Source organism: Comamonas sp. B21-038 (genome assembly GCF_022387135.1).
Classification (GTDB): domain Bacteria; phylum Pseudomonadota; class Gammaproteobacteria; order Burkholderiales; family Burkholderiaceae_C; genus Comamonas; species Comamonas sediminis.
This window is the reverse complement of the sequence record NZ_CP092462.1, coordinates 3,536,861-3,651,410: the sequence shown is the minus strand read 5'-3', so window position 1 is coordinate 3,651,410 and position 114,550 is coordinate 3,536,861. Positions and strand designations below refer to the sequence as shown.

Here is a 114,550-nt window from a genome sequence, read left to right as displayed (position 1 = left end):
CCGCGCTGGACAGCTCCAGCTGCAGCAGCTGGCCGCCCAGCTCACCATGCAGCTGCACCAAGAGCGCCTGGGTTTCCAGGGTCACGGCATTCACCACCAGGCGGCAGCCTGTGGGCATGTGGGTCCGCAGCGCGGCAAACAGTGCGGTGTCAAAACCGCCGCCAACAAAGATGGCCTGGGGCGCGGGCAGGTCTTGCAAAGCCTCTGGCGCCAGGCCGTGCACCACCTGCATGCGGGCCTGCAGGCCAAAGCGCTCGGCATTGCGGCGGATGTTGTCCACGCGCGCGGCATGCTGCTCAATGCTGATGGCCAAGCCTCCGGCCAGGCACCATTCCACAGCCACCGAGCCCGAGCCGCCGCCAATGTCCCAGAGCCGCTCGCCCGGCCGGGGGGCCAAGGTGGCTAGGGTCAGCGCACGCGCCGGTGCCTTGGTGATCTGGCCATCGTGGGCATACCAGCCGTCCGGCCTGCCGGGCACGGCCGGCAAGGCAGGGCCGCCCTGGGCGATAAAGGCCACGGTCACCGGCGCCTGCGCCGGGTCGGCCTGCAACGCAGCGGCGGCCTCATCGGCGCGCAGCATGCGGCAGCGCTCGCGCGGGCCGCCCACGGCCTCCATCACCCACAAGGGGCTCTGGCCCCAGCCTTCGTCGCGCAGCCAATCGGCCAGCTGCCGCACGGCGTCGCCATCGCGTAGCAAGGTGATCAGCTGGCGGCCAGGCGCCAGGCGGGGCAGCAGCTGCGCAATGGGGCTGGCATGCAGGCCCAGGCAGTCGCAGGCTTCCAGCCGCCAACCCAGGCGGGCGGCAACCAGTGAAAAAGTCGAGGGCTGGGCATGGCAGCGCCACTCATCAGGCTGCAGGTGCGCGGCCAGGCTGCCGCCCACGCCATGCCAGAAGGGGTCGCCCGAGGCCAGCACCACCACCCGCCGGCCCCGCGCGGCCAGCACCGGGGCCACATCAAAAGGCTGGGGCCAGGGGCGGCCACGCGCATCGATGGCGGCCAGCTGCAGATGGCGGGGGCCGCCAAATACCAGTTCAGCCTGGTCCAATGCCAGCTGAGCCGCTGCGCTGAGGCCTGACAATCCATCCTCGTTCAAACCTATCAACGTCAACCAGGGATCAGTCATGACGCATGTTCTCCTGCTGGGCGGCACCAGCGGCGCCAGCGAGTTGACCCAGGCCCTGCACCAGGCGGGTGTGCGGGCCTGCTTCTCGTATGCCGGGGTTACCCAGCAACCGCTGGCCCAGCCGCTGCCCACGCGCAGCGGCGGCTTTGGCGGGGCCCAGGGGCTGGCGGACTTTATCCGCGCCCAGGGCATCAGCCATGTGGTGGATGCCACCCATCCCTTTGCTGCGCAGATGAGCCGCAACGCCTGCGCGGCCTGCGAAGCCACCGGCACGCCGTTGCTGGCGCTGGAGCGCGCGCCCTGGCAGACGCAGCCCGGCGACCGCTGGACCGATGTGGCCAGCATGGCCGATGCCGCCAGCGCGCTGCCTGAGGCGCCCAGCCGGGTATTTCTGGCAGTGGGGCGCAAACAGCTCGATGCCTTTGCCGCCTGCCCGCAGCACCATTACCTGTTGCGCCTGGTCGATGCACCCCAGGCCGGCAGCTTGCCGCTGCCCCGGCATACGGTGGTGCTGGGCCGGGGACCTTTCAGCATGGCAGACGACCTGGCCTTGCTGCAGCAGCACGGCATCGCCTGGCTGGTGGCCAAGAATGCCGGCGGCTCCGCCACGCAGGGCAAGATCGACGCTGCCCGTGCGCTGGGCCTGCCGGTCGTGATGGTGCAGCGCCCGGCACTGCCGCTGCGGCCGCGCACCGACAGCGTGGCGGCGGTCATGCATTGGCTCCGTCATGGCGCCTTGCCGTCCACATCACCGTAATAGCGCGGCGTGTAGGTGTAGCGCCCCACGCGGCGGGTGAGGCGGTTGCCCACCAGCACGACGGTGCGCATATCGGCCATCTCGGGCTGGGCCTCGGCCAGGCTGCAGACCTGCAGCGATTCCTCGGGCGTGGAGACGGCGCGGGCAAACACCAGCAGCCGCTCGGGCTCGCAATGCGCGCGCAGCAGGGCCAGCAGGCGGTTGAAGCCCTCGGGCCGGCTGTGCGAGCGCGGGTTGTAGAAGGCCATCGCAAAATCGGCCTCGGCTGCCAGTTCCACGCGGCGGGCAATCACCGGCCAGGGCTTGAGGTTGTCCGACAGATTGATGCAGCAAAAATCATGGCCCAGCGGCGCGCCTGCGCGGGCGGCGGCGGCCAGCATCGCGGTAACGCCGGGCAGTACCTGTACATCCAGCGCCAGCCAGCGTTCGGCCTGCGCACCTGGCGCGCGCTCCAAGGCTTCAAACACGGCCGATGCCATCGCGAACACGCCCGGATCACCGGAAGAGACCACGACGACCTGGCGGCCCTGGGCTGCCAGTTCCAGCGCCTGCTGGGCGCGCTCCAGCTCCACCCGGTTGTCCGACGCGAGCCATTGCGGCTGGCGGCTGCCCGCCGGCGCACTCTGCGCCACCAGGGCCTGCGCACGCGCCACATAGGGAAAGTAGCCCACGACCGCGTCGGCCGCCAGCAAGGCCTGCAGCACGGCGGGCGTGATCTGTTCCAGGCCGCCGGGGCCCAGGCCGGCAATGGTCAGCTGGCCGTTGCTCACCATGCGGCCTCCGGGCGGCGGCCCTGGCCATGCACCAGCACGATCGCAAAGTAGGGGCAGACCTCGTCGCCCACGTCTGAGAGGCGCGCCACCTGCTGCTGCTCGGTGGTGCCGTTTTGCACCAGCCAGGCGGCATCGGCCCGGCCTGCGCGGGCCAGTGCGCGGCGGATGCGGGGCAGGTTGCGGCCCACCTTCATCACCACCAGCGCATCGGCCGTGTCCATGCGGCGCACCAGCTCGTCTTCGGACAGGGTGCCCGTCATCACGCTCAGCACATCGTCACCCCAGGTGATGGGCTCACCGGTGGCATGCCAGCAGCCCACCATGCCGGGGATGCCGGGCACCACCTGCAGGTCCACATCGCCGCGCGCGCGCAGCCGGGTGTAGAGGTGCATGAAGGAGCCGTAGAGAAAGGGGTCACCTTCGCAGAGCACGACGACCTGCTCCTGCTTGGCCAGCGCGGCCAGGCGCAGGCACCAGTCGTCATAGAACTGGGCCAGCTGCTGCACATAGGCGGGGCTGTCCACCGGGATTTCGGTGGTCACCGGGTATTCCATCGGGTACTCGGCAGCCTCGCTGCTGAGCATGCCCTCGACCAGCTGGCGGGCCTTGCCGGGCCGGCCTTTTTTGCGGAAAAAGGCCACATGGCGGGCGCCACGCACCAGGCGGTCGGCCTTGATGCTCATCAGCTCGGGGTCGCCCGGGCCCAGGCCCACGCAGATGAGGCCCGGCGCGGCCAGGTGGGTCTTATTCAACATGGCTGGCCATGGCATTGACGGCGGCCACGGTCATCGCCGAGCCGCCCAGGCGGCCGCGCACGATCATCGCGGGCACGGGCAGGTCCTGCATCAGCGCCTGCTTGGATTCGGCCGCGCCGATAAAGCCCACCGGGCAGCCGATGATGGCCGCAGGGCGGGGGCAGCCCGGGTCCTGCAGCATGTTGAGCAGGTGAAAGAGGGCGGTCGGCGCATTGCCAATCGCCACGACGGCGCCGGCCAGGTGCGGGCGCCACAGCTCCAGCGCCGCCGCGCTGCGGGTGTTGTTCATCTTCTGCGCCAGCTCGGCCACACCGGGTTCATGCAGGGTGCAGATCACCGGATTGCCTGCGGGCAGGCGCGAGCGGGTAATGCCTTCGCTGACCATGCGCACATCGCATAGCACGGGAGCGCCCGCCTCCAGCGCGCGCTGGCCGGCGGCCACGACACCGGCGGAGAACTGCACATGCGCGGCCAGCTCGACCATGCCGGCGGCATGGATCATGCGTACCGTTACGCGCTCCTCACCGGGGGTGAAGCGCTGCAGGTCGGCCTCGCGGCGAATGGTGGCGAAAGACTGCCGATAGATCTCGGCGCCATTGGTTTCGTAGGTATGAACCATTAGATTTCTTCAAACATCAGCCCGGGATTGTCGCGCAGACTGCGCGCGCTCCAGCGGGAATCGGGGGCGGCCTGGGCCGTCGCATCGCGGGCGTAGCCAAACACGGGCCCATCCGGGCCCGCTTGCGCCACCAAGGTCACGGTCGACGGCAGCTGGCGTGCACAGCCCTTGGCGCAGCCCGAGACATGCAGGTGCGCGCCATCGGGCACATGGCGGGCCAGCGCCAGCGCCAGATCCTGCGTAGGCGCCAGCGCCTGGCGGCAGCCGGGCGCGCCACTGCAGGCCGACACGCGCAGGCGGGCATCTTGCGGATCGCGGATCCAGTGCGCGGGGTCGTCCAGGCCTGCCGCTGCCAGCACTGCGCTGCCGGAAGGCGCCAGGCCTTCGACCAGCAGCATGCGCCAGGGGGTCAGCCGCAGACTGCGGATGCCGCTGCGGGCCAGGCGCGCCAATGCGCCGGCAGTGACCCGGCCCAGCGGCGCGGCCACCAAGAGGCCCAGGCCGCATTGCCAGCCAGGTGCTGGGCTGCCATCGGCAGGCAGATAAGAGGGGACTTCGCGCAGGCCAGCGGGCAAGGCCAAGAGCGGCCATGCGCCTGGCTGGGCCTGCGCCTGGCGCAGCAGCTGGGGCAGGCGGCCCGGGTGTTCACCCGCTGCACGCCGTGCGCGGGCCTGGGCGGCGCACCAGCGGGCCAGTACCAGCGCGGCTTGCACGGTGAGGGTTGCGCTGTGAGCCTGCCAGGCGACGGGCTGGCCGGGCACCTGCAGCCGCCAGCCCTGGGTGCCATCGCGCACCAGCTGCACATCGGCGGCCACCTCGGCCATGCCACCATGGCGGCCACTGGCCAGCGAGAAGCCAAACTTGGCGGGCAGGCCATCCAGCGCTGTGTCGGCCACCAGCGCCTGCTGCAGTGCCTCGGCCAGTGCCAGCACGCCGTCATCGGGTGCGCACAGCGGATCGATGACCAGGTTGCGCAGCTGCTCCTGGCGCGCGTCAGGGTCCAGCAGGCCTTGGGCGGCCAGCGCATCGAGCAGGCTGCTGTGCTGATCGGGGGCCACGCCGCGCAGCTGGATATTGGCGCGGCTGGTGAGCTCCAGCAGGCCGGCGCCATGCGCCTCTGCCAGCTCGGCCAGACGCTGTGCCTGCGCGGCCGACAGCTGGCCCAACGGCGGCCGCACCCGCACCACCAGCCCATCGCCGGAGGCCATGGGCTGCCAGGCGCCAGGGCACCAGCCTTGGGTCTGTGGAGGGGAAGAAGGTGGGCTTGCAACCATGGGGCAGGCGGCAGTGCAGCAGCAGTGCCAGGGTGCTGAAGTGTAGCGAAGTGCCCGCTTCCTCTCGGTACACAGGCGCAAACCACCCCGGTTTTTTGTCACAATCGGGCGCATGACGCTTGCAGCCCCCCGCATCCTCCTGGTGGACGACGATCCCAATATCCGCCGCTTTGTGCGTCTGGCCATGGAGGACGAAGGCTGGCAGGTCTTTGAAGCCGACAGCGCCCGGCGCGGTCTGATCGAGGCGGCCAGCCGGCAGCCCGATGCGCTGGTGCTGGACCTGGGCCTGCCCGATGCCGATGGCAAGACCTTGATCACCGAGCTGCGCGGCTGGAGTGGGCTGCCGGTGCTGGTGCTCTCGGCCCGCGACCAAGAAGAGGAAAAGGTGGCCGCACTGGATGCCGGTGCCGATGACTACCTGAGCAAGCCCTTTGGCGTGCCCGAGTTGCTGGCGCGGCTGCGCGTGATGCTGCGCCGGGGCCAGCGCAGCGGCGGCGACAAGCCTGGCAGCACGGTGCGTTTTGGCGATGTGGAGGTGGACCTGGCCACGCATGAGGTGCGCCAGGCGGGCGTGGCCGTGCACCTGACCCCTATCGAGTTCCGGCTGCTGGCGGCCCTGATTGCCGGCCAGGGCCGGGTGCTGACGCACCGCCAGCTGCTGCTGCAGGTCTGGGGGCCGGAGTACCTGGACCGGCCGCATTACCTGCGCGTGCACATGGCCAACCTGCGCCAGAAGATCGAGGCCGAGCCGGCCCAGCCCCGGCATCTGCTCACCGAGTTGCAAGTGGGCTACCGCCTGGTGGGGTTACAGGGCTGATGCCCTTATAATCGCACTCCATCCGAGGAGCGTTGCAGCGTTTCCCAGTCTGGCAGGCGCCAGACCACAACGGGGCGTGAGGCTCGGATTTCATCTCGCAACGACGCTCACCCACGCTTTCTGTGCGGTGAGATGGTCTTTCCCCTTCTTCCGCGGAACGTGGTTTTTCATTCAATTTTTGGAGAAAACCATGAACGCTGCTGTTCGCTTCAATCCCGCTGACTCTGCGATTACCGATATTTCCCTGGCCGCTTGGGGCCGCAAGGAAATCAAGATCGCCGAAACCGAAATGCCTGGCCTGATGGCCGTGCGTGAAGAGTTCGCTGCTGCCCAGCCCTTGAAGGGCGCGCGCATCACCGGCTCGCTGCACATGACCATCCAGACCGCCGTGCTGATCGAGACGCTGACGGCCCTGGGCGCCCAAGTGCGCTGGGCCTCGTGCAATATCTTCTCGACCCAGGACCACGCCGCTGCCGCCATCGCCGAAACCGGCGTGCCCGTGTACGCGATCAAGGGCGAGTCGCTGAAGGACTACTGGGACTACACCCACGCGATCTTTGAATTCGGCGCCAAGGGCACCGAAGGCGAAGGCCCGAACATGATCCTGGACGACGGCGGCGATGCGACGATGCTGATGCACCTGGGCAAGAAGGCCGAGAAGGACATCTCCGTGCTGGCCAACCCCGGCAGCGAAGAAGAGAAGATCGTGTTTGCTGCGATCAAGGCCAAGCTGGCCGTCGATCCGACCTGGTACAGCCGCAAGTCGGCCCAGATTCTGGGCGTGACCGAAGAGACCACCACCGGCGTGCACCGCCTGAACGAAATGTCGGCCAACGGCTCGCTGCTGTTCCGCGCGATCAACGTCAACGACTCGGTGACCAAGTCCAAGTTCGACAACCTCTACGGCTGCCGCGAATCGCTGGTGGACGGCATCAAGCGCGCAACCGATGTGATGATCGCCGGCAAGGTGGCCGTGGTCGCTGGCTACGGTGACGTGGGCAAGGGCTGCGCCCAGGCGCTGACTGCGCTGCGCGCCCAGGTCTGGGTGACCGAGATCGACCCGATCAACGCCCTGCAGGCCGCGATGGAAGGCTACAAGGTCGTGACCATGGAGTACGCCGCTGACAAGTGCGACATCTTCGTGACCACCACCGGCAACAAGGACATCATCCGCCACGAGCACATGGTCGCGATGAAGGACGAGGCCATCGTCTGCAACATCGGTCACTTCGACAACGAAATCGATGTCGCATCGATCGAGAAGTACGAGTGGGAAGAGATCAAGCCGCAAGTCGACCACATCACCTTCCCCGATGGCAAGAAGATCATCCTGCTGGCCAAGGGCCGCCTGGTGAACCTGGGTTGCGCCACCGGCCACCCCAGCTTTGTGATGTCCAACTCCTTTGCCAACCAGACCCTGGCGCAGATCGAGCTGTTCACCCGCCCCGACGCCTACGAAGTGGGCAAGGTCTATGTGCTGCCCAAGGTGCTGGACGAGAAGGTCGCACGCCTGCACCTGAAGAAGGTCGGCGCCCAGCTGACCGAGCTGACCCAGGCGCAAGCGGACTACATCGGCGTGAAGAAGGAAGGCCCTTACAAGCCCGAAACCTACCGCTACTAAGCCAGGAGCCGCCAATACGGCCCCTGATACGTCGTTGCTTCGCCTTGTCGTACGCTTGTACTGCCTGCGGCTTTGCGCCTCGTCTCATGGGCCGTCTTGGCGCCTCTGGGGCAGCGCTAGGTGACACTCTTCGGTGCCGCCTGGCGCTGCAGCCCTCTAGGCATCCTCTGCAAAACCCTCGCCAAGCGGGATGGACGCGGATCGGGATGAGCCGCAAGGCGTCTTTTGCAGTCAATAGCCGTAGCTATTGACAAGGAAGACAACGAAGCGGATCGCCCGAGACCGCGTTCAGACCACGGCAGGGAGTTTTGCAGAGGGTCCCTAGGGCATTTGTTGTGAAGACTGGCTGCTCCGCCTGGCGGGCCGGCCGGTCGTTTTGATTGAAGGAACGCGCATGCGCGCAGATGTGTTTTTGGTGGAAACGGGCCTGGCGTCGACCCGCTCGCAGGCGCAGCGCCTGATTGCTGCGGGTGTGCAGTGGCGCACCACCTCGCTGGCCCCCTGGATCAAGGTCGCCAAGAACGGTGACGAGATTCCAGCAGGCGCCGATGTGGAGCTGCTCGATGACTCGGAAGCCAAGTACATCTCGCGCGGCGGCCTCAAGCTGGAAGGCGCCTTGGCGGCGACCGGCCTGGTGGTCAAGGACTTGCGCTGCCTGGACGCGGGCCAGAGCACCGGTGGCTTTACCGACTGCCTGCTGCAGGCCGGTGCCCGGCAGGTGATCGGTGTGGATGTGGGCACGGGCCAACTGCATGAGCGCCTGCGCGCTGATGAGCGCGTGGTCTGTGTCGAGGGCTTCAATGCCCGCGCGCTGACGCCTGAATCCCTGGAAGCGGCCTGCGATCTGGCCTTGACCGAGATCGTGCTGGAAGAAGAGGACAACGACACCCAGCCGGTGGCCCCTTATGCCTGGATGCGCAATGGCGGCCAGGTCGATGACGAATACGACGACAGCCAGGACGCCAAAGAGCAGGAGATCGAGGACTTCAAGGCTGAGCGCAGTGCCAAGCAGCGCGCCAAGGCGGAGGGCACGGCCCCCGTCGAGCGCCGCCGCCGACCCGGTACCGAGAACATCGATATCCGCCCCGAGTTTGACTTTGTCACCGGCGATCTGTCGTTCATCTCGCTGACCTTGGTGCTGCCAGCGGTGGTGAGCGTGCTCAAGCCCGGCGGCCAGCTGCTGATGCTGGTCAAGCCCCAGTTCGAGCTGCAGCCCGGCCAGATTGGCAAGGGCGGCATTGTGCGCGACAAGGCCTTGTATGCCGAGGTGGAACAGCGCATCCGCGCCTGCCTCGCCGAGCTGGGCCTGGAGGTCAAGCAATGGATGGATTCGGCCATTGATGGCGGCGACGGCAACCATGAGTTCTTTGTGCATGCCCAGCAAGGCGCGGTCGTCAAGGCGCCCGTGCCTGCAGCTGCCGATGCCAGTGCGGATGCCCCGGCCGCGCCTGCGAAAAAGGCCGCTGCCAAGCGCCCCTCGCGTGCCGATATGCGTGCCAAGCGTGATCTGCAGGAGCTGTACGTGGATCCGGAAGCGGCCAGTTTTGGCCAGCCGGGGCCCGCGCGCTCGAAGCAGAAAAAGCGCAACGAACGTTAAGTGTTGAGGACCTGGAGACGCTGATGTCTTTTCCGATCAGTTTTGAATTTTTCCCGCCCAAGACGCCCGAAGGCGCTGAGAAGCTGCGCGTGGTGCGCCAGGCGCTGTATGCGCGCAAGCCCCAGTTTTGCTCGGTCACTTATGGCGCGGGCGGCTCCACGCAAGAGGGCACCTTTGGCGTGGTCAAGGCCATCCTCGACGAAGGTGTGGATGCGGCATCGCACTTCTCGTGTGTGGGTGCCACTAAACAAACGGTGCGCGCGCAACTGCAGCAGCTCAAGGACATGGGCGTCAAGCGCCTGGTGGCCTTGCGCGGCGACCTGCCCAGCGGCTACGGCCTGGGCGGTGAGTTCCACTACGCCAGCGATTTGGTGACGTTTATCCGCGACGAATTCGGCCAGGATTTCCACATCGAAGTGGCCGCCTATCCGGAGATGCATCCGCAAGCGCGCAGCCCGGAAGCGGACCTGCAGGCCTTTCTGGCCAAGGTGAAAGCCGGGGCAGATTCGGCCATCACGCAGTACTTCTTCAACGCCGATGCCTTTTGCAGATTTCAAGAAGATTTACAAAAACGCGGTGTGGACCTGCCGGTCATCCCGGGTATTATGCCGATCACCGGATCGACGCAGCTGATGCGCTTTTCGGATGCCTGCGGTGCCGAGATCCCGCGCTGGATTCGTCTGCGACTGCAAGGCTATGGAGATGATGTTGCCAGCATCCGTGCCTTTGGCCTGGATGTAGTGACCCAGATGTGCGAGGACCTGCGCCGCCGTGGTGCCGTCGGTCTGCACTTCTACACCATGAACCAAAGCGCAGCCACACTGGCGATCTGCGACCGGCTGGGGCTGTAGCCAACAGCGCTGTGGTCTTGCAGCGTGGTGGCCCCGAATGTGCCCAAGCGCGGAAAGACCAGGAGTTGCTGTTGCCCTCATCCACACGATCGCGATGCCGAGGCTGGCTGGCCGCTGTCAGCCTGGCCGCGCTGGCGGGTGGCTGCGTGCATGTGCCCAGCGATGTCGATGGCACGCCGCCGGCGCAGGCGGACAGCACCGCGCCAGGCCCTGTGCATCCCGAAGCCGCATTTACCCCACCCGAGCGCTCCGCCGCAGAGGCGGCCATCACCTCGACCGCTCCAGAGGAACTGGCACTGGCCGGTGAGCGCCGGGGCCTGGGCCTGGTGCTGCCGCCGTCGGCACCACTCAGCAGCATCGATGGGCTGTCCCGCCCCTGGGATGTGCCCGACATTCCTCCCGCCCTCAAGCAAGACCCTTACCGATCAGCCGACCAGCAAGGCATGGCCTCCTGGTATGGCGGCCAGTTCCATGGCCGCAAGACGGCCAATGGCGAGCGCTTTGACAAAGAAGGCCTGACAGCAGCACACAAAACCCTGCCTTTTGGCACCCAGGTCTGTGTGCGCAGCATGGTCACCGGCAAGGCGGTGGTGGTGCGCATCAATGACCGGGGCCCTTATGCCGGCGACCGCATCATCGACCTGAGCCAGGGCGCTGCCCAGGAGCTGGGCATGCTGGGCCTGGGCATCAAGCCGGTGGAGCTGTGGACCCTCGATGACGATGACGACGACTGCCCATCGTTTGTGCTGGCCGGGCGGCGCGGCAGCGGTGCGTTGGCCGGTAATGGTGCGCGCGGCCAGCCGGCAGCGAAGGCGGCGGTGCAACACCGTGGCCGTGTGCGGGCCGTGGTGCCGGCCACCAAGGCACAGGCCAAGCCTGGCAAGGCAGCTGCTGCAGCACGGCGCAAAAGATAAAGCCTCAGCGCACAAAAGCAAAAAACGCAGGCCATCCGATGGATGGCCTGCGTTTTTCTATGGCGGCTGACTGGCTTGGAGGTGCTTACTTGCCGCCGCTCTCCAGCACATAGCCGGCATTGCTGTCCTGCTGCAGCAGCTCGGCCATTTGGGGCAGGGCGGTCTTGAGCTGGTCCTTCAGGGTGAAGGGCGGGTTGATCAGGAACATGCCGCTGGCAGGCAGGCCGGGGCGCTTTTCCTCACCCTGGCGCATGGCCGTGGTGATCTTGCTGTTCTTGACCGTCAGCTCGGCATTGAGCCAGCTCTTGCCAAACTTGTTGGCCAGGGTCTTGAGGCGGCGCGGCAGGTCATGGGCTTCCTGGCGCGGAATGATCGGGTACCAGACCGCATAGGTGCCGGTGGGGAAGCGCTGCATGCTGTCGGCCACCATGTCAAGCACGCGGCCATAGTCGGTCTTCATCTCGTAGCTCGGGTCGCACAGCAGGAACGCGCGGCGCGATGGCGGGGGCAGGAATTTCTTCACGCCTTCAAAACCGTCTTCCAGCAGCACCTGGACCTGGCGGCCGGCCTTCAACTGCGCGATGTTGCCCGTCAACGAACGGCAGTCGGTAGGGTGCAGCTCAAACAGCTTGAGCTTGTCGCGGTCGCCCAGCAGGCGCTGCGCGATGAAGGGCGAGCCCGGGTAGACCTTGTAGGTGCTGCTGGTGTTGAAGGCTTTGACCATGTCCACATAGTCTTGCAGCATGGGGCACAGGTCCTTGACGCCTTCGAGGCGGCGAATGCCTTCGTCGGCCTCGGCACTGGTCGTGGCGTAGTCGCCGTCCAGGCGGTACAGGCCCGCCCCGGCATGGGTGTCCAGTGCAACCAATGCCGCCTCTTTTTGCGTCATGTATTGCAGGGATGCAATCAGGATGGTGTGCTTGAGCACATCGGCATGATTGCCGGCATGGAAGGCGTGGCGGTAACTGAACATAGGGCGCCAATGGTAGCGATATGCGCCGTGCTACGGCGCCAAAGGGGCATGCGGCAGCGGTTATGGACGCCAAAAAACCCCGGAATACACTCGAACCCTGCCTTTTGGGGGATGTGAGGAGGCACTTTACGCTTTGCGCAAAAGCTTTTATAATGGAGAGCTTCGCAGCGATTTTTATGAATCCCGCGGCGAGGACTGGTTGCAGTGGGCCCGCAAGGTTACGCGGCAACCGGGTATCCCGCCTAAGAGGCTTCCTGCGCAAGTTCCTTGCGTCTAGAAGAAGCACCGACCGCGGAAAAGGATTCGCCAAACCCTCTATTGAAAGAGAAAACTCATGTCTACATTCAGCGCAAAACCCGCTGAGGTGCAACACGAGTGGTTTGTGATTGACGCCACCGATAAGGTGCTCGGACGTGTCGCCAGCGAAGTGGCACTCCGTCTGCGCGGCAAGCACAAGGCCATTTACACACCTCACGTTGACACCGGTGACTACATCGTCATCATCAACGCCTCCAAGCTCAAGGTCACTGGTACCAAGAACACGGACAAGGTGTACTACCGTCATTCGGGCTTCCCCGGCGGCATCACTGCCACCAACTTCCGCGACCTGCAAGCCAAGTTCCCTGGCCGTGCGCTCGAGAAGGCTGTCAAGGGCATGCTGCCCAAAGGTCCTCTGGGCTACGCCATGATCAAGAAGCTGAAGGTCTACGGTGGTGATGAGCATCCTCACACCGCCCAACAGCCTAAAGTGCTGGAAATCTAAGGAGTCCCGAGATGATTGGTGATTGGAACAATGGCACCGGCCGTCGCAAATCCAGCGTCGCCCGTGTGTTTCTGAAGAAGGGCTCCGGCAAGATTGTTGTGAATGGCAAGGACATTCAACAATATTTCGGCCGCGAAACCTCGATCATGATTGCAAAGCAGCCTCTGGTGCTGACCGGCAATGTCGAAACCTTCGACATCCAGGTCAACGTGCACGGCGGCGGTGAATCCGGCCAAGCCGGTGCCACCCGCCACGGCATCACCCGCGCTCTGATCGATTACGACGCAGCACTGAAGTCGCAACTGAGCCAAGCTGGCTTCGTGACCCGTGACGCACGTGAAGTCGAGCGTAAGAAGGTCGGTCTGCACTCTGCACGCCGCGCAAAGCAGTTCTCCAAGCGTTAATTGCTGGCTACTTGCCAAGAACCGCCCCTCGGGGCGGTTTTTTTATGGCTGTTGAGACCGTCAACACGTTCTCGGAACCGATCGGGGTATTCCCACACTGCAATTGGCGTCACCCGGCGGGCGGGCTGCGTGAAGGTGGCGATTGGAGTACCATTCTTTGCAGTACATCAAATAAGACAGGAGTCGTCTCCCATGAGCGAAGTTGCAGAAAACACCATGACGGAAATGCCCACCCCGATTGTCTTTACCGACAGCGCAGCGGCCAAGGTGGCCGATCTGATTGCCGAGGAAGGCAATCCGGACCTGAAGCTGCGCGTGTTCGTGCAAGGCGGCGGCTGCTCGGGCTTCCAGTACGGTTTCACCTTTGACGAGATCGCCAACGATGACGACACGACCATGACCAAGAACGGCGTGTCGCTGCTGATCGATGCGATGAGCTACCAGTACCTGCTGGGCGCCGAGATCGATTACAAGGAAGACCTGCAGGGCGCACAGTTCGTGATCAAGAACCCGAACGCCACGACCACCTGCGGTTGCGGATCGAGCTTCTCGGTATAAGCCGCGCAGCACGTGATGGAAGGCATGGCTCTGCTGCTTGCCTTCTGGTCCACCACCTTGCCTCAAGCCGCTGTTGACCAGCGGCTTTTGTTTTGCCCATGTCCGCTGAACTGACCCCACGCCCCGTCGCGCCCCACAAGGAGCGCCTGCTCTGGCTGGTGGCGATTGCCTTTTTTCTGCAGTCGCTCGATGCCACGATCCTGAACATTGCGCTGCCGGCGATGGCCCATTCGCTGGGCCAGAGCCCGCTGAAGATGCAGTCGGTCATCGTGGCCTACTCGCTCACCACGGCCATGCTGATTCCGGCATCGGGCTGGATTGCCGACCGCTTTGGCACGCGCCGCGTCTTCATGTGGGCGATTGCGCTGTTTGTGCTGGGCTCGGTGCTGTGCGCGCTCTCGCCCAGCCTGGGCTTCTTGATTGCGGCACGCGTGGTGCAGGGCGTGGGTGGGGCGATGATGCTGCCGGTGGGGCGCCTGGCGGTGTTGCGCAGCCACCCGAAAGGGGATTTCATCCGCGCGATGAGCTTCATCGCCATTCCCGGCCAGATCGGGCCCTTGCTGGGCCCGACCCTGGGCGGCTGGCTGGTGGAGGTCGCCACCTGGAACTGGATCTTCTGGATCAATGTGCCGGTCGGCCTGTTCGGCGTCTGGGCGGCGCGCCGCTGGATGCCCGAGACCACCTGGTCGGTGCCGCGCAAGTTCGACGGCCTGGGCTATGCGCTGCTGTCGTTCGGCATGGTGGCTATCTCGGTGGCGCTCGATGGCATGTCCGGCATGGGCCTGGGCATGGCCTTGGTGGTGGTGCTGATGGTGTTTGGCCTGGCCAGCCTGGCCAGCTACTGGATGCATGCGATGCGCGTGCCCGAACCCTTGTTTCCTCCGATGCTGTTTCGTGTGCGCTCGCTGCGCGTGGGCCTGCTGGGCAATCTGTTTGCCCGCTTCGGCACGGGGGCTGCGCCGTTTCTGATCCCGCTGCTGCTGCAGGTGGGCCTGGGCATGGCACCGATGAACGCCGGCATGATGATGCTGGCCACCGTGCTGGGCAGCATGCTGGTCAAGCGCTTTGCAGTGCAGACGGTGCAGCACTTCGGCTACCGCCGCGTGCTGCAGGTCAACTCGGTGATGGTCGCGCTCATGCTGGCCAGCTTTGCCTGGGCCAGCGCCAGCCAGCCGCCGTGGTTGCTGCTGCTGCAGCTGTTTGTGTTCGGCGGCTTCAACTCCATGCAGTTCTCGGCGATGAACTCGGTCACGCTGAAGGACCTGGATGGCGAGTTTGCCAGCAGTGGCAACAGCCTCTTGTCGATGGTGCAGATGCTGGCCATGGGCATTGGCGTGGCCCTGGCCGGCGCGCTGCTGTCGGGCTACGCCGACCGCTGGATCACTGACCCGGACAAGTCGCTGCGCGCCATCCACGCGACCTTTCTGACCGTGGCCTTGATGACCTTGGCTGCCACCTTGGTGTTCAGCCAGCTCGACAAGGATGAGCCGGTCAAGCCGGCGCCCGATGGCGGGGATGCCTGACCGCTAGCGCGGGTAGATCGCGCCCAGCACGCGGGGGCCGCGCGCCCCAGTGACCGCCGGCAGGTTGCCGGGCAGGCTCTGCCAGCACTGGCGGGCCAGCCAGGCAAAGGCGCTGGCCTCGACCTGCACCGGAGGCAGGCCATGCTCGGCCGAGCTGTCCACGGCGATGCCGGGCAGCAGATCGGCCAGGCGCTGCAACAGATGCTGGTTGAGCGCCCCGCCGCCGCAGACGATCAAGGTCTGGCCCTCGGCTGCGCCGTGGCGCTGCATGTCCTGCGCAATCGCCAGCGCGGTGAAGGCGGCCAGGCTGGCCTGCACATCGGCAGGTGCCGCGCCGGGCGCATGGCGCTCGAGCAACGGCGCCAGCCAGGCCGGGTTGAACAGGTCGCGCCCGGTGCTCTTGGGCGGCGGCAGCTGGAAAAAGGGCTCTTCCATGAAGGCCGCCAGCAGGGCCGGAATGACCTGGCCGCTGGCCGCCCAGCGGCCGCCGTCGTCATAAGGTTCGCCGGTGTTCAGCTGGCACCAGTGGTCCATCAGCGCATTGCCGGGGCCGCAGTCCCAACCCCGGATGTCGTCGCCTTCAAGGCGGCTGATATTGGAGATGCCCCCGATGTTGAGCACCCAGCGTGGGCTGCCCAGCGCGCCGGCACCGCCAAACACACTGTGGTGGAAGGCAGGCACCAGCGGCGCACCCTGGCCGCCTGCAGCCACATCGCGGCTGCGGAAATCGGCCACCACGGTGATGCCGCTCAGCTCCGCCAGCAGCGCGGGGCTGTTCAGCTGCAAGGTATAGCCGGTGCCATCCCACAAGCCTGGCTGGTGGCGCACGGTCTGGCCATGGGCACCGATGGCGGTGATATCACCGGGCTGCAGCTGGCTGCGCGCGAGCAGCCGATCGACCACCTGTGCATAGCTGCGTGCCAGTGCATTGCCGGCCAGCGCGGCGCGGTGCAGCTCATGCTCGCCAGCGCTGTTGAGCGCCAGCAGCTCGGCCCGCAGCTCGGGGGCAAAGCCGGTGCTGGCGTACTGCAGCACCTCCATGCGGCCATCCTGCCACTGGGCAATCACACCATCCACACCATCCAGCGAGGTGCCGGACATCAGGCCAATAAAGCGTTCAGTCATTGTTGTTAAGCCTGCAAAAGCAAAGGCCCCAACAATACCAAGATTGTGGGGGCCTGGGGGCGGGGGCGCCTTACCGGTTTACTGGTTGGCGTTGGTCTCGAGCATCAGCATCTGGTCGTTCAGGGCCAGGCGCATGCTGTTGGCGAGGTTGTCGAATTTGGCGCGGGCCTGGCGGCTAATGGGCTTGCTGGTTTCGCTCTCGGCCACCATCGCCAGCGGGTCACGCTGCTCGCCGGCGACGCGGAACTCAAAATGCAGATGGGGGCCCGTGGCCCAGCCGGTCTGGCCGACGGCGCCGATTTCATCACCCTTGCCCACGCGCGCGCCTTGCTTGACGGCGATGCGGCTCAGGTGGGCATAGACGGTTTCGTGCTTGTTGCCATGGTCGATGTAGATCACATTGCCGTAGCCGTTTTGCACGCCGGCAAAGGTCACCAGGCCATCGCCGACAGTGCGCACTGGCGTGCCTTGGGGGGCTGCCAGGTCGGTGCCTTTGTGGGCGGACCAGGTCTTGTGGATGGGGTGCACGCGCATCGCGAATGCGCTGGAGACGCGGGTGTACTTGACGGGCGAGCCGATGTAGCTGCGCTCGCCGCTTTCGCCGGCAAAGTTGTAGTACGCGCCCTTGTCCTTGGGGGAGTCCTGGAACCACAGCGCCTCATGGGTCTTGCCGTTGTTGCGGAACTCGGCGCTCAGCAGGCGGCCGGTGCCCAGCACTTCGCCATCGGCTTCGAGCGTTTCGTAGACCAGCGAGAAACGGTCACCGGCGCGCAGCGCACGGCGGAAATCGATCTTGTCGGCAAACACTTCGACCATCTGGTTCGAGACGTTGTCGGGCAGGCTGGCGGCATCGGTGGCTGCATACAGCGAGCTGCGGATGATGCCACCCGACAGGCGCGTGCCCCGGGTCAGCGGCAGGAATTCGGTCAAGGTGTCGAACTTGCCGTCGGCCTTGCGGATGCTGAAGCGCTGGAACACATCGCTGTTCTCGCCCGCCCAACGCACCGTGAGGGTCGTCAGTTCGTGGCTTGGCGTGGTCTCGGCAGTAATCTGGCGGCCAGCCTTGCCAATGATGGCGCTGCGGGCCTTGGCGTTGCTGCGGATGAAGGCCGCGGCAGCCGGATCAGCCACGCCCAGGCGGCGCAGCAGGGACTCTGGCGTGTCGTTGCTGCGCACCTCATCGGTGCGGTACAAAGAAAAACCCGGTCCGTCGACCAGGTCTGCAATCGAAATGTCCGAAGCCAGCGACTCGACGGGGTATTCCACGGTCTGCACAGGCATGTCGGACGGATTGGGGCCCAGCTCTGCCACAGCGAAAGCGGCGCCGCCACCGGTCATCAACATGACGGCCAGTGCTGCAGCGAGACGCTTGGGGTGTGCTTGGGCGGTATTGACCAACTGGCGAATGACGAGGCTGCCAGCGGTGATGAATCCGTTGTTCAATGTTCCATCCCGGTTATGGAAGGCCTCTTGCCGGCTGCGTTTACGGAGCCAAAACAAACCGCGTCTGCAGGCGCGGTGGGTGGTTTTTTAACAAGAAGGCACAAAAAAAACTTCATGTGCAGCGTTCGCGGGCCTGGATGAAGTCCCCTTGGGACATCGTCTGACAGACGCGGCTAGAATAAAACGCTGCAACGCAAGGGACGCAGTATAACGCCCTCGGCTTTGCTGGCAACCTGAGAAACCCCATATGAATCAATCGACTGTTACAACTTACCCTGTTACCGAACGTGTGCAAGAGGCTTTGCAGGTAAGTCTGCGTGGGGTGGATGAGCTGCTGCCACAGGAGGAATGGGTCAAAAAACTGGCCAAATCCGAGGCGACGGGCGTGCCGCTGCGCATCAAGCTGGGCCTGGACCCAACAGCCCCGGATATCCACATTGGCCACACCGTGGTGCTCAACAAGATGCGCCAGCTGCAGGACCTGGGCCATACCGTGATCTTCCTGATCGGCGATTTCACCACCTTGATTGGCGACCCCTCGGGCCGCAACAGCACCCGGCCGCCGCTGACCGCTGCGCAGATCCAGGTGAATGCCGAGACCTATAAGGAGCAGGCCTACAAGGTGCTCGACCCAAGCAAGACCGAACTGCGCTACAACAGCGAGTGGTGCGACAAGCTGGGCGCACGCGGCATGATCGAGCTGTCGGCCAAGTACACCGTGGCGCGCATGATGGAGCGCAACGACTTCCACACCCGTTTCCACGAAGGCAGCTCCATCAGCCTGCACGAGTTCCTGTACCCGCTGCTGCAGGGCTATGACTCGGTGGCGCTCAAGAGCGACCTGGAGCTGGGCGGTACCGACCAGAAGTTCAACCTGATGATGGGCCGCCATCTGCAGGCCGAGTACGGCCAGGAATCCCAGTGCGTGCTGACCATGCCGCTGCTGGTGGGCCTGGACGGCGTGCACAAGATGTCCAAGTCCAAGAACAACTACATCGGCATCACCGAAGACGCCAACACCATGTTTGCCAAGGTGCTGTCGATTTCGGACGATCTGATGTGGGACTGGTTCACCTTGCTGTCCTTCATGAGCCTGCCGGAGATCTCTGCGCTCAAGCTGGAGATCGAAGGCGGCCGCAACCCCAAGGACGCCAAGGTGCTGCTGGCCAAGGAAATCACCGCGCGTTTCCACAGCGCAGCAGCGGCCGATGCGGCCGAGCAGGATTTCATCAACCGCAGCAAGGGCGGCATTCCGGACGACATTCCCGACGTCGCGCTGAGCGGTGCGCCGCTGGGAATTGGCGCGCTGCTCAAGCAGGCCAACCTGGCCCCTTCCACCAGTGAAGCCAACCGCCTGATCGACGGCGGCGGTGTGCGGGTGGATGGCGTGGTGATCGAGGACAAGGGCCTGAAGCTGCCCGCCGGCACCTTTGTCGTGCAAGTGGGCAAGCGCAAGTTTGCCCGGGTCACCTTGGCATAACGCTGGGTTGCCAAGCCGGGCTTGCCGGGCTGGCTGTTCGATCAAAGACCCGCTCCCTTTTGTTGGGGAGCGGCTCTTTTTTCTGAATGGCTCTTTTTGACTGCGGCTGGCATGCGCCTGCCCGCAAGGATGGCCTCAGCCCTGTGAGCCTGACTTCCAGCCCCAGCCAATGAGCAGCCAGGTTCCCGGGCCGCGCCTCTAGGCCAGGCGGCCTGCAGTTTTACTGCAGCTCAATCTTGGCCTGCGTGGCAATGCGCTTCCACAGCGCAATCTCATCGGCCTGGAACTGGCGCATCTGCGCCGGGCCGCCGCTCATCGCGGTGGCGCCCAGGTTGGCATAGAACTGCTGGGTTTCGGGCTCGGCTGCAATCTGCATGAACCAACCCGCCAGCCTGGCGCTGATGTCCTCCGGTGTCTTGCTGCTGACCATCGCCCCCACCCAGGTGTAGGCCTCGATGCCAGGCAGCCCCGCTTCGCGGGCCGTGGGTACGTTGGGCAGCGCGGCCACGCGGCTGTCGGAAGCGACGGCCAGGCCCGTCAGGCGCCCGGCCTTGATCAGCTCCTGCACCGAGGTGGCCTCGGCAAAGGCGTAATCCACCGTATGGCCGGCCACGGCGGTGGCGACCTCGCCCGCGCCCTTGAAAGGCACATGCACGGTCTGCACCTTGGCCACGTCGTTGAACAGCTCACCCATCAGCTGGTAGCCGGCCGAGCCCGCACCAAAGTTGATCTTGCCGGGGTTGGCCTGGGCTTTGGCCACCAGATCCTTGAGCTGCTTGGTATCGGCATCGCCCGGCGCCACGACGATGGCCGGCGCGCGCATCATCATCGTCAGCGGCGCAAAGTCCTTTTGCGCGTCATAGGGCAGCGCTTTGAACAGCGCCGTGTTCACTGCCAGGGTGGAGTTGCTGCCAATAAAGACCGTGTAGCCATCCGCCGGGGCCGACAAGGCCTGCTTGACCGCTATGAAGCCATTGCCACCCGGCCTGTTCTCCACCACCACCGGCTGGCCGCTGAGCTGCTGCAGCTTTTTGGCGTAGTAGCGCGCCGAGGTATCGGTGCCGCTGCCCGGCCCGAAGGGCACGATGAATTTGATGGGCTTGCTGGGAAAGTCCTGGGCCTGCAGCGCCGGGCTGGCCGCGCCAGCGAGCAGCGCCGCACACAGCGCCAGCGCCCGCCGGCGGCCAAAGCGAGGGTGGAACATGGCAGTCTCCTTGTGTCGTTATAGGTGGCTGCCTGCGGGTGTGTAACACGCGGGCAGCCGCTTTGACTGTAGGGAGGGTGCTCTGCCTTGTCTAATAGTGAATTGGCCGGTGCTGAGAGGGTGGGCGTATCAGCGTTGGCTTTCCCCAGCCCCCATCAGTTGCCGGAGGTATCGCCAATGGCCGTGCGCGTGGCGGCGGCCTGCAACTGCAGCCAGGCGCAAAAGGCGGTCACTTCGGGGCGTTGCTGGCTGCGCGGGCCAATGATCAGCCAGTAGGCGAGGGGGGAATCCATGCGGAACTCGGGCAGCACCTCGACCAGGTCGCCATTGGCCAGCGCATCGGCGACCAGCGGCATGCGCGCCAGCGCCAGGCCCTGGCCGGTCAGGGCGGCCTGCGCAATCTGGTGGGCATAGTTGAGGAACAGCCAGCGTTTGGGCTGCAGATTGCCGCAGCCATGCAGCTCCAGCCAGCGCTCCCAGGTCAGCCAGTCCAGGTGCTGCAGCCGGTGGGCGTCGCCCGCTTCAATGAGGGTATGGCGGGCCACGTCGGCGGGCTGGCTGATGCGCGGGTGGCTTTGCAGCAGCCAGGGGCTGGCGACGACGGCCAACTGCTCGCCAAACAGGCGCTGCGCGTTGGCAGTGGCGTGCTGGGGCAGGCTGTAGCGCAGCGCCAGGTCCACATCCGAGGTTTCCAGGTCGAGCACGTTGTCGGTGGCATCGATGCGGATGTCGATTTCGGGGTTGTCGCGCTGGAAGGCCTCCATGCGCGGAATCAGCCACATCGACGCAAAGCTGGCCCAGGTGGTGATGGCCACGCTCTTGCGGCCGCTGGTCTGGCGGATCAGGCGCACGGCCGAGTCGATACGCTCGATGGCGGGGGATACCGCGCGTTGGAGCTGGGCGCCGGCGCTGGTCAGCTCCACCGCGCGGGTATGGCGCAGAAACAGCGCAATACCGACCTCATCCTCCAGCGCCTGGATCTGGCGGCTGACGGCCGACTGGGTCAGCGCCAGCTCCTCGGCGGCGGCGCGAAAGTTCAGGTAGCGGGCCACCGCCAGAAAAGCGCGCAGATGGCCCACGGCAATGGGCCGGGTGCGGAGCAGGGAAGGCGGCAGAGGCAGGTCTGGCATGGTGGAGGCACTGTAGCAAGAAGTACACACTGCGCCAGGGTGTATCCCCGGGGCAGGCGTCCATCATGCTCCTGCTTCGATAGCTGCCGCTGGCTTGGCGCGGCCCGGGGCCGCAGAAACTCCAAAACCTAGGGTAAACCATTAATGCCGTGGCTGCATTGATCGGCCCTCTTTTATTCATTGGACGCCGGCGTGGCCAAGGCGCAAGATACGCATATCGGGTAAACCCTAGGATCGCTTCGATACCAGGGCCCTGCAAAGGAAACCACCATGGCTATGTCTGCATCTCATGTTCTGTCCGCTGGCACCATCGCTGCGCGCCCCGCGCGTGCCAGCCGCGCTGCGTCGGCTGCCGCCGAGATGCGCATTCTGCCCACTGGCAAGGCCATCAGCTTTGTGCCCCAGCGTGACGTCTTGCTGCGCATCTCCGAAGGCACCGCCTGGATTACCCTGGGCCTGGGTCTGAGCAACGAAGCCAGCCTGCAGGCCGGTGATCTGGTGCTGCACGCCGGTCACACCGTGGTTCTCAAGGCGGGCCAATCGGTCGTCATCGAGAGCAAGCGCCAGGATCCGCTGGTCTACCACTTCCCCAAGAACCAGGGTGGACAGCCCAACCTGGATGAGCAGCCAGCCCGCTGGTTCACCCGCTTCCAATGGGGTAAGACCGACGGCAGCATGCTCTACAACCTCTAAGCTCTGCGCCATACCGATCAACAGCCTGCCCCGTGCAGGCTGTTTTTTTTGCCTGACAGCGCTTGCGCCGGTGCAGGCCCGCAGCCGTTGGAGCGCGCGATAATCGCAGGGTTTTGTCTTTTAAGAGGTGGCGCCCGGCGCCGCCTCGCTGATTCACCATGAACGCTCCACTCGACATCATCATCATGGCCGCTGGCAAGGGTACGCGCATGAAAAGCCGCCACCCCAAGGTTTTGCAGAAGCTGGCCGGGCGTGCGTTGCTGCAGCATGTGCTCGACACCGCTGCACAGCTGCAGGCCCGCTCAGCGGTGGTGATCACCGGCCACGGCGCCGAGCAGGTGGAGGCGGCGATCGGCCAGAGCAGTGCAGGCAGCACGCAGTTGGACTTTGCGCGCCAGGAGCCGCAACTGGGCACGGGCCACGCCGTGCAGCAGGCGGTGCCGCTGCTGGCCGACGATGGCATGGCGATTGTGCTGTCCGGCGATGTGCCGCTGACGCAGGCAGACACGTTGCAGGGCCTGCTTGATGCGGCGGGCAGCGACCGCATGGCCTTACTCACCGTCAACATGCCCGATCCCACCGGTTACGGCCGCATCGTGCGCAATGCCGAAGGCACGGTGCAGCGCATCGTCGAGCAAAAGGATGCGAATGCGCAGGAGCGCGCGATCACCGAGATCTACAGCGGCATCATGGCCGTGCCGGCACGCTGGCTCAAGCCCTGGCTGGCCCGGCTGAACAACCACAACGCCCAGGGTGAGTACTACCTGACCGACATCGTGGCGATGGCCGTTGCCGATGGCGTGGCCGTCGAAGGCCATTGCATCGCCGATGTGCTGCAGGTGGCCGGCATCAACAGCCCCCAGCAGCTGGCCGAGCTCGAGCGTGCCCACCAGATGCGCCAGGCCCAGGCGCTGATGGCCCAGGGTGTGCGCATGGCCGACCCGGCCCGTTTTGACCTGCGCGACGATGCGCGTGGTGGCAAGGCGCAGCTGCTCTGCGGCCAGGATGTGGAGATCGACGTGGGCTGCATCTTTGGCGGCCAGGTGCGCATTGGCGATGGCGCGCGCATTGGCGCCTACTGCCATATCAGCAATGCCGAGATTGCCGCCGATGCGGTGATCCACCCGTTTACCCATATCGATGGCGAGGCCGCAGGCGCCCAGGTGGGCGAGGGCGCGCTGGTGGGGCCGTTTGCCCGCCTGCGCCCCGGTGCCCAACTGGGCAAGCAGGTACACATCGGCAATTTTGTCGAGGTCAAGAACTCGCGGCTGGCCGATGGCGCCAAGGCCAACCACCTGGCCTACCTGGGCGATGCGGAGGTCGGCGAGCGGGTCAACTACGGCGCGGGCAGCATCACCGCCAACTACGACGGCGCGAACAAGCACCGCACCATCATCGAAGCCGATGTGCATGTGGGCAGCAACTGTGTGCTGGTGGCCCCGGTGACCATTGGTGCCGGCGGCACCGTGGGCGGCGGCTCCACCATCACCAAGAACACGCCGCCGGGCGCCTTGAGCGTGGCGCGCGGCAAGCAGGTCAGCATTGCGAACTGGCAACGGCCGCAGAAGAAGTCTTGAGCGACAGAGCGCCTGGGCATATCGGCACAGGCGCCTGGCGTCGGGAGAAGAGCCACCACCCCCGGCGCCTGAGGGGATGAAGGCTGTGGTCAGGCGCCTGCGGGGGCTCCGGGGCCTGGCATGCTGGCCAGCTCCGCCAGGTGGGCGGCCGAGATGGGTTCCAGCGTGGCATGGCTGCCGTAGCTGCGGGGCGCGCCCCGGGCCTGCTCCAGCGCGGCTTCCGCCTGGTGGATCCAGTCGTCCACCGACTGGTGGTATTTGGCCAGACTGGCGATGCCGATGCTGACGCTGATCTGCACATCGGGCCAATCGCGCAGGCGGCGGTTGAGCGCCTGGCTGTGGATGCGGTCGGCGATCTGGTTGGCGATGTCCAGGTTCACCCCGGACAGCAGCACCGCAAAGGAGTCGCCGCCAAAGCGGCAGGTGGCATCACCCGGCCGCACGCAGGTGCGCAAGGTGTTGGCCACCGCAATGATGACCTCGTCGCCGGCGGTATCACCATGGCGGCTGTTGAGCTCGCGGAAGTTATCCACATCTACAACGATGAGGAAGGCAGGGATGTCCTTTTGCTTGGCATAGGCGAACAGGCGCGTTGCAAGGTCCTGCCAGTACATGCGGCCAAAGAAGCCAGTCATCGCATCGACCCGGCGCATCACCATCAGCATCTGCTCCTTGTGGGCCAGGCTGCGCAGCAGGTGGCCAGTGGCAATGCCTTGCATCGCCAGGTAGAGGGCGACTGCCAGCAGGCTTCCGACGATGGTGAAGCTGCTCGTGCTGTGCTGGACGTCAAACGAGGTGAGCAGCCCGGCAACGGCGACGCCTGCGATGGCCCCCGCAATGGCCAGCACGGCATGGCGCACGCTTTGCATCGCGTAGGCGCAGTGAACCAGCACCATCAGCATGATCGCGCTGGTCAGCAGGTGGAAATGCACCAGCGCGACCCAGACGCCGATCACCAGACCGTCGACAAAGGACAGGATCACGTCGTTGATGTCGGAGCCGCCTGTGCGGCGCGTACGCCAGCGGGCCAGCAATGGCCAAGCCACCAGTGGCAGCACGATCGCCAGCCACACCGGCCAGGAGGCATTGCGCTGCCACAGGGCCCCCGCAGCGGCCAGCGCACAGGACGCCAGAAAAACAATGCGGCCCCAGTCGCTGCGTTGCTGGGTGCTGTCCATTTTGATATGCACCATGGTTAGCCTCTCTTGCCCGATGAGTCATTTCGCCCATGCATCGAAGGACCCGCCTCACGATGTTACTGTTTGATACTCATGGCGCCAGTATGAGGCCGGACTATCGCCGCGACAAGCTTGTAGGCTCCGCTGACATTTGTTGAAGATTTATGTCATTCACGCCTGCTGCAGAGTGGTTACGTACATCGCTGTGGCCGTTGTCGGGGCCGGTCTTCCTGGTGAAACCGCTGCAGCCAATGCCCGTTGTACCCCAGCGGGTAATCCCTGCCGCGACGGGAGTCCTGTCCTCAGCTGTGCAGCGACAGGTGCGGCCCTTTGGGCAGCGGAATGCGGGTGACGAATTTGCTGCGCTTGGTGGCAAAGTAGGTTTTCACATTGCGCACATTGCTCTGCGAAGTGAACAGCTTTTGGGTCAAGGCCAGATAACCGGGCATGTCATGGGCGTAGACCACCAGCACAAAATCCGGCCCGGGGCTGACCCGCCAGCACTGCTGCACCTGGTCGTTCTGCACGACGAAGGCCTCAAAGGCATCCAGCTCTTCAGCGCCCTGCCGGTCCAGGCTGACCTCCACCAGCGCAAACAGGCCAAAGCCCTGCACCTGGGCCAGCACATCGTGCGAGAGCAGGGCCACCTCGGCGGCGATCAGCCCCATCTCGCGCAGCCGCTTGGTGCGGCGCAGGCAGGTGGGGGGCGAGACATGCACCTTGTCGGCCAGCGCCTGGTTGCTGACGGAGGCATCCTTCTGCAACGCGTCCAGCAGTTGCAAATCGATGATGTCCAAGGTGAAATCATTCATTTCGCCGTTCATTTTGAAATTTTATTTCAATGAATATATTTGTTGAAATTTTATTTCATCTGTCATGAAAAATGGAAAGAAAATAATACGGCCACCTGTCTACACTGCTGCCATTGTTGATCAAGGAGTGAAAGCTATGTGCGGCATTGTTGGTGCAGTTTCTACGCGCAATATCGTCCCGGTGCTGGTGCAAGGCCTGCAGCGGCTGGAGTACCGTGGCTATGACTCCTGCGGCGTAGCCGTGCATGAGGCTAGCCTCGACGGCCGGCAGCCCGGCGGCCTGCGCCGCGCCCGCAGCACGGCCCGTGTGGCCGAGCTGATGGAGCAGGTGGCCAGCGAACAGGTGCAGGGCGCCACCGGCATCGCCCATACGCGCTGGGCCACGCATGGCGCACCCGCCGTGCACAATGCCCACCCGCATTTCAGCGCCGGCCCCGGCGTGGCCGATGTGCAGGCAGTGGGCCGTGTGGCCCTGGTGCACAACGGGATCATCGAGAACCATGAGGCGCTGCGCGCCGAGCTGCAAGCCAAGGGTTACCAGTTTTTGAGCCAGACCGATACCGAGGTGATTGCCCACCTGGTGGACAGCCATTACGACGGCGACCTGTTCAGCGCATTGCAGCAGGCCATCAAGGCGCTGCGTGGCGCCTATGCGATTGCCGTCATGCACAAGGACGAACCCCACCGCGTGGTCGGCGCGCGTGCCGGCTCGCCGCTGATCCTGGGCGTGGGCAACAACGAGAACTTCCTGGCCAGCGACGCGATGGCACTGGCCGGCGTGACCGACCAGATCGTCTACCTGGCCGAAGGCGATATGGTCGATCTGCAGATTGGCCGCTATTGGGTGGTGGACCACCACGGCAAAACTCTGGACCTGGCCGAGCGCCCGGTCAAGACCGTGCATGCCCACAGCGGTGCTGTGGAGCTGGGCCCCTACCGCCACTACATGCAAAAGGAGATCTTCGAGCAGCCGCGCGCGATTGCGGAAACCCTGGAGGGCGTGCAAAGCGTTGTGCCCGAACTGTTCGATGGCCCGGATGGCACCGCCGCCTGGCGTATCTTCAAAGAGATTGACGAGGTGTTGATCCTCGCCTGTGGCACCAGCTACTACAGCGGCTGCGCCGCCAAATACTGGATGGAGGGCCTGGCAGGCATCCGCTGCAATGTCGAAGTGGCCAGCGAGTACCGCTACCGCAAGAGCGTGCCCAACCCCCGGGCGCTGGTGGTCACGATCAGCCAATCGGGCGAGACGGCCGACACCCTGGCGGCGCTGCGCCATGCGCAGAGCCTGGGCATGACCAACACCCTGACCATCTGCAATGTGGCCACCAGCGCGATGGTGCGCGAGTGCAAGCTGAGCTACATCACCCGCGCCGGCATGGAAATCGGTGTGGCCTCCACCAAGGCCTTCACCACGCAGCTGGCAGGCCTGTTCCTGCTGACCCTGGCGCTGGGCCAGAGCAAGGGCCAGATCACCGAGGCGCAATCCGATACCTACCTGGAAAAAATGCGCCACCTGCCCCTCGCCTTGCAGGCCGTGCTGGCGCTGGAGCCCCAGGTGGTCAGCTGGGCCGAGGATTTTGCGCGCAAGCAAAACGCGCTCTTCCTGGGCCGGGGCATCCACTACCCGATTGCACTGGAAGGCGCGCTCAAGCTCAAGGAGATCAGCTACATCCACGCCGAAGCCTACCCAGCCGGTGAGCTGAAACACGGCCCGCTGGCGCTGGTGGACAGCGAGATGCCGGTCGTCACCGTGGCCCCCAATGACGAACTGCTGGAAAAGCTCAAGAGCAATATGCAGGAAGTGCGGGCGCGTGGCGGCGTGCTCTATGTGCTGGCCGATGCCAACACCAACATCGAGAACGCCGAAGGCATGCATGTGATCCGCATGCCCGAGCACTATGGCGTGCTCAGCCCCATCCTGCATGTGGTGCCGCTGCAGCTGTTGTCGTACCACACGGCCGTGGCGCGCGGCACCGATGTGGACAAGCCGCGCAACCTGGCCAAGTCGGTCACGGTGGAGTAAGCGCTGCCGGCCTCGTTGCCCCATGGTGCTGGGTCACTCAGGCCGCGAAGCCGCATCACGCGCGTATGCCGCTTCTCGTCCCAGCCATAGTGCGGCAAAGGCGAGGGGCGCGATGGGCGCTTGGGCTTCCTGAAGAAGCACGGGCGGACCTGGCGGGTTGGCGTCAGGGGCCCGTCCTCCGGTGCATTGCGCTCGATGCCGGTCCTCTACTGCAGAGGCGGATTAGGCCTTGTTCTGCAGTCCTGCTCGCGCATTCCGCAAGCGAAGAAAGCGCCGCTCGGTGGTCTCCACTCCCCACCGCGTCACGGACCGGGCAGACACCTGCGCAAAACCCTGAGAACCGTAGAGCGCGGCTGTGGCGCTGGACTCGCCCAGGTCCGCCAGATGGATTTCGTCGAAATGGAGATCCGCATGGGCCAGTGCTTTTAGCAAAAGGCGCTTGCCAATGCCCAGGCCACGCAGACTGCTGTCCACAATGAACCAGCGCAGCCGCCCCACGCGCGTGAGCGGATTGCCCTCGAGCACGATGCAGCCCAGCACGCGCGTGTCCTCACGGTACAGCCACATGCCTTTTCCCTCGTCCAGCGGCGACTGCAGAAAGGCCGAGAGCTCCATCGCGGTGTGGCATTCGCAGGCCTTCGCATCCATGCCTTGCACAGCAAAATGCCGCGCCAGCATGGCAGACACATCGCCCAGCATGCCGGGCGTATATCCGGACGACAGCTGGCGCTCGATCTGGGCCGGCCGGTCCACATGGGCGTTGTCGCGTGACAGCGCAGACGCGTACAGGGACAGCAGCCGGTTCAGCGCATCGTGTTCATGAGGCTCCAGTTGTTGCAGCACGCGCGTGACCTGTGCGGTGCCAAAGTGGTCGATGCGAACCTGCAAGTCCCGTCCCTCGTCCGTGAGAAACAAGCGGGAAGAACGGGCGTCGTCGGCGGCCGATTCTCTGCGGACCAAACCCATGGCCTCCAGCTTGGCCAGCTGCCGGCTGGTGTTGGATTTGTCCAGCCGCAGCAGCGCAGCCAGATCGCGGGCCTGGAGACCAGGCTGCGCGCCTATCTCGATGATGGCGTGGACAGCAGACGGAGCCAGCTCACTGCCGCCGAACGGTGACCGCAGATAGCCCAGCTCACGCACCAGCTGGCGAGAAAACCCCCGCAACTGATGGACGACGTCGAGGGGGATGGAAGGGGCAGGGCGGGGGCTTGTCATTGTTTTAGTTGCGTTTCGCAATTTGCGTATGGCCAATATGGAGATGGTCTCACTCAAACACAGACATTAAATTACAATAAAAGTTGCGCATCGCAACCAATGACGGAGCGATACACCATGAACGCCTGCTGCGGTGCGCCATCCAGACCGGAGCATGGGGCTCGGGTCTGGTGAACATATCTTCGGAGATCTTCTGTATGTCAGCCAGTCAGCCCGCATGGGCTCCGCGCGCCGCCCGGGTGTTCGCGGCCATCTTGGGCGTCATCGCTATCGCGTTGGGCGCCTATCTTGCCTATGGTGGCCTTCAACTCTTGCAGCTTGGGGGCTCTTTTTATTATCTGCCGGTTGGACTGCTGGTTCTGGTGGCCGGTGTCTTTCTGGTCAGAGCGGATGTACGTGGCGCCTGGCTCTATGCCGCCTGCTTTGCCATTACCGTCGTCTGGGCCTTGTGGGAGGTGGGATGGCATTTCTGGCCTCTTGCAGCACGCATCGGCCTGCCCGCCGTGCTCGGTATGTTGATTGCGCTGGTGGTGCCCTACCTGCGCGGTAGCGAGCGTTGTGCCCATATCAAAGGCGCGTCTCGCGGCACGGCTGCGTTGCTTGCGCTGGGGATTGTTGGGGCCTTCATCGCCGCCTTCCAGCCCATCTGGACGGTGAAGCCCGGGGCCGAGCCCGAAATCGCACAGGGCTACCAGCCCCGCGATGACCATGCCAACTGGACCAACTACGGCCGCACGCCGGATGGCACGCAGTTTGCCACCGCTGACCAAATCACGCCCGGCAACGTCAAGGGCTTGCAAGTCGCATGGACCTTCCGCACCGGGGACTTCGCCTTTGGCGGCAAAGAAAACCAGAATACCCCGCTGCAGATCGGCAATGTGCTGTATGCCTGCACGCCCTCCAACCAGGTCTTTGCGATCGAGGCGGACACCGGCAAGCAGCTGTGGACGTTCGACCCCAAGGTGAATTCGGGCTTCAGCCCCACCTGGCAGCGCTGCCGCTCACTGGCGTATTACGAATTGCCCCAGACTGCTGAATCGGCCCCAGTCCAAAAGACGCCGGCTGCGTCGGCCCCCGTTACCCCGCCCGGCGGCGCATGCGCGCGTCGCATCTACCTGACCACGGCTGACATGCGCCTGATCGCGCTGGATGCCGCCAGCGGCCAGTTCTGCAGCGACTTCGGCAAAAACGGCCAGGTGTCGTTGGCCACCGGCATGGGCGACATCGTGCCCGGCTTCTACAACCCCACGGCGGGCCCCGTGCTTGCCGGCGACCGCCTGCTGGTGGGCGGCTGGGTGATGGACAACCAATCGGTCGATGAGCCTTCTGGCGCGGTGCGCGCATTCGACGCCGTGACCGGTGAGCTGGCATGGGCATGGGATGTGGGCCGTCCCGGCGTGACCACGGCGCCGGGCCCCGGCGAGCACTACACCCGCGGCACACCCAATACCTGGGCCGCCCCTACGTACGACGCCGAGCTGGGCCTGGTCTACCTGCCCACGGGCAACGGCACGCCAGACATGTATGGCGGCCACCGCACCCCGGAAACCGACCGTGTCAGCTCCTCGGTCGTGGCATTGGATGCGCGGACTGGCGCCGAACGCTGGGTGTTCCAGACCACGCACCATGATGTGTGGGATTACGACCTGCCTTCCAAGCCCGTCCTCTACGACGTGCCTGGCGACAACGGCGAGCGGATTCCCGCGCTGATTCAGACGACCAAGCGTGGCGAGATCTTCGTGATCGACCGCCGCTCTGGCAAGCCGATCGCAGAAGTGCAGGAAAAGCCGGTGTCCACCGAGGGCTTGCCAGGCGAGAAGCTCGCTGCCACGCAACCCTACTCGGTAGGCATGCCGCAGATTCGCCAAGGGGTGCTGACCGAAGCGCAGATGTGGGGCATTACCCCCATCGACCAGTTGGCTTGCCGCATAGCGTTCAAGCAGTTGGAATACAAGGGCGACTTCACACCGCCAAGCACCAACTGGTACATCCCCCACCCATCGCCGTTCGGCACGATGAACTGGGGCGGTATCTCCATCGACAAGGTCCACGACTACCTCATCGTGAACGATATGCGGATCATGATGAAGGCCCGGCTTCTGCCACGCGCGGAAGCCGACAAGGCCCTCATCGCCTCCGGCAAGACCACGCCGAGCGTCGCTGGTGTGGTGCCGATGGAAGGTACCCCTTATGGTGTAAACCGTGTGATGGTCACCTCGCAGATTGGCGTGCCCTGTACCGATCCGCCTTTCGGCATGATGACCGCCATCGACCTGAAGACGCGCAAGATCGCCTGGCAGCGTTCATTGGGCACCGTAGAGCAGATGGGCCCCATGGGCATCAAGACCGGTTTGCCCATCCCCATCGGAATGCCCTCGCTGGGCGGCCCGGTGGCGACCGCATCCGGTCTGATCTTCTACACCGGCACGGCCGACTACTATCTGCGCGCCATGGATGTGAAGACCGGCGAAGAGATCTGGAAGTCGCCCCTGCCCGTGGGTGCGCAGTCCACACCGCTGGTGTTCAAGTCCCCCAGCTCCGGAAAGCAATATGTGGTGGTGACGGCAGGCGGTGGCCGCACAGCCCCCGATCGCGGTGACTACATCATTGCCTACGCCTTGCCGGACGCGAAGTGACCGGCCTGCGTACAGGCTGCAACTGAGAATGGCCCGTCGCCATGGAAGTCGCTAGTTGGGACGGATAAAAAATGCCGGAGCCATCCGGCCCATGACGCCCGGTGCACTGCATCGGGCGTTTGCATTTTTAGCCGCTATACGGTTGCGGTCGATCGGCGTTGACCGCCCCAGCTGCGCCTGTATGCGCATCAATGCTAGGCTTGTATCGATGACTCTGTTGAACCACAACGCCATCTCATCCAAGGAGCCAGAATTGACTGCACCGCTGAACCTGATCGTCACCTTGCAACCCCTGCCCGGCCATTTGCCGGACGTCGTCTCGACGCTTACCACCTTGGCGCGGGCCAGCCGGCAGGAGGCTGGCTGCCTGCGCTACGACCTTGCGGTGGGCCAAGAGCTGGTCTATCTCTTTGAGGCATGGACCGACCGCCAGGCGTTGGCGGCGCATGAGAAGGAGCCGCACTTTGTGCAGGGCGTGGCGGCGCTGAACCGCCTGTGCGCATCCCAGAGGATGGAATTTGTCGAATGGCAGGCGCAGGGCTAACTGGCCCTGATGCGCATCGCGCTCGCCACTTAGCCGGCTGCGTTGGACTGGGGTTGTGCAAGGCGAGGGTAGAGCGCAGTGGCAGCAGCAAGCGGTTGCATGCATTGCCGGTATTGTCCGGCCAGGCAGCTCGCAGTTACCGACCCATCAGCCCTGGTTGTCTGTACGGCCCGGCCGCTCATACAGCGTATGGCTGCGGTACGACTTGTGCGGTCCGCGCACCTGGTGCTCAATAACAAAACTGCCGTTGCTTAAAAACGCGTAGTGGCTGTCATAGCGGTCCGCGATGCACAGGTGCGAGCTGCTGGCGCTCAGCTGCCCCTGCGGGTCCAGCGCAGGGCGCAGTTGGTGAAAAAGGCGCTGCTGCTGCGCATCAAAGTAGATGCACAGGTCAGCCCCTTGCTGGCTGAAAAAATAGCGGCCGCTGGCGCGAAAGGATTGGCCGTTGTGCAGCACCATCTGGCCGTTCTCTGCATAGTGGGCCGTGCTGGCGCTCTCGGGTGTGAAGTGCGCGTGGCCTTGCACGGTGCCAATGGGGTGATGGCTGACGAGGTCCTGCAGGCTGCGGGTAAAGCGCCATTCGCCTTGCAGCGCAGCCAGCAGTTGTTCAGCCACCCAGGGTGGCTGGCGCTCGTGGGTCATGGCGGTGTGTTCCATAGGCGGTGGTTGTCTGGCGTGGGCCGCTCTGCGCGTGGCGCAAGGGCTGCAACATGCAGTGGGCGGCCCTGAATTTTGCCAGCGTTTGAGACACTGCCGAAGGGCGCTTTTCCGAGTCGTAACGGGGCGTTGCCCCGGTAGGTGAAATCTGACCATGGGTCCGTCCTGCCACCCACAGCATGCCTGCCAGTGGCTGCTGATAATTCATTCACGCCATTGAGGCCAGCAACGCAGCCATTGTGGCGGTATTGCATGAATGACATGCCAGGAGATTATTTTTTGCGCTTCATTGATGGGTGCAAAAAATAGTCAGATCTTTCACCATAACGATCCAAGGAAAAAAACCATGAAGCTCCAACCCACTATTGCCGCTCTGTGTGCCGCCGCTTTCTTCTCCGGTGGTGTCTTTGCCATGACCTCGGCCGAGCAAAAAACGGAAAAGGATCGCATCGAGGCCGAGTACAAGGCTGCCAGCGACCAGTGCAAGCCCATGAAGGGCAATGCCAAGGATGTCTGCAAGAAGCAGGCTGATGGCCAGAAGAAGATTGCGCTGGCCGATCTGAAGCACCGCGCCGAGCCTACCGAAGGCCACCGCCACGATCTGGCCAAGGCCAAGGCCGATGCGGAATACGATGTCGCGAAGGAAAAGTGCGATGACGCGACCGGCAACACCAAGGATGTTTGCCAGAAGGAAGCCAAGGCTGCCCATGTGAAGGCTCTGGAAGCGGCCAAGGTTGCCGAAGTCAGCGCCAAGCCATCGTCCAACCCGGCTGACGTGGCCGATGCCCGCAAGGACGCTGCCGAGAAGAGCCGTGAAGCCGACTACAAGGCCGCCAAGGAGCGTTGCGATGCGATGGCCGGTGATGCCAAGGACGCCTGCGTTGCCGATGCCAAGCGCAAGTTCGGCCAGTAATTGCCGCTGATTGAGCGCAAACTGTAGCGCTTGCCGCTTGCCCCTGGTCAGCCGTGTCTGCACGGCTGCCAGGGGCAAGCCGTATCTGGGCACGGGCCCGTTCACCCACCGCCCTGGCGACCTACAGAAACGCCCCTCCTTGGGTGCTGGTTGCGAAGGGTGCAAGTACATTGAATGTTCATTGACAGCGAAAGCGCATCCATGCCTACCAGCCTCCGGTCCCTTCTCTACATCAGCAGGCTGGCGGCCGGCTACAGCTCCACCGAGGTGGGGCGCATCGTCAAACAGGCCCGTGAAATGAATGCCATCCATGGCATCACGGGCGTGCTGGTGTTTGACGGCGACTGGTTTGCGCAGTATGTGGAAGGCGCTCCGGAAGCGATGGCTTTGCTGGAGGCCCATCTGCGCGCCGATCCCCGGCATTCGGATTTCACCGTGGTCGATGCAGGCCTGTCTGGCCCTGAGCGCCGCTTCCCCGGCTGGGTGATGGGGTATGCGGACAGCGATCTCGGCAGCAGCGGTCTGGATATCCCATCGCTGGCCCAGACCCAACCCTGCGGCGCGCTGGAGCGCTTTGCGGGCGCCATCAGGACACTCGATATTTTTTGAAGGGCTGAGTGAGGTGCGGCGCTGCCGGTCTGCAGCCCGAACGGCACAAGGTTCGTTTTCCAGCCCATTCGCCCCTTCAGTCTGGTCTTCAACGCGTTTGGGGGTCTGCGTGCGCGCCATCCGACCCTGGCGTGGGGGCCATCGGTGTCGGCAGGGGTGGCTGGTGCTGCAGATGGTCAGCAATGCGCTGGCACCATTCCTGGGCCTCTGCCTGCCACCCAAAACTGCCCAGATGCATCGCACGCTCGCCTCGAACGGCTAGACGCACAACATAGTGTGGCCCGTCCTCGGAGCTGCGCTCCAGCACGCTGGGCGGATCGATCTGCGCATAGGGTACGGCCTCGGGGTGCCGTGGCCAGGGAAAACGCCGGTGGCGAAGCATGCAGCGCTGGCGGTTGTCAAAATGCAGCCGCAGACAGCGCCCACCGGCCAGGCTCAGAAAAAACAGCCCCATCATTGCTGGCACGGCCACGCAGGCTGCCAGCAGCAGCCACTGCCACCAGCGCAGGCCCCCGTGGGCATGGTGCACAAAGGGGACCGGAATCAGGAACATCGCCAAGCCAATGGTCGCGGCAAACAGCCGCATCGGCCCGCTGATGGACTCCGCGTAGCGCAGGCCGTCCGGTGCATCGCGGAAGCCATGGGTCACGTCATGCCTTTTTGCGCGGTGTGCGGTGGTCGCGCAGAGGTGGGAACGCCCTGGGCATGTGGGCCAGGGAAGGGTGCAGGGTTCGCTCTGCATTCTACGGAGCAGCGGCGCACCCTGCCCACCGTGAAAACGCCGCGCCCTGCAAAAAGTCCCGGTCTTGCATGCTATCGCAGCGCCGGGACAGGTTCGCCACCGGCGGCGCGCAGCGTGGCTCAGGTCTGCGGCAGCTGGTACGCAAAGCGGTAGGAATGCTGGCCGTTGTCGATGGTGATCTGCATCGTACCGCGCAGGCCTTGCAGTGCATCGGTGGCCGAGTCGGGCACGACGGTGATGTGTTGGCTAGCCTCGCCCTGGGCCATGCTGGCGCTGTGCTGCAGCACAAAACTGCCATGGCGGCCATGCAGATGGCCTTGCACCCGCTCCATGGCCACATAGCCGGCTGAGCCGGCGGTGCTGCTGCGGAAAGACAGCATCTCGCCCTGGCTCGTTGCCTGCAGATCGCCGCTGAACTGCTTGTTCAGCGAGAGCCGGCCCAGGCCGGTGGCCTTGGCGACGGGGCTGAGGGCTTCTGGCTGCAGCGTGATGTCAAAGGATCCGGTGGCGATGTGGTCCATGGGCATGTCCAGGCAAAAATGGCATTCTGGCACGGGGCTGTATTTATGTACAGTATCTCACTGTTGCCTAGTTGTCGGAGGGCTCGGCAGGTGGGGTCTGCGGGGTCTGGAGATGGTCACCATAGCCCTTGAGCATGTCTTGCAGCGCCGCATCATTGCGGGTGAACGCGCGGCAGCGCCAGCAAATCATGCGATGCTGCCAGGCAGCGATCTGGGTGGCCGTGCCCGCGTCCTCCAGTTGACCGGAGGTCAGTTGAAAAATGTAGTCGCGGCACTTCATGGCGCCCTTTCTTGCTCAAACCAGTTGTGGTGCAGGCAGAGCTGCAGCTGCTTGCGCGCGCGGCTCATGCACTGCCAGTAATCGGCCTTGGTGATGCCCAAGGTGCTGCAGATCTCATCGGCTTCACAGTCGAGGAACTCCTTCATTGAAAACACCCGTGCCGGCTTGGCGGGCAGCTTGTGCACACATAGATCCACAACGAGGAAGAACTGGTCGTTCTGCAACTGCTGCTGGGGATTGACCCAGGTGGCCGGTGCCACGCCATCGACCCAGTGGCCGCGTTTGTCGAAGAGGACCTGGTCGAGGTCATCGTTGAAGGCCTCGGCGTAGTTCAGCGGTGCGCGGTATTTCTGGCGCAGCCGGTCATTGATCTTGTTGCGCAGGATGCCGAACAGGTAACTCTTGGCCTGGGTGGCGTCAAAGCTGGCGCGGTCCAGCAGCAGCAAGGCGGTCAAGGTGTCCTGAACGGCGTCCTCGGCCTCTTCACGCGAAGGCAGGTGCAGCATCGCAAAGCGCAGCATGGCTTGGCGCCATTGGACGGTGATATCTGCTGCGATAGTGTGCATTCCTGCCCTTGGTTATGGCCTGCGCCAGCTGTCGAACGACCAGCGGCCCGGTCCCTGGGTAACGATGGCCACCAGCATGAGGGCCAGCATCAGCGGCACCTTGAACCCCAGGCCATCATCGCTGTCGATCTGGTTCCACCCGGCCCAGCCGAGGTCGAAGTGAACACTGTACACAGCCACATAGGTGATGAACAACAGGCCCAGTGACGCGGTGCGCGACGCAATACCCAGCACCAGTGCAATGCCCAGTAGCAGTTCGGCAACACCGGCTATGCCCCAGTTGAGGCTCGCGGGCAGCCAGCCCACAAAAATGGGGAAGTCGAGGCCCGCAAACCAGCTGGGTGCCGTCCAGCCTGACGAGAGCTTGCGGAACCCTGCCAGCGCGAACTCCTGCCCCACCCACAGGCGCAGCAGCAGCAGGCCCAGGCCGTCAATCTTCTCGCGTGCTCTCGATGGCAATGAATTCGAGGAATGCATCTTTCATATCTCCATAGTAGGCCGAGCTCCAGCGCGAATCGCGTACAAAGGCTGCGATCAGTTCGCGCCATGTGTCCTCGCCCAGTTGCTCGCGCAGTTCGGGAAAATGGGCCTCCACCATCTGGCTGGCCCCGACATAGACCAGGTGCCGGTAGGCGCGCATGCCGTTGGGGCTGTAGCCCAGCGGAACCTGGTCCGAAATGCCTCTCACGTAGTCATAGAAGTTCGCAGACATGACAATTCCTCGTTGATCACATCGATGCCGGGAACATCGTTGTCCCACTCCAGCAGCACCGGCGTGCCGTGGCGCTCCGCCAGGCGGGTGGCCAGCTGTTGGGTGTGTGCTTCGACCGGCTGGCTGTGGGTGTCCATGAACAGGTCAAAGCGTGGATCGAACTCATGGCCCGCCACATGCATGTAGCTCACCCGCCCCATGCCCAGGCGCTGCACGAATTCGCTGGGGCTGAGCCCGCCATGGTTCTTGTGGTTGACCGACAGGTTGTTGAGATCCAGCAGCAGTTGGCAGTCGGCACGCTCGAGCACCATGCCCAGGAAATCGGCCTCCGGCATCGTGCCGATATTGGTGTACCAGGTGGTGTTCTCGATCGCGATGCGCATGCCCAGTGCATCCTGCACCGCGCAGATGCGATCGGCAACGCGGCGTGCCTGTGGCGCGGTAAAGGGCACGGCGAACAGGTCGTACAGCTGGTGGCTGTCCCCGCTGGCGGCCAGGTGGTCGGAGTACAGCGGGCGGCCCAGTGCATTGATCAGCTTGCGCAGATCGCGCAGGAACGACTGGTCCAGTGCGGCAGTGCCACCCAGGTTCAGTGCCACGCCATGCAGATGCACCGGGCGGCCTGACTCGATCAGCGCATGCAGCGGCGCCAGATCCCGGTATATCCAATTCTCGGGTGCGACTTCAAAGAAGTCGGCCTGGACGGCAGACATGTCCCAGTCCAGCATCTCACGTCGAAAACCAAGGCCAATCATCATGTCTCCCTCGGGTGGGTGCAGCAGCAGCCGTTGTTACTCGCCAAAACCATCGCCGTGCGGCAAGGTGCCATCCATGCGGGCCTGGGTGGCTGCACGGATCACCTCTGCACGGCTCAGCGGCATGCCTTGTGGCGTCATGGTGGTCTGGAACTCGTCGCCCTTGAGCAGCAGCATGCCGCTGTTGCGGGCCTCGGTGAACTCGGCCCGGACCTGGGCACGCGTCAGCTGGCTGGGCTCTTCCAGGTAGGGGGGGTAGTCCGAGCCATTGCCGACGGGGGCGGTGCTCATGGCATGGGCGCCACCGGCCAAGGCCAGGCTGGCTGCGACGATGGTGCGGGTGCGGATGAGATTGAACATGGTAGGGGTGCTTTCTTGTAGGGGAGGCGGGTGAGGGAGTGGAGCTCACCCGGTGCCTCGGTAGTGGATGTCGTGGGACGGGGTCAGTGGGCTTTTTCGCCATCCTTCTTGGAGCAGCCGCCATCCTTTTTGGAGCAACCTGCATCCTTCTTGGAGCAGCCGCCGTCTTTCTTGGAGCAGGCGGCGTCCTTGGTGCTGCTTTCCTTCTTGCCGCAGGTGCCGGCGCCGCATTTGCTGTCCTGGCTGCCAGCAGCCCAGGCGGAGGTGGCGAGTACAGCGGCGGCCAAAGTGGTGAGGGTCTTGAGCTTCATGGGTATTTCCTGTTGATGAAAGGTTGAACGTGCACAGCACAGCGCTGCCACGTGGAGGGAGTCGTTCGACCCCATCCCTTCCTGACATCTTTTTGAAAATATTTTTTGGAGCCCTGGAACAACTTGGGCGAGAGACGCGCTGCAAGCGCTGGAAGCGGTGTGCCCCTGGTGATGGGGCAGCCTGGCGCAGAGGGCTCAGCGCCGCTTCAGGCAACTTTTCCTGTCAGGGCTTCAGCGCAGGGTCCAGCTGCAGCTGGAGCAGCGCGCCGGCAATCAGCGCATGCATGCCCTGGGCCAGGTCACCTTCCATCTCGGCGGTCTCGGCCTCGTAGCTGGTCTGCACCACGGTCTCCTGGCGCGCGGCGGAGTAGACCGAATCGGCAGCGGCCAGGCCATGGAAGGCGATGGTGGCCAGCAGCTGGCGCGACTGGTCCTTGTCGATGCGGTAGGCCTGCGCGACCTCTTGCTGGTGCGCATCGATCTTCTCCAGCATGGCCGGGGTGGCGACCAGCCTGCGGATCACATAGGGCGTCACGCCCGGGTAGGTTTTGGCGAACTCGCGCACCGAGTCGCTGAAGCGGACCAAGTAGTCCTGCAGACCCTCCTGCACGCCCACCTTGGGCAGAGAAAACTCCCAGCGCCTGAAGATCTCCTCGGCCACCATGTGCTTGAGCTCGGCCAGGCTCGGCACATGCTTGTACAGCGCCATATGCGTAACGCCCAGCGCGCTGGCCACGCCCACAAAGGTGATGTGGGGCAAGCCGATCTCAATGCCTGCATCGGCAATGCGCTCCTGCGTAATCAGGCGCGGTCGCCCGCGCGGGGCTGCTTTTTTCTCGGGGTCCATGGTCTCTCCGGGTGCTCGCCAATTGTCAGTCAAACCGCATTGGCGATAGCTGTAAAAGATGTACGGTAATTTATTAGTTTAGTATGATGCAACTAATTATTATTCCTGTTGCGTTTCGCGTTGCTCTTGCCTGTCTTTTGGAGAACTGGCACATGAATCACGCAGTGCCCGCGCCTTGAAGGCAGCGGCGCATGCACGGGGCGTTGCTTTGTTTTTCTCCAGGTCTTGCTCCCATGCATGCTCATGACGCGGCAGCTGCCGCAGCCCCAGGGCCCGGCCCCATTCGCCGGGTGCTCCACCCGATTCGCGCGCGCTTGGCGCTGGCCGCACTGCTGTCAGGCTTGGGGGCCATGCTCAGCCTGGTGCCGCTGGCGGCGATGGTGCGTATCGCGCAGCTCGCGCTTGCTGAGCCCGCAGATACCGCCGGCATCTGGGCTTTGTTGTGGCCAGCGCTGGTCAGCTTGTTTACTGCCGCGTTGCTGATGCTGGCGGGCGAGGTGCTGGCCCATATGGCAGACAACCGGCTCACCCATGGCCTGCGCAAGGCCACAGTGCTGCGGCTGGGCCAGGTGCCGCTGGGCTGGTTCAGCAGCCGCTCGTCGGGCGAGGTCAAGCAGGTGCTGCAAGACGACATCGCCACCTTGCACAGCCTGAGCGCGCATTTCTACACCTCGGTGGCGCGCGCAGGCGGCGCGATTGTGGTCGCAGTGGCCTATCTGCTGGCGCAGGACTGGCGCATGGCCTTGATCGCGTTGCTGCCGTTCCCCGGCTATGTCTGGTTTCTGCGCCGCGCGCTGCAGTCCAGTGGCGCGCAGATGGGCGTGTTCGCCGGCCATATGGGCCGCATCCAATCTGCCGCCGTGGCCTTTGTCGCCGGCATGCCCGTCATCAAAGCCTTTGGCAACAGCGGACAGGGCCAGGCCAGCTACCAGGGCGCGGTCGATGCGTTTGCGCAAGCTTTCAGAGATTTTGTGCGCCCCCTCGTCGGCGCGATGGCCCATGCCCATGGCATGGCTGCCCCGGTCACCGTGCTGGGCTTTGTGCTGGCCGGTGGCTGCCTGCTGGGCAGCCTGGGTGCGCTGGCGCCGCTGGATCTGCTGCCCTTTGTGCTGGTCGCCCCCGGCATCTGCGCGCCGGTGCTGCTGCTGCACACCTTGCTGCATGACCTGCAGGGCGCCACCGCTGCAGCGGAGCGTGTATTGACATTGCTCGACATCCGTGTGTTGCCACAACCCGCACCCAACGAGCAGCAGCAACCGCTAAACAACGTCATTAATTTTGAGCAGGTGGGCTATGCCTATGCGCCGGGCCAGCAGGTGCTGGCGGGCATCAGCTTCGAGCTTGCGCCGGGCACGGTTACGGCCATTGTTGGCCCCTCGGGCGCCGGCAAAACCACTATCGCGCGTTTGCTGCTGCGCTTTTTTGATCCGACCGAAGGCCGCATCACGCTGGGCGGCGCCGATCTGCGCGCCATCGGCAGCGCCGAGCTCTACCAGCGCATCGGCTTTGTGCTGCAGGATGTGCGCCTGATCCATGCCAGCCTGCGCGACAACATCGCGCTGGGCCGGCCCGGCGCCAGCCAGGCCGAGGTGGAAGCCGCCGCACGCGCTGCCGATGTGCATGACTGCATAGCAGCGCTGCCACGCGGCTATGACGCGGTGCTGGGCGAGGACGCACAGCTCTCCGGTGGCGAGCGCCAACGCATCAGCATTGCCCGCGCCGTGCTGATGGATGTGCCCATCCTGGTGCTGGACGAGGCCACCGCCGCTGCGGATGCCGACAGCGAGGCAGCCATTCAGCAAGCGCTGTCGCGCTTCGCGCAAGGCCGCACGGTGCTGGTGATTGCCCACCGGCTGGACACCGTCATGCAGGCCGACCAGATCCTGGTGATCGACGAAGGGCGCCTGGTGGAGCAGGGGCGTCACGCCGATCTACTGGCCCAGGATGGGCGCTACGCCCGCCTGTGGCGAGAAGGTGGCTATGCCGCTGCGCAGGAGACCACTCGATGCTGAAAACCTTGAACCTGCTGCTGGGCGAGCAAGCCCCTTTGCTGCGCCGCTACGCCTGGATGGCGGCTTTGTATGGCATGCTCTGCGGTCTTTGCACGGCCTTGCTGCTGCCGCTGATGGCGCAACTGTTGCAAGCCCAGTGGCGCGGCGCTGGCGCCTGGCTGCTGGCCTTGTTGGCCGCCGTGGTGCTGGCCTGGTGGTGGCGCGGCCGGGTAGAGCAAGCCGGGGTAGGGGTGGGCGTAGCGGTATTGCAAACCGGCCGCCACCGGCTGGGCGCCCATGTAGCGCGCTTGCCGATGGGCTGGTTCAACGCGCAGAACACCGCCAAGGTCAGCCACCTGGTCACCCAGGGGATGATGGCCGTGGCCCAGCTGCCCGCCCATGTGTTCACCCCCGTCATCAGCGGTGTGGTGGCGCCCCTGGTGGTGCTGGCACTTCTGTTTGTGCAGGACTGGCGCCTGGGCCTGGTGGGACTTGTAGCCTTGCCCTTATTACTGGGCATGCTGCTGCTGACCGCCCGCATGGGCCGCTGGGCCGATGCCGCGTTTCAGCGCGACTTTGCCCAGGCCGGCCAGCGCATGGTGGAGTTTGCGCAGGCCCAGTCGGTCTTGCGCGCTTTCCAGGGCGGCGGCCAGAGCACCCGCTTTGTGGCGCAGGCGATCAATCAGCAGCGCCAGTCGGCCGGGCGTTTGATTGCGGTGTCGGCGCTGTCGTCGGTGCTCAATGTCTGGGCCGTGCAGGCGGTGTTTGCGGCCTTGCTGGTTGCGGTTGTCATCGGCATCGATCAGCACAGCGCCCAGGCCTTGGCACCCGGCCAGGTCATTGCCACCGTGCTGTCCATGCTGCTGATCAGCCGTTTTGTGGAGCCGCTGCTGGAGCTGGTGGGGTATGCCGAGGCACTGCGCACGGCGCGCGGCCAGCTTGATGCGATGGATGCGCTCTTTGCGCAGCAGCCCCTGCCGCAGCCGCAGCAGCCGCAGTGGCCACGCGATGCATCGATCAGCTTGCGCGATGTGCATTTCTCCTATGGCGCAGGCCAGCCCGCCGTGCTGCGCGGCATCAACCTGCATGTGCCGCCCGGCAGCATGACGGCCTTGGTGGGGGCATCGGGCTCCGGCAAAAGCACCCTGGTGCGGCTGATGGCGCGCTTTTGGGATGTGGACCAGGGCGGCGTGTTGATTGGCGGCACCGATGTGCGGCAAATGGACGAGGCACAGCTGGCTGCGCAGATCAGCCAGATCTTTCAGGACAGCTATTTGTTTGCCGGCAGCATTGCCGACAACATCCGCATCGGCCGGCCCGGTGCCAGGGATGCCGAGCTGTGGGAGGCCGCGCGCCAGGCAGGGGTGGACAGCATCGCCCAGCGCCTGCCCGGCGGCATGGACAGCCCCGTGGGCGAGGGCGGCGCCCAGCTCTCGGGCGGCGAACGCCAACGCATTGCGATTGCGCGCGCCCTTATCAAGGATGCACCCATCCTGCTGGTGGACGAAGCCACGGCCGCGCTCGATACCGAGAACCAGGCGCTGATTGCCCAGACCCTTGCTCGTTTGCGCGGCCAGCACACCGTGGTGGTGATTGCGCACCAGCTGCCGACCATTGCGATGGCCGACCAGGTGCTGGTGCTGGAGGACGGCCAGGTGGTGGAGCAGGGCACACCTGCGCAGCTGGCAGCACAGCATGGCCGCTATGCGCAGTGGCTGGCCCAGCGCGCGCAGGCCCAGGGCTGGCGCATGGCGGCAGGCGGGGAGCCGGTGTGATGCGGCTGCGCTGGTGCTTGGGGTTTGCGCTGCTGTGCCTGGCGTCCCTGCTGGTGGGGGCGCGCCAGATCGCCTGGCCGCAGCTCTGGGCCTTCTCGGGCGGTTCCGGTGATGCCTGGCTCACCTTGACAGCCAGCCGCCTGCCGCGCCTGGCCGCGCTGGTGCTGACCGGTGCAGGCCTGGCCGTCTGCGGCGTGATCCTGCAGCAGATAGTGCGCAACAAATTCGTGGAGCCTGGTACCTCGGGCGGGCTCGATGCCGCCAAGCTCGGCATCCTGATCGCGATGACCCTGGTGCCCTCTGCCGGCGCCCCGGGCCGTATGGCGCTGGCGCTGCTGTTCTGCTTTGCATCCAGCCTGCTCTATGTCGCCATCATCGCGCGCATCCGCTTCAAGAACACCGTCCTGGTGCCCGTGATCGGGCTGATGTACGGCAGCGTGCTCAGCGCCGTGGCCGAGTTCTATGCCTACCGCAACAACATCCTGCAAAGCATGCAGGGCTGGCTGCTGGGCGATTTTTCGCGCATCGTCCAAGGCCATTACGAGATGCTCTACATCATCCTGCCGGTGGTGGCGCTCGCCTATCTGTATGCGCAGCGCTTTACCGTGCTGGGCATGGGGGAGGAGATGGCGACCAGCCTGGGCATGGGCTATGCCGCTGCCGCCACCTTGGGCCTGGTGCTGGTGGCCGTCACCGTCTCGGCCACCGTCATTGCCGTGGGCGCCATTCCCTTTGTCGGCCTGGTCGTGCCGCAGCTGGTGGCCTTGTACAAGGGGGACCATCTGGCCCGCACCCTGCCCCTGGTAGCGCTGGGCGGTGCCAGCCTGCTGCTGGTTTGCGATATCACCGGCCGCTTGCTGATCTATCCGTTTGAGGTGCCCATTGGCCTGACGGCAGGGGCCTTGGGCGGCGTCGTGTTCCTGGTGCTGATTCTGCGGGGCCGGCGATGAAGCGGGTTATCACCCTGAAGGCATGCCGCAGCAGCCATGCGCTGTGGCTGGGCATCGCTGTGCTGGCCCTGGCCTTTGTGCTGCTGGGCTCGGGCATGGATCTGGGCTATGTCATCCCTCGGCGTTTGCTGCGCCTGGCCGCCATTGCGCTGGGCGGCATCTGCGTGGCGGTGTCGGCCATCGTGTTCCAAACCTTGATGGGCAACCGCATCCTGACCCCCGCCATCATGGGCTACGAGGCGGTGTTCTTGCTGTGGCAGGCATTGCTGCTGCTGGTGCTGGGCGCGCAAGGCATGGGCATGTTGGGCGAGCGCGGCAACTTCCTGGTGTCGGTGGCGCTGATGCTGGGCTACTCCTGGGCGCTGCAGCGCTGGCTGCTGCGCCGGGGGCAGGGCGATATCTATGTGCTGCTGCTCGTTGGTCTGGTGCTGACCATGGTGATCAGCACCTTCACCCAGTTTGTGCAGCTGCGCATCAGCCCGGGCGAGTTTGCGGTCTTTCAGGGCATGAGCTATGCATCGTTCAACCGCGCCCGGCCCGATACCCTGGCCTATGCGGCGCTGGCCGTGGGGGCGGTATGCCTGGTGCTGCACAAGACCCTGCCGGTGCTGGATGTGATGGCGCTGGGCCGCGAGCAAGCCATATCGCTGGGCGTGCCCCATGCCCGCTGCATGCGCCTCTACCTGGCCTTGGTGGCGGTGCTGGTGGCGGTGTCCACCAGCCTCATCGGGCCCACGGCCTTCATGGGCATCTTTGTGGCCAACATCGTTTACGCGCTGGCACCGCAATGGCGCCACCGCAGCACCTTGCCGATGGGCTGCGCAGTCGCCATCGCCATCTTCCTGGTAGCGCAGCTGCTGGTGGAGCATGTTTTCAACTACAAGACCACCGTCAGCATCCTGGTCAATTTGGTCTGTGGTGCTTACTTTCTGGCACTGACGGTGCGCGGCCGAGCTCTCTCATGATCATTGTCAGCAACCTCCATAAATCCTATGGCAGCCGCGCCGTGCTGTCGGGCGTCAGCACTGCCTTCCCGGCCGGGCGCATCACCTCGCTGATCGGCCCCAATGGCGCCGGCAAATCCACCTTGCTGATGATGATGGCCCGCCTGCTGGCGCCCAGCAGTGGCGAGATCCAGCTCGATGGCCGCAGCATTGCCACTATCTCGGTGGCGCACTATGCGCTGCGCATTGCCACCCTGCGCCAGTCTCCCGGTTTTCAGATGCGGCTGACGGTCGAAGAGCTGGTCGGCTTTGGCCGCTTTCCGCACCACCGGGGCACGTTGACGAGCCAAGACCAGCAAGCCGTTGACGAGGCCATCGCGTTCCTGTCGCTGGAGCCACTGCGCCATGCCTATATCGACGAGATCAGTGGCGGCCAGCGGCAGATGGCCTTTTTGGCGATGACCATTGCCCAGCAGACCGATGTGCTGCTGCTCGACGAGCCGCTGAACAACCTGGACATGAAGCATGCCGTGCAGATCATGCGCGCGCTGCGCAGGCTTTGCGACGAGGCCGGCCGCACGGTGATTCTGGTCATCCACGACATCAACTTTGCCGCCAATTACTCGGACCACATCGTCGCGCTCAAAGGCGGAATGCTGTGCTTCAGCGGGCCCAGCGACGACGTCATCTCCGAAGCCAATCTGTCGCAGCTGTTCGAGCTGCGGTTTGACATCAGCCGCACCGCGCAGGGATGCCTGTGCAACTACTTCAAGACCTAGGAAACCTTTGCCATGCAACGCACCCGCACCTGCGCCCGCACCTTTCTGCGGCCCCTGTCTACGGCCATCGCCGCAGCCGCCGCTGTCACTATCGCCCTGGCCCTGAGCGGCTGCGACCGCGCATCCACCTCGGCTGCCGATGCGCCATCGTCTAGCTCCGCCGCCAGCAGCCCGCCAGTCGCAGCGCCCATCACCGTGCAGCACCAACTGGGCAGCACCGTCATCCCCCGCACCCCGCAGAAAGTGGCGGCGTTGGAGATGAACGAGGCTGATTTCCTCGACCAGCTCGGCGTGCCAATCGCCGGCATGGTCAAGGACTATGTGCCGCACTTTCTGGCCAAGTACAAAGCCGATGAGGCCGTGCAAGACCTGGGCGCCATCGTGCAACCCAACCTGGAGCGGGTGCATGCGCTCAAGCCCGACCTGATCCTGATCACCCCCTTGCAGGCCAACCACTACCAGGCGCTGAGCGAGATCGCGCCCACCATCCATTTGGATGTGGATTTCAAGGACAGCCATGTCCGGCATATCGCGGTCGTCAAAGCGCATCTGCTGACCCTGGGCCGCATCTTTGACAAAGAGGCGCTGGCCGCAGAAAAGGTGGCCGCATTGGATGCCAAGCTGGCGCAGGCCCGCCAGCGCATCGAGGGCAGCAACGACAAGGCCTTGATCGTGCTGCACAACAACGGCGCCTTCAGCTCCTTTGGCCCGCAGTCGCGCTACGGCTTTGTGTTCAGCGATCTGGGCGTCAAGCCCGCCAGCACCGATGCCGAGGGCAGCCTGCATGGCCAGCCCATCTCCAGCGAGTTCATCCAGCAGGCCAACCCCGACATCCTCTATGTGGTAGACCGCACTGCCGTGATGGAGCGCCACGCGGTGATGACCGCCGACCAACTGGCCAACCCCTTGCTGCGCGAGACCAAGGCCTGGAAGAGCGGCCGCGTTGTCTTTGTCGATGCCGACGCCTGGTACACCACCGGCGCCAGTCCCACGTCGCTCAGTCTGCTGATTGACGACGTGCTGCGCGGCTACCCGGGCTGATCGCTAGCCAGCCGTCAGCCAGCCACCAGACCCAGCTTCGCTTTTCCCCTCCCGTTGTAGCCAGGTTCCGACCCAGCCAAAAAACCTCCAGGCGCATTGCGCTAGGCACCGCCGTGCGCCAAGCACCGGCGCCCGCCAGCGCGCCACCCTTGCTTTTTTGTAGTCATAACTTCTAAGGAACCAGGCATGCGAGAACGCCTTCACCCCCAGCACCGTGCTGCCAGCGCCCTGCGCGGCGCACGGCCCGCCGCCCAGCATGCGGCCCCGTTTGCACTGCGCCGCAGCGCGCTCAACCCCCTCAGCCCGCAAGTGCTGCTGGGCCTGACCATTGGCGCCATGCTGGTCGCAGCGCCGCTGGCCAACGCACAAACCAGCAGCGCGGCCGAGCCGGCAGCAGCGGCAGACAACGCCGTCACCCTGGCACCCATAACGGTGCAAGAAAAAGCCGCCCAGGTCGCAGCGCCCTACGCCGGCGGCCAGGTCACCACCGGCGGCCGCGTGGGCCTGCTGGGCGACAAGGACTTCATGGAGACGCCGTTCAGCACCATCGGCTACACCGAGAAGTACATCGAAGACCGCCAGGCGCAGAACATCACCGATGTGATTGCCGCGACCGACCCGACCGTGTTCAGCAACGGCGTATCGGGCGCCTGGGCCGAGAACTATTCGATCCGGGGCTTCTCGTCGAGCTCCACCGACATGACCTTTGGCGGCCTCTACGGCATGGCGCCGTACTACCGCACCTCGCCCGAGATGTTTGAGCGCATTGAAGTGCTCAAGGGCCCATCGGCGCTGCTCAACGGCATGCCGCCGGGCGGCTCGGTGGGCGGTGCCGTCAACCTGGTGCCCAAGCGCGCCGGCAACGATCCGCTGACCCGCTTTACCACCACCTACATGTCCGATTCGCAATTTGGCGGCCACCTGGACATGGGCCGCCGCTTTGGCGACCGCCAGCAACTGGGCGTGCGCTTCAACGGCGTCTACCGCGATGGCGATGGCTCCATCCAGGACCAGCAAAAGAAGGTGCAGCTTGCATCGCTGGCGCTGGATTGGCGTGGTGACCGCGCCCGCCTGTCGGCCGACTTCTATGCCAGCGACGACCGGGTCAACGGCGTCAACCGGGGCATCAGCCTGTCGCCCGGCTTGCCCATCCCCAAGGTGCCCAAGGGCGATACCTTGCTGAACCCCGATTGGTCCACCGTGCGCACCAAGGACAAGGCCGCCATTCTGCGCGGCGAGTACGACCTGAACGACCAGGTCATGGCCTATGCCGCCTTTGGCATGAGCAAGACCGACTACCAGTACAACGGCGCCATGTCGGCCCTGGTGCTGAACACCGCAGGCGACTTCCGCACCACGATGGGCCAGCTCGCCTTTGATGTCAAAAAGCAGTCGGGCGAGGTCGGCATCAAGGGCCGCACCCAGACCGGCGCCGTGGGCCACCAGTGGGCCATCAATGCCACGCACTACGCGCACAAGCAAAACGACTACGGCCGCCGCAGCGTGCCCGGCGCCGACTGGACTACCAACCTCTACAACCCGGTATGGGGCCCTGCGGCCGACTTTGTCGCCCCCCACATCTCACACACCGAGGTGCGCCTGGCCAGCTATGGCATCGCCGATACCTTGTTGATGGCACAAGACCGCGTGCAGCTGACCCTGGGCGTGCGCCGCCAGCAGGTGATCAGCGACACCTACAGCATCACCTCGGGCGCGCGCACCTCGCGCTATGACGAAAGCGCCACCTCGCCCGCCGCTGCGCTGCTGGTCAAGGCCACGGACAACCTCTCGCTCTACGCCAACTACATCGAAGGCCTGAGCCAGGGCGCCACCGCACCGATGACCGCCGCCAACGCCGGCGAAGTGTTTGCGCCGTACAAGAGCAAGCAAAAGGAGATGGGCCTCAAGCTCGACCTGGGCGACTTCGCCCATACCGTCAGCGTGTTTGAAATCACCCGGCCCAGCAGCTATACCGACCCAGTCACCAACGTCTACTCGTTCGGCGGCGAGCAGCGCAACCGTGGCATTGAGTGGAGCTTCTTCGGCAACGCCATGCACGGCCTGCGCCTGATGGGCGGCGTGGCCTACACCGCGCCCAAGCTGACGCAAACCGCTGGCGGCGTCAACCAAGGCAAGCTCGCCACCGGCACGCCCAAGTGGCAGGGCAAGCTGGGTGCGGAGTGGGATGTCCCCGGCGTGCAAGGCCTGTCCCTTAACGCCAATGCCACCGCCGTATCCCGCCAATACATCAGCGCCGACAACAGCCTCTGGGCCGCCGGCCGCACCACCTATGACCTGGGCGCCCGCTACAGCACCAAGGTGGCGGATAAGCCTGTCACCCTGCGCGCTTCGGTCCTGAATGCCACCAACAAGTCGTACTGGGGCATGCCCCAACTGTCCAGCCTGGCGCTGGGCGCGCCGCGCACCTTTGCGCTGTCGGCGTCGGTGGATTTTTAATTAAGTTAGTAGCTAGCCCGCTGCAGCGCTTGCCGCTGCGGTGGGTGTGCTGAGTAGGCCCAGGTCGCTGCTGCCGTTGGCAGGGGGATCTGGGCTTTTTTGTTGGGCAGGCTTGGTCTGAAGCGTGCAGATGCAGTCAAAGCGATGCAATGTGCAGACGCAAAAAAACATGCCCTGGGCATGTGTATGGATAGAGAGATCAGGGGAGGGTGGACAGAAGGCCTGGTGGTGCTTGCTTGCCAACCATTGGCAGGGCAGGGGGCAAAGGCGCTGTCAGAGACTGGATCGCTGCGCTGCAATGGCGCTATCGAAGCCGGTGTTCATCGCAAAAAAATGCGTGGCTAGTGTGAACCATTGGCTGGCAAAAACGACTTCCGGACAGTTCCGGTAAGTCGCCCCACGATGAACCTTGGAGTAGCCGCAATTGCTACGCCATGGGTGCAGTATACGCTCAATTGAGAATCATTCGCAAATAAGCTTTGGGGTTGTGGGGGGATTGGGGTGATGAGCGATGACGAATCGTAAGCCGCAAGCCTTGGATCAATGGAAGTGAGATAAAGAGAGAGTGGGGCGCGATAAATGGAAAGTTCCGGGAAGAAATGGTGCAAAGTGAGCTAGCGGCCTTGAAAATCATTTTTCTGACAGAAAAGACCGATATCGATGGCACAAGAGGTTGGTTTGCTCAGACGGCGTAATGGTGGCCCACTGTTCCATGAAGTTATACGGAAGTGTCATGCGAGTATCCAAGGTTAGGATGATCGCTCACGGCTGAAAATGCCCACAGCGCTCCGAATGCTCTACGGACCATGTGCGAGGCCAAACGTAGGTCTGTTAGAGGTCCGCCTTTGCACTGCTGGAGCGAGCTGCTTTTCGAATGACGACGCAAGTTGCTCGTGGATTGACGTGGGTAGGGAAGTCGACATCAGTGAGGCACACAGCCCCAGAGCAAATTTTAGAACGATGGAAGCAGCCACTTCGCGTTCATATAGGAGGGAGCATGTCTCTAGCAAAAACGAAGGAGCGGTTGAACTATTTGCTTAAGTGTGACGATAACAAGGTCATCGCGCTGTCGGGCAAATGGGGCACTGGCAAGACTTACCTTTGGAAAGAAATTCAGAGCGAATCAAGAAAAGACGAAGTCAAGAAGGCGTTATATGTGTCGCTGTTCGGCCTCTCCAGCGTAGACCAAATAAAGCGCAAGCTAATCGAATCCGCTATTCCCAACATCGAATCTCACGGCGGCGTACTCGACTTGCTCAAGAGTTTGTATAAAGCGGGCGTGAATGTAGCCTCAGAGCACTATAAGTCGATGGCTGCCCTCAAAGACCTCAATGTGGTTTTGATGGCACCGGTCGTGTGTCGAGACAAGTTCATTGTCATCGATGACATTGAGCGCAAGCACTCTAACCTAGGCATCGACGAGGTACTAGGCTTTATCGACGACTACTCGCAACAGTTTGGTGCGCGATTCATCTTGCTACTCAATGACGACCAGCTATCAACGGATGGCGACCAGACAGAGCTCTGGTCGACCTTCCGTGAAAAGGTCATAGATGAGGAAGTCAGGCTGTCGACTTCGCCTGCAGAGGCCTTCTCTATCGCTATCAAACTGACGCCGACAAAATATGCCGAAGCACTGAAGAGTGCGATCTCAATCTGCGAACTTACGAACATACGCATCGTAAGCAAGATCGTGAAGATCGCAAACCTCATCTTAAATAACCGAGACTTGACTTCAGCAGTCCAGGCTCGGGTGGTGCCATCGATTGTCCTTTTTCAGCTATTCATTACCGTGGAATTCATGACGGTCCAGACTTCCAGTTCGCGCTAAATGCGTCAAACCCTGACTGGAGACGTCACTTCCGGGATGAAAACACTGCGCCGTCCGAGCAAGAGAGGAAGGAGGACGGTTGGCGCTTGCTGATGGAGCAGCTTCGGATTTATGTATGTGGCGAATTTGAGAGTGTGCTTATTGACTTTCTAGAATCAGGGCTTTTCAGTGCTGAGCAAGTGCAGACCATCGTTGACCGATTCGTCGCCGAGAGGGAGGCGATGCATGCGAATTCTGCGGCAAATGCATTCATGGAGCGCGCGTTTTGGGAGCACCAATTGAGTGACGCGGAGCTTCTCGCTGAGGCTGAAAAACTTGTTGGCAGTTCGAACTTACTCGATCCATACCTAGTGACTCAACTCTCCGAAACCCTCTCCCAAATGCCAGGTGGTCGGCCTCTGGGTGACGCGATTATTGAGGCTTGGACATCTGCCTTCGAAGCTGCGGAGCACACTGATATAGGTGATGACAATCCATTTAGCAGGAGGGTTCATCCTGCAATCAAAGATGTAGTCGATAGAGTTAGTGTGAAGGTCCAAGAACGCGCCACTGTGGTTGATGCGTGCATGTTCATCAACAGCCATAAGACATGGGGCACACGACAACAGGTTGCAATGAAGAGAGCCACTTGCGCAGATTTCGACGTGTCTATTCGAACCATGGACTCTGGAACCCTGCGTGTATTCATGCCCCAAATGATAAAAATGTGTCTACAACGCGAAACATACGACAAGCACTTTGGATCTGCGACGCAGCATTTCATTGACGCTTGCTGTGCTATCTCAGAGGACACTAGCGTACCGAAGCTTGGAGCAATAATTAAGCATTTCTTTACGGGCAATTGGTTAGAAGGTGAGCTCACTCGAGCCTCCTCACCAAAAAAGACAGACTGATCACTCTGGATGACCCCTTTGCCCTGCAGAAAATGTGTTCAGCAGTTGAGCGTTGGGACGTCTGGATCTACGGCCTATCCAGCCACGAACCTACAAAATTGTTTGAATAGTAAGCAGGTTCAAGCAGGCAAAGACCAACAGGATGGCGATTCCAAAGCAGATTCCATAGCGTCCCAATTTGCGCCACTCGCCCCTGCGCCAAGCACCTCGTACGCGTTTACTGGCCTCGCCACAGCGCTTGAGAGCGCTCCTCGCCAAACCGGCATGCATCCTAGACAAACTGCTGACCGTGCTCCCCCTCACCCCAAACCCGTATCCAACACCATCATCAAAACAAACCCCACCATCAACCCCGTCGTCGCAAAAAACTCATGCCCCTTGCGGTGCGATTCCGGGATGATTTCGTGGCTGATGATGAAGAGCATGGCGCTGGCGGCGAAGCCCAGGCCTCAGGGGAGGAGCAGAGCGGAGCTGCCGATGATGGCGGCGCCGGCGACGGCGCCCAGGGGTTCGACCAGGCCGGAGGCGATGCTCAGCAGGACGGAGAAGCCTCGGCTGTAGCCGACGGCCAGCAGCGCGGCGGCGACGACAAAGCCTTCGGGGACATCCTGGATGGAGATGCCGATAGCGAGCGCATTGGCGCGCATGCCTTCATTGCCGGCGTAGCCCACGCCAATGGCCAGGCCTTCGGGCAGGTTGTGCAGGATGATTGCAAACACAAAGAGCCAAGTGCGGCGCAGCTGCCGGGCATGGGCGGTGTCAATCGTTTGAATGCCTTGCCCTTGTGGGCAGGCGATTGTTATTCCAGCCCGCCTCAATTCATGTTCTCACTTGCTGGCGCATTAGACCGCTTGGCCACCCATGCCATATACAAGGTTCCCAGAACGCAAAGAATCAGCGCCGGCCAGCCAACGACAAACAGTCCCAACATTCCTTCAACGAAGAACAGCAAACAGATCCATAGCTGTACTGGCCTGAACCGGCGCGGCGCCTGTTTGTGTATGCCTGCATCATCCTGCTCATCTACTTCACGACCAGAGGGTTCAAGCCCTTTGGCTTCGATACGACATTCAACCAACAGCGTTGAACTGACGGCTTCATCGGTCACGACAAGGCGCTTGTGCTCGTGCTCCATGGCAATGAATCCTTTCAGGTTGATGCATAAATGCGGACTCGCGGGTGGCGTGCTTGTAGGCATTCAGAGGGCGGTTTGGGTACAGAAATAGTCCATTTCAGACTATTCCAGAACGGACTTTAACTTGGGCGCAGATTTATGTCCATGCATCATGTACCGCTCTACCCACAATCCCAACTACCAGCTCTTACTGTCCGTTCTCACTTCCACGCGTAAGCGCATGGGCGTGTCGCAAGTGGAGCTGGCACAGCGGCTTGGCAACACGCAGACGTTTGTGTCCAAGTGCGAGCGAGGCGAGCGTCGCATTGATGCTGTGGAACTGGTGGAGTTCGCTGAGGCTCTCGGTGTGCCGCCGTTGGAGGTCCTTGCGGAATACCTCGAAAGACGGGATAGCAACCTATTCGCTGCTAGCAAGAAGACGAGAAGTCGAAGCTAAATGTGGCAGGCAGGTGCCAGCACGGATGTGTAAATCTCAGTTTGCCAACGACATGTGTGCGAAATGGATAGCCAACGCGGTGCGGTGTCGTTGCCCTGCTTCTGCTGCGAAGGACCGGCAAAGGCGACCCTGATCGATGAAATCGCTGAGGATTAACGCACAGTTCTGATATATCAGTGGCTATGAGATATTGGCCGGTCGGTAGCGGCTAGCAGTAGATCTAAGCTAAATTTCACAAAGATTCCTAGAGCAAATTCAGTTCATACTTGATCTGTATGAATATTTACTCTCCACAGACATTTGCTCAACCGGATTGGCTTGAACTTCGGATGGCACTTTGGCCCCATGCATCCATCGAATCGCATCAGAACGAAATGATGCAACTCGTGAGCGATCAGTGTCGATTTGGACAGTTCATTGCCCGAGACGAGCAACATGCTGCCATTGGACTTATTGAGGTATCGGTGCGGTCAGACTACGTGAACGGCACCATTTCTTCGCCTGTTGCCTTCTTGGAAGGCATTTATGTGAAGCCTAGTTCAAGAGGCAATGGCGTTGCGAGAGCGCTTGTGGACGTTGCCATGCGATGGGCAAGCGCAAAGGGCTGTTCTGAATTTGCATCTGATACATCGATTGAGAATCGCATCAGCCAAGAAATGCACATAAGACTCGGTTTTGTGGAAACTGAAAGAGTTGTCTACTTCAAGAGGAAAATTGAATAGCTTCAGAAAATGGTGACTGTGCCCGGACGTTCTATCAAGCTCGCAGAACGATCAAAAGGAGAAATTCAATGCCGCATTGGTGCTACAAGCTCTGTGTGTGCATTGCATAGAAAGTGAGGACGTAACGATGCTGACACCCGCAAAGTACTGGCGAGTTCCATGTGACCTAGATGTTGCAATTTCGGAGCCAAGCTCAGAGTTCACATTGCCTCCCGCGCTCGCCAACCAGGCATCTCCCCCCACTCCCGGCCATGGCATCGCTATCGCCGCTTACGATGAGGTGACGCAGATCGGGTTGTTGAGGTGGCTGGGGACTATTACCGGCGGTGTTGGGCAGATCCGAACCGTTAACTGGAAGCCAACGACGGCGCAGATCTGGGTCGATACAGGTAAAGGCCGGGGGTATTGGCAATCTGGCCCCTTTGGCTTTTCGCCCAAAAAAGTCGGGGACTACGGCTTGCATGAACTCTGGCTGCAGCATTTCGACTTCCTGGAGTTGAGGGATCGCGCAAAGATGGAGACGCGTCCCAAAGGAATGGCGAAGGTTAGAACAAGTCGAATAGCACCAGAGCGGCTGAACCCCTCAGAAGTCATAGGCCAGCCGACTTCCGGCGCGCTAGCAGGCGTGGTCTACGTATTGAAGTCAGCGTATGGGTACAAGATCGGCCGGACTCGAAATGTGCCCCACCGTATGCGGGCATTCGGTGTGCAGTTGCCATTCATATACACGATCCCGTTCTGCGTCTGGTTCGACGATTGCCATGCCGCGGAGCGCCGTTTTCATAACGCCTTTGCGAGCAAACGTATTAATGGAGAGTGGTTCGACCTTGAGGAATCCGACCTCGATTTAATCAGGAGGGCGGTATAAGACCTGGGCGCTAAGCCAACCTCAGAGCGTTGACGGCCAAGAGCGGGCATCATCGCTTGCCTTTCAAGTCATCCGTGAAGATGCAGCCGAGCCGCGTCCGACTGCGCAAGCGGCATTATTGGGGTAAGCAAATCAACTGGGAAACTGGGGGAGGTCTATCTTTTGATGCGACCAGGAACGGTAGCAATTGCTGCAAAAAGCAATCGACCCACAGAGCATCTTGTGCCGAGTTTATGCGCACACTTGGTATGCGGTTACTCGACACCCCCATCACCCCAAAGCCGTATCCAACACCATCATCAAAACAAACCCCACCATCAACCCCGTAGTCGCAAAAAACTCATGTCCCTTGCGGTGCGATTCAGGGATGATTTCGTGGCTGATGACGAAGAGCATGGCGCCGGCGGCGAAGCCCAGGCCCCAGGGGAGGAGCAGGGCGGAGCTGCCGATGATGGCGGCGCCGGCGACGGCGCCCAGGGGTTCGACCAGGCCGGAGGCGATGCCCAGCAGGACGGAGAAGCCTCGGCTGTAGCCGACGGCCAGCAGCGCGGCGGCGACGACAAAGCCTTCGGGGACATCCTGGATGGAGATGCCGATAGCGAGCGCATTAGCGCGCATGCCTTCATTGCCGGCGTAGCCCACGCCAATGGCCAGGCCTTCGGGGAGATTGTGCAGGATGATCGCGAATACAAATAGCCAGGTACGGCGCAGCTGCTGGGCGCTGGCGCCTTCGCGGCCTTTGATGAAATGTTCGTGGGGCAGCAGGCGGTCCATCACCAACAGGGCCATGCCGCCCAGCAGGATGGAGGTGCCGACGACGCCGCCAGCAGCCCATGCGCTGCCGCCAAAGATATTCGAGGCGCGTGCGGCATCCAGCGCGGGGATGACCAGCGAGAACGCGCAGGCGGCCAGCATCACGCCAGCGCCAAATCCAAAAAGGGTGTCCCGTGTGCGTTCAGACGGGCGCTGGGCCAGCAGCACGGGCAGGGTCCCCAGCGCAGTGGCCAGCGCGGCCATGCAGCCGCCCAGCAGTGCGTTGCGCACCGATGGCTCGTTTTTAAGGCCATCCCAGATGAGCGCGCCGAGTGCAAATACCCCCAAACCACAGATCAGCAGACCGATACGCGTTCGCAGCTTGAGCGCCGGTTTCGGCGCAGCGCTGGCGGTGCTGCGCGATGCGTCATCGCGCGGATCGGGCTGGTTGTCCATTTCCATCGGTTGGTGGCCTGGGGTCATGTGCGTGCTCGCGTGCTCAGTGGGGGAATGGCTTATTGGCCCAGCGCTGCGGCGTACTTGCGGGCAACGACGCCCCAGTCCACCACATTGTAGAAAGCGGCAATGTATTCAGGGCGGCGGTTTTGGTACTTCAGGTAGTAAGCGTGCTCCCACACATCCAGGCCCAGGATCGGGGTGTTGCCCGAGCCAATGCCCTTCATCTGTGGCGAGTCCTGGTTGGCGCTGCTTTCCACCGCCAGCTTGCCTTCAGGGGTCACGGTCAGCCAGGCCCAGCCGCTGCCAAAACGGCTCAGTGCGGCCTTGGTGAAGGCATCCTTGAACGCCTCAAAACCACCCAGGTCGGCATCGATGGCCTTGGCCACATCGCCTTGGGGCAGGCCGCCGCCGCTGGGCGACATCACTTCCCAGAACAGGCTGTGGTTGGCGTGGCCGCCGCCGTTGTTGCGCACGGGCAGGCGCAGCTTCTCGGGCAGCGATTCCACCTGGGCCACCAGCGCTTCGATGGGCAGGTTGGCGAACTCGGTGCCTTCAACCGCCGCATTGAGGTTGTTCACATAGGTCTGGTGGTGCTTGCTGTAGTGGATCTCCATCGTCTGGGCGTCAATGTTGGGCTCCAGGGCATCGTAGGCATAGGCCAGCTTGGGGAGGGTATAGGACATATCGTGTGTCAGTCGTTGGGTGGAGAGCAGTGGGTCAATGCCGGTGCGGCGGCTGTCAGTGCAGCAGCGTGCCCGGCGGCGGGTTGCCCGAAGGCATGGAAACGCTGTGGGCCTGCCGCTCCATCGCATCCTCGCGCTCGCGGGCGGCGCAGCGGTTGTGGTGCTCGTTCAAGGCGGCAAAGGTGTGGTGCAGGTGCTTGCAGGCGGCCGATCGCAGATCGGCGCTGGCATGGTCGTCGCGCGTCAATGCCAGCAGCTGGTGGTGCGCGCAGTGGATGCACTCGCCGGCCGATACCGGCTGGCTCAAGGTGTTGAAGCAGTCGGCCAGGTTCAGGTGCGCGACCACAAAGGCGGCGAGGCGGTCATCGGCGCAGACGCCGGCCGGTGCATCGTGGAACAGCTGGTGCGCCACGCGCAGCGCATGCTCATGCCAGGCCAAAGCTTGCTCGGGGCGGTTGTCGCGGCTGGCTTCCACGCCGGTCTGGGTCAGGCGTTCCCATTCGCGCAGCAGCAGCGGGCCCGATACGGAGGACGGAAAACGTGAACTCATCGCTGCTCCTTGGCGGGCCCGCTGGCTGCCGTCATCACCCAGGCGTGCGATGCCTTGGCGGTTTCTGTGGGGACAAAGGCCTGGGGGTCTTCCAGCAGGCAGGTGGTGCCCAGGCGCTTGCACTGGTCGTGGTCGCGCCAGTAGCCGCCGTGGCTGATGCAGCCGGTCTGGCAGATCACCAGGTTGGCGGCATGCTGGCCCAGCTCCTGCAGATAGGCATCGGGTGGCGGCTGGGGCACGGCGGCCACTTCCATCGTCGCGTCCGGGTCCACACAGCGGCGCACGGCCGTCACGGCCGCGCGGTTGGCGATGGCCGACAGGTGGCGCAGCCGGTCTTCGCGCTCCCAGATGAGGGCGCTGTCGCGCATGATGACCTGGGCCCGCAGCCGGGTCACCTGGGCGCGCAGCGCCTTCACTTCAGCACGCAGGGCTTCGACCTGGGCCGTGCAGCGCGCTTGCAGTGCAGCATAGTGGCGCAGCATCACACCGTGCTCCTGCACCAACGGATGGATGTCACTGTCTGGGTTTGGCACGGTGGGCTCGCCTCCACGGAATCAACGGAAAACACTTTGCTCGGCATCAAGGCAGCATCAAATGAAACCATAATAAATGAGAATCGTTTCTATTCGCAAACTCATTTGTGTATGGCCTGCCAGTTAGCAGTGGAATAGCGCTATCGGTTGAGCGAGCCATAGGGCCAGAAGGGGCGATGGGAGCTTAGATAGAATGACTGTATAAAAATACAGATAAGCTATCACTAACAATCGTCGTGTCCATCCCCATGCTGGCCCCCCATCGCTACTACTACCTGCACAACTTCGAGCGCGCGCTGCAGTGGTTGGGGCAGCGCTATGGCGATGTGCTGGATGCGCAGGAGCAGCAGTTTCTGGCGGACTTTGCCCAAGCCCCGATGCAGTCGCAGGCGCTGATGGTGCGCATGCTGATGCGGCGCGGGCCCTGGTTCCGCGCAGACAAGCTGGTCTACGAAGAGATCCCCGATGTGCATGCCGCCGCGCAGCCCCTGCTGGCGCTGGGCTGGATCGATGCCGATGCCGACATGGCCCTGGCCGAGCTGTTTGCGCTGCACACCAAGCCCGAGCTGCTGCAGATCTTTGCCAATGCCGGCTTGGCGCGCTCGCTGCGCAAGGCGGACATGCTGGCTCAGCTTGCGCAATGGGCGCAGCAGTCTGATCCAGGTGCCGAGCAAGCAGCCGAAGAGCTGCTGCAGCCTTACCACCGCTGGCACCCCCAGGCCGAGCATGCCGCCTGGCGCGTCACCATCGCTGAGCTGGCCGAAGGCCTGCGCCTGATGTTCTTTGGCAATCTGCACCAGGACTGGTCGGAGTTTGTGCTGGCCGACCTGGGCATCTTCAAGTACGAGACGGTGGCCTTTGATGCGCAGTCGCGCGCCTTCCAGACCCGAGCCGATGTGCAGGGCTACCGCCAGTTGCAGCAGTGGCGCCAGGCGGTGGATGAGGCCGAAGACCGCCAGGCCTTGATGGACGCGCTGGCCGCCTGGCGCAGCGCCAACCCCTGGCTGCAGCAGCGCCATGCCAAGGTGCTGCTGCGCCTGGGCCAGGCCTGCGAGCGCAGCCAAAGCTGGGCACTGGCCGAGCAGGCCTACGCCGCCAGCCCCTACCCGGGCGCACGCCACCGCCGCATGCGCGTGCTGGAACGCATGGAGCGCTTTGACGAGGCCCTGGCCCTGGCCAGCGCCGCCGCGCAGCAGCCCGAGAGCGATGAAGAAAGCCAGCGCCTGGCCCGCATGCTGCCGCGCCTGCGCCGCCACCTGGGACAGCGCAGCGCCAGCCGCCGCGCGCTCAAACCCGAGGTGGCGCAGCTGCGCGAGGATGTGGCGCTGGACCGGGTGCTGCGCATGCCACGCATGGCGCAGGGTGGGGCGGCGATGGATGCGCTGAGCGATGCGGCTGCTCTGGAGGCCGCCTTGCGCGCTGGCGAAGCGCTGGACGCCACCGAGGCCCCCGAAGGCCTGCGCCTGATGCCGGTGGAATACGCGTTGCGCGACCACTGGCACCGCGACGATGCGCCGGTGTTTTATGTTGAGAACGCGCTGGTCAATTCGCTGTTTGGCCTGCTGTGCTGGCCGGCGATTTTTGCGCCACTGCCGGGGGCATTTTTTCATCCGTTTCAGGCGGGGCCGGCCGATGTGTATGCGCCCGATTTTGTTGCGCGGCGTGCGGCGCTGTTTGGCGCTTGCCTGGCTATGCTCGATGACGGCAGCTATGCCGATGTGATCCGCCAGCGCTTTGCCGACAAGGCCGGCCTGCAGTCGCCGTTTGTGTTTTGGGGCACGTTGACTGAGGCACTGCTGGCGCATGCGCTGGCCTGCATACCGGCGGCGCACCTCAAGCTGCTGTTCCAGCGCCTGCTCGGCAATCTGCAGGCCAACCGCACGGGCTTTCCCGACCTGGTGCGGTTCTGGCCGGCGGAGCGGCGCTACCAGCTGGTGGAAGTCAAAGGCCCGGGCGACAAGCTGCAGGACAACCAGATCCGCTGGCTGGAGTACTGCGCCGCCCATGGCATACCCGTGGGCGTCTGCCATGTGCAGTGGCGCGAGGCGGGCGCATGAGCTACACCGTGGCGGTGCGCGCCTTGTGCGAGTTCACCGCCCGCGCGGGCGATCTGGATCTGCGCTTTACACCTGCACCATCGGCGCTGGAGGGCATCGAAGGCCATGGCCTGGTGCGTGCCCGCCGGGGCGCCGGCTATGAGGCGGAGCTGCGCCTGGCGGGCAGCTTTGAAGACCTGCAGGTGCGCGGCCGCGCCGATGGCTTTGACCCGGCCTTGGGTCAGCTCGAAGAAATCAAAACCTACCGGGGCCAGATCGACAGCGTGCGCGATAACCACCGCGCGTTGCACTGGGCGCAGGCCAAGGTCTACGGCCATCTGCTGTGCCTGGAGCGGGGCCTGCCCAGCTTGAAGGTAGCGCTGGTCTACTTCAACGTCGGCACGCAGCAGGAGACCGTGCTGGCCGAGCCGTACAGCGCTGCCGAGCTGCAGGCGTTTTTTGAGCAGCAGTGCCGCTTGTTTTTGGATTGGGCGCGCAGCGAGGCCGTGCACCGCAGCGCGCGCGATGCGGCGCTCACGGCGCTGCGCTTTCCGTTTGCGCAGTTCCGCACCGGGCAGCGGGCGCTGTCGGTAGCGGTGTACCGCACGGCGCAGGCAGGCTTGCAGGCGGGCGGCGGCAGTTGTTTGATGGCGCAGGCACCCACCGGCATTGGCAAGACCGTGGCCACGATTTTTCCGATGCTCAAGGCCAGTGCGGCGCAGGGGCTGGACAAGCTGTTTTTTCTGACTGCCAAGACCACCGGCCACCGGCTGGCCCTGCATGCGCTGGGCCTGTTGCAGACGGCACTGCATGGCCAGGCGGGCGCGGTGCCGCTGCGCGTGGTCGATCTGCAGGCGCGCGACAAAAGCTGCGAGCACCCGGACAAGGCCTGCCATGGCGAATCCTGCCCGCTGGCCCGGGGCTTTTACGACCGCCTGCCTGCCGCCCGCGCCCAGGCGCTGGCGCAGGAGCCGATGCTGACGCCCGACAAGGTGCGCAGCCTGGCGCTGCAGCACCAGGTCTGCCCCTATTACCTGACCCAGGAGCTGGCGCGCTGGAGCGATGTGGTCGTCGGCGACTACCACTACTTTTACGACAGCGCCGCCATGCTGTATGCGCTGACCCAGGCCCACCAGTGGAAGGTGGGCGTGCTGGTGGACGAGGCCCACAACCTGCTCGAACGCGCCCGCCGCATGTACACGGCCGAGCTGCCGCAGCACACCCTGGCTGCGGCGCGCAAGGCGGCGGCCGGCCCGGTCAAGAAATCGCTGGATGCCTTGAACCGGCAATGGAACGCGCTGAACAAGGCCCAGCAAGAAGGCGGCCAGGACTACCAGGTCTACCCCGAACTGCCGCCCGGCCTGCTGGGCGCCGTGCAGCGCGCCGTGGCCGCCATTGCCCAGGCCCAGGGCGACAGTCCCATGCTGCCCGGCGATGCGGTACTGGGCTTTTACCTGGAAGCGCTGTCCTGGCTGAACCTGGCCGAGCAGCTGGGGCCGCATGCGCTGTTTGATACCAGTTTGTGGCGCAGCGCGGCGTCCGGCCGCCGGGGGCCGATGTCCACGCTCTGCATCCGCAATGTCGTGCCCGCACCGCACCTGGCCGCGCGCCATACCGCCGCCTGCGCCACGGTGCTGTTCTCCGGCACCCTGGGGCCGCAGGCCTTCTACCAGGATCTGCTGGGCCTGCCGCCCGCCACGCAGTGGGTGGATGTGCCCTCGCCCTTCCAGGCCGCGCAGCTGCAGGTGCAGATTGCCGGGCATATCTCCACCCGCTACCAGGACCGGGCGCAGTCGCTGGCGCCAATTGCCGAGCTGGTCGCGGCGCAGTTTGCCCGCCAGCCAGGCAACTACCTGTGCTTTTTCAGCAGCTTTGATTACCTGCAGCGCGCCGCCGAATGCATGCAGCGCCTGCACCCGCAGCTGCCGCTGTTCTGCCAGACCTCGGCGATGGACGATGCCGGGCGCGCCGCCTTTTTGGCGCGCTTTGACGAGGCCGGGCAGGGCATTGGCCTGGCGGTGCTGGGCGGGGCGTTTTCAGAAGGGGTGGACTTGCCGGGCAACCGGCTGATTGGCGCCTTTATCGCCACGCTGGGCCTGCCCCAGGTCAACCCCATCAACACGCATATGCAGCAGGCGATGGCCCAGCGCTTTGGCGCTGCCAAGGCCTATGACTACACCTACCTCTACCCGGGCCTGCGTAAGGTGGTGCAAGCCGCCGGGCGGGTGATTCGCAGCGAGGACGACCGGGGCGTGGTGGTGCTGATCGACGACCGCTTTCACCGCGCCCAGGTGCGCGCATTGCTGCCGAGCTGGTGGGAGCCGCAAAAACTGTAGCGCAGGGTTTGTCTCAGAGGGTGTTAGGGGTTTCTGTACCAAATTTCCCATCCCTTGGGGCGCTGTAAGAAAATACGGGCCTCTATGCCGATCCACGCCTTTTCTTTCTCGCCCCTGCGCCCTGTGGCCGGGGCCGCTGCGCTGCTGTGCGCCTTGTCCGCCGCTGCACAAACGGCACCAGCAACACCTTCCACCCCTGAAACTCCCGCTGCCGAAGCCACGTTGCCGACCGTGTCGGTGCGCTCGGCTGTTGGCACCGCGGACCTGCTGCGCCTGCCCGCCTCGGCCAATGTGGTGGAAGGCCGCGAGCTGCAGGATCGGCAGATGCAGGTCAACCTGTCCGAAGCGCTGGGCAGCGTGCCCGGCCTGACCCTGAACAACCGCAACAACTACGCCCAGGATCTGCAGCTGAGCGTGCGCGGCTATGGCGCGCGCTCCACCTTTGGTGTGCGCGGCGTGCGCCTGTATGTCGATGGCATACCGGCGACGATGCCCGATGGCCAGGGCCAGACCTCGAATGTCGATATCTCCAGCCTGGAGCGGGTGGAGGTGCTGCGCGGCCCGTATTCGGCGCTGTACGGCAATGCCTCGGGCGGTGTGCTGAGCTTTTACACCGAAGACCCGCAAGGCCCCCTGAAGCTGGAAACTGGCGCGAGCGTAGGCAGCGATGGCCAGCAGCGCTACAGCCTGAAGGCCAGCGGCCAGACCGATGGCGGCATGGGCTATGTGCTGAGCACCAGCCGCTTCATGACCGATGGCTACCGCGAGCACAGCGCTGCCGACCGCAACCTGCTCAATGCCAAGCTGGTGATTCCGCTGGCGCATGACGACAAGCTGACCCTGGTGGCCAACCACACCCGGGGCGATGCGCAGGACCCGCAGGGCCTGACCATGGCGCAGTGGCAGGCCGATCCGCGCCAGGCCAGCAGCGTGGCCAACCAGTACAACACGCGCAAGTCGCTGGAGCAGCAGCAGCTGGGCGCCACCTATGACCTGCGCATCAATGCCCGGCAAAGCCTGAGCCTGTCTGCCTACTACGGCCACCGCAGCATGCTGCAGTACCAGTCCATCCCCAAGGCGCCACAGCTGGCGCCGGGCCACGCCGGCGGCGTGATCGACATGGCGCGTGACTATGCCGGTGCCCGCCTGGTCTGGGTGGGTGAGTTCGACACCATCGTGCCGCTGCAGCTGAGCGCGGGGCTCGACCTGCAGCAGATGACCGAAGACCGCCAGGGCTACGAGAACTTTGTCGGCAACACCTTGGGCGTGCGCGGCCAGCTGCGCCGCGATGAGAAAAACAAGGTCAGCAGCACCGACCCCTTTGTGCAGGCGCGCTGGCAACTGGCGCCCCGCTGGAGCCTGGACACCGGCCTGCGTTACAGCCGGGTGCGCTTCAGCTCGGACGACTACTACATCCGCCCCGGCAATGGCGACGACAGCGGCAGCAGCCGCCACAGCAAGCTGCTGCCGGTCGCTTCGCTGTCGTACCAGCTCAGCCCGCAACAGACGGTGTACGCCAGCGTAGGGCGCGGCTTTGAGACGCCCAGCATCACCGAGATGTCCTACCGCAACAGCGGCTCGGGCCTCAACACCGATCTGCGTCCCACCAGCAGCACGCAGTGGGAGCTGGGCTACCGCCAGCAGCTGCGCGGCGATGCGCTGCGCGGGCTCTGGAGCGCGGCGCTGTTCCAGTCGCACAGCAGTGATGAGATCGTGACCGACCAAAGCGCCGGCGGCCGCACCACCTACCGCAATGCCGGCAAGACCCGCCGCCAGGGCGTGGAGCTGTCGGCCCAGCTGGACCTTGTGCGCGACTGGCAATTGCGCGCCGCCTATACCTGGCTGGATGCGCGCTTCCGCGAGGATTCGGGCAGCGGCATCGCCGGCCAGCGCCTGCCGGGCCTGGCCCGCCACAACGCCTACCTGGGTGCCGACTGGCACTTTGCGCCGGCCTGGACGGTCGGCATGGGTGTGCAGGCCAGCTCCAATGTGCAGGCCAACGATGCCAATACCCAGGCCGCCCCCGGCTATGCCACCACCGCCCTCAGCCTCGGCTACCGCGCACAGATCGCCCCGCGCTGGACCCTGGCTGCGTTTGCACGGGTCAACAATGTGTTCGACAAGCACTACATCGGCTCGGTCATCGTCAACGATGGCAACCAGCGCTATTTTGAAAGCGCAATGGGACGCAACTGGGCCAGTGGCGTCAACGTGACCTACCAGTTTTAAGCCGTTCCCTTCGCTATCGCCCTCCGGGATGCTTATCCACCGCTTGCTGGTGCATGGCGCGGGGGCATAGGGCCAGCCGGTAAAATCCCCGGTTTTGCGGGCTGGCCGCCGGCTGTAGAGCCCAGGCCCTGCGCTTGCCGCAAACCCCGTTTTTAAAACCACCCGCCTGCGCTACGCAGCTGCCCCGGCCCTGACCGCGCAGCGCCACAGCGCCCTGGCGGGTGTCTGTTGGTGCCTCCATGAACAACACCCCCCCATCTTTTTTCAGCCGTATCGCCATTGCGATCGGCAGCTTCTTTGCCATTCTGGGCAATGGCCGCCTGGCGGCCGATGTGCAGCGTGTGCGTGGCGGTGAGCGCCTGGCAGCCGACGTGCCACCGCAGGAAGTGCGTGTCGAAGTCCCGGTCGAGAAGATCGTCGAAGTCCGCATTGAAGTGCCGGTCGAGAAAATCGTCGAGAAGACGGTAGAGAAGCGGGTCGAAGTGCCCGTGGAAAAGCTCGTCGAGAAGCTGGTTGAAAAAACCGTGCAGTTGCCCACCGAGACCGCTGCTTTGCAGCTGCTGGGCCTGCTCCAGCGCGAGGCCCGCTTTGTCGACTTTATCCAGGAAGACGTGGCGCCCTACACCGATGCCGAGATTGGCGCCGCCGCCCGCGTGGTGCACGAAGGCTGCCGCAAGGTGCTGCGCGAGCACTTCGCGCTGGCCCCTGTGCGTGCCGAGGCCGAAGGCAGCCGCATCACCTTGCAGGCCGGCTTTGATGCCGCAGCCGTGCGCCTGACCGGCAATGTCGTGGGCCAGGCCCCGTTCACCGGCACGCTGGGCCACCGGGGTTGGCAGGTGACCGAGGTCAAGCTGCCCCAACTGACCGACACCGCCGCCGCCAAGGTGCTGGCCCAGGCCGAAGTGGAGCTGTAAACCATGCAAGCACCAGCCCAATTCAGCATCGGTATCGACCTGGGGACCACGCACTGCGCGCTGTCCTATGTGGACAAGAGTGCCAGCGATGGCGACCACCTGGTCCAGCATGTGCTGGCCATCCCCCAACTTACGGCGCCCGCCAGCATCGAGGCGCGGCCGCTGCTGCCGTCTTTCCTGTACCTGCCCCATGAGAGCGAGCTGAACGCCGCCGACATGGCGCTGCCCTGGGGCGCGCAGCAGGATTTTGTCGTGGGCGAGTTTGCCCGCTCGCGCGGCGCGGCCACACCGATCCGCCTGGTCTCCAGCGCCAAGAGCTGGCTGTGCCACCCCGGTGTGGACCGCCGCAGCCCGCTGCTGCCGGCCGATGCCCCGGCCGAGGTGCACCGCGTCTCGCCGCTGACGGCCTCGATCCGCTACCTGTCGCACCTGCGCTGGGCCTGGGAGCAGGCCCACCCCGAGGCGCCGTTCGATGCGCAGGACATCACTGTCACCATTCCCGCATCCTTTGACCCGGCCGCGCGTGAGCTGACGGCCGAGGCCTGCAAGGCGGCCGGCTTTCAAAAGCTCAGCCTGCTCGAAGAGCCGCAAGCCGCGCTCTACAGCTGGATTCAGGCCAGCGGTGGCGGCTGGCGCAAGCAAGTGCAAAGCGGCGATGTGATTCTCGTCGTGGACGTGGGCGGTGGCACCACCGACCTGTCGCTGATCGCCGTGCTGGAGCGCGATGGCAACCTGGCCTTGCAGCGCGTGGCCGTGGGCGAGCACATCCTGCTGGGCGGCGACAACATGGATCTGGCGCTGGCCTATGCCGTGGCGCGCAAGCTGGCGCAAGAGGGCAAGCAGCTCGACGCCTGGCAAACCCGCGCACTGGCCCATGGCTGCCGCGCCGCCAAGGAGCAGCTGCTGTCCGATGAGGCGCTGCAATCCGTACCCGTGGTGGTGCCCAGCCGGGGCAGCAAGCTGATCGGCGGCAGCATCCGCACCGAGGTGACCCGCAGCGAAGTGCTGGCCACCCTGGTCGAAGGCTTCTTCCCCCAGGTCGCTGTCAGCGACAAGCCCATCAGCCGCGCGCGTGGCGCGCTGACCCAGCTGGGTCTGCCCTATGCGCAAGATGCTGCGGTGACCCGCCACCTGGCCGCTTTCCTGTCGCGCCAGGCCGGCGTGACCGAGCAGATCGACGGCCTGCAGGGCACCCAGCCCGAAGGCGCCAGCTTTCTGCACCCCACCGCGATCCTGTTCAACGGCGGCGTGCTCAAGGCCCCGCAGATCGAGCAGCGCATCACCGAAGTGCTGAACAGCTGGCTGGCCGCTGAAGGCGCTGCCCCCGCACGCCTGCTGGACGGCGCCAACCTGGACCTGGCTGTGGCCCGTGGCGCTGCCTACTACGGCCATGTGCGCGAAGGCCGGGGTGTGCGCATCCGTGGCGGCACCGCGCAGTCCTACTACGTCGGCGTCGAGTCCAACATGCCGGCGATCCCCGGCATGGAGCCCCCCATGTCTGCGCTGTGCCTGGCACCGTTTGGCATGGAAGAGGGCAGCGAGGCGGCGCTCGATACGCAGGAGTTTGGCCTGGTCGTGGGCGAGCCGGTGCGCATGCGCTTCTTCGGCTCCAGCGTGCGCCGCAGCGATACCGTTGGCACGATGCTCGATTTCTGGGGCCCCGAAGAGCTGCTGGAGCTGCAGGAGATCGAGCTGAACCTGCCCGCCGAAGGCCGCGCCAATGGCGAGGTCGTCCCCGTCATCCTGCATGCCCGCGTGACCGACATCGGCACCTTGGAGCTCAATGCCGTGCCCGTGGGCGGCAGCGAGCGCTGGAAGGTGGAGTTTGATGTGCGGGCGCAGACGGCGGCGGAGCAGTAAGCGGCAGGCCGTTGCAATGCAGCGGCCACTTTGCCTATAAAAAAAGGCCCGTCAGTCTCGCGCTGACGGGCCTTTTTTTGTTGTGGGTGGGATCAGCGCTGGCGCCTGCGGATTTGGACCATGCCGAACAGAGCAGCCATCGACGACAGCAGCATCAGCGCCCATCCGCCCAAGGTAGGCACCCTTGCCAGATTGGTGGCGGTATCCGGCACCTGGGGCACTTCCGGAATCGGCGGGGTACCCGGGTCGGTCACGACGGCGGCCCTGGCCTGCAGGTACCAGTTGCTGCCCACCTGGGCCAGCTGGTAGCGGAAGCCACCTGCGTCGATATAGCCGGGCGCTGGCAGCGTGAAGGCATTGGCGGCAGAGCTGCCAGCCACTTGCACCAGCAAAATGCCATTGCCGCTGGTGGCAGCACCTGTGCCGCCGAGGTTGCTGATGGCCAAGGTGGTGGGCGTTGCATCGGTATTGCCCTGCACCACCAGATGGTCTGCTGCCGAGCTGCTGTCGCCCAAAACGACATCCAGCGCCAGGCCGCCACCACCGGCGTAGTTGCCGGTGACGGTCAACACATCGCCTGCCTGGCTGTTGGACAGCACCACCTGGCCCTGGTTGCCCAGATCACCATGGACCGAAAACGCGGCATCCTGGATGCGCAGCGTATTGCCCACGTTGACGACCAGGCCCATCGCCTCACCCGCCAGCGCGCCGCTGCCAGTGGCCAGGCTGCTGCCGGTCAACGTCAGGTCGCTGTTGCCTTCCAGACTGATGCGTTCCCAGTTCAGAAACTTGGCGGCCGGCTGCGGGCCGTTGATGGCCGCCAGGGTCAGGCGGTCCACATAGCCGTCTGCGGTGGACACGTCATCGCCGCCATCGATCAAGGTGATCTGGCTGATGTCCGTGCCATGGATCGTCAGACTGTCCGAGCCATCGCCCAGCACAATGCTTCCGCTGACCTGGGCAGCGCTGTCCAAAGTCACGCTCGTATTGCCATTGCCGGGGCCATCAAAGATCGCGCGGCCTGCGCTGGCAGTCAGCTGGCCGGCCTGGATATGGATGCTGTTCGCCGCAGCCGGTGCGTTCACCGAGATCGCATCGCCCGTGTTGGCGGCCACGCTACCGCCTTGCATCTGCACGGTGTTGCCGCCTGGTGCGCTGGCCTGGATGCCGTTGGCGCCCTGTACCGTCACGCTCTGCGTGCCAATGCTGACCAGGCTGGTGCCCACTGCTGGTGTGGCCGATGTAGGTGCGCTGTTGCCCAATGCCACCTGCCCACCGCTGGCGAGAATCGCCGTGCCTGTGCCGCTGGTAATGGTGGCTGGCACAGGCATATCGACCGTGCCGGCCGAGATATTGATGGCGGCGCCTGCCGTGCTGTTGATGCTTGCAGCAGCGCCCAGTACCTGCACCAGACCGGCGCTGTTGGAAATGCCGGTGGCTGCGGAATAAATGGTCAGTCCATTGCGGAAGAAGTTGCTCCCTGTGGTGCCGCCGGAGGCACCGTTGCGGATGCCGTCCACCGGTGCGGGTGCCGTGGTCGAGGCATCGGCGCCCAGACGGGTGCTGCCTGTGACCTCAATCACCCCTCCGGTGTTCTGAACTACCGCGCCTCCCGAGCTGCCCGCGCGCATCGCCACCAGGTTGCCATCGACCTGCACTTTGTTGAGCACATTGGCGGCATTGGCACCGGAGTAGATATAGAGGGCGCGGCTGTTGTTGCCCCGCGACGTGAGGCTGAGGTTCCCCAGCGCATGCACCAAGGAGGCAGGCTCCGCTGCCACGCCACCACTGTTCAAACCGCCCGAGCTCAAGGTGTAAGTGCTGCCGGTACTGGTGATGAGGCTGGTGCCGGCCAGCAGGTTCAACACCGATCCATCGCCGGTGGCACCGGCGACATTGTTGCCGCCGTATGCCGTGAGGCTCGCATTGCAGGTGCTGCCTGCCGTGGCCGTCAGCGCCGGGTTGCCGGAGGGAATGTCACTGCAGGCGGCCCAACTGCCCGATGCCAGGCTGCAGAGCAAGGCAATCGAGAGAAGACGGAAGCGGGCGGATGGATGGCGCGTGTGGCGGTTGCAGATCATGGGGTTCCTGGGAATCTTTCACTGACCTGGGCGAATGTAATTGATTTGGTTAAACATGACGCATTTTGTAAATTTATTTGCAAAAATTAACCATGCCTGCAACACCCACGCCGCACCGGTTCAAAACACCCGCCCCTCCTCCAGATGCGTGCGCGTGCCATTGAGCACATAGTCCCCCACCACCCGGGTTTTGTGCAGCAAAGGGTTGTGGCTGAAGATGGTGCGCAGGTTGCGCCAGTGGCGGTCCAGGTTCAGCTGGCGCGAGGTGGCGGAGGCGCCGCCCACTTCGAACAGGCGCTCGCCGGCATTCAGCGCCAGGCGGCTGACGACCAGCTGGGTCTGGGCGGTGGCCAGCGCGCCTTGCAGCACGGCGTCGTCCGCACTCTGCGGGGCGTGCACGATGGCATAGGCGCCCTGGTCGAGCTGGCGGGCGTTGGCGCTGATGAGCGCATCGATCGCATAGCTGGCGGCGGCCAGCTCGCCGACGACGGCCTGCACAAAATGGTCGTCGCGTGAGCGCTCGGCCGGGCTGTGCATCGCAGGCCTGCCCAGCTGCAGCACATAGTGGCGTGCATCGGCCAGGATATTGCGCACAATGCCGGCGGCAGTCGCCACCAGGATCAGCTGGCGCAGCGCAGAGGCATGGCGGCCCGCCAGGTTGTCGCGCGCACCGGGGCTGATTTCGTCGTCATAGACCAGCACATGGTTCAGCTCCAGGCTGCCGCTGGCGGTCAGCCGCTGGCCCATGCCGTCCCAGTCGTCGAGCACCCGCACCCCTTCGCGCTGCACGGGGATCACGGCATTGACGCCCTGGCCCTCGTCGTTGACCGCAAACACATTGAAGTAATCCGCATAGGCCGTGCCGGTGGCGTAGTACTTCTTGCCATTCAAGCGGTGATGGGCGCCATCGCGCAGCAGGGTGGAGGTGCTGATGCCGGCGCGCGCCGTGCCCAGCTCGGTAAAGGCGCCACCAAACAGCTTGCCCTGCAGGGCCCAGGCGTTCTGGCGCTGGGCCAGGGGCGAGGGCTTGGTATCCAGCCGCAGTAGCTCGGTGGTGTTGAAGTGGGTGCGCAGCGCATGGGCCACGTTGGAATCGGCAGCAGCCAGGGTGCTGACCACCTCGACCACATCGGCCACCGATCCGCCCGGTCCGCCCTGTTCACGGCCAATGCGCAGGCCGCCCAGGCCCGATGCGCGAAGCAGGTCAAACGCCGCCCAGGGCGGCTCGCGCAGCAGCTCGCGCTGTGCAGCACCTTGGCCGATATCGGCCGCCAGCTGGGGCAGGCGGGCCAGCAGGTCATCCCGGCTGGGGCGGCTGGAGCGCAGGGGGGGAACAGAGGCATTCATGGCGGTGGACCTGGTGGGTTTAAGCGGCCGCTGGGGTGGGGGCCGGGGCAGCCGCGACATAGGGCACACGGCCTTCGACCGGGTGGCCGGGGTCGGTAAAGCCCAAGGTGGAAGGGTGGCCGGCGGCCACCAGGCGGTTGACCAGGGCCTCGTCATCAGCGGTGAACTGGTAATCGAGCGCGCGGATATAGCCGTCCCATTGCTCGGGCGTGCGCGGGCCGGCGATGGCGGCAGTCACCAGGCGGTTGTTCAGCACCCAGGCCAGCGCAAAGTCCACCGGGCTGATGCCGCGCTCGTCGGTATGCCGCTTGATCTCGGCGGCAATGTCGATGGACTCGGGGCGCCATTCGGTCTCCAGCATGCGCTTGTCCAGCCGCGCGGCGCGCGAGCCGGGCTCGGCCGCTTCCACACTCGGGTACTTGGCGGTCAGCACGCCCCGGGCCAGCGGGCTGTACGAGACCACGCCCAGCCCATAGGCGGCGGCAGCGGGCAGCTGCTCGGCCTCGGCCGTGCGGTTGACGATGTTGTAGAGCGGCTGGCTGGCGATGGGGCGGTCGATGCCTTCGGCGTCGGCCAGGTGCGCCACCTCGGCAATGCGCCAACCGCGAAAGTTGGACAGCCCGAAATAGCGCAGCTTGCCCGCGCGCACCAGGTCGCCAATGGCGCGCACTGCCTCGCCCAGCGGCGCGTCGAAATCGGCGCGGTGAAAGTACAGCAGGTCGATGTAGTCGGTACCCAGGCGGCGCAGGCTGTTGTCGACCGATTCGATGATCCATTTGCGCGAGGTGCCGCGCCGGTTCGGGCCCTCGCCCAGCGGGTTGCCGAACTTGGTGGCCAGCACCCAGTCATGGCGGTCCTTGGCCAGCGCGCGGCCCACCACCTGCTCGGTCACGCCCTTTTGGTAGACGTCGGCCGTGTCGATGAAGTTGATGCCCTGGGACTTGGCCGTGGCGATGATGGCGTGCGCAGTCTGCTCATCGGTCGGGCCGCCGAACATCATGGTGCCCAGTGCGAGGCGAGAAACCTTGAGGCCGCTGCGGCCGAGATAACGGTAGGTCATGGCAATGGAGACAACAAAGGGTTAGTGGACAAAAGAGATGACGGAGGTCCGCGTGTCAGCGGTCTGCGGAGCCTGCGGATGGTGGCAGGCCACCAGGTGGCCGTTGCCGCTGTCGCTGAGCAGCGGCTCCTGCGTGGTGCACAGCGCGGTGGCGCGCGGGCAGCGCGGATGAAAGCGGCAGCCGCTGGGCAGGTTCTGCGGGCTGGGCAGGTCGCCGCCCAACGGGGCGACCTGGCGGTGCCGGCTCGGGTCCGGTACCGCATCGAGCAGCGCCTGGGTGTAGGGGTGGCGCGGAGCGCTCCACAGGCTGCGGCGGTCGGCACTCTCGACGATGCGGCCCAGGTACATCACCAGCACCCGGTCGGCAAAGTACTGCACGACCGACAGGTCATGCGAGATGAACAGGTAGGACAGGCCAAACTCGCGCTTCATCTCGACCAGCAGGTTCAGGATCTGCGCCTGGATCGACAGGTCCAGCGCCGAGACCGGCTCGTCGCAGACCACCAGATCGGGCTGCAGCATCAGCGCGCGGGCAATGCCCAGGCGCTGGCGCTGGCCGCCCGAAAACTCATGCGGGTACCGGCCCAGCGCACTGCGCGGCAGGCCCACGCGGTCAAGCAGGCGTTCCACCTGGCGGCGGCGCTGGGCACGGTCACCCAGGCCATGCACCTGCAGCGGCGTCTCCAGAATGCTGCCGATGCTGTGGCGCGGGTTGAGCGACGCGAACGGGTCCTGGAAGATCATCTGCATGCGCTTGCGCAGGCTGCGCAAGCGCGCGCCTTGTAGCGGCAGAATGTCTTCGCCGTCCAGCGCCACCTGGCCGGCCGTCGGTGTCTCCAGCCGCAGCAGGCTGCGGCCCAAGGTGGATTTGCCGCAGCCCGATTCGCCGACCAGGCCGACGGTCTCGCCCTTGGCAATGCTGAACGACACACCATCGACGGCGCGCAGCACGCCCTTGGGCAGTTTGAAATGGGTCTGAAGATCGCTGACAGTCAGCAGGCTCATGGCAGTCCTAGGCAAGGTGGGCGCTGCGTGCAGACGCAGGCAGGGTGATGGGGCAGGCGCTGAGGCGTTGCGGGCCTGCTGCTTGCAAGGGCGGCACAACGCTGTGGCAATAGGCCTGGGCGCGCGGGCAGCGCGGTGCAAAGGCGCAGCCGGCCTGGCCGATGGCCGAGGTGATGCTGCCGCGAATCTCGGTCAGCGGGCCATCGAGGTAGTGCGCGCCGGGCTGCAGCCGGGGCGATGCCGCCAGCAGGCCCTGGGTGTAGGGGTGCAGGGGCTCGTCAAACAGCGGGCCGGGGCGGGCCTGCTCCACCTCGCGGCCGGCATACATCACCACCACGCGGTCGGCCCATTGCGACACCACGCCCAGGTCGTGGGTGATCAGGATCAGGCCCATCGACAGCTCCTTGCGCAGCCGGTCGAGCAGGTCCAGCACCTGGGCCTGGATGGTCACATCCAGCGCGGTGGTGGGCTCGTCGGCGATCAGCAGGCGCGGGCGGCAGGCAATGGCCATGGCAATCATCACGCGCTGGCGCATGCCGCCCGAGAGCTGGTGCGGAAAGTCATCGACCCGGCGCTGCGGGTCGGGGATGCGCACGGTATCGAGCAGCTCGATGGCGCGCAGCCGAGCCGCCTTGGCGCTCAAACCCTCGTGCTGGCGCAGCACCTCGGCGATCTGCCAACCGATGGTGTAGACCGGATTCAGCGAGGTCATCGGCTCCTGGAAGATCATGCCGATCTCGCGCCCGCGCAGCTGGCGCATCGCGCGCTCATCGAGCGCCAGCAGGTCCTGGCCGTTGAAGCGGATCTCGCCCTGCGCAATGCGGGCCGCGCGCGGCAGCAGGCGCATCAGCGCGAGGGCGGTGAGTGATTTGCCCGAGCCTGATTCACCGACGATCGCCAAGGTCTCGCCCGCCTGCACGCTGAAGCTCAGCCCACGCACCGGATCGAGTTGCGGAAAACGGATGCTCAGCCCGCGCACATCCAGCAAAGAGGTTTCGGACATTCAGCGCTCCTGCGACAGACGGGGGTTGAGGGCATCGTTCAAGCCATCACCAATCAGGTTGAAGGCCAGCACGGCAAACACGATGGCCAGGCCCGGTGCGGCCGTCAGGTACCAGGCGGTGCGCAGCAGGTCCCGCCCCATGCCGATCATGCTGCCCCAGCTGACCACATTCGGGTCGCCCATGCTCATGAAGGACAGCGCCGATTCCAGCAGGATGGCCGAGGCCACCATCACCGACGAGGTGACGATGATGGGCGGCAGCGCATTGGGCAGCATCTCGCGCAGGATGATTCGGCTGTGCGAGTAACCCAGCGCGCGGGCGGCCAGCACAAACTCCTTGTGGCGCAGCGCGCGGAACTCGGCCCGCACCAGGCGCGCCACTGTGGGCCAGGTCACCAGGCCAATCGCCACGACGATGGTGCTGATCGCCGGCTGGGCAATCGCCACCAGCACCACCAGCAAGATAAAGCTGGGAATCGTCTGGAACAACACCACCACGCGCTGCAGCAGGTCATCGACCCAGCCGCCAAAGTAGCCGCTGACGGCGCCAATGCCAATGCCCAGGCTCAGCCCGATCAACGTGGCCGACACGCCCACCAGCAGCGACACACGCGCGCCATGGGCAATGCCGGCAGCCACATCGCGGCCCATCGAGTCGGTACCCAGCAGGTAGGCGGCATCCTGGCCGGGCCAGAGAAAGGGCTGGGCCACCATGTCCAGCGGATCACCGGGAAAGAGCCAGGGCGCGGTCAGCGCCAGCAGCAGCACGGCCAGCAAGAAGCCGCAGCCCAGCATGGCCGTGGGGTTGCGCAGGAACACGCGCAGCGCGCGGTAGCCCTGGCTGCCACTGCCGGCGTTGGCAGCACTGGTGCTGGTGCGCACCGCGTCGGGCGCATGCAGATTGGGCCAGGGCGCGGCATCGGGCTCAGCGTTGCTGGTGCTGCTGTGCGCCGCCTGTGCGGCCGCCAGCGGGTGGGTGGCGGCCGGGGGGATCGGCAGCGCCTGGGAAGAGGAAGACAAAGACATCAGCGCACCTCGATTCGGGGATCCAGCCAGGCATGCAGCAGATCGACCAGCACATTGGCGGCGATCACCAGCAGGGAAGAGAGAAACAGCACACCCATCAGCACGCTGAAATCGCGGCTCAGTACGGCCTCGAAGGCCAGACGCCCCAGGCCCGGCCAGCTGTAGACGGTCTCGACTACCACCGCGCCGCCGAGCATGCCGCCCAGGTGCATGCCGGCCATCGTGGTCACCGGCAGCAGCGCATTGCGCAGCACATGGCGCACGGTGATGCGCCAGGGCGAGAGGCCCTTGGCCGCGGCGGTGCGCACAAAGTCCTGCGACTGCACCTCCAGCATCGCTGCGCGGGTCAGGCGCGCATAGATCGCTACATAGAAGAGGGCGAGCGACGTGGCAGGCAGCACCATGTAGCGCAGCTGGTCGAGCACGGCGGCCACGCCACTCAGCTGCGAGCCGATGCTGGCCGAGCCGCCGCTGGGCAGCCAGCCGAGCTTGACCGAGAACAGCACGATCAGCATCAGCCCGGTCCAGAAGCCCGGCACCGAATAGAACAGCAGCGACAGCACCGACAGCAGGCGGTCCGGCAGGCGGCCGGCAAAGTAGGCCATCGCCGTGCCCAGCGCAATGCCCAGGCTCAGGGCAATCGCCAGCGCCAGGCCCATCAGCAGCAAGGTGCTGGGCAGGCGCTGGCCGATCAGCTCCATCACCGGCATGTTGTAGCGCGGCGAAAAACCCAGGCTGAAATGCGCCAGGTTGCCCAGGTAGGCCTGCAGCTGCTCCAGCACGCTCAGATCCAGCCCAAAGCGTGAGCGCAGCGCCGCCAGGGTCTCGGCCGTGGCCGCGCCGGATTCGCCGGCCATCACATCGGCCGCATCACCGGGTGTGAGCTGCAGCAGCAGAAAGTTCAAAATCGCTACGCCCAGCACCGTGGGTACTGCATATTTGGCATTGAACCAGAGCGATCGCAATAAACGGGGGAGGGTATTCATGCGCATTATTGATCGGGGGTGACCCTGTGCATGATAGGAGCGTTCCTGCCTTATCTCCGGTATTTGCAGCATGCCATTTCATATATCAAAAGGTGCAAACTAAATAACAAATATCGGTATCTGATTTTTATTGGTTGGTGGCTGCTCGCCAAAGTTTTTCAAGCGGATGTGAACCCAAAAGCGCATATTTTGTTTGCTTGGCAGCACATACTTGAAAGCTATAAGCGGTGGCAAGGGGCTGCGCTGTACGTTGGCACTGTGCTTTGGTGGGGATTTGCATGCCAGCGTTGATGGCTGATTTTTAAATATGCAAATGCAAAATCGGCGCAAGAACACGCTGCTGATTCATGGGATTATTCAAGCCAATGCGGACGGTGAAATCCCCGGTTTACCTCTATGCCGGTTTACCGTCCTTTGTCGTGAAACCCCCTGGCCGCTCCATGAACTCTGCAATACCCCTGGATACGCTCGCTGATCGAGAGACATTCGCCTCGCCGCTGGATTTTCCGGACAGCCCCCTGTCGCAGGCCTTTGCGCAGCCCATTCTGCTGGGCCTGTTTCTGCCGATCCAGGCGGGCGGCTGGAGTGCCTCGACCCTGCCGCGCAGCACCGACTGGCGCTTTGACTACAACAAGGACCTGGTGCTGAAGGCGGAAGACCTGGGGTTCGATCTGGTGTTTGCGCTGTCGCAGTGGCTGCCCAAGGGCGGCTATGGCGGGGTGTTCAATGGGGATGCGCTGGATTCGTTTGCCACCACGGCGGCGCTGACCTCGGTCACCCGGCGCATCATGCTGATCTCGACCATCCATGTGCTCTACGGCCCGCTGCACCCGCTGCACCTGGCCAAGTGGGGTGCGACCCTGGACCACATCTCGGGCGGGCGCTGGGGCATCAATATCGTCACCGGCCACCGCGAGGTGGAGCACAAGATGTTTGGCTGGGACCAGATCGAGCATGACCGGCGCTATGACCTGGCCTCGGAGTTCATCGAGGTCGTGCAGCGCCTGTGGTCCTATGACGAGAACTACTCGTTCGAAGGCATCTCGCCGTGGAAGCTGGGGGGCGGCTTTGTCAGCCCCAAGCCGCGCTTTGGCCGGCCTGCGCTGGTCAACGCCACCGGCTCGGATGCGGGCATTGCCTTTGCGGCCCGGCATTCGGACCTGGTCTTCATCACCAGCCCCGGCGCATCGGACTTTGCCCGTGCCATCGAGGTGCTGCCCGCCCATGCGGCCCGCGTCAAGCAAGAGGCGCGCAATGCCGGCCGCAACGTGCGCACCTTGCTCAACCCGATGGTCATCAGCCGCGGCACCGAGGCGGAGACCTGGGCCTACCACGATGCCATCGTGGCCCACCAGGACCAGCGCACCCCGGACGGCTTCAGCAGCTTGAAGAGCGATGCCCATGCCTGGCGCGGCCGCACGGCGCTCGATGCCCCCAAGCGCCGCGCCATCGGCGGCAACATCGAAGTGATTGGCACGCCCGAGCAGGTGGTCGAGCAGTTTGTCCAACTCAAGCGCGCCGGCATCGATGGGCTGCAGCTGAGCTTCTTCGACTTCAAGCCCGATCTGGAATTTTTTGGCGACCGCATTCTGCCGCTGATGAAGCAGGCCGGCCTGCGCTTCTAAGCACTGCGCACAGCTTTATCCACAGACGTTCGCCGTCTCTCCCGTTTTTCTTTGCGCTTTTTGCGTGTTATCTGCGCTTTGACTGCGCCTTCTCTCCTGGACCATTGCCCATGCGAACTCTCTACAAAAACCTGGCCTGGGGCCTGCTGACCGCCAGCACTTTCGGCGCGGCCTATGCCCAGGCACCCGCCACGCCCGTCAAGGGCGGCACGGTCACCTCCGTCGTCGCGCAGGAGCCGACCTCGCTGGTGTCCTTTCTCGATACCAAGACCGACAACCGCGATGTCAGCGCCAAGATCACCGAAGGCCTGCTGCGCTATGACGCCAAGTTCCAGCCCCAGCCGCTGCTGGCCACGTCCTGGACGGTCAGCCCCGATGGTCTGCAGTACCGCTTCAAGCTGCGTGAGGGCGTCAAGTTCCATGATGGGCGCGACTTCAGCTCGGCCGATGTGCGCTACTCGTTCCTGACCCAGAAAAAGCTGGGCCCGCGTGGCCGCATCACTTTGCAGAACCTGGAGCGGGTCGATACGCCCGACGCACACACGGCGGTGCTGGTGCTGTCCAAGCCTGCGCCGTTTCTGCTCAAGTCGCTGTCGTCGGCAGAGCTGCCGATCGTGCCGGCGCACCGCTATGGCGATGGCGACCCGCTGGGCAGCCCCAACGCCAATGCGCCGGTCGGTACAGGCCCGTTCATTTTTGAACAATGGGTGCGCGGCAGCCATGTGATCCTCAAGCGCAACCCGAACTACTGGCGCCCCGGTGTGCCCCATGTGGACCGGGTGGTGATCCGCTTTGTGCGTGACCCGGCGGCGATCTCGGCAGCCATCGAAACGGGTGAGGCCGATGTGGCGCAGAACCTGGCCCTGGCCGACCTGGGCCGCTTGCTGCAAAAGCCCAACCTCAAGCTCGATGCCAGCTATGACGCGTTCCTGAACAACGCGTCGTTCCTGGAGTTCAACGTCGAGAACCCGGTGCTGGCCAAGCCCGAGGTGCGCCATGCGATTGCCCATGCGGTCGACCGCAACTTCATCGTCAACAACGTCTACTACAAGCAGGCCGAGCTGGTGAACTCGCCCGTCCCCAAGGTGCTGGGCGCCTATTACGACGACAGCCAGTTCAACTACGGCTTTGATGTGGCCCGCGCCAACCAGCTGCTCGATGCTGCCGGCTACCCGCGCCAGGCCAACGGCCAGCGCTTTGCGCTCAAGCTCACCTACATCCCCGGCGCGCAGTTCAAGCAGACGTCGGAGTACCTGCGCTCGGCGCTGAACCGTGTGGGCATCAAGGTGGACATTCTGGATGGCGACCTGCCCACCTTCCTCAAGCGTGCCTATACCGCGCGCGAGTTTGACCTGAACCTCAACGGCCTGGGCCGCTTGTTTGATCCATCGGTGGGCGTGCAGCGCATCTACTGGTCCGACGGCATCAAGAACCCGCTGATCTGGATCAATGCCTCGCACTACAACAACCCGCAGGTGGACAACCTGTTCCGCCAGGCTGCTGTCGAGGTGGACGAGGCCAAGCGTGCCGCGCAGTTCCGCGAGATTCAGCAGATTGTGGGCCGTGATCTGCCGGTCTACCCGATCGCGACCGTGCCGTCTGCGCTGCGGGTACACAGCACGCGGGTGCATGGGCTCAACAACAGCATTGACCTGACGTCTGGAGACTTTTCTGACCTGTGGCTGGAGGCTAGCAAATGACGACGACCATCGACTTTCCCAACGAAACCACCCTCGGTGAGAGCGCGGCAGCGGCCCAGGGCATTGCCGCCAGCCTGGCCTTTGCCAGCGCCCGTGAGCAGCTGCAGGCACTGGCCGATGGCCGCGTCAGCGCGGTCCAGCTGCTGGAGCAGGCGCTGGCCCGCATCGAGCGCCATGATGGCGAGCTCAACGCGATCCCGGTGCGGGCGATTGAACAGGCCCGGCGCGATGCCCAGGCGGCAGACGCCGCCTTGCAGCGGGGCGAGCGCAAACCGCTGTTGGGCCTGCCGATCACCGTGAAGGAAAACTTTGACGTTGCCGGCCTGCCCACCACCGTGGGCAACCCGGACTACCGCAGCAATATCGCCCGGCAGGATGCGCCTGCGGTGGCGGCGTTGCGGGCGGCCGGCGCGGTGCTGATCGGCAAGAGCAATGTGCCGCTGGCGCTGAGCGATCTGCAAAGCTACAACGCGGTCTACGGCAGCAGCAACAACCCCTGGGATCTGCAGCGCACGCCCGGTGGCTCGTCGGGCGGCAGCGCAGCGGCCGTGGCCGCCGGCTTTGTGGCGCTGGAGCTGGGCACGGACATTGGCGGCTCGGTGCGCATTCCCGCCCACTTCAACGGCGTGTTTGGCCACAAGACCAGCTATGGGCTGATCTCGATGCGCGGCACCGGCGCGCCGCAAGGGCGCTTTGCCGCGCGCGACCTGTCGGTGGCTGGGCCGCTGGCGCGCACGGCGCTGGACCTGGAGCTGGCGCTGGCTCAGCTGCTCAACCTCGATCCGCTGCAGGCCAAAGGCTGGCAGGCGAGCCTGCCGCCGCCGCGCCACCAGCGGCTGCAGGATTTTCGGGTGCTGGTGCTGGGCGCCTGGCCGGGCCAGGAGGCGAGTCTGTCCGAGCAGCTGGTGATCACCAGGGTGGTCAGCGCCTTGCAAGCGCAAGGCGTGCAGACCACGCAGTGGCGCGATCTGCCTCCTGCGCAGCGCCCCGACCTGAGTGAGCAGCACCGCACCTACCGCAGCCTGCTGGGCTCGTCCGTCGCCCATGGCGCGCCGCTGACCGAAGCACAGCAGCAGCGCCTGGCCGAGCTGGAGCCCGATGACCGCAGCGCCGAGGCCGCGTTGCTGCGCGCGCCCAGCCTGCCCCATGCCACCTGGCTGCAGGACAACGAGCACCGCCATGCGCTGAGCCACCAGTGGGAGCAGCTGTTCAAGGACTATGACGTGGTGCTGACCCCTGTGGCGCCCACCCCGGCCTTTGCGCACCAGCAGCAAGGCCACAAGGAAGAGCGCCGCTTTCCGGTGGCCTATGCCGATGGGGTGCGCCACATCGGCTTTCGCGAGCTGTTTTACTGGGCCGGCTTGCCAGTGCTGCCGGGCCTGCCTGCGACCAGTTTCCCGGTCGGGCTCGATGATGACGGCCTGCCCATCAGCGCCCAGGTGGTCGGCCCCTATCTGGAAGACCGCACGACCATTGCCTTTGCCCATGCCTGGGAGCAGGCCCAGGGCGGCTTTGTGGTGCCGCCCCGCTATGCGCAGGGGGATGCATGAGCGCCGTGCTGCAAGCGCTGCAGCAGCCCCTGGATACGGCCAGCCCGGGCCCGGCCTTGGACGAGGCCCGCTTGCTGGCCCGCGCGCAGGCGCTGATCGCCGAGCTGGCCGCACTGGCGGAGGCGCATGATGCCAGTGGCGCGGCGCCGGCGCCGCAGTTTGCGCTGCTGCACCAGGCCGACTTGCTGCGGCTGACCATTGCCCGCGAGGCCGGTGGCCATGGCGCGGGCCTGGCCAGCGCCCGTGCGGTGGTCGGGGCCATTGCCCAGGGCGACCCGGCGGTGGCCTTGATTTTGGCGATGCACTACAGCAACCATGCGGCCATTGCCCGCTCGCAGCGCGCAGCGCAGGGCGAGTGGCCGGCAGCGCTGGCGGACGAGCTGATAGCGGCCAGCCTGCAAGGCCCCGCGTTGCTCAACGCCGCCCAGGTGGAGCCGGAGCTGGGCTCGCCCTCGCACGGCGGCCTGCCGGCGGCGCGGGCCAGGCGCGTGGCCGGTGGCTGGCAGCTGAGCGGCCACAAGGTCTATGTGACCGGCGGGCCGCTGTTGGCCTGGATCAGCGTGCTGGCCGTGACCGACGAGCCCGAGCCGCGCCTGGGCAGCTTTGTGCTGCCCCGAGATACGGCCGGTGCCCGCCTGCTGGACACCTGGAACCCCATGGGCATGCGCGCCACCGTCAGCCAGGACTTGGTGCTCGACGGCGCCTGGGTGCCCGACCACCATGCGGTAGGCCTGCGCCCGGCCAGCCTGGGCCTGCAGCGTGAGGCCCATGGCATTGCCTGGTACTTCAGCCTGGTGGCCACGGTATATGACGGCGCAGCGCGCTCGGCCCGCGATTGGCTGGGCGCGTTTCTGAACCAGCGCCGCCCCAGCGCACTGGGCGGTGCCAACCTGGCATCGCTTACCACCGTGCAGGAAAAGTTTGGCGAGATCGAGGTGCTGCTGCAGACCAGCGACTGGCTGCTGGACAGCCATGCCCGCGCCTACGACAGCGGCACCGCGCCCGATGGCCTGGTGGCCGTGGCCAAGCATGTGGCGGTGGACAACGCGCTGCGCGTGGCACAGCTGGCGCTGGAGCTGGCCGGCAACCACGGCCTGGCGCGGCGCAATCCGCTGGAGCGCCATCTGCGCAATGTGCTGTGCAGCCAGATCCATTCGCCGTCCAACAGCCTGATCCGCAGCAACACCGGCCGTGCGGCCTTGCAAAAGCGCCAGGCCGCTGCCTGAGCGCCGCCCCTGTTTTTACCTTTGGTACCTCGCATGTCTACTGATTCCGATTTCTCGCTCGCCACGCGCCGCCACTTCATGCTGGCCGCTGCGGCCTCCGGCCTGGGCACGGCAGTCCCCAGCCTGGCCTGGGCGCAGGACAAGCCGCAAAAAGGCGGCACCTTGAACCTGCTGCTCTTCCCCGAGCCGCCGACCTTGACGACGATTGCGCACACGGCGGGCTCGTCGGTGACGATCTCGGGCAAAGTCACCGAGGGGCTGCTGACCTATGACTTCAACCTCAACCCGCAGCCGCAGCTGGCTGTGGCCTGGACCATCAGCCCCGATGGCCTGGTCTACCGCTTCCAGCTGCGCCAGGGCGTCAAATGGCATGACGGCAAGCCCTTCACTTCGGCCGATGTGGTGCACTCGATTGCCTTGCTCAAGGAGTTCCACCCCCGGGGCCGCGCCACCTTTGCCGGCGTGGCCGAGGTGCAGGCCCCCGACGCGCACACGGTGGTACTGCAGCTGAGCCGGCCCATCCCGTACCTGATCACGGCACTGGCGGCCTCGGAGTCGCCCATCGTGCCCAAGCACCTCTATGCCAGCGGCCGGGCCGATACCAACCCGGCCAACAATGCGCCGGTGGGCACGGGCCCCTTTGTGTTCAAGGAATGGGTGCGCGGCAGCCATGTGATCTACGAGCGCAACCCGCATTACTGGGATGGCGACAAGCCCTATATCGACCGGCTGGTGGTGCGCTTTATCCCCGACGCCGCCGCGCGCACGGCGGCCATCGAAAGCGGCCAGGTGCAGATTGCACCCAGCTCGCCGGTGCCCTTTGCCGAGGTGGAGCGCCTGCGCGCCAAGCCCGGCCTGCAGTTCGAGACCCGGGGCTATGAATACATCAACAGCGTCTACCGGCTGGAGTTCAACCTGGAGAGCGAGCCGCTCAAGGACCTGCGCGTGCGCCAGGCCATTGCCCATGCGCTGCAGCGCGAGAACCTGCTCAAGGTCGCCTGGTACGGCCAGGGCAGGCTGACCACCGGGCCGGTGCACCCGGCGCTGAAGAAGTTCTATGTGCCCGATCTGCCGGTGCTGCCCTATGACCTGAAACGTGCCGAGAAGCTGCTGGATGATGCGGGCCTGACGCGCGGCAAGGCCGGCGGCCAGTGGCGTGCGCGGCTGAACCTGACCCCCATCCCCAACGAGGGCGGCCAGCGCACCGGCGACTTCCTCAAGCAGGCGCTGGGCCGTATCGGCATCGATGTGCAGATCAACAGCCAGGACTTTGCCACCTACATCAAGCGCATCTACACCGATCGCGCCTTTGACCTGCATGTGAGCGCGATGAGCAACACCTTTGACCCGACGGTGGGCATCCAGCGGCTGTACTGGTCCAAGAGCTTTCAGCGCGGGCTGCCGTTCTCCAACGGCGCGCACTACGCCAGCCCCGAGGTGGACCGCCTGCTGGAATCCGCCGCCGTCGAGATGAACGAGGCCCAGCGCATCCGCGAGGTGGCGGAGTTCCAGAAGCACATTGCCACCGACCTGCCCGACATCACCTTGGTCGCCCCCGACATCTACACGATTGCCGACAAGCGCGTGCGCAACCACACCGTGGGTGCGGATGGCGTGGCCGGCAACCTGGCCGGCGTCTGGCTGGCCGCGTCCTGATCCATCTGCCTAGGAGAAACCGATGACAAGCCCTTCCGAAACATCGAACGTACCAGGTCAACAACCCAGCTCCCTCTGGTACACCCGCTGCCCGGTGCCGTCGCCACTGGGCATTGCCGCGCAGCAAGGCTGGCTGCAAGAGGCCTTTGCAGCGCTGGGCATTGGGGTGGAGTCCATCTTTGACTCCAAGGACCGCAAGGTGCGCGAGAGCCATTTCGACCACAGCCTGCCCTGGTCCTTCCGCCAGGGCGGCAATATCCCGCCGATCTGGGCGCGGGCCAAGGGGCGCGATACCCGCCTGGTCGCCATCACCTGGACCGACGAGTTCCAGGCGCTGGTGACCTTGCCGGGCCGGGGCATCGACAAGCCCGAGGACCTGGCCGGCAAGCGCTTTGGCGTGCCCAGCCGCGTCAATGACCTGATCGACTTCCACCGCGCTACCGCCCTCAAGGGCCTGGTCTCGGGCCTGTCCCTGGTGGGCCTGCAGCACAGCGATGTGCAGCTGGTCGATCTGGTGATCGAGGAATCGGTGATCCAGCAGCATGGCACGCCCAGCCTGTTTGGCCTGCGCCGCCGCCACCCGTATTTCCGCGAGGCCGATGCCCTCGTGCGTGGCGAGGTCGATGCGATCTTTGTCAAAGGCGCCGAGGGCCTCTTGGTGGCCAACCTGATTGGCGCGCAGCTGGTCAGCGAGTTTGGCCGCCACCCCGATCCGCGCGTGCGCATCAACAACGGCACACCACGCACCCTGACGGTGGACGCCGCGCTGGCCGAGCAGCGCCCGGACCTGGTTCTGGAGCTGCTGCGTGTGGTGCAGCGCGCCGGCCGTTGGGCCGAGGCCCATCCCGACGAGACGCTGCGCTTTGTCGCCCGCGAGATCGCCACCAGCGAAGAGGCCATCCTGGCCTCCAACGGCGCAGACCTGCACCATCACCTGGGCATCAGCCTGGAGCCGGAGCTGGTCGATGCGATTGGCTACTTCAAGGACTTTTTGCTGGAATGGGGCTTTTTGCCGGCCGATTTCTCGGTCGCCGACTGGGTGGATGCCCGGCCGCTGAACCGCCTGCTGGCCGAGGGTGCGGCGCCGCAAACCGCCGCCGAGCCCGAGGCGCTGCGGGCATGAGTGCGAACCCGCATCCCCGCGTGCTGGTCTGCGGCGCCAGCGGGCGCCTGGGCCAGCTGCTGGTGCCGCGCCTGCTGGCCCGGCAGGCACGGCCAAGAGTATTCGTGCGCCAAGCCGCCACTGCGCAGGCGCTGTGGGGCGATACCGTCGAGGTGGCCCAGGGCAGTTTTGAGGATGCTGCGGCCTTGGGCCAGTCCCTCGTCGGCATTGACCGGCTGTTCCTGCTCTCTGCTATCACCCCGGCGCTGGCCGAGCAGCAACTACGCGTGATCGAAGCTGCGCGCGCTGCCGGTGTGCAGCACATCGTCAAACTCTCCGGCTCAGACTGGACCATTGACCCACCCGGCCGTTCGCTGTCCGGCGATGCCCATGGCCGCATCGAACAGGGCTTGCAGGCCAGCGGCATCTCCCACACGGTGCTGCGCCCCAATGCCTGGATGCAGGTGGGCCTGTCGCGCATCGCGGCTGATCTGCGCAGCGGCGATGTGCTGCGCTCCCAGCACCTGGGCGCTGGCGTCTCCTACCTTGATGCCCGCGACATCGCCGATGTGGCTGTTGAAGCGCTGCTGAACCCTGAAGCTGCCCAGCAGCGCCTGGGCGCCCGCGGCCCCTGGGTGCTGACCGGCAACCAGGCACTGCGCCCGCAAAAACTGGCCGAGATCGCATCGCGCCTGCTGGGCCGTCCCATTACCGCCGCCGCGCCTGTGGCCGCCCTCGCCGCCGACCCCTTTATCGCGCAGGTGCATCGCGAGTTTTTTACGCTGATGCGCGCGGGCCATGCGGCTGCGGTGACGGCCACCGTGCGGCAGGTGTTGGGGCGCGAGCCGCGGACGGTGGAGGGGTTTTTGGCGGAACAGCTCGGGGCTTTGGCGGTGGCGGCTTGAGGGGGCAGGCAGCGGGCCAGCAGTGTCTGGTGATCCTGAAAGCCCGGCCATCGGTTGGAGGGATGCCCATTGTTGGGGCGCAGCTCCGTCAGCGGGCTTCTTCACCGGTGCTGCAGACATGCGTGGCTTTGGCGCGGCCTGGTCAGTTGACCATCGCCAAGCAGGCCTTCGAGCAAGCTCTGCAAGCCTCTGCACATCGCACGCAATGGTCATGCGGGTGATGGGCGCACTCGTTCGCGCAAGCGAGGCAGACCTCGCTGCATAGCCTGCAGAAGTGTTTCGCCATTTCGCTGTTGCGCGCCATGGCACCCACAGCGAGCGAGCAGATGGCTGCGCAATCGGCATCCAGCGCAATGCAGCGTGCCATCATTTTGGGATCGTCCTCTTGGAGGCAGCCTGCAAAGCATTCGTTGCATGCAATCACGCAGGCGTTGCATGCGTCAATACAGGCCTGATAAGGGTTGGTGGTGGTCATCAGCGTCTCCTGTTGCAAAACCATGTTGTACGCCTTGCGCGCGGCTCAGGCTGTAGGAGTGACGCGTTCATTCCTCTGCATTCAGGGCGGCCTGCGGCTGTCCCGCAGTGAACCGTTGTAGGACGCTGGATCGACGGCCATGGGTCCTTAGCACCTCTGTACCAGATTCCAGGCGGTCATTCGGCCTACATCAGTTTCCGGTAGCAGCTGAGAGGCCCAGCACCTGGCTTGCCCGCAGACTGGTGACAATCATTGCTCGAAGCTGGCAGGAGGTTCCGTACTTTCAACGGAATGAATCCAAAACGCTTTCAGCGGCGTATAGCGCACATGCCCATTTCTTCCAAACTCTCCACCCCTATGAGCCGCCGCCTAGGCCTTATCAGCATTGGTTCCGCCATCGCAGCCCTGGTCTCCGGCTGTTCGGGTGCCCAGGTTCTGGACCACCTGGTGGCCCATGACACCTACCACGGCCCCACCGGCGTGCGCTATGGGCCCGATCCGCGTCATCTGCTGGATGTGTACCAGCCACAGGCCAGCACGGTCCCTGGCCATGCACCGGTGGTGCTGTTTTTTTATGGTGGCAACTGGACCAGCGGCGAACGGGCCGAGTACCGGTTCGTCGGCGAGGCGCTGGCTGCGAACGGCATCATCGCGGTGGTGGCCGACTACCGGCTGAGCCCCCAGGTGCAGTACGACGGCTTTCTGGGCGATTGCGCGTTGGCGCTGCAGTGGACCTTGGCCCAGGCCGCCAGCCTGGGGGGCGACCCGGCGCGGGTGATGGTGATGGGCCATTCGGCCGGCGCTTACAACGCCGCGATGCTGGCACTGGACCCGCGCTGGCTCGCGCCTTTGGGCCTGGCACCGGATCGCCTTGCGGGCTGGATTGGGCTGGCCGGGCCCTACGACTTTTTGCCGCTCGTGGACCCCCAGGTGCAGGTCGCCTTTAACTGGCCGCACACCCCGGCCGATTCCCAGCCGATCTTCTATGCCGAGGCCAAGGCCCCCCGCACTTTGCTGCTGGCCGCACGCAACGACAAGATCGTTGATACGCAGCGCAACACCGTCGGCCTGGCGAACCGGTTGCGGGCGGCCGGTACCAATGTGGATATGCGGATCTTTGACCGGCTCAGCCACGTGACGACGGTTGCCGCGCTGGCCCGGCCGCTGGACTGGCTGGCGCCGGTTCTGCCGACGGTGGTGGACTTTGTACGCGGGGATCCGAAACCGGCGCCATGACCTCTTAGGGGAGCGCCGCCGTGACCGGATGGGCCTCGGCGTCAAGCCTGCTTTGCAGCCGGTGCCCAGGTGGTTCCCTTGTGGCGGGAGTCGCATGGCGACAGGCTGGCGGCGCTAAGATCGTGGTTTTGGCCAGAACCGGCCCACCGCCACCACCGCGCAACGGTGCCAGCCAGCGCTGCTGCCAACCGCTTCCATGCATCACCTCTACACCCACCCGCACCAGGGCGCGTTTGGCAACGTCCTTGCCAAGTTGTTCAATTCGCGCCGCTTTGCCACGTGCCGGCGAGCGGCGATGTCTCGCTTGCCCTTCATGACCTTGGACAGCGATGTGGTGGATGTGGTCTACATGAACTGGCTGGTGGACGAAGCCCTGGCAGCACCCTTTGCCCCGCCGGGCGCGCGGCTCTGGTCTCACCAGGGCCGCACGCCGCTCACGGTACTGACCTATCGGCATGGCCATTTTGGTCCCCGTTGGATGGGCCCCTTGAGGCGCCTGATGCCTTCGCCGCTGCAGAGCAACTGGCGCCTGTACCTCGCAGAGCCGCTGTCTGATGCGCCGCCCATTCCCACCGTCGCCTTTGTCTACAACATGATGGACAGCCTCGCCTATGTGGCCGGGACGCGCCTGTTCAGTGATGCCTTGCCATCCCATTGGCCAGCCCGTTTCGATTTCCGCGTGACTCCCGATGAGGCCATCATCGGCATCGCGCCTGGCGAGGGCAGCGCGCCAAGATTGGCGGCGAGGGCGACCAGGGCGGTGAGGGCGGGGGAGGCCGTTTTGCCGCCTCCCTGGTCCGGGATGTTCAATGGCTGGCCGGATGCGATCGTTCGGCTGGCCTCCCAGGATGCCGCTGTGGTGGAGGTGCCGACAGCGGAGGGTGCCCCTGGCAGGTCGGCCTTGGCGACGATTGCATTGCCGGTGGATGCCGCCTCGGTGGAGCCCTTGCTGCTGGATACCCAAACCCTGGACTGTCCTTTGCTGCAGAGGCTGGATGCAGACCCGGAGGCCCTCTGTTTTCTGCTGCCCAGCGTGCGCTTTTCTGCATTGTCCGAACGGCTGTTGCGCGCTTCTGCCTGAGGCGGGCCCGCTGCGTCAGCGTCGTTTACCCATCAAAAATAGGCGCTTGACACTAACCAACCAACTAGTAGAATGGCTCATCTTTGAATGCGCTAGCTGCCCACCCGATGACTGTTGAACTCTCCCCCCGCGCCACTGAATTGGCAGAACACGCCCGGCACCTGCTGGCCGCCGGCGGCTACAACGGTTTCAGCTATGCGGATCTCTCTGAAAAGGTGGGCATCGGCAAGGCCAGCATCCACCACCATTTCCCCAGCAAGGCGGACTTGGTGTTGACAGTGGTTCAGCGCCACCGGCAGCAATCCACTGAGGGCTTGGCAGCGATGCAGCAGCATATCGGCGACGATCCACAGGCCCAATTGAGCGCTTATGTGGATTACTGGGCGCGCTGCATACGCGATGGTTCATCGACGATGTGCATTTGCGCGATGCTGGCCGCTGAGGCGCCGATGATTCCGCCGGAAATAGCAGCGGAAGTGCGTGGCTATTTCCAGGATCTGAGCGAGTGGCTGGCTGCGGTGATCTCGCAAGGCCAGGCCAAAGCGCAGTTCAAGCCGGAAGCGGCTGCGCCGGTAGAAGCGCTCGCCTTGATGTCCACCGTGCATGGCGCGATGCTGACGGCGCGCGCCTTGGGTGACCCCGAAGCTTTCCAGACGATTGTGCGCGCTGCGATACATCGGCTGGCCGTGTGAAGGACGGGCCGCTCAGCCAGGGAGCCGGGCCCTCTATTTTTTGCCCTGAAAACCAATCAACTAGTCGGTTGTTTTAAGAAAGTCCACCCCATGCCACATCCCATCTCTACCCTTGGCGCGGTACATACCGCCATCAGTGTGCTGCCGCTCGCTGCCGGCTTGTACAGCTTTATCCGCTACCGCGCCATTGAGCCGGCCAGGCGCTCGGGTCAGCTGTACCTGGTCAGCATGCTGCTGTCCGTGCTGACCGCTTTCGGCCTGTCCAGCACCGGAGGCTTCAATGCCGGCCATGCCCTGGGCATTCTGGCGCTGCTGGTGATCGGCGGGTCATTGCTCATCCGGCAGCTGCCACTGTTCCCGCGCCTGGTTCCCTATCTGTCGCAGTTCGGCTTTTCGTTCAGCTTCTTTCTGCTGTTGGTACCGGCCATCGGCGAGACCTTGACGCGTCTGCCAGTTGCCCATCCGTTGGCCACCGGCCCTGAGTCGCCTTTGGTGCGCGGCACCTTGCTCGTCTGGTTGGCGATTTTTGTGGTCGGCTCCGCATTGCAAATGTGGTGGATGCGCTCGCAGCGCAAGCGCTGATTCGGCAAAACCGGTTGTTTTCCGGCGGACAAGAGGTGGTGCAGAGGGTCCGCAAGAGTGCGTTAGGAATTGCCGGCCTTCTCGGGTACCAGCCGGTAAACACCGCCTTTGGCTGACAGACAACGCCCCCGCCTGGTGCTGCAATAGTTGCCGACTCATCCAATTCAGCGGCCCTAAGAACGTTCAGCGACTGCTCCAATGGGTAGAAGTCTTCCGTTCAACCTGGGGCCCGAGGGCCTGAAAGTGGAAGCAATGACGCAATCGCATGGCAAACCCATCGCTAGAAACATAACGGTAGCGATCCTGGTCCTGGTGACCTTGTTTTTGGTGGGGGGCGGGGGATGGCTGATCGCGCTCGGTGGCTCGGCCTACTACCTGGTGGCAGGCGTGGTGCTGGCCGTCATCACCTGGTTGTATGCGCGTGACCGCGTCGCAAGCCTGTGGCTGTATGCCGTGCTGCTGTTCGCGACGATCGCATGGGGCATCTGGGAGTCGGGGACCGATTTCTGGGCGCTGACGCCGCGATTGGATATCTGGTTTGTGCTGGGCCTGTGGCTGGTGCTGCCCTGGGCGAGCCGGCGGCTGCTGCCCAGCGCGGGTGCGAAATCGCTGCTGTCGCTGGGACTGGTGGCGGTGCTTGCGGTGCTGGGCCTGAGCTGGTTCAACGATCCGCAAGAAGTCAATGGCAGCCTGGCGCGCGCGCCGGCTCAGAAAACGCCGGTGGCGGGCGTGGCCGATGCCGACTGGCCGGCCTATGGACGCACCCAGGCAGGTGTGCGCTACTCGCCGCTGGCGCAGATCAACGACAGCAACGTGAACAAGCTCCAGCTGGCCTGGAAGTACCAGACGGCTGACTTCAAGGGCGAAGACGACTCGGGCGAAACCACGGCAGAGCTGACGCCGATCAAGGTGGGCAACCGCATGTTCATCTGCACGACGCACCAGTTCCTCGATGCCCTGGACCCGGCAACCGGCAAGCGCCTGTGGCGCTTTGATCCGCAGCTGAAAGCCGACCGCACCTTCCAGCATCTGACCTGCCGAGGCGTGTCCTACTACGACAGCGCCAACGTCGAGGCCAACAGCGCCAGCGTGCAGAAGAACCTGACCCAGGCCTCTGCCGAGTGCCCCCGCAAGGTGATCCTGCCGGTGAACGATGGGCGCCTGTTTGCGGTGAACCCGGACACCGGCAAGCCTTGCAGCGACTTTGGCAACCAGGGCCAGGTGGATCTGCAGGCCAATATGCCCTTTCCTTACCGGGGCGGCTACAACCCCACATCGCCCCCGGTGGTGACGGGCTCGACGATCGTGATTGGCGGCTCGATCACCGACAACCTGTCCAACTCCGAGCCATCGGGCGTGATCCGCGGCTATGACGTCAACACCGGCGCGCTGCGCTGGGTGTTCGATACCGGCGCCGAAGACCCGAATCAGATGCCCGGCGACAAGGGCGAGTTTGTGCACAACTCTCCCAATGCCTGGGCGCCGCTGGCCTATGACGCCCAGACCGACATCGTCTACGTGCCGACTGGCGTCGGGACGCCCGATATCTGGGGCGGCGACCGGACCCCATTGAAGGAGCGCTATGCCAACTCGATGCTGGCCCTGGATGCCAGCACCGGCAAGCTGGTCTGGCACTTCCAGACCACCCACCATGATCTCTGGGACATGGATGTGCCAGCGCAGCCCTCTCTGGTCGACCTCAAGCGCCCGGACGGTACGACGGTGCCTGCCATTTATGTGTTGACCAAGACCGGGCAGCTGTTTGTGCTCAATCGGACGAATGGCGAAGCGATCCTGCCGGTGACTGAAAAGCCGGTGCCGCAAAGCGTCAAGCGCGGCCCGCAAACCCATGGAGAACACTATGCGCCGACGCAGCCGTTCTCGCCGTTGAACATGGGGCCGCATGAGAATCTGACGGACCGGAACATGTGGGGCGCCACGATGTTCGACCAGCTGATGTGCCGTGTGATCTTCCACCGCCTCAATTACGAAGGTATCTATACGCCGCCGTCGGAAAATGGCACCTTGGTGTTTCCGGGCAACCTTGGTGTATTCGAGTGGGGAGGCATGGCGGTGGACAGCGACCGCCAGATCGCGTTCATGAACCCGCTGGGTCTGCCCTTTGTATCGCGCCTGATCCCGGCGGACCCGAACCGTCCGCGCACCGAAAAGGGCGCTGGCACCGAGCAGGGCGTGCAGCCCATGTATGGCACGCCGTATGGGGTGGAGCTCAATGCCTTCCTGTCGCCGCTGGGCCTGCCCTGCAAGGAGCCGGCATGGATGACGGTCGCGGGTGTGGATCTGGCGACGCATGAAGTCGTGTGGCGCAAGCGTGTGGGCACCATCCGCGACAGCCTGCCCAAGCTGATGGAGCTGCCGCCGATCAAGGCCGGTGTGCCGGGTTTGGGTGGCCTGATCTCCACCGGCGGCAACCTGATGTTCATCGGCGCAACCCAGGACAACTACCTGCGCGCGTTCAACGCCAGCAATGGCGAACTGCTCTGGCAGGCACGCCTGCCCGCCGGCGGCCAGGCGACGCCGATGACCTACGACATCGGCGGCAAGCAGTATGTGGTCATCATGGCCGGCGGGCATGGCTCGTTCGGCACCAAGATGGGTGATTCGTTGATGGCCTATGCATTGCCGGATTGAGCTGAAGACGAGGGCATAGCGGGCGCTGCTGCACCAGCGGCACCGCTTTCGCAGAGGCACCCTGGGTCTTTGCAAGAATTGTTACGATTCGCCTACCCGGCCATCCTTGGCCGGGTTTTTGCCGTCTCGCTTGGCCGTTTATGAATTCCTCGTCTCCCTCCTATGTCATTGGTATCGATCTGGGCACCAGCCACACGGTGGTGGCCTATGCACCACTGACGGGGGCGGGGGACGAGATTGCGCTGCTGACCATTCCCCAGCGCAGCAGTGCGGGCGAGGTACAGGCGCAGACCCTGCTGCCCTCGGTGCGCTACCAGGCGGCTGCGGGGGAGCTGGGCGATGCCTGGCAACAGCCCTGGCCGCCGCAAGGCGCGAGCGATGAAGCGCCGGCGGTGGTAGGACGCTGGGCCCGTGACCTGGGCACCGCTGTGCCCAGCCGCCTGGTGGCCAGCGCCAAAAGCTGGCTGTCGCACCCGGGGGTGGACCGCAGCGCGGCCATCCTGCCCTGGGGCGCCGGCGACGAGGTCGCCAAGATATCGCCGCTGGCGGCATCGGCCTCCTACCTGGCGCATGTGAAGGCGGCCTGGGAGCAGGCCCATCCGCAGGCGCCACTGAGCGCGCAGATCGTTGTGCTGACGGTGCCCGCCTCGTTTGATGAGGGCGCGCGCGCGCTGACTGTGGAGGCCGCTCAACGGGCCGGCCTGCCGCAGGTGCATTTGCTCGAAGAGCCCAAGGCCGCTTTCCACGACTGGCTGGTGCTGCAGGGCGAGCAGCTGGCTGCGCGGCTCGCCGACAGCCGGCTGGTGCTGGTGGTGGATGTGGGCGGAGGCACCACCGACCTGACCTTGATCCAGGTCGAGCCCGCCGCCGATGGCGGCCTGCCGAGCCTGACACGCACTGCCGTGGGCGAGCACCTGATGCTGGGCGGCGACAACATGGATCTGGCGCTGGCCCACCAGCTGGAGCCCCAGTTTGCGCCCGAGGGCCAGCGCCTGCCGGCAGCCCGTTTTGCGCAGCTGGTGCAGCGCTGCCGCATGGCCAAGGAGCAGTTGCTGGCGGCTGATGCGCCCGAGCAAATCGCCGTGACCCTGCTGGGCGGCGGCAGCCGCCTGCTGGCCCAAAGCAAGACCGCCAGCCTGAGCCGCGCCCAGGTGCAGCAATGGGTGGTTGAAGGCTTCTTGCCGCTGGCCGAGCGCAGCGCGGTGCCCAGCAAACGCCAGGGCGCCTTGCGCGGCTTTGGCCTGCCCTACCCGGCCGATGCGGCTATCACCCGGCATCTGGCGCAGTTTCTGGCGCAGCATGCAGGCAACGGCGGGGCGCAGGCGCTGCCCGATACCGTCTTGCTCAATGGCGGCGTGTTCCATGCGCATGCGGTGGTGGAGCGGCTGACGCAGCAGCTCAGCGCCTGGCGCGGCACGCCGGTGTGCGTGCTGCACAACCCGCACCCCGACTGGGCCGTGGCCCGGGGCGCGGCCGCCTATGGCCTGACGCGTTTTGCGCCCGAGGCTGAGCCCGCCGCAACGCTACCTGCAGCGGCCGATGCAGCAGCGCCACCTGTGGCCCCCCTGCGCAGTCGCTTGCCGCAGATTGGGGGCGGATCGGCGCGCAGCTACTGGCTGCTGCTGCCCGGTGCCAAGGGCGCAGCACCCCAGGGCCTGTGCCTGCTGCCAAGGGGCACGCAGGAAGGGGTGCGCATGGTTTTATCCGGCCGGCGCTTTGCGCTCAAGCTGGGCCAGGCGGTGCGCTTTGACCTGCTGGCCAACAGCTTGCCCAGCTTGCCAGCCCAGGCCGGGCAGCTGGCGCCGTTGCAGGGCGATGGTTGGGTGGAGCTGCCGCCGCTGGCCACCGTGCTGCCCGCGCCCGAGGGCCAGCACCAGGCCCAGATCGAGGTGCAGCTGCAGGCCAGCATGACCGAAGTCGGCACCCTGGAGGTGCGCTGCGTGGCGGTCGATGACCCGAGCCAATCCTGGCTGCTGCCGCTCAGCCTGCGCGGCACGGTGCAGGCAGCGGATGACAGCGCGGCCACCGCTGACAGCGCCGGCGAGGCGCATGCCAGCGCACGCCGGGAGCAGGCGATTGCGCAGATCGACCGTATTTTTGGCAACCAGGCGCAGGCGGTGGACGCCAAGGAGGTACGCCAGCTGCGCCAGGTGCTGGAGCGGCTGCTGGGCCCGCGCAACAGCTGGGATCTGGCACTGCTGCGCGCGATGTTTGATGCGCTGCTGGCGCGTGCCAAGCGCCGCCGCCGCACGCCCGAGCATGAGCGCGCCTGGCTGAACCTGGCCGGCTGGTGCCTGCGCCCGGGCCTGGGTGCGCAGTTGGATGCCTGGCGGGTGGAGCAGGTCTGGGCGCTGTACCCCCAAGGCCTGGGCCATGGCAAGGAGCCGGGCAACTGGACCGAATGGTGGGTGTTCTGGCGCCGCGTGGCTGCCGGCCTGAACGAAGCGCAGCAGATGGAGCTGCTCGAAGACGTGGCCGGCCACATGCAAAAGGCGGTGCAGCAGACCGCCCGCAAGCGCGCCGATGGCAGTGGCGGCAAAAGCAGCCATGGCAGCTATGACGACATGCTGCGCCTGTTTGCCGCGATGGAGGCCGTCCCCTGGCAGTACCGCCAGGAGATGGGCCAGTGGATGCTGCAGCGCCTGAAGCGCGAGGGCGAAACCGTGCAGACCTGGTGGGCCATCGGCCGCCTGGCCGCCCGCGAGCCGATGGCCGCCAATGCCCACCTCGTCATGCCCCCCGACGCCGCCCAGGAGTTTGTGCAGGCCACGCTGGCCCAGGACTGGCGCCGCAACGAGACGGCCATGTTTGCCGCGCTGCAGATGGCACGCATGACCGGCGACCGCGCCCGCGACCTGCCCGATGCGCTGCGCAGCGCGGTGCTGGAGAAGATGCGCAGCAGCGGCGCACCCGAGCGCTGGATCGCGATGGTGAGCCAGGTGGTGGAGATGGATGCCGAAGACCAGCAGCGCAGCCTGGGCGACAGTCTGCCGCCGGGTCTGGCGTTGCTGTAAGCGCCTGTTCAAGCGTTCCTCACGCCGCGGCCGTGGCTTGGAACAGGCCTTTCGCCCCGTGTTTGGGCGCTGGCCTCTGCTGCAATCGCGACGGGTGGCGGCGCCCGTCGCGGCATTGTGGCCACCGGCCAGTGCAACAATGGCGGCTGCGCCGCGCGGTACTGCGGGCGCGGTGCCACTTTCAGGAGATATTGCAATGATGTTTGACACGACCCCCTCTTCAGCTTGCTTGCCGCGCCGTGCTGCGCTGGCTGCGGCACTGGCCGCCGTGCTGGCGGGCGGCGTGCTACCCCAGGCCTGGGCACAAGGGAGTACTGCCAGCAGTACGGCCAACTGGCCGAACAAGCCCATCACCTTTGTCGTGCCCCAGGCCCCCGGTGGGGCCAATGATGTGATTGCCCGCGCCGTCGCACAGGGCCTGGGCCAGTCGCTCGGGCAGCCGGTGATTGTGGAGAACCGGGCAGGGGCCAATGGCAATGTGGGCACCAGCCAGGTGGCGCGCAGCGCGGCCGATGGCTACACCTTTCTGGTGACGGCGCAGAGCGCCTACACGATCAACCCGGCGCTCTACAGCTCGGTGCCTTTTGACCCGATCAAGGACTTCACGCCGGTGATGCAGCTGGCCGTGGCGCCTTACCTGCTGGTGGTGAACCCGAACTTCCCGGCCAAGAACCTGGACGAGCTGGTGGCCTATGCCAAGCAGCACCCGGGCAAGGTCGAGTACGCATCGGCCGGCAATGGCACCTTGAACCATCTGCTGGGCGAGATGCTGAAAAAGCAAAAGGGCGTGGACCTGCTGCATGTGCCTTACAAGGGCGCCTCGGCCGCTGCCACCGATGTGGTCGCCGGCCAGTTGCCGATGACCTTTGGCAGCTTTCCCGGTGTGATGCCCTTTGTCAGCAGCGGCAAGCTGCGCGTTTTGGGCGTGGCCTCGGACAAGCCGACCCAGCTGGCGCCTGAGATCCCGCCGCTGGGCAAGGGCCTGGCCGTCACCAGCTGGTACGGCCTGTTTGCACCAGCCGGCACGCCCGATACCGTCGTCGTGCGCCTGCATGCCGCGATCACCAAGGTGCTGGCCACGCCGGTGATGGCCGAGCGCCTGAAGACCCTGGGCGCGGAGTCTGTGGTGTCGACCCCACAGAGCTTCAAGGCCAGCCTGCCGGCCGAGCTGGCCTACTGGAAGCAGGTGGTGCAGGACTCGGGAGCGCACATTGACTGAGCCCCAAGACGCCGCACTGCTGGACGCCTGCAGGCAATTGCCCGTCGTCGGCCTGCTGCCGGCGGGCCCGCGCAATGCCATCACCGATGTGGCTGGCCTGCGCCTGGGGCATTGCACCTTGGCCGATGGCGATCTGCAGACCGGGGTCACGGTGCTGATCCCGCCGCAAGACAACCCCTTTATGCACAAGCTGCCCGCCGGTCTGGCGGTGATCAACGGCTTTGGCAAGAGTGCCGGCCTGGTGCAACTGGCCGAGCTGGGCCAGATCGAAACCCCGATTGCGCTGACCAATACCTTTGGCGTCTCGGCCGTGGTGCAGGCGCAGATTGCGCAGTGCATTGCGGCCAACCCCGAATGCGGCCGCAGCCTGCCCACCGTGAATGCGCTGGTGCTGGAATGCAATGATGGCTACCTGAGCGATATCCAGCGCATGGCCATGGGCCCGGCGCACTACCAGGCGGCGCTGGACAGCGCTTCGCCCGACGTGGTGCAGGGCGCGGTGGGTGCGGGCCGGGGCATGTCGGCCTTCCAGCTCAAGGGCGGCATCGGCAGCGCATCGCGCCAGGTCGTTGTGGGCGAGCAGCGCTATACCGTGGGTGCGCTGGTGCTGGCCAATATGGGCAAGCTGGCCGATCTGCGCTGGGGCGGCCAGGCGCCGGGCGCAGCGCTGGAGCGGCGGCTGCAGGCCAAGCTGGCCGCGGGCGCAGTGGCAGGTGCCGCAGTAGGCGATGGTGTGGACAAGGGCAGCATCATCATGCTGCTGGCCACCGATGCGCCACTGGACAGCCGCCAGCTCAGCCGCCTGGCGCGGCGTGCCGCCGCCGGCCTGGCCAACACCGGCTCCTGTTACGGCCATGGCAGCGGCGATATCGCGCTGGCGTTCTCGACGGCCTACACCCTGCCCGCCGATGCGGCCACGCCGATGCCGGCGCTGGCGATGCTGCATGAGGCGCAGCTGGACCCGCTGTTCCGCGCGGCGGCCGATGCGGTGGAGCAATCCATTTTGAATGCGCTGTGGCATGCCCAGAGCGTGCAAGGGCGCGGCGGCCACCAGCGCTGGGGGCTGCAAGAACTCTGCAAGGACTGAAGCGATGAAAGTACTGATTTCTGTCGATATCGAAGGCGTGGCCGGTGTCTACCACCCCGAGCAGGTGCGCGCAGGCAACCCGGAGTACGAGCGCGCGCGCCGCCTGATGGCCCAGGAAGCCAATGCTGCTGTCGAAGGCGCTTTTGCCGCTGGCGCGGAGGAGGTCTATGTCAACGACTCGCACGGCGGCTTTCGCAACATGCCGCCCGATCTGCTCGATGCGCGCGCCCAGGTCATCCAGGGCAAGCCGCGTTACCTGAGCATGGTGGCGGGCGTGGAGCTGGGGGTAGATGCGGTCTGCATGGTCGGCTACCACTCGCGCGCACAGGGCCGGGGCATCCTGGCCCACACCATCAACAGCTTTGCGTTTGCCAGCATCCATATCAACGGGCAGGAGGCCAGCGAGGCCAGCATTTATGGCGCGTTGGCAGGCGCCTATGGCGCGCCGGTGGTGATGCTGGCCGGCGACGATGTGCTGCGCGAGGAGAACCAGGCGATCTTCCCGCATGCGGTGTTTGTGCAGACCAAGCGCGCCACGGGCCAGGGCAGCGGCATCAGCCTCTCGCCCGAGCAGGCGCAGCAGGCGATCCGCGCCGGGGTGGAGCAGGGCCTGGCCGGCCGCGCGCGCTGCCAGCCGCTGCCAACGGCCAGCCCGGTGCAGGTGCAGATTGCCGCGACCTCGCCGGGCATGGCCGATCTGTTCTGCCAGTGGCCGACCCTGGAGCGGGTCGATGGCCGCACGGTGCGCTTCAGCGCGCCGGACATCGAATCGGCCGTGCGCATGACCAATTGCCTGTCAGCCATGTCCAGCATGCTGCGCTGAGCGGCTGGGGCGGCGACCTGGCTGGCATCGCCTGCTGTCTGCGAGAGAGCGGCGCCGGGCGGTCATGAGGCCACTTCTGCAGCGCCTCTATTCATTGTTTTCTCGCACCAAAGCATGGCAGTCTGCCGGTGGCGGGCTGGGGCCCTGCACCAAGGCGGGCAGGCTGTCGGCCGTGGAGCGCTGGTAGCTCCCGTTTTGGCAGGACGGCTACGCGTTGGAACTGGCATGGAATATGCATCTACCCTGGTAGCAGGCCCAGGGCGGTCTGTTTTTCGGTAATCGCGAGTTACTTCTATAACGGCGTCTCTTGGTTGGTGGTGTCATGCCTCAGCTGAGGGATGCTTTTTTTGTGGTCTGGGCTGGGCCATGTGCTTTGTTGGGGTTCTGTTTACTACTGGCGTAGGGCGGCTGGCCGGGTCTCGCCCCGGCGGGCGAGGTACTTTTCTTGCGCGGCCCCGGATCGCCGGCCGAAGAAAAGTACCCAAAAGAAGGCCGCCCCTGCTGCTTGCGACCCTTCGCGTTGCGAAGGGCAACCTGTGTCGTGGCATTTGCGGGGTGTGCCGCGAAACTCTCTACGCGCCGTAGGCGCTCCGTTCGGACAGACGCGGCAAGCTAGTGGACGATGCACTGGCACTCTTCGGTGCCAGTGCCACCCCGCAAATGCCACGCCCCAGGCGCATGCAAAAGGGGGGATTCGGGATAGCTTCTTTGGGTGTTTTGGGGCTAGGCCTTTGGCGTGAGGTTGGTTGGCTGGCCGTTGTGCTTGTTTATTGGTTTTGTTTACTACTGCGTAGGGCGGCTGGCCGGGTCTCGCCCCGGCGGGCGAGGTACTTTTCTTGGCGACCAAGAAAAGTACCCAAAAGAAGGTCGCCCTGCTGACTGCGTCCCTCCGCTTCGCTGCGGGCAACCTGTGGTGCTCGGGCATGGGCTGCACCGCGAAACTCACTACGCGCCAGGGGCGCTCCGTTCAAACAGACGCGGTGAGTCAGTTCACGAAGCAGTTGCACTCTGCGGTGCAACTGCCCAGCCCATACCCTGTGCTCCTCGGCGCATTCAGAAGGGAAACTGAGCAGACGCGGGCCATCGCTACGCTCGGCACCCAAAACAGGCCGAGCGCAGCGATGGCCTGAAGGCTGCTGGCTGTTTCAGCATCCCCCCTTTTGCATGCGCCTGGGGCGTGGTGTTTGTGGGGTGGCGCTGGCACCGCAGAGTGCCAGCGCTTCGTGAACTAGCTTGCCGCGTCTGTTCGAACGAAGCGCCTTGGCGCGTAGTGAGTTTCGCGGCACACCCCACAAACACCACGACACAGGTTGCCCTTCGCAACGCGAAGGGTCGCAAGCAGCAGGGGCGCCTTTGCTTTGGTTACTTTCATTTGGCGCCAAATGAAAGTGACTGCGCCGCCGGGCGCACATCCCGGCCAGCAGCCCTACGCCAGTAGTAAAAACGCAAATTAAAAAGCGCAGCCATAGCGGCGATCAGCGCTAAAGAAGAGCAATCACTTGACCGGAATAACCGTAGAAGCAGGCACCGCCACCGCCGTCACACTGTTCTGCGGCGAGCCCTCAATCACCTTGTCCGAATACGTCATATAGACCAAAGTATTGCGCGCCGAATCCACCATGCGCACCACCCGCAAACGCTTGAACAGCAGCGAGGTCCGCTCGCTGAACACCTCTTCCTGCTGCTTCAACGGCTTCTCGATGCTGATCGCGCCCGCCTGCACACAGGCAATCGAGGCCTCGGAGCGGTCCTCGGCCAAGCCCAGCGCGCCTTTGACGCCACCGGTGCGGGCGCGCGAGACATAGCAGGTCACGCCTTTGACCAGCGGGTCGTCATAGGCCTCGACAACGATCTTGTGGTCGGGGCCGATGAACTTGAACACGGTGTCCACCGAGCCGATGGTGTCCGGTTGGGCCCAGGCGGCCGTGGCGGCCAGGCAGGCTGCGGCGGCGACGGCGTGGCGCCAGGAAGAAGGGATCAGCATGGAGGGCAGTCCGAAAAAGGAGAGGGGGCTGCACCGGCGCGGTGGCCGGTGCATGCAGGAGGCGGTCAGGCCTGGGCGGCGGCTTGGGCCACGTGGCGCTGCAGATGCGCGAGCGCCTCTTCGACCTGGTCGACCAGCACCAGGCACAGATCGCCGGGTTGCAGGCGTTCCAGTGCGTGGTCGATGGCGACGAACTCGCCGTGGATATCGGTCACGTAGCTGGTGCGGCTGGCGCCTTGCAGGCCTTGGCGCAGCAGCGCGATGACTTCGCCGTCGGCGCGGCCGCGCTGGGCCGCATCCTGGTAGAGGATGACGTCGTCGAAGGCCTCGCCCAGCATTTCGGTCTGCACGCGGATGTCTTCGTCGCGGCGGTCACCGGCGCCGCTGATGACCACGCTGCGCTTGTTGGCGGGCATGGCTTCCACGGCCTGGATCAGCGCGCGGATGGCATCGGGGTTGTGGCCGTAGTCGGCGATGATCGTCGCACCCCGGTAATCCATCACGTTAAAGCGGCCAGGGGCGTTGTCGCTGTCGTTGACAAAGCCTGCCAGGCCACGGCGGATTGTCTGCCAGGGCAGGCCAGCGGCCCAGGCGGCGCCGATCGAGGCCATCACATTCTCGACCTGGAACGTGATCGCGCCATTGCGGGTGATCGGGATCTCGCGCAGCGGGATCGATTCGCGCCAGGAGCCTTCGGCGGCCACGATGCTGTCGCCATCGACATAGACGACGCGGCTGCCCTGGGCGCGGTGCGTGGCCATCAGCGGGTGGTGGCGGTCGGCGGCAAAGAAGATCACCTTGCCGGGGCAGACATGGGCCATTGCGGCGACCAGCGGGTCGGCAGCGTTCAGCACTGCGTAGCCGGTGGGTGCCACGTTCTGCACGATCACGCGCTTCAACACACCCACGTCTTCCTTGGTGGTGATGAAGTTCAGGCCCAGGTGGTCGCCTTCGCCGACGTTGGTGACCACGGCGACCTGGCAGCGGTCAAAACCCAGGCCTTCGCGCAGAATGCCGCCGCGTGCACATTCGAGCACCGCGGCATCGGTCTCGGGGTGGGCCAGCGCGTTGCGTGCGCTGCGCGGCCCCGAGCAGTCGCCGCTGTCGATCTGGCGGCCGTTGACGTAGACGCCATCGGTGTTGGTCATCGCCGTGCGCCAGCCGTGCGAGGTGAACAGATGGGCGATGACGCGGGTGGTCGTGGTCTTGCCATTGGTGCCGGTCACGGCGACCAGCGGGATGCGGCCGTCGTTGCCGGCGCTGAACATCTCATCGACCATCGGCACCCCGACATGGCGGGGCTTGCCGAACGAGGGCGCCAGGTGCATGCGCAGGCCGGGGGCGGCGTTGACTTCGACAATGCCGCCGCTTTGCTCTTCCAGGGGCTTGAGCATGGTCTCGCAGACCACGTCCACGCCGCAGATGTGCAGGCCGATGGTCTGGGCCGCTTCGATCGCACGGGCGGCGATTTCAGGGTGCACGTCATCGGTCACATCGGTGGCACTGCCGCCGGTGGACAGGTTGGCATTGTTGCGCAGCACCACGCGCTGGCCCTGGCCGGGCACGCTGTCGGGGGTCATGCCTTCGCTGGCGATGCGGGCGATGGCGATGTCGTCCAGGCGGATCTTGGTCAGCGCCGTGCCGTGGCCGGTGCCGCGGCGCGGGTCCTGGTTGACCAGGTTCACCAGCTCGCGGATCGTGTGCTGGCCGTCGCCCAGCACCTGGGGCGGCTCGCGGCGGGCAGCGGCAACCAGCTGGCCGCCGACCACCAGCAGGCGGAAGTCGTGGCCGGGCAGGAAGCGCTCGACCATGATCTCGTCGCCAAATTCGCTGGCGGTCTTGTACGCGGCCTCCAGGCCTTCGCGGGTGGTGATGTTGACCACCACGCCCTTGCCCTGGTTGCCATCCTGCGGTTTGACGACGACGGGCAGGCCCACCTCCAGCGCCACTTGCCAGGCTTCTTCGACATCGGCCACCGGGCGGCCCATCGGCACAGGCACGCCAGCGGCATGCAGCAGGCGCTTGGTCAGGTCCTTGTCCTGCGCAATGGATTCCGCCACCGCGCTGGTCGAATCGATCTCTGCTGCCTGGAAGCGGCGGGCCTTGGAGCCCCAGCCCAGTTGCACCAGCGAGCCGCTGGTCAGGCGGCGGAACGGAATGCCCCGGGCGACAGCGGCGTCGACGATGGCGCCAGTCGAGGGGCCGATGCGCTCGTCTTCATCGAGCTCGCGCAGTGCGGCAATGGCGGCGTCGGCATCAAACGGCGTGTCGTTCAGTGTGGCCTGGATCAGCGCTTCAGCCTTTTCCATCGCCAGCTTGCCCACGGCTTCCTCGGTGTACTCGACGACGACCTGGTAGATGCCGGGCTCGGTCGTGATATGGGTGCGGCTGAAGGTGACCGGGCAGCCGGCTTGCGCCTGCAGCGACAGCGCGGCAACCTCGAGCACATGGGCCAGCGACAGCGCTTGGTCGGCGCCATGGGGCTGCAGGGGGGCGATATTGGGGAAGCGCGCACGCAGTTTTTCTTCAAAACCGGGGATGGTGCTGTAGCGCTGTTCGCTGTCTTCACAGCGCACGATGGTCTCGATGGCGGTGCTGCGGGTCCAGAGGTTGGGGCCACGCAAGGCACGGGTGCGGGAGAGCTGCATAGTGTTTCTTTCAGATGGAGGGCCCGCTGAATCAGCGGGCCGTGCATGCTTGTCGTCGTGGGGAGCCGTGTCCGGCGTGTCAGGCGTTGTACTCGAAGGTCTTGATACCGGCACCGATCAGATCGGGGGTGATATCCAGCGCCCAGGCCGTGGCGATGGCGGCAAGCAGGGCCGAGGTGTCGGGCTTCTTGCCGCCCGGCAGGCTCAGCGCATCGAGGGTGCCCAGCACGCGCTCTTGCGCGCCGGTGGCCAGTACCACGTTGTTGCCCTTGATGACGACGGCGCGGCCGCCTTCGTGCTGGGCTTCGGTGTTGGCACGGTGGGCGGCCACCGCTTCGTTGTCCGCCTGGGCCGAGTAGAGGACTACTTCGCCATCGCAGAGCTCGGCCAGATCGGCCACCTCGGGCAGGTCGGCATTGAGCACGCCGGCGCCTTCGTCCAGCACCACATCGATCTGGGTGCGCATCACGCGGCGCATCTGGCCAGGTTCGAGCACGTCATGGTCCGCCAGGCTCTCAAATCCTTGCATGTCGGTCACCACACCGACCAGGCAGCGGTCGTAGGCCAGGCCTTCTTCCAGGATGGAGCGGGCGGTCGTCTGGATCACCGCAGCCTGCGCCAGGCGGTTGGTCAGCAGGCGGTGGGCACCCGCCCAGTTGGCGGTATTGGTCTTCTGGGTCTGGCGGTTCGACAGGTACATGCCCTCGTCGCTGGCCACACCGGTGAGCTTGCCCGACAGCTGCAGCAACCAGCCCACCAGGCGTGCGATGAAGGCATTGTTCTGCGTGCCGACAATGCCCACCACGGGGATGCGGCCCGCGCCGGCACCGTCTTCGCGGGGGAAGAGGTGGTCTGCAATGGCCATGCCGACCGGGCGCGGCGCGCCGCTGGTGGGCTTGAGGTGCATCAGCAGGCCGGGGCCGGCATTGACTTCCAGGATGGCGCCCTGGCCCTGCATCGGCTGGGAGACATCCTTGAGGATCATGTCCATGCCGGCGATATCCAGGCCGACGATCTTGGCCGCCAGCACGGCGTAGTAGGCAACGTCGGGGTGCACGTCATCGAGGCAGTCGATCGCCATGTTGCCATTGCGTTGCAGCAGCACACCCTGGCCCTGGGCGATCACGCTGTCGGGCGTGACGTTCTGGCGGTTGAGTTCGAGCTTGACCGCACCGGCTTCCAGATTGATCCAGTCGAGCGGGTACTCCTGCTCGGGGCCACGGCGCGGGTCTTCATTGAGCACGGCCACCAGCTCGCGCAACGTGGACTTGCCATTGCCGTAGACGCTGACGGTCTCGCCCTTCGTGGCCGCAACCACCTTGTCGCCCACCACCAGCAGGCGGTGTTCGACGCCGTCGATGAACTTCTCGACGATGACGTCGGAGCCTTCGGGCTGGGCCAGTGCGAACGCCGCCTTGATGTCGGCCTCCTGCGACAGCTCCAGCGTCACGCCACGGGCATGGTTGCCGTCGGAGGGCTTGACGGTGACGGGGAAGCCGATCTCTTGCGCCACTTCCCAGGCTTCTTCAGGGCTGGCGACGATCTGGCCTTCGGGCACCGGCACGCCGCAGGCGGCCAGCAGGCGCTTGGTGAAGTCCTTGTCCTGGGCAATGCCCTCGGCAATCGCGCTGGTCTGGTCGGACTCGGCCGTCCAGATGCGGCGCTGCGCGGCGCCATAGCCGAGCTGGACCAGGTTGCCGTCATTGAGGCGGATATGGGGAATGCGGCGCTCGCTGGCGGCATCGACGATGCAGCCGGTCGAGGGGCCCAGGTAGCGGTCGTTGATTGCCGTCTTGATCGCATGGACCGCCGGCTTGATGTCGTAGGGCTCGTCGTTGATTGCGGCCATCAGCAGCTGGTGGCCGTGTTCCAGGGCGACGCGGGCGACGGCCTCTTCGGGGCAGCGGAACACCATGCGGTAGACGCCGCGCTTGGAGATCTCACGCGTCTGGCCGAACTCGGCCGGCATGCCCGCCAGGTTCAGCAGCTCGATGATCACGTGTTCCATCACATGGCCCATCCAGGTGCCGCCTTCGAGGCGCTGGATGAAGCCGCCGCGCTCACCGACGCCGCAGGTGTGCTCGATCAGGTCGGGCAGCCAGGTGGTGAGGCGTTCGTTCAGCCCGGGGATCTTGTTCGAGGGATAGTCCTCCAACTCTCCCAGGTCCAGCCAGACCTCCAGAACAGGGCGGTAGGTCCAGACGCTGGGGCCGCGCAAAAACGTGGTGCGCAAGAGTTGGATGGTATTGAATTTCGCCATATCGATCAACGGATAAACATAAGTAACAATTCCGGGGGGAATCGCCGTAGATGGGAAAGCATTGTGCGCCCAAATGAGGCAGATTAATCGCTGTCAGCCTATCGGCCATGTCAGACGTTAAAGACAGATGACGGCAGGGCGGCCCAGGCCGCCGTTCGCCACAATAATATGCGGTTGTTCACCGGACCACTGCCACCGCCCCGTGCGGAGAGAAAAACGCCATATGCAACATCAACATTCCGCGGACGCGTCAGCATTCTTTGCGGGTCCGCTAGGAACCCAATTGCGAGCCAAGCTCAATACTCTGGAAAACGTGCTTGCCGCCACTCCCGTTGACCTGACCTCCGATTTGCGCTTTGGCAGCGGCCAGGTGGTGCTGACCTCCGAGCGCCTGCTGGCCTTTGATCCTGCTGGCCAGCAGTGGAGTGAGTGGGTACTAGCGCCGGATCTTTCGCTGCGTTTTTTCGACCATGGCGGTGTAGGCAGCCTGGAGTTGCATGACAGCACCCGGCGTTTGGGCCTGTGGCGCATCACACTGAGCCACCAGACGGCAGTGCTGGGGCTGATGCAGCAGTTCGATCGCCAACGTGAGCGCTTGCTGCGCAACGAGGCCTACCAGGTGGTGGAGGACGAGCGCGCGCTCTGCCCGGTCTGTGGCAGCGTGCTGCCCCCGGACAGCGAGGAATGCCCGGCCTGCGCCCGCCAGCAGAATGCACCGACATCCAGCTGGGTGCTGCTGCGGCTGTGGCGCTTTGCCAAACCCTACAAAATGCAATTGTTGTTGGGTTTCGCATTGACCTTGTGCACCACGGCCGCCCAACTGGTCGCGCCGTACCTGACGATTCCGCTGATGGACAAGATCCTGATCCCGTTCCAGAACGGCGAGAAGATCGATGCCGGCCTGGTGCGGTTCTACCTGGGCGCATTGCTGGTCTCGGCGCTGATTGCCTGGCTGCTGGGCTGGGCGCGCACCTTTGTGCTGGCGCGCGTATCGGAGCGCATTGGTGCCAACCTGCGCACGACGACTTACAACCACCTGCTGAAACTCTCGCTCGATTTTTACGGCAGCAAGCGCACCGGTGACCTGATGGCCCGTATCGGCGCAGAAACGGACCGCATCAACCTGTTTCTGTCGCTCAACGCGCTGGATTTTGCGACCGATGTGCTGATGATCGTGATGACCTCGGCCATCCTGTTCTCGATCAACCCCTGGCTCGCGCTGGTCACCTTGGTGCCGCTGCCGTTCATCGCCTGGATGATCCACACGGTGCGCGACAAGCTGCGCACCGGTTTCGAGAAGATCGACCGCGTCTGGTCCGAGGTGACCAATGTCTTGGCAGATACGATTCCCGGTATCCGCGTCGTCAAGGCCTTTGCGCAGGAGCAGCGCGAAGCCGACCGCTTTGCGGCCGCCAACCAGGTCAACCTGGAAGCCAATGACCGGGTCAACAAGACCTGGTCGCTGTTCACCCCCACGGTCACCTTGCTGACCGAAGTGGGTCTGTTGATCGTCTGGGCCTTTGGTATCTACTTGGTCGCGGGCGGCTCGATCACCGTCGGTGTGCTGACCGCGTTCATCGCCTACATCGGCCGCTTCTACACGCGCCTCGATTCGATGAGCCGCATCGTCTCGGTAACGCAAAAGGCGGCCGCCGGCGCCAAGCGCATCTTCGACATCCTCGACCATGTGAGCAACGTGCCTGACCCGGTCAACCCGGTCAAGCTGGGCAAGGTGCAGGGCGCGATCACGATGGAAAACGTCGGTTTCCGCTATGGCAGCCGCACCGTCATCAAGGACCTGAACCTGCAGATCCGCCCCGGCGAGATGATCGGCCTGGTGGGCCACAGCGGCTCGGGCAAGAGCACCCTGGTCAACCTGATCAGCCGTTTCTACGATGTGACCGATGGCTCGATCCAGCTCGATGGCGTCGATGTGCGCCGCATTGCGGTGTCCGACTACCGCCGCAACATCGGCCTGGTGCTGCAGGAACCCTTCCTGTTCTTCGGCACGATTGCCGAGAACATTGCCTACGGCAAGCCCGATGCGACGCGTGAAGAGATTGTTGCTGCTGCCCGCGCTGCCCATGCGCATGAGTTCATCCTGCGCCTGCCCCACGGCTATGACTCGCTGGTGGGCGAGCGCGGCCAGGGCCTGTCCGGCGGTGAACGCCAGCGCATCTCGATTGCGCGCGCTCTGTTGATCGACCCGCGCATCCTGATCCTGGACGAGGCAACCTCGGCCGTCGATACCGAGACCGAAAAGGAAATCCAGCGTGCGCTGGACAACCTGGTGCAAGGCCGCACGACGATTGCGATTGCCCACCGCCTCTCGACGCTGCGCAAGGCCGACCGCCTGGTGGTGATGGACCGCGGCGAGATTGTCGAGGTCGGATCGCACGACGCGCTGATGGCCCAGGAAGGCGCCTACTGGCGGCTGTACATGGCGCAGGCGCGCCGGGCCGAAGAGGATGCCGAAGCCGCTGGCGTGGTCACTGCTCGTGCTGCGGGCGTGACCTATGACATGCAGCCCCTGCCCAAGTCCCATGTGGACGGGTCCGATGACAACCGCTGATCTGCAGCCAGGAAAGCCTTCCCATGACTTCGACTCACACTCCCGCTTCGCTGCCGCTCAGCCGCAATGCCTTTGGCCGCCTGGTATTTTTCAAGGATGGCGCAGCGCACCAGGTCAACCCGGTGCGTGCCTTTCCGCTGTCGGCCCCGCTGCTCGGCATCTCTTTGGTCGGTGAAGACGGCAAGGAAGTGCTGTGGATCGCCGATATGGCGGCCGTGGACCCGGCCGCCCGTGCGCTGCTCGACGAAGACCTGGCCGCGCGGGAGTTCCAACCGCTGATTGAGCGCATTGTCAGCGTCTCGACGTTCTCGGTGCCGAGCATCTGGACTTTGGAAACCGACCGGGGGCCGGTCCAGATGACCCTGAAGGCCGAAGAGGACATCCGCAAGCTGCAGGGCCGCCAGAACCTGCTGATCACCTCGGCCGATGGCGTGCACTACCGCCTGCCCGATACCACCCGGCTGGACAAGGCCTCGCGCAAGCTGCTGGAGCGCTTTCTGTAAGCGACGTGTCCACCATCCACCAGCCAGGGCCCGCGATCGCGGGCCTTGCCGTTATAAGAGCCGTGGTTTGCCGGGGGAGGGCGCAACCGGGGGCAGCATGCCTTGCTGTGCCTTCCCGAGCCGGATGGCGGAGACGGGTGTCATCACTGGCCGCACTCCATCAGCAATAACCCCGCCAAAGCATTTGTCGGCCTGCCGCCACGCGCCTGGGGTCGCGACAATGGCATGTGCTGCCTCCAGTCGTAGCCGGAATACCGCCGGAGGTGGCTAGGGCGCTCCGAGAGCGGGGCAGGCAGAACCGGACGGCACGAGCCTTGCGGGCTGACTGCTCGCTCTCCGGTAGCAGGGTAAACAGATGGACAGTGAAGGAATACGATGATGCGGGTGTTGTTGCTGGGTGCCTCGGGAATGGTGGGCGGCGGGGTATTGCGCGAATGCTTGCTGGCCCCGGATGTCGATCAGGTCGTCTCGGTGGGGCGTTCGGCGCTTCCATCGCAGGACCCCAAGCTGGTGCAGCGGCTGCGGCCTGATTTTGCAGTGGATCCGAGCACGATACCGGACGAGGACCTGACAGCGATAGATGCCTGCTTCTTTTGCCTGGGGGTGTCGTCCTCCGGCATGACCGAGGAGCAGTACACCGCAGTGACCTACCGGCTGACGCTGGCCATCGCGGAGCGCTTGTCCGCGCTGAGCCCCAACGCGACTTTTGTCTACGTCTCAGGGGCTGGCGCCGACAGCAGCGAGCAGGGCTCGGTGATGTGGGCACGCGTGCGCGGTAAAACGGAGAACGCGCTGTTTCGGCTGCCATTCAAGCGGGTGCATGCCATCCGGCCGGGCATCATACAGCCGCTCAACAACGCTGTTTCCAAGACGGGCTCGTACCGCCTCTTCTACCGGCTGTCGGGCCCTTTGCTGACCTTGGGCCGCAGGTGGTTCCCATCGCGTGTGCTGAGCACCGAGATCATCGGTCAGGCCATGCTCCAGATGGCGCGCCACGGCGCAGCCACGCCGGTGTTGGAGGCCCCCGCGATCTACGCCGCCGCGCTTTCCGAGCCGCCCGGTGTGGGCCGCCGATAGCGGCCTCCCGGCTGCAGACCCCGCCTTGCCGCCCATCGCGGCTCGCGTCCCGCCGATGGGCAAAGTGGGGGACATGCAGGGCTGGCGCGCTGGCCGGCCTGCGATTTGCAGGCATAATGCAATTCACTTGCAATAGTCGCGCGCAATTTCCCCGGCTTCCGGGGCGCGCGCCGCTGGTTCGATCCACTGTTTGGCCTGTGTCTCCGCTGCGCTTTTTCCATCCCCTCTCTGTCTCGGCGCATGCGCCGAGGCCGCTGCGTGGCTGGGCGATCGCGCTGCTGATCTGGCTGTGCCTGGCGCAGCTGTCCATGCCGCTGCTGGGCAAGCTGCATGACATCAGCCATCTCTACGCCCGTGCGCTGCAGGCCGCTGTCCTAGCGTCTTCATCAACCACGGTGGGCGAACGCGACAGCAGCGATACCGTCGTCATCCCGGGCCACGGTGTGCATGACCTGTTTGGCAAGCACTCCGAGGCCGATTGCCAGGGCTTCTCGCACATGGCCTTGGGCGCCGGTCTGCTCTGCGAGGGGCTGCATGCGCCGTTGCTGCGGGCGGTGCAGGATGCGGCACCAACGGTGCTGGCCATCTTGCTGCGGCAAAGCCCCGCGCTGTTCTTTGCGCGTGGCCCTCCCTCTCTGACTCCCTCCTTGCTCCAGTGACACGGCCGCTGGCCCTGACCTTCGACGGTGCAGGCTAGCGCAGGCCGGTCTGTCTTGTTTTTCCGCGCAGCTGCCGGGTGTATGGCGCCTGGCCAGTTCAGTCCGCCGTGCGGGGCTGCGCCTGCACATGCTGGGGATGCATGTGCTTTTCGAGGGGTAGATGATGGGTTTCCATGCACAACAGGCGCAGCCGCTGATGGCGCGCGCACCGATTTTGAAACCACAGGCGCGGGACTTGCGCCCGGTCGCAGCCGCGGTGATCGGCCTGCTGCTGAGCAGCGCCGCGCTGGCGCAGAACGCCGAAGACAGCACGCCGGCAACGGCCGCCACCACTGCGACCACCACGTTGCCGGAGGTGACGGTATCGGCCAGCGGCACCAATCGCACCGTGGATGACATGACCACGCCGGTGACGGTGCTGCAAGGCGATGCGCTGGTGCAACAACGCGGGGCCAGCCTGGGCGAGACCCTGGCCAATGAGCCCGGCATCCAGGCCACGCACTTTGGTGCGGGTGCCAGCCGCCCGGTGATTCGCGGCATGGACGGTGCGCGGGTCAAGGTGCTGAACGATGGCGCGGTGATCCAGGACGCCTCGACCATCAGCCCCGACCATGCGGTGGTGAGTGAACCGATGCTGGCCACCCAGATCGAGGTGCTGCGTGGCCCCTCGGCGCTGATCTATGGCGCCGGCGCGATTGGCGGTGTGGTCAATGTGCTGGACAACAAGATCCCTACGAAGGTGCCTGAGAAGGGCTATGAAGGCCAGGTCGAAGTGCGTGCCGGCACGGGCGCCAACGATGCAGCAACGGCGCTGTCGCTGACCGCAGGCTCGGGCCCTTTTGCGTTGCATGTGGAGGGCATGGCCCGCAATGCCGATGACTACCGCGTGGGCAGCGGCTGGGGCCTGGGCAACAAGGTGGACGGCAGCCGTGCGCGCAATGCAGGCGGCAGCGTAGGTCTGTCCTGGATCGGCGACAGCGGCTATGTGGGCCTGGCCTACACCCGCACCCAGGCCCGCTACGGCCTGCCTGGCCACAACCACAGCTTTGAAGGCTGCCACACCCATGGCCTGCAACTGCACTGCGGTGGCCATGACGACCACGACCATGGCGAGGAAGGCCATGACCACGACCACGAGGAAGAGGGCGTGCCGGTGGTGGACATGCACAGCGAGCGCTATGACCTGCGCTCCGAGTGGCGCCAGCCCTTTGCCGGCGTCTCGGCCATCCGCCTGCGCGGTGGCGTGACGCGCTACCACCACGACGAGATCGAGGGCGGCGAGATTTCCACCAGCTTCAAGAACCGCGCGCATGACATGCGTGTCGATGTGCTGCATGAACCGATTGCCGGCTGGACCGGTCTGGTCGGCTTTGAGGCCGCGCAGCGCCGCTTCAGCGCCACCGGTGAAGAAGCCTATGTGCAGCCGACCCGCACGCAAAGCCAGGGCGTCTACCTGCTCGAAGAGCGCCGCTTTGGCGATTTTGGGGTGGAAGCCGCGCTGCGCCACGACTGGCAAAGCGTTTATGCGAACGACGACGGTCTGGTGCGCAAGCACAAGGGCAACTCGGTGTCGCTGGGCGGCAGCTGGCGCTTTATGCCCGGTTACCGCCTGAGCGCCCATGTCACCTCGGCCAGCCGCCTGCCCACCGCCGAGGAGCTGTATGCGAGGGGCCTGCACATGGCCACCTCGACCTATGAGCTGGGCAACCCCGACCTGCGCAAGGAGCGCTCGGGCAATATCGACATTGGCATTGCACGCACCGCGGGCGACACGACCTATTCGGTCAATGTCTACCGCAACCGGGTGAACAACTACATCTACGGCCGCACCGTCGATGAACATGACGGCCTGCAGCTGCTGCAGTATGCGCAGCAGACCGCCACCTTCACCGGTCTGGAAGGCCAGATCCAGCACCGCATCGATGCGAACTGGACGGTAGGCGCCACCGGTGACCTGGTGCATGCCAAGCTGGAAGACGGCAGCAAGATCCCGCGCCTGGCCCCTGCCCGCGTCGGCTTGCGCGTGGCCGGCAAATGGGCCAACTGGCGCAGCGAGGCGCAGTGGCAGCTGGTCAAGCGCCAGAACAAGGTGGCGGACTATGAATCCGAGACCCCGGGCTACGGCATGCTGAACTGGCGCGTGAGCTACCACCAGACCTCCAGCGATGGCACGCCATGGCAGATCTACCTGAAGCTGGACAACCTGACCAACAAGCTGGCCTACGTGCACACCTCGTTCATCAAGAACGCGGCGCCGCTGCAGGGCCGTGCGGTCTCGCTGGGTTTTATCAAGCAGTTCTAAGCAGCAGGCTGTAGAAGCCTGAGCGCCAAAGCCGCTGTCTCCACCAGGAGCCAGCGGCTTTTTCACGCCTGGGTGGGGCGCAGTGGCGCATGAGTTCAGAGGTTGGAGATGCCGCTGCTCACATGCCCGGCCGGCACATGGGCCGCTGCGCTGGACACATGGCCGGTCTGGTCGTCAAAGAAGAAATCGGGCTCGAACTCGCGCAGGAACTCGCCCTTGGCCAGGCCGCCGAGGAACATGGTTTCATCGACACCGATGTTCCAGTCCATCAGGGTGCGGATAGCGCGCTCATGCGCAGGCGCGCTGCGGGCGGTGACCAGTGCAGTGCGGATGCGCATCTGGCTTTGCACATCCTGCTGCAGCCGGTGCAGCGCGGCCAGCAGCGGTTTGAAGGGGCCATCGGGTAGCGGCCGGGTGGCATGTTCGATCTCATGGCGCTGGAAGGCATCCAGCCCCTGGGCCTGGAAGACGCGCTCGGCCTCATCGGAGAACAGCACGGCATCGCCATCGAAGGCAATGCGCACTTCATCGGGGTGGCTGTCCTGCGCCTGGGCCGATTCGGTCAGTACCCGCGCGGCCGGAAAGCCCAGCTGCAGCGCCTGCTGCACATCGGTGGCATTGGCCGACAGGAACAAATGCGCGCCCAGCGGCTTGAGGTAGCGGAAAGGGTCGCGCCCCTGGGTGAACACCCCGCGCTGGATCGAATGCAGCCCATGGGCCTTGCAGCTGCGGAACACCCGCATGCCGCTCACCGGGTCATTGCGCGACAGCAGCACCACCTCAACCTTTTGCACCGTGCCGCTGTTGAAGGCCAGCAGCTTGCGCACCAAGGAGAAGGCCACGCCCGGCGGCGCCGGAATATCCAGCCGCTGCAGCTGCAGCCGGGCATAGGCCTGGTCCTTGTCCTGCTCGAAAACCCGGTTTTCTTCTTCAAAGTTGAACAGCGCCCGCGACGAGATCGCGACCACCAGCTTGTTGTCGAGAGTGGCAGCCATGGCCGTCCTTGTTGCTGAACTGGGGCCAATATAGCGCAGTCTTCCCAATCAACAGAGGTACTTTCTCCAGGGGCTAATACGGCCCAGCCAACCAAAGGTTGGCGGTTGAGACGAGGCGTGAAGCCGCAGGCAGTACTGAAAGTACGACAAGGCTTCGCAACGACGTATCAAGGGCTGTATTAGTCCCTCTCAATACCAGGCTTGGGAGAATTGGGAGATGACCCTTCCCAGATGCTGCTGCATCGCCTGTCGCGCCTGCTCGGGCTGGCGCTCGGCAATCGCGGCAAAGATGGCCTGGTGGTCCTTGAGGCTGGCCTCGCGCAGCTGCTCGGAGTGGAAATGCTGCTCGATCTTGTCCCAGCGCGGGTCCTGGCGGGCGTTGTCCCACATCGCTTCCACCATGTGCTGCAGCACGCGGTTGCCGGTGGCCTCGGCAATGGCGAGGTGAAAACGCCGGTCGGCCGCGTCGTAGGCGTCTTTGTCGGCCAGTTGCAGGCGCATGGTGGCGAGGGCGTCGAGCATGCGGTCCAGGTCGGCATCGCGCCGTTCGCTGGCAGCGGCGGCGGCAATCTCGGCCTCGA

The 114,550-nt window shown here is 64.8% G+C and carries 98 protein-coding genes, 1 pseudogene and 1 riboswitch (2 of these 100 cut by a window edge); of the genes and pseudogenes, 56 read left to right on the top strand and 43 right to left on the bottom strand.

The window, feature by feature from the left end:
* Positions 1-1,126, bottom strand: the 5' portion of a protein-coding gene (cbiE, locus tag MJ205_RS16775; RefSeq protein WP_239809502.1) for a precorrin-6y C5,15-methyltransferase (decarboxylating) subunit CbiE. Its footprint begins 68 nt before the window's first position; the window shows 1,126 of its 1,194 coding nt (coding positions 1-1,126); it begins with the start codon at positions 1,124-1,126; its stop codon lies beyond the left edge, outside the window.
* On the opposite strand from cbiE, the gene MJ205_RS16770 reads away from it, so the two are divergent.
* Positions 1,125-1,883 (top strand): cobalt-precorrin-6A reductase, encoded by a 759-nt coding sequence (locus tag MJ205_RS16770; RefSeq protein WP_239809501.1) that lies wholly within the window; start codon positions 1,125-1,127, stop codon positions 1,881-1,883. The genes cbiE and MJ205_RS16770 overlap by 2 nt on opposite strands.
* Here MJ205_RS16770 and cobJ read toward each other — a convergent pair.
* Genes cobJ through cobG form a run of 4 tightly spaced genes read right to left on the bottom strand, consistent with a single transcriptional unit; the run spans position 1,853 to position 5,304 of the window.
* Entirely contained in the window at positions 1,853-2,656 is an 804-nt protein-coding gene (cobJ, locus tag MJ205_RS16765) for a precorrin-3B C(17)-methyltransferase (RefSeq protein ID WP_239809500.1), read from the bottom strand. The two genes, MJ205_RS16770 and cobJ, sit on opposite strands and share 31 nt — an antisense overlap.
* The gene (gene cobI, locus MJ205_RS16760; RefSeq protein ID WP_239809499.1) at positions 2,650-3,411 is read right to left on the bottom strand and encodes a precorrin-2 C(20)-methyltransferase; all 762 of its coding nucleotides are present in this window, start codon (positions 3,409-3,411) and stop codon (positions 2,650-2,652) included. Before cobI ends, cobJ begins: the two co-directional genes overlap by 7 nt.
* Complete coding sequence (locus MJ205_RS16755; RefSeq protein WP_239809498.1) at positions 3,401-4,030, bottom strand: precorrin-8X methylmutase; 630 nt, start codon at positions 4,028-4,030, stop codon at positions 3,401-3,403. Before MJ205_RS16755 ends, cobI begins: the two co-directional genes overlap by 11 nt.
* The gene (gene cobG / locus MJ205_RS16750) at positions 4,030-5,304 is read right to left on the bottom strand and encodes a precorrin-3B synthase (protein ID WP_239809497.1); all 1,275 of its coding nucleotides are present in this window, start codon (positions 5,302-5,304) and stop codon (positions 4,030-4,032) included. Before cobG ends, MJ205_RS16755 begins: the two co-directional genes overlap by 1 nt.
* A gap of 112 nt (positions 5,305-5,416) precedes the next feature.
* Here cobG and MJ205_RS16745 point away from each other — a divergent pair, with 112 nt between their 5' ends.
* The 5 genes from MJ205_RS16745 to MJ205_RS16725 all read left to right on the top strand — a co-directional run bounded on the left by MJ205_RS16745 (position 5,417) and on the right by MJ205_RS16725 (position 11,104).
* On the top strand, positions 5,417-6,121 hold the full coding sequence (locus tag MJ205_RS16745; RefSeq protein WP_239809496.1) for a response regulator: 705 nt from the start codon (positions 5,417-5,419) through the stop codon (positions 6,119-6,121).
* An 18-nt stretch (positions 6,122-6,139) separates the two neighbouring features.
* Positions 6,140-6,237, top strand: a riboswitch (S-adenosyl-L-homocysteine riboswitch).
* 74 nt (positions 6,238-6,311) lie between these two features.
* On the top strand, positions 6,312-7,742 hold the full coding sequence (gene ahcY, locus MJ205_RS16740; RefSeq protein WP_116927713.1) for an adenosylhomocysteinase: 1,431 nt from the start codon (positions 6,312-6,314) through the stop codon (positions 7,740-7,742).
* A 394-nt stretch (positions 7,743-8,136) separates the two neighbouring features.
* Positions 8,137-9,339, top strand: coding sequence for a TlyA family RNA methyltransferase (locus MJ205_RS16735; protein ID WP_239809495.1), 1,203 nt, complete (start codon positions 8,137-8,139; stop codon positions 9,337-9,339).
* A 23-nt stretch (positions 9,340-9,362) separates the two neighbouring features.
* Positions 9,363-10,190 (top strand): methylenetetrahydrofolate reductase [NAD(P)H], encoded by an 828-nt coding sequence (gene metF / locus MJ205_RS16730; protein ID WP_133857436.1) that lies wholly within the window; start codon positions 9,363-9,365, stop codon positions 10,188-10,190.
* 71 nt (positions 10,191-10,261) lie between these two features.
* On the top strand, positions 10,262-11,104 hold the full coding sequence (locus tag MJ205_RS16725) for a septal ring lytic transglycosylase RlpA family protein (protein WP_239809494.1): 843 nt from the start codon (positions 10,262-10,264) through the stop codon (positions 11,102-11,104).
* An 85-nt stretch (positions 11,105-11,189) separates the two neighbouring features.
* On the opposite strand, the gene MJ205_RS16720 is transcribed toward MJ205_RS16725, so the two are convergent.
* Positions 11,190-12,077: a 23S rRNA (adenine(2030)-N(6))-methyltransferase RlmJ gene (locus MJ205_RS16720; protein ID WP_239809493.1), complete on the bottom strand. Its 888-nt coding sequence runs from the start codon at positions 12,075-12,077 to the stop codon at positions 11,190-11,192.
* A gap of 334 nt (positions 12,078-12,411) precedes the next feature.
* Here MJ205_RS16720 and rplM point away from each other — a divergent pair, with 334 nt between their 5' ends.
* From rplM to mdtD, 4 genes are all read left to right on the top strand, one after another.
* Entirely contained in the window at positions 12,412-12,840 is a 429-nt protein-coding gene (gene rplM / locus MJ205_RS16715) for a 50S ribosomal protein L13 (RefSeq protein ID WP_230780412.1), read from the top strand.
* 11 nt (positions 12,841-12,851) lie between these two features.
* On the top strand, positions 12,852-13,244 hold the full coding sequence (gene rpsI, locus MJ205_RS16710) for a 30S ribosomal protein S9 (RefSeq protein ID WP_021026900.1): 393 nt from the start codon (positions 12,852-12,854) through the stop codon (positions 13,242-13,244).
* A gap of 192 nt (positions 13,245-13,436) precedes the next feature.
* Positions 13,437-13,802, top strand: coding sequence for an iron-sulfur cluster insertion protein ErpA (gene erpA / locus MJ205_RS16705; RefSeq protein ID WP_021026899.1), 366 nt, complete (start codon positions 13,437-13,439; stop codon positions 13,800-13,802).
* A gap of 98 nt (positions 13,803-13,900) precedes the next feature.
* Positions 13,901-15,325, top strand: coding sequence for a multidrug transporter subunit MdtD (gene mdtD, locus MJ205_RS16700; protein ID WP_239809492.1), 1,425 nt, complete (start codon positions 13,901-13,903; stop codon positions 15,323-15,325).
* Positions 15,326-15,328: 3 nt separating this feature from the next.
* Here the strand turns inward: mdtD and MJ205_RS16695 are convergent, their stop codons facing one another.
* Together MJ205_RS16695 and MJ205_RS16690 are read right to left on the bottom strand one after the other, a co-directional pair.
* Positions 15,329-16,450, bottom strand: a complete 1,122-nt coding sequence (locus MJ205_RS16695) for an anhydro-N-acetylmuramic acid kinase (RefSeq protein WP_239809491.1) — start codon at positions 16,448-16,450, stop codon at positions 15,329-15,331.
* A 78-nt stretch (positions 16,451-16,528) separates the two neighbouring features.
* A complete protein-coding gene (locus MJ205_RS16690; protein WP_239809490.1) occupies positions 16,529-17,893 on the bottom strand; it encodes a M23 family metallopeptidase in 1,365 nt (454 codons plus the stop codon).
* A 247-nt stretch (positions 17,894-18,140) separates the two neighbouring features.
* Here MJ205_RS16690 and tyrS point away from each other — a divergent pair, with 247 nt between their 5' ends.
* Complete coding sequence (tyrS, locus tag MJ205_RS16685) at positions 18,141-19,373, top strand: tyrosine--tRNA ligase (RefSeq protein ID WP_239809489.1); 1,233 nt, start codon at positions 18,141-18,143, stop codon at positions 19,371-19,373.
* Between the two features lie 220 nt (positions 19,374-19,593).
* On the opposite strand, the gene MJ205_RS16680 is transcribed toward tyrS, so the two are convergent.
* Both MJ205_RS16680 and MJ205_RS16675 read right to left on the bottom strand, forming a co-directional pair.
* Positions 19,594-20,577 (bottom strand): Bug family tripartite tricarboxylate transporter substrate binding protein, encoded by a 984-nt coding sequence (locus tag MJ205_RS16680; protein ID WP_239809488.1) that lies wholly within the window; start codon positions 20,575-20,577, stop codon positions 19,594-19,596.
* Between the two features lie 155 nt (positions 20,578-20,732).
* Positions 20,733-21,707 (bottom strand): LysR substrate-binding domain-containing protein, encoded by a 975-nt coding sequence (locus tag MJ205_RS16675; protein WP_239809487.1) that lies wholly within the window; start codon positions 21,705-21,707, stop codon positions 20,733-20,735.
* A gap of 270 nt (positions 21,708-21,977) precedes the next feature.
* Here MJ205_RS16675 and MJ205_RS16670 point away from each other — a divergent pair, with 270 nt between their 5' ends.
* Both MJ205_RS16670 and glmU read left to right on the top strand, forming a co-directional pair.
* Positions 21,978-22,400 carry a DUF2917 domain-containing protein gene (locus MJ205_RS16670; protein ID WP_239809486.1) on the top strand — a complete coding sequence of 141 codons (423 nt, stop codon included), beginning with the start codon at positions 21,978-21,980 and terminating at the stop codon, positions 22,398-22,400.
* Between the two features lie 158 nt (positions 22,401-22,558).
* Entirely contained in the window at positions 22,559-23,977 is a 1,419-nt protein-coding gene (glmU, locus tag MJ205_RS16665) for a bifunctional UDP-N-acetylglucosamine diphosphorylase/glucosamine-1-phosphate N-acetyltransferase GlmU (protein ID WP_239809485.1), read from the top strand.
* An 89-nt stretch (positions 23,978-24,066) separates the two neighbouring features.
* Here glmU and MJ205_RS16660 read toward each other — a convergent pair whose 3' ends face one another.
* A complete protein-coding gene (locus MJ205_RS16660; RefSeq protein ID WP_239809484.1) occupies positions 24,067-25,170 on the bottom strand; it encodes a sensor domain-containing diguanylate cyclase in 1,104 nt (367 codons plus the stop codon).
* A gap of 287 nt (positions 25,171-25,457) precedes the next feature.
* Positions 25,458-25,967 carry an Lrp/AsnC family transcriptional regulator gene (locus MJ205_RS16655; protein ID WP_239809483.1) on the bottom strand — a complete coding sequence of 170 codons (510 nt, stop codon included), beginning with the start codon at positions 25,965-25,967 and terminating at the stop codon, positions 25,458-25,460.
* 136 nt (positions 25,968-26,103) lie between these two features.
* On the opposite strand from MJ205_RS16655, the gene glmS reads away from it, so the two are divergent.
* The gene (gene glmS / locus MJ205_RS16650) at positions 26,104-27,993 is read left to right on the top strand and encodes a glutamine--fructose-6-phosphate transaminase (isomerizing) (protein ID WP_239809482.1); all 1,890 of its coding nucleotides are present in this window, start codon (positions 26,104-26,106) and stop codon (positions 27,991-27,993) included.
* Between the two features lie 222 nt (positions 27,994-28,215).
* Here glmS and MJ205_RS16645 read toward each other — a convergent pair whose 3' ends face one another.
* On the bottom strand, positions 28,216-29,265 hold the full coding sequence (locus MJ205_RS16645; RefSeq protein WP_239809481.1) for a bifunctional helix-turn-helix transcriptional regulator/GNAT family N-acetyltransferase: 1,050 nt from the start codon (positions 29,263-29,265) through the stop codon (positions 28,216-28,218).
* Between the two features lie 140 nt (positions 29,266-29,405).
* Here MJ205_RS16645 and MJ205_RS16640 point away from each other — a divergent pair, with 140 nt between their 5' ends.
* Both MJ205_RS16640 and MJ205_RS16635 read left to right on the top strand, forming a co-directional pair.
* On the top strand, positions 29,406-31,844 hold the full coding sequence (locus MJ205_RS16640; RefSeq protein ID WP_239809480.1) for a membrane-bound PQQ-dependent dehydrogenase, glucose/quinate/shikimate family: 2,439 nt from the start codon (positions 29,406-29,408) through the stop codon (positions 31,842-31,844).
* Between the two features lie 253 nt (positions 31,845-32,097).
* On the top strand, positions 32,098-32,388 hold the full coding sequence (locus tag MJ205_RS16635; RefSeq protein ID WP_239809479.1) for a putative quinol monooxygenase: 291 nt from the start codon (positions 32,098-32,100) through the stop codon (positions 32,386-32,388).
* Positions 32,389-32,535: 147 nt separating this feature from the next.
* Here the strand turns inward: MJ205_RS16635 and MJ205_RS16630 are convergent, their stop codons facing one another.
* Positions 32,536-33,045 carry a DUF6314 family protein gene (locus MJ205_RS16630; protein ID WP_239809478.1) on the bottom strand — a complete coding sequence of 170 codons (510 nt, stop codon included), beginning with the start codon at positions 33,043-33,045 and terminating at the stop codon, positions 32,536-32,538.
* 346 nt (positions 33,046-33,391) lie between these two features.
* Between MJ205_RS16630 and MJ205_RS16625 the strand changes: the two genes are divergently transcribed.
* Both MJ205_RS16625 and MJ205_RS16620 read left to right on the top strand, forming a co-directional pair.
* Positions 33,392-33,958, top strand: coding sequence for a hypothetical protein (locus tag MJ205_RS16625; protein WP_239809477.1), 567 nt, complete (start codon positions 33,392-33,394; stop codon positions 33,956-33,958).
* A gap of 201 nt (positions 33,959-34,159) precedes the next feature.
* Positions 34,160-34,567, top strand: a complete 408-nt coding sequence (locus MJ205_RS16620; protein WP_239809476.1) for a BLUF domain-containing protein — start codon at positions 34,160-34,162, stop codon at positions 34,565-34,567.
* An 88-nt stretch (positions 34,568-34,655) separates the two neighbouring features.
* On the opposite strand, the gene MJ205_RS16615 is transcribed toward MJ205_RS16620, so the two are convergent.
* From MJ205_RS16615 to MJ205_RS16570, 10 genes are all read right to left on the bottom strand, one after another.
* On the bottom strand, positions 34,656-35,216 hold the full coding sequence (locus MJ205_RS16615) for a hypothetical protein (RefSeq protein WP_239809475.1): 561 nt from the start codon (positions 35,214-35,216) through the stop codon (positions 34,656-34,658).
* Between the two features lie 212 nt (positions 35,217-35,428).
* Positions 35,429-35,830: a DUF3224 domain-containing protein gene (locus MJ205_RS16610; protein WP_239809474.1), complete on the bottom strand. Its 402-nt coding sequence runs from the start codon at positions 35,828-35,830 to the stop codon at positions 35,429-35,431.
* A gap of 67 nt (positions 35,831-35,897) precedes the next feature.
* Positions 35,898-36,110: a hypothetical protein gene (locus tag MJ205_RS16605; RefSeq protein ID WP_239809473.1), complete on the bottom strand. Its 213-nt coding sequence runs from the start codon at positions 36,108-36,110 to the stop codon at positions 35,898-35,900.
* Positions 36,107-36,676 carry a sigma-70 family RNA polymerase sigma factor gene (locus MJ205_RS16600; RefSeq protein WP_239809472.1) on the bottom strand — a complete coding sequence of 190 codons (570 nt, stop codon included), beginning with the start codon at positions 36,674-36,676 and terminating at the stop codon, positions 36,107-36,109. The genes MJ205_RS16605 and MJ205_RS16600 overlap by 4 nt, the downstream gene beginning before the upstream one ends.
* 12 nt (positions 36,677-36,688) lie before the next feature.
* The gene (locus MJ205_RS16595) at positions 36,689-37,153 is read right to left on the bottom strand and encodes a DoxX family protein (RefSeq protein WP_239809471.1); all 465 of its coding nucleotides are present in this window, start codon (positions 37,151-37,153) and stop codon (positions 36,689-36,691) included.
* Positions 37,107-37,388, bottom strand: a complete 282-nt coding sequence (locus MJ205_RS16590) for an HvfC/BufC family peptide modification chaperone (RefSeq protein WP_239809470.1) — start codon at positions 37,386-37,388, stop codon at positions 37,107-37,109. The genes MJ205_RS16595 and MJ205_RS16590 overlap by 47 nt, the downstream gene beginning before the upstream one ends.
* On the bottom strand, positions 37,361-38,143 hold the full coding sequence (locus MJ205_RS16585) for a multinuclear nonheme iron-dependent oxidase (protein ID WP_239809469.1): 783 nt from the start codon (positions 38,141-38,143) through the stop codon (positions 37,361-37,363). Before MJ205_RS16585 ends, MJ205_RS16590 begins: the two co-directional genes overlap by 28 nt.
* A 36-nt stretch (positions 38,144-38,179) precedes the next feature.
* Positions 38,180-38,503, bottom strand: a complete 324-nt coding sequence (locus tag MJ205_RS16580; protein WP_239809468.1) for a DUF4148 domain-containing protein — start codon at positions 38,501-38,503, stop codon at positions 38,180-38,182.
* Between the two features lie 83 nt (positions 38,504-38,586).
* Positions 38,587-38,814: a hypothetical protein gene (locus tag MJ205_RS16575; RefSeq protein WP_239809467.1), complete on the bottom strand. Its 228-nt coding sequence runs from the start codon at positions 38,812-38,814 to the stop codon at positions 38,587-38,589.
* A 223-nt stretch (positions 38,815-39,037) separates the two neighbouring features.
* Positions 39,038-39,661, bottom strand: a complete 624-nt coding sequence (locus MJ205_RS16570; RefSeq protein WP_239809466.1) for a TetR/AcrR family transcriptional regulator — start codon at positions 39,659-39,661, stop codon at positions 39,038-39,040.
* Positions 39,662-39,894: 233 nt separating this feature from the next.
* On the opposite strand from MJ205_RS16570, the gene MJ205_RS16565 reads away from it, so the two are divergent.
* The 9 genes from MJ205_RS16565 to MJ205_RS16525 all read left to right on the top strand — a co-directional run bounded on the left by MJ205_RS16565 (position 39,895) and on the right by MJ205_RS16525 (position 52,322).
* The gene (locus MJ205_RS16565; RefSeq protein ID WP_239809465.1) at positions 39,895-41,673 is read left to right on the top strand and encodes an ABC transporter ATP-binding protein; all 1,779 of its coding nucleotides are present in this window, start codon (positions 39,895-39,897) and stop codon (positions 41,671-41,673) included.
* Positions 41,667-43,427: an ABC transporter ATP-binding protein gene (locus MJ205_RS16560; RefSeq protein WP_239809464.1), complete on the top strand. Its 1,761-nt coding sequence runs from the start codon at positions 41,667-41,669 to the stop codon at positions 43,425-43,427. Before MJ205_RS16565 ends, MJ205_RS16560 begins: the two co-directional genes overlap by 7 nt.
* Positions 43,427-44,377: an ABC transporter permease gene (locus MJ205_RS16555; protein ID WP_239809463.1), complete on the top strand. Its 951-nt coding sequence runs from the start codon at positions 43,427-43,429 to the stop codon at positions 44,375-44,377. The genes MJ205_RS16560 and MJ205_RS16555 overlap by 1 nt, the downstream gene beginning before the upstream one ends.
* Positions 44,374-45,342 (top strand): iron chelate uptake ABC transporter family permease subunit, encoded by a 969-nt coding sequence (locus tag MJ205_RS16550; protein ID WP_239809462.1) that lies wholly within the window; start codon positions 44,374-44,376, stop codon positions 45,340-45,342. Before MJ205_RS16555 ends, MJ205_RS16550 begins: the two co-directional genes overlap by 4 nt.
* Positions 45,339-46,100, top strand: a complete 762-nt coding sequence (locus MJ205_RS16545) for an iron ABC transporter ATP-binding protein (protein WP_239809461.1) — start codon at positions 45,339-45,341, stop codon at positions 46,098-46,100. The genes MJ205_RS16550 and MJ205_RS16545 overlap by 4 nt, the downstream gene beginning before the upstream one ends.
* Before the next feature lie 12 nt (positions 46,101-46,112).
* Positions 46,113-47,141, top strand: a complete 1,029-nt coding sequence (locus tag MJ205_RS16540) for a siderophore ABC transporter substrate-binding protein (RefSeq protein WP_239809460.1) — start codon at positions 46,113-46,115, stop codon at positions 47,139-47,141.
* A gap of 186 nt (positions 47,142-47,327) precedes the next feature.
* A complete protein-coding gene (locus MJ205_RS16535) occupies positions 47,328-49,598 on the top strand; it encodes a TonB-dependent receptor (protein WP_239809459.1) in 2,271 nt (756 codons plus the stop codon).
* A 997-nt stretch (positions 49,599-50,595) separates the two neighbouring features.
* Complete coding sequence (locus MJ205_RS16530; RefSeq protein WP_239809458.1) at positions 50,596-51,429, top strand: P-loop NTPase fold protein; 834 nt, start codon at positions 50,596-50,598, stop codon at positions 51,427-51,429.
* Between the two features lie 86 nt (positions 51,430-51,515).
* Complete coding sequence (locus MJ205_RS16525) at positions 51,516-52,322, top strand: hypothetical protein (protein WP_239809457.1); 807 nt, start codon at positions 51,516-51,518, stop codon at positions 52,320-52,322.
* A 299-nt stretch (positions 52,323-52,621) separates the two neighbouring features.
* On the opposite strand, the pseudogene MJ205_RS16520 reads toward MJ205_RS16525, so the two are convergent.
* Together MJ205_RS16520 and MJ205_RS16515 are read right to left on the bottom strand one after the other, a co-directional pair.
* Positions 52,622-53,071 (bottom strand): annotated as a pseudogene (locus MJ205_RS16520) (ZIP family metal transporter); the annotation flags it as partial.
* 65 nt (positions 53,072-53,136) lie between these two features.
* The gene (locus MJ205_RS16515; RefSeq protein ID WP_239809456.1) at positions 53,137-53,457 is read right to left on the bottom strand and encodes a hypothetical protein; all 321 of its coding nucleotides are present in this window, start codon (positions 53,455-53,457) and stop codon (positions 53,137-53,139) included.
* Between the two features lie 151 nt (positions 53,458-53,608).
* Here MJ205_RS16515 and MJ205_RS16510 point away from each other — a divergent pair, with 151 nt between their 5' ends.
* The 3 genes from MJ205_RS16510 (at position 53,609) to MJ205_RS16500 (ending at position 55,483) form a co-directional block, all read left to right on the top strand.
* Positions 53,609-53,893: a helix-turn-helix domain-containing protein gene (locus MJ205_RS16510; protein WP_256460939.1), complete on the top strand. Its 285-nt coding sequence runs from the start codon at positions 53,609-53,611 to the stop codon at positions 53,891-53,893.
* A 275-nt stretch (positions 53,894-54,168) separates the two neighbouring features.
* Positions 54,169-54,615: an aminoglycoside 6'-N-acetyltransferase gene (gene aac(6'), locus MJ205_RS16505; protein WP_239809455.1), complete on the top strand. Its 447-nt coding sequence runs from the start codon at positions 54,169-54,171 to the stop codon at positions 54,613-54,615.
* Between the two features lie 127 nt (positions 54,616-54,742).
* The gene (locus MJ205_RS16500) at positions 54,743-55,483 is read left to right on the top strand and encodes a GIY-YIG nuclease family protein (protein ID WP_239809454.1); all 741 of its coding nucleotides are present in this window, start codon (positions 54,743-54,745) and stop codon (positions 55,481-55,483) included.
* 270 nt (positions 55,484-55,753) lie between these two features.
* On the opposite strand, the gene MJ205_RS16495 is transcribed toward MJ205_RS16500, so the two are convergent.
* Genes MJ205_RS16495 through MJ205_RS16480 form a run of 4 tightly spaced genes read right to left on the bottom strand, consistent with a single transcriptional unit; the run spans position 55,754 to position 58,461 of the window.
* Positions 55,754-56,692: a ZIP family metal transporter gene (locus MJ205_RS16495; protein WP_239812771.1), complete on the bottom strand. Its 939-nt coding sequence runs from the start codon at positions 56,690-56,692 to the stop codon at positions 55,754-55,756.
* 59 nt (positions 56,693-56,751) lie between these two features.
* Positions 56,752-57,378 carry a superoxide dismutase gene (locus tag MJ205_RS16490; RefSeq protein ID WP_239809453.1) on the bottom strand — a complete coding sequence of 209 codons (627 nt, stop codon included), beginning with the start codon at positions 57,376-57,378 and terminating at the stop codon, positions 56,752-56,754.
* 55 nt (positions 57,379-57,433) lie between these two features.
* Positions 57,434-57,928, bottom strand: a complete 495-nt coding sequence (locus MJ205_RS16485; protein WP_239809452.1) for a hypothetical protein — start codon at positions 57,926-57,928, stop codon at positions 57,434-57,436.
* On the bottom strand, positions 57,925-58,461 hold the full coding sequence (locus tag MJ205_RS16480) for a DUF2325 domain-containing protein (RefSeq protein WP_239809451.1): 537 nt from the start codon (positions 58,459-58,461) through the stop codon (positions 57,925-57,927). The genes MJ205_RS16485 and MJ205_RS16480 overlap by 4 nt, the downstream gene beginning before the upstream one ends.
* A gap of 248 nt (positions 58,462-58,709) precedes the next feature.
* Between MJ205_RS16480 and MJ205_RS16475 the strand changes: the two genes are divergently transcribed.
* From MJ205_RS16475 to MJ205_RS16455, 5 genes are all read left to right on the top strand, one after another.
* The gene (locus tag MJ205_RS16475) at positions 58,710-60,518 is read left to right on the top strand and encodes a VRR-NUC domain-containing protein (protein ID WP_239809450.1); all 1,809 of its coding nucleotides are present in this window, start codon (positions 58,710-58,712) and stop codon (positions 60,516-60,518) included.
* Positions 60,515-62,833: an ATP-dependent DNA helicase gene (locus MJ205_RS16470; protein WP_239809449.1), complete on the top strand. Its 2,319-nt coding sequence runs from the start codon at positions 60,515-60,517 to the stop codon at positions 62,831-62,833. Before MJ205_RS16475 ends, MJ205_RS16470 begins: the two co-directional genes overlap by 4 nt.
* 84 nt (positions 62,834-62,917) lie before the next feature.
* The gene (locus MJ205_RS16465) at positions 62,918-65,062 is read left to right on the top strand and encodes a TonB-dependent receptor family protein (protein ID WP_239809448.1); all 2,145 of its coding nucleotides are present in this window, start codon (positions 62,918-62,920) and stop codon (positions 65,060-65,062) included.
* A gap of 239 nt (positions 65,063-65,301) precedes the next feature.
* Positions 65,302-65,976 carry a DUF2760 domain-containing protein gene (locus MJ205_RS16460; RefSeq protein ID WP_133857494.1) on the top strand — a complete coding sequence of 225 codons (675 nt, stop codon included), beginning with the start codon at positions 65,302-65,304 and terminating at the stop codon, positions 65,974-65,976.
* 3 nt (positions 65,977-65,979) lie between these two features.
* A complete protein-coding gene (locus MJ205_RS16455; RefSeq protein ID WP_239809447.1) occupies positions 65,980-67,836 on the top strand; it encodes an Hsp70 family protein in 1,857 nt (618 codons plus the stop codon).
* A 92-nt stretch (positions 67,837-67,928) separates the two neighbouring features.
* Here the strand turns inward: MJ205_RS16455 and MJ205_RS16450 are convergent, their stop codons facing one another.
* From MJ205_RS16450 to MJ205_RS16420, 7 genes are all read right to left on the bottom strand, one after another.
* A complete protein-coding gene (locus MJ205_RS16450) occupies positions 67,929-69,917 on the bottom strand; it encodes an IPTL-CTERM sorting domain-containing protein (RefSeq protein ID WP_239809446.1) in 1,989 nt (662 codons plus the stop codon).
* 120 nt (positions 69,918-70,037) lie between these two features.
* Positions 70,038-71,264: an acyl-CoA dehydrogenase family protein gene (locus MJ205_RS16445; protein ID WP_239809445.1), complete on the bottom strand. Its 1,227-nt coding sequence runs from the start codon at positions 71,262-71,264 to the stop codon at positions 70,038-70,040.
* 19 nt (positions 71,265-71,283) lie between these two features.
* Complete coding sequence (locus tag MJ205_RS16440; protein ID WP_239809444.1) at positions 71,284-72,324, bottom strand: aldo/keto reductase; 1,041 nt, start codon at positions 72,322-72,324, stop codon at positions 71,284-71,286.
* 21 nt (positions 72,325-72,345) lie between these two features.
* Positions 72,346-73,329 (bottom strand): ABC transporter ATP-binding protein, encoded by a 984-nt coding sequence (locus MJ205_RS16435; protein ID WP_239809443.1) that lies wholly within the window; start codon positions 73,327-73,329, stop codon positions 72,346-72,348.
* 7 nt (positions 73,330-73,336) lie between these two features.
* Positions 73,337-74,332, bottom strand: coding sequence for an ABC transporter ATP-binding protein (locus MJ205_RS16430; protein ID WP_230779284.1), 996 nt, complete (start codon positions 74,330-74,332; stop codon positions 73,337-73,339).
* Entirely contained in the window at positions 74,333-75,358 is a 1,026-nt protein-coding gene (locus MJ205_RS16425) for an ABC transporter permease (RefSeq protein ID WP_239809442.1), read from the bottom strand.
* On the bottom strand, positions 75,358-76,344 hold the full coding sequence (locus tag MJ205_RS16420; protein ID WP_239809441.1) for an ABC transporter permease: 987 nt from the start codon (positions 76,342-76,344) through the stop codon (positions 75,358-75,360). The genes MJ205_RS16425 and MJ205_RS16420 overlap by 1 nt, the downstream gene beginning before the upstream one ends.
* Before the next feature lie 440 nt (positions 76,345-76,784).
* On the opposite strand from MJ205_RS16420, the gene MJ205_RS16415 reads away from it, so the two are divergent.
* The 7 genes from MJ205_RS16415 (at position 76,785) to MJ205_RS16385 (ending at position 86,108) form a co-directional block, all read left to right on the top strand.
* The gene (locus MJ205_RS16415) at positions 76,785-77,969 is read left to right on the top strand and encodes an LLM class flavin-dependent oxidoreductase (protein WP_239809440.1); all 1,185 of its coding nucleotides are present in this window, start codon (positions 76,785-76,787) and stop codon (positions 77,967-77,969) included.
* Between the two features lie 110 nt (positions 77,970-78,079).
* Complete coding sequence (locus MJ205_RS16410; RefSeq protein WP_239809439.1) at positions 78,080-79,669, top strand: ABC transporter substrate-binding protein; 1,590 nt, start codon at positions 78,080-78,082, stop codon at positions 79,667-79,669.
* Complete coding sequence (locus tag MJ205_RS16405) at positions 79,666-81,219, top strand: amidase (RefSeq protein ID WP_239809438.1); 1,554 nt, start codon at positions 79,666-79,668, stop codon at positions 81,217-81,219. The genes MJ205_RS16410 and MJ205_RS16405 overlap by 4 nt, the downstream gene beginning before the upstream one ends.
* A complete protein-coding gene (locus MJ205_RS16400; RefSeq protein ID WP_239809437.1) occupies positions 81,216-82,445 on the top strand; it encodes an acyl-CoA dehydrogenase family protein in 1,230 nt (409 codons plus the stop codon). Before MJ205_RS16405 ends, MJ205_RS16400 begins: the two co-directional genes overlap by 4 nt.
* 33 nt (positions 82,446-82,478) lie before the next feature.
* Entirely contained in the window at positions 82,479-84,101 is a 1,623-nt protein-coding gene (locus MJ205_RS16395) for an ABC transporter substrate-binding protein (protein ID WP_239809436.1), read from the top strand.
* 22 nt (positions 84,102-84,123) lie between these two features.
* Positions 84,124-85,224 carry an ABC transporter substrate-binding protein gene (locus MJ205_RS16390; RefSeq protein ID WP_239809435.1) on the top strand — a complete coding sequence of 367 codons (1,101 nt, stop codon included), beginning with the start codon at positions 84,124-84,126 and terminating at the stop codon, positions 85,222-85,224.
* Positions 85,221-86,108, top strand: coding sequence for an NAD(P)H-binding protein (locus tag MJ205_RS16385; protein ID WP_239809434.1), 888 nt, complete (start codon positions 85,221-85,223; stop codon positions 86,106-86,108). The genes MJ205_RS16390 and MJ205_RS16385 overlap by 4 nt, the downstream gene beginning before the upstream one ends.
* A gap of 142 nt (positions 86,109-86,250) precedes the next feature.
* Here the strand turns inward: MJ205_RS16385 and MJ205_RS16380 are convergent, their stop codons facing one another.
* Positions 86,251-86,583 (bottom strand): four-helix bundle copper-binding protein, encoded by a 333-nt coding sequence (locus MJ205_RS16380; protein ID WP_239809433.1) that lies wholly within the window; start codon positions 86,581-86,583, stop codon positions 86,251-86,253.
* 357 nt (positions 86,584-86,940) lie between these two features.
* Here MJ205_RS16380 and MJ205_RS16375 point away from each other — a divergent pair, with 357 nt between their 5' ends.
* From MJ205_RS16375 to MJ205_RS16335, 9 genes are all read left to right on the top strand, one after another.
* A complete protein-coding gene (locus MJ205_RS16375; protein ID WP_239809432.1) occupies positions 86,941-87,819 on the top strand; it encodes an alpha/beta hydrolase in 879 nt (292 codons plus the stop codon).
* Between the two features lie 295 nt (positions 87,820-88,114).
* Entirely contained in the window at positions 88,115-88,900 is a 786-nt protein-coding gene (locus MJ205_RS16370; RefSeq protein ID WP_239809431.1) for a DUF2071 domain-containing protein, read from the top strand.
* Between the two features lie 107 nt (positions 88,901-89,007).
* Positions 89,008-89,592: a TetR/AcrR family transcriptional regulator gene (locus tag MJ205_RS16365; protein WP_239809430.1), complete on the top strand. Its 585-nt coding sequence runs from the start codon at positions 89,008-89,010 to the stop codon at positions 89,590-89,592.
* A 90-nt stretch (positions 89,593-89,682) separates the two neighbouring features.
* Positions 89,683-90,174: a hypothetical protein gene (locus MJ205_RS16360; RefSeq protein WP_239809429.1), complete on the top strand. Its 492-nt coding sequence runs from the start codon at positions 89,683-89,685 to the stop codon at positions 90,172-90,174.
* Positions 90,175-90,426: 252 nt separating this feature from the next.
* Positions 90,427-92,826, top strand: coding sequence for a glucose/quinate/shikimate family membrane-bound PQQ-dependent dehydrogenase (locus tag MJ205_RS16355; protein ID WP_239809428.1), 2,400 nt, complete (start codon positions 90,427-90,429; stop codon positions 92,824-92,826).
* Between the two features lie 140 nt (positions 92,827-92,966).
* Positions 92,967-95,840 (top strand): Hsp70 family protein, encoded by a 2,874-nt coding sequence (locus MJ205_RS16350; protein WP_239809427.1) that lies wholly within the window; start codon positions 92,967-92,969, stop codon positions 95,838-95,840.
* Between the two features lie 196 nt (positions 95,841-96,036).
* Positions 96,037-97,059, top strand: a complete 1,023-nt coding sequence (locus MJ205_RS16345) for a tripartite tricarboxylate transporter substrate binding protein (protein ID WP_239809426.1) — start codon at positions 96,037-96,039, stop codon at positions 97,057-97,059.
* Complete coding sequence (locus tag MJ205_RS16340; RefSeq protein WP_239809425.1) at positions 97,052-98,146, top strand: P1 family peptidase; 1,095 nt, start codon at positions 97,052-97,054, stop codon at positions 98,144-98,146. Before MJ205_RS16345 ends, MJ205_RS16340 begins: the two co-directional genes overlap by 8 nt.
* 4 nt (positions 98,147-98,150) lie before the next feature.
* A complete protein-coding gene (locus tag MJ205_RS16335; protein WP_239809424.1) occupies positions 98,151-98,969 on the top strand; it encodes a M55 family metallopeptidase in 819 nt (272 codons plus the stop codon).
* A gap of 1,495 nt (positions 98,970-100,464) precedes the next feature.
* Here the strand turns inward: MJ205_RS16335 and MJ205_RS16330 are convergent.
* From MJ205_RS16330 to MJ205_RS16320, 3 genes are all read right to left on the bottom strand, one after another.
* A complete protein-coding gene (locus MJ205_RS16330) occupies positions 100,465-100,953 on the bottom strand; it encodes a CreA family protein (protein ID WP_239809423.1) in 489 nt (162 codons plus the stop codon).
* Positions 100,954-101,018: 65 nt separating this feature from the next.
* The gene (gene cphA / locus MJ205_RS16325; protein ID WP_239809422.1) at positions 101,019-103,601 is read right to left on the bottom strand and encodes a cyanophycin synthetase; all 2,583 of its coding nucleotides are present in this window, start codon (positions 103,599-103,601) and stop codon (positions 101,019-101,021) included.
* Between the two features lie 79 nt (positions 103,602-103,680).
* Complete coding sequence (locus tag MJ205_RS16320) at positions 103,681-105,861, bottom strand: cyanophycin synthetase (RefSeq protein WP_239809421.1); 2,181 nt, start codon at positions 105,859-105,861, stop codon at positions 103,681-103,683.
* Between the two features lie 223 nt (positions 105,862-106,084).
* Between MJ205_RS16320 and MJ205_RS16315 the strand changes: the two genes are divergently transcribed.
* The 5 genes from MJ205_RS16315 (at position 106,085) to MJ205_RS16295 (ending at position 112,974) form a co-directional block, all read left to right on the top strand.
* A complete protein-coding gene (locus tag MJ205_RS16315; protein WP_239809420.1) occupies positions 106,085-108,433 on the top strand; it encodes a cyanophycin metabolism-associated ABC transporter in 2,349 nt (782 codons plus the stop codon).
* A gap of 23 nt (positions 108,434-108,456) precedes the next feature.
* Entirely contained in the window at positions 108,457-108,936 is a 480-nt protein-coding gene (locus MJ205_RS16310) for a cyanophycin metabolism-associated DUF1854 family protein (protein ID WP_239809419.1), read from the top strand.
* 378 nt (positions 108,937-109,314) lie between these two features.
* Positions 109,315-110,013, top strand: a complete 699-nt coding sequence (locus MJ205_RS16305) for an epimerase (protein ID WP_239809418.1) — start codon at positions 109,315-109,317, stop codon at positions 110,011-110,013.
* Between the two features lie 197 nt (positions 110,014-110,210).
* Positions 110,211-110,672 (top strand): hypothetical protein, encoded by a 462-nt coding sequence (locus MJ205_RS16300; protein WP_239809417.1) that lies wholly within the window; start codon positions 110,211-110,213, stop codon positions 110,670-110,672.
* 163 nt (positions 110,673-110,835) lie between these two features.
* Positions 110,836-112,974, top strand: coding sequence for a TonB-dependent receptor domain-containing protein (locus tag MJ205_RS16295; protein WP_239809416.1), 2,139 nt, complete (start codon positions 110,836-110,838; stop codon positions 112,972-112,974).
* Positions 112,975-113,069: 95 nt separating this feature from the next.
* On the opposite strand, the gene MJ205_RS16290 is transcribed toward MJ205_RS16295, so the two are convergent.
* Both MJ205_RS16290 and MJ205_RS16285 read right to left on the bottom strand, forming a co-directional pair.
* Positions 113,070-113,969, bottom strand: a complete 900-nt coding sequence (locus MJ205_RS16290; RefSeq protein ID WP_239809415.1) for a 5'-nucleotidase — start codon at positions 113,967-113,969, stop codon at positions 113,070-113,072.
* Positions 113,970-114,158: 189 nt separating this feature from the next.
* Positions 114,159-114,550, bottom strand: partial view of a FadR/GntR family transcriptional regulator gene (locus tag MJ205_RS16285; protein ID WP_239809414.1) — the 3' portion only. Its footprint extends 343 nt past the window's final position; the window shows 392 of its 735 coding nt (coding positions 344-735); its start codon lies off the right edge, out of view; it ends in the stop codon at positions 114,159-114,161.

Coding starts and splice junctions, on each gene's coding strand:
- MJ205_RS16425 (WP_239809442.1), bottom strand. CDS start 75,358: ATGTCTTTGTCTTCCTCTTCCCAGGCGCTGCCGATCCCCCCGGCCGCC.
- erpA (WP_021026899.1), top strand. CDS start 13,437: ATGAGCGAAGTTGCAGAAAACACCATGACGGAAATGCCCACCCCGATT.
- MJ205_RS16485 (WP_239809452.1), bottom strand. CDS start 57,928: ATGAGTTCACGTTTTCCGTCCTCCGTATCGGGCCCGCTGCTGCTGCGC.
- MJ205_RS16315 (WP_239809420.1), top strand. CDS start 106,085: ATGCAACATCAACATTCCGCGGACGCGTCAGCATTCTTTGCGGGTCCG.
- MJ205_RS16655 (WP_239809483.1), bottom strand. CDS start 25,967: ATGAATGATTTCACCTTGGACATCATCGATTTGCAACTGCTGGACGCG.
- MJ205_RS16530 (WP_239809458.1), top strand. CDS start 50,596: ATGTCTCTAGCAAAAACGAAGGAGCGGTTGAACTATTTGCTTAAGTGT.
- MJ205_RS16555 (WP_239809463.1), top strand. CDS start 43,427: ATGCGGCTGCGCTGGTGCTTGGGGTTTGCGCTGCTGTGCCTGGCGTCC.
- MJ205_RS16305 (WP_239809418.1), top strand. CDS start 109,315: ATGCGGGTGTTGTTGCTGGGTGCCTCGGGAATGGTGGGCGGCGGGGTA.
- cobJ (WP_239809500.1), bottom strand. CDS start 2,656: ATGGTGAGCAACGGCCAGCTGACCATTGCCGGCCTGGGCCCCGGCGGC.
- MJ205_RS16440 (WP_239809444.1), bottom strand. CDS start 72,324: ATGACCTACCGTTATCTCGGCCGCAGCGGCCTCAAGGTTTCTCGCCTC.
- MJ205_RS16355 (WP_239809428.1), top strand. CDS start 90,427: ATGACGCAATCGCATGGCAAACCCATCGCTAGAAACATAACGGTAGCG.
- MJ205_RS16360 (WP_239809429.1), top strand. CDS start 89,683: ATGCCACATCCCATCTCTACCCTTGGCGCGGTACATACCGCCATCAGT.
- MJ205_RS16570 (WP_239809466.1), bottom strand. CDS start 39,661: ATGGACCCCGAGAAAAAAGCAGCCCCGCGCGGGCGACCGCGCCTGATT.
- MJ205_RS16745 (WP_239809496.1), top strand. CDS start 5,417: ATGACGCTTGCAGCCCCCCGCATCCTCCTGGTGGACGACGATCCCAAT.
- MJ205_RS16720 (WP_239809493.1), bottom strand. CDS start 12,077: ATGTTCAGTTACCGCCACGCCTTCCATGCCGGCAATCATGCCGATGTG.
- MJ205_RS16390 (WP_239809435.1), top strand. CDS start 84,124: ATGACAAGCCCTTCCGAAACATCGAACGTACCAGGTCAACAACCCAGC.
- MJ205_RS16475 (WP_239809450.1), top strand. CDS start 58,710: ATGCTGGCCCCCCATCGCTACTACTACCTGCACAACTTCGAGCGCGCG.
- MJ205_RS16365 (WP_239809430.1), top strand. CDS start 89,008: ATGACTGTTGAACTCTCCCCCCGCGCCACTGAATTGGCAGAACACGCC.
- MJ205_RS16370 (WP_239809431.1), top strand. CDS start 88,115: ATGTCTCGCTTGCCCTTCATGACCTTGGACAGCGATGTGGTGGATGTG.
- MJ205_RS16595 (WP_239809471.1), bottom strand. CDS start 37,153: ATGCATTCCTCGAATTCATTGCCATCGAGAGCACGCGAGAAGATTGAC.
- MJ205_RS16320 (WP_239809421.1), bottom strand. CDS start 105,861: ATGGCGAAATTCAATACCATCCAACTCTTGCGCACCACGTTTTTGCGC.
- MJ205_RS16400 (WP_239809437.1), top strand. CDS start 81,216: ATGAGCGCCGTGCTGCAAGCGCTGCAGCAGCCCCTGGATACGGCCAGC.
- MJ205_RS16460 (WP_133857494.1), top strand. CDS start 65,302: ATGAACAACACCCCCCCATCTTTTTTCAGCCGTATCGCCATTGCGATC.
- glmS (WP_239809482.1), top strand. CDS start 26,104: ATGTGCGGCATTGTTGGTGCAGTTTCTACGCGCAATATCGTCCCGGTG.
- MJ205_RS16510 (WP_256460939.1), top strand. CDS start 53,609: ATGTACCGCTCTACCCACAATCCCAACTACCAGCTCTTACTGTCCGTT.
- MJ205_RS16290 (WP_239809415.1), bottom strand. CDS start 113,969: ATGGCTGCCACTCTCGACAACAAGCTGGTGGTCGCGATCTCGTCGCGG.
- MJ205_RS16535 (WP_239809459.1), top strand. CDS start 47,328: ATGCGAGAACGCCTTCACCCCCAGCACCGTGCTGCCAGCGCCCTGCGC.
- cphA (WP_239809422.1), bottom strand. CDS start 103,601: ATGCAGCTCTCCCGCACCCGTGCCTTGCGTGGCCCCAACCTCTGGACC.
- MJ205_RS16575 (WP_239809467.1), bottom strand. CDS start 38,814: ATGAAGCTCAAGACCCTCACCACTTTGGCCGCCGCTGTACTCGCCACC.
- MJ205_RS16735 (WP_239809495.1), top strand. CDS start 8,137: ATGCGCGCAGATGTGTTTTTGGTGGAAACGGGCCTGGCGTCGACCCGC.
- MJ205_RS16550 (WP_239809462.1), top strand. CDS start 44,374: ATGAAGCGGGTTATCACCCTGAAGGCATGCCGCAGCAGCCATGCGCTG.
- MJ205_RS16680 (WP_239809488.1), bottom strand. CDS start 20,577: ATGTTCCACCCTCGCTTTGGCCGCCGGCGGGCGCTGGCGCTGTGTGCG.
- MJ205_RS16350 (WP_239809427.1), top strand. CDS start 92,967: ATGAATTCCTCGTCTCCCTCCTATGTCATTGGTATCGATCTGGGCACC.
- MJ205_RS16420 (WP_239809441.1), bottom strand. CDS start 76,344: ATGAATACCCTCCCCCGTTTATTGCGATCGCTCTGGTTCAATGCCAAA.
- MJ205_RS16330 (WP_239809423.1), bottom strand. CDS start 100,953: ATGCTGATCCCTTCTTCCTGGCGCCACGCCGTCGCCGCCGCAGCCTGC.
- MJ205_RS16495 (WP_239812771.1), bottom strand. CDS start 56,692: ATGGACAACCAGCCCGATCCGCGCGATGACGCATCGCGCAGCACCGCC.
- rpsI (WP_021026900.1), top strand. CDS start 12,852: ATGATTGGTGATTGGAACAATGGCACCGGCCGTCGCAAATCCAGCGTC.
- MJ205_RS16515 (WP_239809456.1), bottom strand. CDS start 53,457: ATGGAGCACGAGCACAAGCGCCTTGTCGTGACCGATGAAGCCGTCAGT.
- MJ205_RS16620 (WP_239809476.1), top strand. CDS start 34,160: ATGCCTACCAGCCTCCGGTCCCTTCTCTACATCAGCAGGCTGGCGGCC.
- MJ205_RS16770 (WP_239809501.1), top strand. CDS start 1,125: ATGACGCATGTTCTCCTGCTGGGCGGCACCAGCGGCGCCAGCGAGTTG.
- MJ205_RS16625 (WP_239809477.1), top strand. CDS start 33,392: ATGAAGCTCCAACCCACTATTGCCGCTCTGTGTGCCGCCGCTTTCTTC.
- MJ205_RS16345 (WP_239809426.1), top strand. CDS start 96,037: ATGATGTTTGACACGACCCCCTCTTCAGCTTGCTTGCCGCGCCGTGCT.
- MJ205_RS16335 (WP_239809424.1), top strand. CDS start 98,151: ATGAAAGTACTGATTTCTGTCGATATCGAAGGCGTGGCCGGTGTCTAC.
- MJ205_RS16755 (WP_239809498.1), bottom strand. CDS start 4,030: ATGGTTCATACCTACGAAACCAATGGCGCCGAGATCTATCGGCAGTCT.
- glmU (WP_239809485.1), top strand. CDS start 22,559: ATGAACGCTCCACTCGACATCATCATCATGGCCGCTGGCAAGGGTACG.
- MJ205_RS16630 (WP_239809478.1), bottom strand. CDS start 33,045: ATGGAACACACCGCCATGACCCACGAGCGCCAGCCACCCTGGGTGGCT.
- MJ205_RS16565 (WP_239809465.1), top strand. CDS start 39,895: ATGCATGCTCATGACGCGGCAGCTGCCGCAGCCCCAGGGCCCGGCCCC.
- MJ205_RS16465 (WP_239809448.1), top strand. CDS start 62,918: ATGCCGATCCACGCCTTTTCTTTCTCGCCCCTGCGCCCTGTGGCCGGG.
- MJ205_RS16380 (WP_239809433.1), bottom strand. CDS start 86,583: ATGACCACCACCAACCCTTATCAGGCCTGTATTGACGCATGCAACGCC.
- MJ205_RS16415 (WP_239809440.1), top strand. CDS start 76,785: ATGAACTCTGCAATACCCCTGGATACGCTCGCTGATCGAGAGACATTC.
- MJ205_RS16445 (WP_239809445.1), bottom strand. CDS start 71,264: ATGAATGCCTCTGTTCCCCCCCTGCGCTCCAGCCGCCCCAGCCGGGAT.
- mdtD (WP_239809492.1), top strand. CDS start 13,901: ATGTCCGCTGAACTGACCCCACGCCCCGTCGCGCCCCACAAGGAGCGC.
- MJ205_RS16600 (WP_239809472.1), bottom strand. CDS start 36,676: ATGCACACTATCGCAGCAGATATCACCGTCCAATGGCGCCAAGCCATG.
- MJ205_RS16435 (WP_239809443.1), bottom strand. CDS start 73,329: ATGAGCCTGCTGACTGTCAGCGATCTTCAGACCCATTTCAAACTGCCC.
- MJ205_RS16490 (WP_239809453.1), bottom strand. CDS start 57,378: ATGTCCTATACCCTCCCCAAGCTGGCCTATGCCTACGATGCCCTGGAG.
- MJ205_RS16605 (WP_239809473.1), bottom strand. CDS start 36,110: ATGAAGTGCCGCGACTACATTTTTCAACTGACCTCCGGTCAACTGGAG.
- MJ205_RS16395 (WP_239809436.1), top strand. CDS start 82,479: ATGTCTACTGATTCCGATTTCTCGCTCGCCACGCGCCGCCACTTCATG.
- MJ205_RS16640 (WP_239809480.1), top strand. CDS start 29,406: ATGTCAGCCAGTCAGCCCGCATGGGCTCCGCGCGCCGCCCGGGTGTTC.
- MJ205_RS16580 (WP_239809468.1), bottom strand. CDS start 38,503: ATGTTCAATCTCATCCGCACCCGCACCATCGTCGCAGCCAGCCTGGCC.
- MJ205_RS16540 (WP_239809460.1), top strand. CDS start 46,113: ATGCAACGCACCCGCACCTGCGCCCGCACCTTTCTGCGGCCCCTGTCT.
- MJ205_RS16295 (WP_239809416.1), top strand. CDS start 110,836: ATGGGTTTCCATGCACAACAGGCGCAGCCGCTGATGGCGCGCGCACCG.
- MJ205_RS16470 (WP_239809449.1), top strand. CDS start 60,515: ATGAGCTACACCGTGGCGGTGCGCGCCTTGTGCGAGTTCACCGCCCGC.
- cobG (WP_239809497.1), bottom strand. CDS start 5,304: ATGGTTGCAAGCCCACCTTCTTCCCCTCCACAGACCCAAGGCTGGTGC.
- MJ205_RS16545 (WP_239809461.1), top strand. CDS start 45,339: ATGATCATTGTCAGCAACCTCCATAAATCCTATGGCAGCCGCGCCGTG.
- MJ205_RS16675 (WP_239809487.1), bottom strand. CDS start 21,707: ATGCCAGACCTGCCTCTGCCGCCTTCCCTGCTCCGCACCCGGCCCATT.
- MJ205_RS16610 (WP_239809474.1), bottom strand. CDS start 35,830: ATGGACCACATCGCCACCGGATCCTTTGACATCACGCTGCAGCCAGAA.
- MJ205_RS16670 (WP_239809486.1), top strand. CDS start 21,978: ATGGCTATGTCTGCATCTCATGTTCTGTCCGCTGGCACCATCGCTGCG.
- MJ205_RS16560 (WP_239809464.1), top strand. CDS start 41,667: ATGCTGAAAACCTTGAACCTGCTGCTGGGCGAGCAAGCCCCTTTGCTG.
- tyrS (WP_239809489.1), top strand. CDS start 18,141: ATGAATCAATCGACTGTTACAACTTACCCTGTTACCGAACGTGTGCAA.
- metF (WP_133857436.1), top strand. CDS start 9,363: ATGTCTTTTCCGATCAGTTTTGAATTTTTCCCGCCCAAGACGCCCGAA.
- MJ205_RS16455 (WP_239809447.1), top strand. CDS start 65,980: ATGCAAGCACCAGCCCAATTCAGCATCGGTATCGACCTGGGGACCACG.
- MJ205_RS16695 (WP_239809491.1), bottom strand. CDS start 16,450: ATGACTGAACGCTTTATTGGCCTGATGTCCGGCACCTCGCTGGATGGT.
- cobI (WP_239809499.1), bottom strand. CDS start 3,411: ATGTTGAATAAGACCCACCTGGCCGCGCCGGGCCTCATCTGCGTGGGC.
- MJ205_RS16590 (WP_239809470.1), bottom strand. CDS start 37,388: ATGTCTGCGAACTTCTATGACTACGTGAGAGGCATTTCGGACCAGGTT.
- MJ205_RS16500 (WP_239809454.1), top strand. CDS start 54,743: ATGCTGACACCCGCAAAGTACTGGCGAGTTCCATGTGACCTAGATGTT.
- MJ205_RS16405 (WP_239809438.1), top strand. CDS start 79,666: ATGACGACGACCATCGACTTTCCCAACGAAACCACCCTCGGTGAGAGC.
- MJ205_RS16430 (WP_230779284.1), bottom strand. CDS start 74,332: ATGTCCGAAACCTCTTTGCTGGATGTGCGCGGGCTGAGCATCCGTTTT.
- MJ205_RS16585 (WP_239809469.1), bottom strand. CDS start 38,143: ATGATTGGCCTTGGTTTTCGACGTGAGATGCTGGACTGGGACATGTCT.
- MJ205_RS16660 (WP_239809484.1), bottom strand. CDS start 25,170: ATGGTGCATATCAAAATGGACAGCACCCAGCAACGCAGCGACTGGGGC.
- ahcY (WP_116927713.1), top strand. CDS start 6,312: ATGAACGCTGCTGTTCGCTTCAATCCCGCTGACTCTGCGATTACCGAT.
- MJ205_RS16410 (WP_239809439.1), top strand. CDS start 78,080: ATGCGAACTCTCTACAAAAACCTGGCCTGGGGCCTGCTGACCGCCAGC.
- MJ205_RS16385 (WP_239809434.1), top strand. CDS start 85,221: ATGAGTGCGAACCCGCATCCCCGCGTGCTGGTCTGCGGCGCCAGCGGG.
- rplM (WP_230780412.1), top strand. CDS start 12,412: ATGTCTACATTCAGCGCAAAACCCGCTGAGGTGCAACACGAGTGGTTT.
- MJ205_RS16450 (WP_239809446.1), bottom strand. CDS start 69,917: ATGATCTGCAACCGCCACACGCGCCATCCATCCGCCCGCTTCCGTCTT.
- MJ205_RS16375 (WP_239809432.1), top strand. CDS start 86,941: ATGAGCCGCCGCCTAGGCCTTATCAGCATTGGTTCCGCCATCGCAGCC.
- MJ205_RS16310 (WP_239809419.1), top strand. CDS start 108,457: ATGACTTCGACTCACACTCCCGCTTCGCTGCCGCTCAGCCGCAATGCC.